The 112,033-nt window shown below is 65.9% G+C and carries 108 protein-coding genes and 1 other RNA gene (2 of these 109 only partly in view); 54 read left to right on the forward strand and 55 right to left on the reverse strand.

Annotated elements, in window-relative coordinates; translation table 11 throughout:
- From AC0QC4_RS06225 to AC0QC4_RS06255, 7 genes are all read left to right on the forward strand, one after another.
- Positions 1–856 carry the end of a TonB-dependent receptor gene (locus AC0QC4_RS06225; RefSeq protein WP_483658866.1) on the forward strand. It extends 1,892 nt beyond the left edge of the window, so the window shows 856 of its 2,748 coding nt (coding positions 1,893–2,748); its start codon lies off the left edge, out of view; it ends in the stop codon at positions 854–856.
- A gap of 94 nt (positions 857–950) precedes the next feature.
- On the forward strand, positions 951–1,868 hold the full coding sequence (locus tag AC0QC4_RS06230) for a glycoside hydrolase family 16 protein (RefSeq protein ID WP_483658867.1): 918 nt from the start codon (positions 951–953) through the stop codon (positions 1,866–1,868).
- A 4-nt stretch (positions 1,869–1,872) separates the two neighbouring features.
- On the forward strand, positions 1,873–4,398 hold the full coding sequence (locus AC0QC4_RS06235) for a glycoside hydrolase family 3 protein (RefSeq protein ID WP_483658868.1): 2,526 nt from the start codon (positions 1,873–1,875) through the stop codon (positions 4,396–4,398).
- Positions 4,399–4,541: 143 nt separating this feature from the next.
- On the forward strand, positions 4,542–6,692 hold the full coding sequence (locus AC0QC4_RS06240; RefSeq protein ID WP_483658869.1) for an FAD-dependent oxidoreductase: 2,151 nt from the start codon (positions 4,542–4,544) through the stop codon (positions 6,690–6,692).
- Positions 6,693–6,916: 224 nt separating this feature from the next.
- On the forward strand, positions 6,917–9,952 hold the full coding sequence (locus tag AC0QC4_RS06245; RefSeq protein ID WP_483658870.1) for a TonB-dependent receptor: 3,036 nt from the start codon (positions 6,917–6,919) through the stop codon (positions 9,950–9,952).
- Between the two features lie 21 nt (positions 9,953–9,973).
- Positions 9,974–11,239, forward strand: a complete 1,266-nt coding sequence (locus AC0QC4_RS06250) for a NupC/NupG family nucleoside CNT transporter (protein ID WP_483658871.1) — start codon at positions 9,974–9,976, stop codon at positions 11,237–11,239.
- Positions 11,239–11,877, forward strand: a complete 639-nt coding sequence (locus AC0QC4_RS06255; RefSeq protein WP_483658872.1) for a CDP-alcohol phosphatidyltransferase family protein — start codon at positions 11,239–11,241, stop codon at positions 11,875–11,877. The genes AC0QC4_RS06250 and AC0QC4_RS06255 overlap by 1 nt, the downstream gene beginning before the upstream one ends.
- A 3-nt stretch (positions 11,878–11,880) precedes the next feature.
- On the opposite strand, the gene AC0QC4_RS06260 is transcribed toward AC0QC4_RS06255, so the two are convergent.
- Complete coding sequence (locus AC0QC4_RS06260) at positions 11,881–13,863, reverse strand: beta-galactosidase (RefSeq protein ID WP_483658873.1); 1,983 nt, start codon at positions 13,861–13,863, stop codon at positions 11,881–11,883.
- A 74-nt stretch (positions 13,864–13,937) separates the two neighbouring features.
- Between AC0QC4_RS06260 and AC0QC4_RS06265 the strand changes: the two genes are divergently transcribed.
- Positions 13,938–15,455 carry a sodium:solute symporter family transporter gene (locus tag AC0QC4_RS06265; RefSeq protein WP_483658874.1) on the forward strand — a complete coding sequence of 506 codons (1,518 nt, stop codon included), beginning with the start codon at positions 13,938–13,940 and terminating at the stop codon, positions 15,453–15,455.
- A 54-nt stretch (positions 15,456–15,509) separates the two neighbouring features.
- Here AC0QC4_RS06265 and acs read toward each other — a convergent pair whose 3' ends face one another.
- Positions 15,510–17,453 carry an acetate--CoA ligase gene (acs, locus tag AC0QC4_RS06270; RefSeq protein WP_483658875.1) on the reverse strand — a complete coding sequence of 648 codons (1,944 nt, stop codon included), beginning with the start codon at positions 17,451–17,453 and terminating at the stop codon, positions 15,510–15,512.
- Between the two features lie 156 nt (positions 17,454–17,609).
- Between acs and AC0QC4_RS06275 the strand changes: the two genes are divergently transcribed.
- Positions 17,610–19,283 (forward strand): MFS transporter, encoded by a 1,674-nt coding sequence (locus tag AC0QC4_RS06275; RefSeq protein WP_483658876.1) that lies wholly within the window; start codon positions 17,610–17,612, stop codon positions 19,281–19,283.
- A 6-nt stretch (positions 19,284–19,289) separates the two neighbouring features.
- Here AC0QC4_RS06275 and AC0QC4_RS06280 read toward each other — a convergent pair whose 3' ends face one another.
- The 10 genes from AC0QC4_RS06280 to hemN form a co-directional block, all read right to left on the reverse strand.
- On the reverse strand, positions 19,290–19,520 hold the full coding sequence (locus AC0QC4_RS06280; protein WP_483658877.1) for a hypothetical protein: 231 nt from the start codon (positions 19,518–19,520) through the stop codon (positions 19,290–19,292).
- Positions 19,517–19,672 (reverse strand): cbb3-type cytochrome oxidase assembly protein CcoS, encoded by a 156-nt coding sequence (ccoS, locus tag AC0QC4_RS06285; RefSeq protein ID WP_483658878.1) that lies wholly within the window; start codon positions 19,670–19,672, stop codon positions 19,517–19,519. The genes AC0QC4_RS06280 and ccoS overlap by 4 nt, the downstream gene beginning before the upstream one ends.
- Entirely contained in the window at positions 19,669–21,795 is a 2,127-nt protein-coding gene (locus tag AC0QC4_RS06290; protein WP_483658879.1) for a heavy metal translocating P-type ATPase, read from the reverse strand. The genes ccoS and AC0QC4_RS06290 overlap by 4 nt, the downstream gene beginning before the upstream one ends.
- Positions 21,792–22,259: a FixH family protein gene (locus tag AC0QC4_RS06295; protein WP_483658880.1), complete on the reverse strand. Its 468-nt coding sequence runs from the start codon at positions 22,257–22,259 to the stop codon at positions 21,792–21,794. Before AC0QC4_RS06295 ends, AC0QC4_RS06290 begins: the two co-directional genes overlap by 4 nt.
- Positions 22,246–23,721, reverse strand: coding sequence for a cytochrome c oxidase accessory protein CcoG (ccoG, locus tag AC0QC4_RS06300; protein ID WP_483658881.1), 1,476 nt, complete (start codon positions 23,719–23,721; stop codon positions 22,246–22,248). Before ccoG ends, AC0QC4_RS06295 begins: the two co-directional genes overlap by 14 nt.
- Positions 23,718–24,647, reverse strand: a complete 930-nt coding sequence (gene ccoP / locus AC0QC4_RS06305) for a cytochrome-c oxidase, cbb3-type subunit III (RefSeq protein WP_483658882.1) — start codon at positions 24,645–24,647, stop codon at positions 23,718–23,720. Before ccoP ends, ccoG begins: the two co-directional genes overlap by 4 nt.
- Entirely contained in the window at positions 24,640–24,807 is a 168-nt protein-coding gene (locus tag AC0QC4_RS06310) for a cbb3-type cytochrome c oxidase subunit 3 (protein ID WP_483658883.1), read from the reverse strand. The genes ccoP and AC0QC4_RS06310 overlap by 8 nt, the downstream gene beginning before the upstream one ends.
- On the reverse strand, positions 24,804–25,538 hold the full coding sequence (gene ccoO / locus AC0QC4_RS06315; RefSeq protein WP_483658884.1) for a cytochrome-c oxidase, cbb3-type subunit II: 735 nt from the start codon (positions 25,536–25,538) through the stop codon (positions 24,804–24,806). The genes AC0QC4_RS06310 and ccoO overlap by 4 nt, the downstream gene beginning before the upstream one ends.
- A gap of 11 nt (positions 25,539–25,549) precedes the next feature.
- Positions 25,550–27,220 carry a cytochrome-c oxidase, cbb3-type subunit I gene (gene ccoN / locus AC0QC4_RS06320; protein WP_483658885.1) on the reverse strand — a complete coding sequence of 557 codons (1,671 nt, stop codon included), beginning with the start codon at positions 27,218–27,220 and terminating at the stop codon, positions 25,550–25,552.
- Positions 27,221–27,323: 103 nt separating this feature from the next.
- On the reverse strand, positions 27,324–28,640 hold the full coding sequence (gene hemN / locus AC0QC4_RS06325) for an oxygen-independent coproporphyrinogen III oxidase (protein WP_483658886.1): 1,317 nt from the start codon (positions 28,638–28,640) through the stop codon (positions 27,324–27,326).
- Between the two features lie 188 nt (positions 28,641–28,828).
- Here hemN and AC0QC4_RS06330 point away from each other — a divergent pair, with 188 nt between their 5' ends.
- A complete protein-coding gene (locus AC0QC4_RS06330) occupies positions 28,829–29,521 on the forward strand; it encodes an OmpW/AlkL family protein (RefSeq protein WP_483658887.1) in 693 nt (230 codons plus the stop codon).
- Between the two features lie 61 nt (positions 29,522–29,582).
- Here the strand turns inward: AC0QC4_RS06330 and AC0QC4_RS06335 are convergent, their stop codons facing one another.
- Positions 29,583–30,278: a Crp/Fnr family transcriptional regulator gene (locus tag AC0QC4_RS06335; protein WP_483658888.1), complete on the reverse strand. Its 696-nt coding sequence runs from the start codon at positions 30,276–30,278 to the stop codon at positions 29,583–29,585.
- A 161-nt stretch (positions 30,279–30,439) separates the two neighbouring features.
- Here AC0QC4_RS06335 and AC0QC4_RS06340 point away from each other — a divergent pair, with 161 nt between their 5' ends.
- Positions 30,440–30,700 (forward strand): PqqD family protein, encoded by a 261-nt coding sequence (locus tag AC0QC4_RS06340; RefSeq protein WP_483658889.1) that lies wholly within the window; start codon positions 30,440–30,442, stop codon positions 30,698–30,700.
- A 4-nt stretch (positions 30,701–30,704) separates the two neighbouring features.
- On the opposite strand, the gene AC0QC4_RS06345 is transcribed toward AC0QC4_RS06340, so the two are convergent.
- Entirely contained in the window at positions 30,705–31,259 is a 555-nt protein-coding gene (locus AC0QC4_RS06345) for a hypothetical protein (protein WP_483658890.1), read from the reverse strand.
- A gap of 57 nt (positions 31,260–31,316) precedes the next feature.
- Here AC0QC4_RS06345 and AC0QC4_RS06350 point away from each other — a divergent pair, with 57 nt between their 5' ends.
- A complete protein-coding gene (locus AC0QC4_RS06350; protein ID WP_483658891.1) occupies positions 31,317–31,619 on the forward strand; it encodes a DUF6916 family protein in 303 nt (100 codons plus the stop codon).
- 63 nt (positions 31,620–31,682) lie between these two features.
- Here AC0QC4_RS06350 and AC0QC4_RS06355 read toward each other — a convergent pair whose 3' ends face one another.
- The 3 genes from AC0QC4_RS06355 to AC0QC4_RS06365 form a co-directional block, all read right to left on the reverse strand.
- On the reverse strand, positions 31,683–32,237 hold the full coding sequence (locus tag AC0QC4_RS06355; protein WP_483658892.1) for a phage tail protein: 555 nt from the start codon (positions 32,235–32,237) through the stop codon (positions 31,683–31,685).
- Between the two features lie 205 nt (positions 32,238–32,442).
- The gene (locus AC0QC4_RS06360) at positions 32,443–33,075 is read right to left on the reverse strand and encodes a 2OG-Fe(II) oxygenase (protein ID WP_483658893.1); all 633 of its coding nucleotides are present in this window, start codon (positions 33,073–33,075) and stop codon (positions 32,443–32,445) included.
- Between the two features lie 10 nt (positions 33,076–33,085).
- Entirely contained in the window at positions 33,086–34,339 is a 1,254-nt protein-coding gene (locus AC0QC4_RS06365) for a putative 2OG-Fe(II) oxygenase (protein ID WP_483658894.1), read from the reverse strand.
- 179 nt (positions 34,340–34,518) lie between these two features.
- Here AC0QC4_RS06365 and AC0QC4_RS06370 point away from each other — a divergent pair, with 179 nt between their 5' ends.
- On the forward strand, positions 34,519–34,647 hold the full coding sequence (locus AC0QC4_RS06370; protein WP_483658895.1) for a hypothetical protein: 129 nt from the start codon (positions 34,519–34,521) through the stop codon (positions 34,645–34,647).
- A 34-nt stretch (positions 34,648–34,681) separates the two neighbouring features.
- Here the strand turns inward: AC0QC4_RS06370 and AC0QC4_RS06375 are convergent, their stop codons facing one another.
- Positions 34,682–35,599, reverse strand: a complete 918-nt coding sequence (locus AC0QC4_RS06375; RefSeq protein ID WP_483658896.1) for a hypothetical protein — start codon at positions 35,597–35,599, stop codon at positions 34,682–34,684.
- A 62-nt stretch (positions 35,600–35,661) separates the two neighbouring features.
- Between AC0QC4_RS06375 and AC0QC4_RS06380 the strand changes: the two genes are divergently transcribed.
- Positions 35,662–37,437, forward strand: a complete 1,776-nt coding sequence (locus AC0QC4_RS06380) for an asparagine synthase-related protein (RefSeq protein WP_483659340.1) — start codon at positions 35,662–35,664, stop codon at positions 37,435–37,437.
- 7 nt (positions 37,438–37,444) lie between these two features.
- On the opposite strand, the gene AC0QC4_RS06385 is transcribed toward AC0QC4_RS06380, so the two are convergent.
- Both AC0QC4_RS06385 and AC0QC4_RS06390 read right to left on the reverse strand, forming a co-directional pair.
- Entirely contained in the window at positions 37,445–38,644 is a 1,200-nt protein-coding gene (locus AC0QC4_RS06385; RefSeq protein WP_483658897.1) for a 2OG-Fe(II) oxygenase family protein, read from the reverse strand.
- Between the two features lie 41 nt (positions 38,645–38,685).
- The gene (locus tag AC0QC4_RS06390; protein ID WP_483658898.1) at positions 38,686–39,303 is read right to left on the reverse strand and encodes an ATP-dependent Clp protease proteolytic subunit; all 618 of its coding nucleotides are present in this window, start codon (positions 39,301–39,303) and stop codon (positions 38,686–38,688) included.
- A gap of 204 nt (positions 39,304–39,507) precedes the next feature.
- On the opposite strand from AC0QC4_RS06390, the gene AC0QC4_RS06395 reads away from it, so the two are divergent.
- The 3 genes from AC0QC4_RS06395 to AC0QC4_RS06405 all read left to right on the forward strand — a co-directional run bounded on the left by AC0QC4_RS06395 (position 39,508) and on the right by AC0QC4_RS06405 (position 45,148).
- Positions 39,508–40,122: an ATP-dependent Clp protease proteolytic subunit gene (locus AC0QC4_RS06395; RefSeq protein WP_483658899.1), complete on the forward strand. Its 615-nt coding sequence runs from the start codon at positions 39,508–39,510 to the stop codon at positions 40,120–40,122.
- Positions 40,123–40,253: 131 nt separating this feature from the next.
- Positions 40,254–41,525 carry an ATP-dependent Clp protease ATP-binding subunit ClpX gene (gene clpX / locus AC0QC4_RS06400; RefSeq protein ID WP_483658900.1) on the forward strand — a complete coding sequence of 424 codons (1,272 nt, stop codon included), beginning with the start codon at positions 40,254–40,256 and terminating at the stop codon, positions 41,523–41,525.
- 335 nt (positions 41,526–41,860) lie between these two features.
- Complete coding sequence (locus AC0QC4_RS06405) at positions 41,861–45,148, forward strand: TonB-dependent receptor (RefSeq protein WP_483658901.1); 3,288 nt, start codon at positions 41,861–41,863, stop codon at positions 45,146–45,148.
- A 260-nt stretch (positions 45,149–45,408) separates the two neighbouring features.
- Here the strand turns inward: AC0QC4_RS06405 and mtgA are convergent, their stop codons facing one another.
- The 4 genes from mtgA to AC0QC4_RS06425 all read right to left on the reverse strand — a co-directional run bounded on the left by mtgA (position 45,409) and on the right by AC0QC4_RS06425 (position 49,083).
- Positions 45,409–46,086 (reverse strand): monofunctional biosynthetic peptidoglycan transglycosylase, encoded by a 678-nt coding sequence (gene mtgA / locus AC0QC4_RS06410; RefSeq protein WP_483658902.1) that lies wholly within the window; start codon positions 46,084–46,086, stop codon positions 45,409–45,411.
- A gap of 68 nt (positions 46,087–46,154) precedes the next feature.
- Positions 46,155–47,024, reverse strand: coding sequence for a hypothetical protein (locus tag AC0QC4_RS06415; protein ID WP_483658903.1), 870 nt, complete (start codon positions 47,022–47,024; stop codon positions 46,155–46,157).
- 142 nt (positions 47,025–47,166) lie between these two features.
- Positions 47,167–48,072: an RNA polymerase sigma factor RpoH gene (gene rpoH, locus AC0QC4_RS06420; RefSeq protein ID WP_483658904.1), complete on the reverse strand. Its 906-nt coding sequence runs from the start codon at positions 48,070–48,072 to the stop codon at positions 47,167–47,169.
- Between the two features lie 54 nt (positions 48,073–48,126).
- Positions 48,127–49,083, reverse strand: a complete 957-nt coding sequence (locus AC0QC4_RS06425) for an RluA family pseudouridine synthase (RefSeq protein WP_483658905.1) — start codon at positions 49,081–49,083, stop codon at positions 48,127–48,129.
- A 10-nt stretch (positions 49,084–49,093) separates the two neighbouring features.
- Between AC0QC4_RS06425 and AC0QC4_RS06430 the strand changes: the two genes are divergently transcribed.
- The 9 genes from AC0QC4_RS06430 to AC0QC4_RS06470 all read left to right on the forward strand — a co-directional run bounded on the left by AC0QC4_RS06430 (position 49,094) and on the right by AC0QC4_RS06470 (position 56,865).
- Positions 49,094–49,549, forward strand: coding sequence for a M67 family metallopeptidase (locus AC0QC4_RS06430; RefSeq protein WP_483658906.1), 456 nt, complete (start codon positions 49,094–49,096; stop codon positions 49,547–49,549).
- 229 nt (positions 49,550–49,778) lie between these two features.
- Entirely contained in the window at positions 49,779–50,411 is a 633-nt protein-coding gene (locus AC0QC4_RS06435; RefSeq protein ID WP_483658907.1) for a histidine phosphotransferase family protein, read from the forward strand.
- 97 nt (positions 50,412–50,508) lie between these two features.
- Complete coding sequence (locus AC0QC4_RS06440) at positions 50,509–52,887, forward strand: chemotaxis protein CheA (RefSeq protein ID WP_483658908.1); 2,379 nt, start codon at positions 50,509–50,511, stop codon at positions 52,885–52,887.
- A complete protein-coding gene (locus AC0QC4_RS06445) occupies positions 52,884–53,312 on the forward strand; it encodes a chemotaxis protein CheW (protein ID WP_483658909.1) in 429 nt (142 codons plus the stop codon). Before AC0QC4_RS06440 ends, AC0QC4_RS06445 begins: the two co-directional genes overlap by 4 nt.
- A 62-nt stretch (positions 53,313–53,374) precedes the next feature.
- On the forward strand, positions 53,375–53,740 hold the full coding sequence (locus AC0QC4_RS06450; RefSeq protein WP_483658910.1) for a response regulator: 366 nt from the start codon (positions 53,375–53,377) through the stop codon (positions 53,738–53,740).
- Between the two features lie 10 nt (positions 53,741–53,750).
- On the forward strand, positions 53,751–54,842 hold the full coding sequence (cheB, locus tag AC0QC4_RS06455) for a chemotaxis-specific protein-glutamate methyltransferase CheB (RefSeq protein ID WP_483658911.1): 1,092 nt from the start codon (positions 53,751–53,753) through the stop codon (positions 54,840–54,842).
- Complete coding sequence (locus AC0QC4_RS06460; RefSeq protein WP_483658912.1) at positions 54,839–55,699, forward strand: CheR family methyltransferase; 861 nt, start codon at positions 54,839–54,841, stop codon at positions 55,697–55,699. The genes cheB and AC0QC4_RS06460 overlap by 4 nt, the downstream gene beginning before the upstream one ends.
- Before the next feature lie 96 nt (positions 55,700–55,795).
- Positions 55,796–56,485: an N-acetylmuramoyl-L-alanine amidase gene (locus tag AC0QC4_RS06465; protein WP_483658913.1), complete on the forward strand. Its 690-nt coding sequence runs from the start codon at positions 55,796–55,798 to the stop codon at positions 56,483–56,485.
- A gap of 2 nt (positions 56,486–56,487) precedes the next feature.
- Complete coding sequence (locus tag AC0QC4_RS06470) at positions 56,488–56,865, forward strand: GFA family protein (RefSeq protein WP_483658914.1); 378 nt, start codon at positions 56,488–56,490, stop codon at positions 56,863–56,865.
- Between the two features lie 71 nt (positions 56,866–56,936).
- Here the strand turns inward: AC0QC4_RS06470 and AC0QC4_RS06475 are convergent, their stop codons facing one another.
- Positions 56,937–57,086, reverse strand: coding sequence for a hypothetical protein (locus AC0QC4_RS06475; protein WP_483658915.1), 150 nt, complete (start codon positions 57,084–57,086; stop codon positions 56,937–56,939).
- A gap of 278 nt (positions 57,087–57,364) precedes the next feature.
- Here AC0QC4_RS06475 and rnpB point away from each other — a divergent pair.
- The 4 genes from rnpB (at position 57,365) to AC0QC4_RS06495 (ending at position 60,530) form a co-directional block, all read left to right on the forward strand.
- Positions 57,365–57,776: RNase P RNA component class A (gene rnpB / locus AC0QC4_RS06480), an RNA gene on the forward strand.
- A gap of 43 nt (positions 57,777–57,819) precedes the next feature.
- Positions 57,820–59,628, forward strand: a complete 1,809-nt coding sequence (locus AC0QC4_RS06485) for a caspase family protein (protein ID WP_483658916.1) — start codon at positions 57,820–57,822, stop codon at positions 59,626–59,628.
- Between the two features lie 48 nt (positions 59,629–59,676).
- The gene (locus AC0QC4_RS06490; RefSeq protein WP_483658917.1) at positions 59,677–60,213 is read left to right on the forward strand and encodes a J domain-containing protein; all 537 of its coding nucleotides are present in this window, start codon (positions 59,677–59,679) and stop codon (positions 60,211–60,213) included.
- Complete coding sequence (locus tag AC0QC4_RS06495) at positions 60,210–60,530, forward strand: thioredoxin domain-containing protein (protein ID WP_483658918.1); 321 nt, start codon at positions 60,210–60,212, stop codon at positions 60,528–60,530. Before AC0QC4_RS06490 ends, AC0QC4_RS06495 begins: the two co-directional genes overlap by 4 nt.
- 27 nt (positions 60,531–60,557) lie before the next feature.
- Here the strand turns inward: AC0QC4_RS06495 and AC0QC4_RS06500 are convergent, their stop codons facing one another.
- From AC0QC4_RS06500 to AC0QC4_RS06540, 9 genes are all read right to left on the reverse strand, one after another.
- Complete coding sequence (locus AC0QC4_RS06500; protein WP_483658919.1) at positions 60,558–60,974, reverse strand: SufE family protein; 417 nt, start codon at positions 60,972–60,974, stop codon at positions 60,558–60,560.
- 131 nt (positions 60,975–61,105) lie between these two features.
- Positions 61,106–61,360 (reverse strand): hypothetical protein, encoded by a 255-nt coding sequence (locus AC0QC4_RS06505; RefSeq protein ID WP_483658920.1) that lies wholly within the window; start codon positions 61,358–61,360, stop codon positions 61,106–61,108.
- 25 nt (positions 61,361–61,385) lie between these two features.
- The gene (locus AC0QC4_RS06510) at positions 61,386–61,646 is read right to left on the reverse strand and encodes a hypothetical protein (protein ID WP_483658921.1); all 261 of its coding nucleotides are present in this window, start codon (positions 61,644–61,646) and stop codon (positions 61,386–61,388) included.
- A gap of 24 nt (positions 61,647–61,670) precedes the next feature.
- Positions 61,671–61,958 (reverse strand): hypothetical protein, encoded by a 288-nt coding sequence (locus AC0QC4_RS06515; RefSeq protein WP_483659342.1) that lies wholly within the window; start codon positions 61,956–61,958, stop codon positions 61,671–61,673.
- Positions 61,959–62,062: 104 nt separating this feature from the next.
- Complete coding sequence (locus tag AC0QC4_RS06520; RefSeq protein WP_483658922.1) at positions 62,063–62,359, reverse strand: hypothetical protein; 297 nt, start codon at positions 62,357–62,359, stop codon at positions 62,063–62,065.
- A 33-nt stretch (positions 62,360–62,392) separates the two neighbouring features.
- On the reverse strand, positions 62,393–62,770 hold the full coding sequence (pspC, locus tag AC0QC4_RS06525) for an envelope stress response membrane protein PspC (RefSeq protein WP_483658923.1): 378 nt from the start codon (positions 62,768–62,770) through the stop codon (positions 62,393–62,395).
- Position 62,771: 1 nt separating this feature from the next.
- Positions 62,772–63,053, reverse strand: coding sequence for an envelope stress response membrane protein PspB (gene pspB / locus AC0QC4_RS06530; RefSeq protein ID WP_483658924.1), 282 nt, complete (start codon positions 63,051–63,053; stop codon positions 62,772–62,774).
- Positions 63,054–63,057: 4 nt separating this feature from the next.
- Positions 63,058–63,729: a phage shock protein PspA gene (gene pspA, locus AC0QC4_RS06535; RefSeq protein ID WP_483659344.1), complete on the reverse strand. Its 672-nt coding sequence runs from the start codon at positions 63,727–63,729 to the stop codon at positions 63,058–63,060.
- Positions 63,730–63,893: 164 nt separating this feature from the next.
- Positions 63,894–64,049: a hypothetical protein gene (locus AC0QC4_RS06540; RefSeq protein ID WP_483658925.1), complete on the reverse strand. Its 156-nt coding sequence runs from the start codon at positions 64,047–64,049 to the stop codon at positions 63,894–63,896.
- Between the two features lie 306 nt (positions 64,050–64,355).
- On the opposite strand from AC0QC4_RS06540, the gene pspF reads away from it, so the two are divergent.
- Positions 64,356–65,402, forward strand: coding sequence for a phage shock protein operon transcriptional activator (pspF, locus tag AC0QC4_RS06545; protein WP_483658926.1), 1,047 nt, complete (start codon positions 64,356–64,358; stop codon positions 65,400–65,402).
- 148 nt (positions 65,403–65,550) lie between these two features.
- Here the strand turns inward: pspF and AC0QC4_RS06550 are convergent, their stop codons facing one another.
- On the reverse strand, positions 65,551–66,114 hold the full coding sequence (locus tag AC0QC4_RS06550) for a urate hydroxylase PuuD (protein ID WP_483658927.1): 564 nt from the start codon (positions 66,112–66,114) through the stop codon (positions 65,551–65,553).
- Between the two features lie 211 nt (positions 66,115–66,325).
- Between AC0QC4_RS06550 and AC0QC4_RS06555 the strand changes: the two genes are divergently transcribed.
- Complete coding sequence (locus AC0QC4_RS06555) at positions 66,326–66,952, forward strand: superoxide dismutase (protein WP_483658928.1); 627 nt, start codon at positions 66,326–66,328, stop codon at positions 66,950–66,952.
- Positions 66,953–67,036: 84 nt separating this feature from the next.
- Here the strand turns inward: AC0QC4_RS06555 and AC0QC4_RS06560 are convergent, their stop codons facing one another.
- The 5 genes from AC0QC4_RS06560 to AC0QC4_RS06580 all read right to left on the reverse strand — a co-directional run bounded on the left by AC0QC4_RS06560 (position 67,037) and on the right by AC0QC4_RS06580 (position 72,410).
- Complete coding sequence (locus AC0QC4_RS06560; RefSeq protein WP_483658929.1) at positions 67,037–67,705, reverse strand: inner membrane-spanning protein YciB; 669 nt, start codon at positions 67,703–67,705, stop codon at positions 67,037–67,039.
- Positions 67,706–67,718: 13 nt separating this feature from the next.
- A complete protein-coding gene (ftsY, locus tag AC0QC4_RS06565; protein ID WP_483658930.1) occupies positions 67,719–68,660 on the reverse strand; it encodes a signal recognition particle-docking protein FtsY in 942 nt (313 codons plus the stop codon).
- Complete coding sequence (gene mtaB, locus AC0QC4_RS06570; RefSeq protein ID WP_483658931.1) at positions 68,657–69,910, reverse strand: tRNA (N(6)-L-threonylcarbamoyladenosine(37)-C(2))-methylthiotransferase MtaB; 1,254 nt, start codon at positions 69,908–69,910, stop codon at positions 68,657–68,659. The genes ftsY and mtaB overlap by 4 nt, the downstream gene beginning before the upstream one ends.
- Positions 69,907–70,713 carry a diaminopimelate epimerase gene (gene dapF, locus AC0QC4_RS06575; protein WP_483658932.1) on the reverse strand — a complete coding sequence of 269 codons (807 nt, stop codon included), beginning with the start codon at positions 70,711–70,713 and terminating at the stop codon, positions 69,907–69,909. Before dapF ends, mtaB begins: the two co-directional genes overlap by 4 nt.
- Before the next feature lie 71 nt (positions 70,714–70,784).
- A complete protein-coding gene (locus AC0QC4_RS06580) occupies positions 70,785–72,410 on the reverse strand; it encodes a putative bifunctional diguanylate cyclase/phosphodiesterase (protein ID WP_483658933.1) in 1,626 nt (541 codons plus the stop codon).
- A gap of 193 nt (positions 72,411–72,603) precedes the next feature.
- Here AC0QC4_RS06580 and ffh point away from each other — a divergent pair, with 193 nt between their 5' ends.
- The 9 genes from ffh (at position 72,604) to AC0QC4_RS06625 (ending at position 80,544) form a co-directional block, all read left to right on the forward strand.
- Complete coding sequence (ffh, locus tag AC0QC4_RS06585; RefSeq protein WP_483658934.1) at positions 72,604–74,061, forward strand: signal recognition particle protein; 1,458 nt, start codon at positions 72,604–72,606, stop codon at positions 74,059–74,061.
- Positions 74,062–74,129: 68 nt separating this feature from the next.
- Entirely contained in the window at positions 74,130–74,576 is a 447-nt protein-coding gene (gene rpsP / locus AC0QC4_RS06590; protein WP_483658935.1) for a 30S ribosomal protein S16, read from the forward strand.
- Positions 74,577–74,584: 8 nt separating this feature from the next.
- The gene (gene rimM, locus AC0QC4_RS06595) at positions 74,585–75,091 is read left to right on the forward strand and encodes a ribosome maturation factor RimM (protein WP_483658936.1); all 507 of its coding nucleotides are present in this window, start codon (positions 74,585–74,587) and stop codon (positions 75,089–75,091) included.
- Positions 75,088–75,822 (forward strand): tRNA (guanosine(37)-N1)-methyltransferase TrmD, encoded by a 735-nt coding sequence (gene trmD / locus AC0QC4_RS06600; protein ID WP_483658937.1) that lies wholly within the window; start codon positions 75,088–75,090, stop codon positions 75,820–75,822. The genes rimM and trmD overlap by 4 nt, the downstream gene beginning before the upstream one ends.
- 12 nt (positions 75,823–75,834) lie before the next feature.
- Positions 75,835–76,206 carry a 50S ribosomal protein L19 gene (gene rplS, locus AC0QC4_RS06605; RefSeq protein WP_483658938.1) on the forward strand — a complete coding sequence of 124 codons (372 nt, stop codon included), beginning with the start codon at positions 75,835–75,837 and terminating at the stop codon, positions 76,204–76,206.
- A 100-nt stretch (positions 76,207–76,306) separates the two neighbouring features.
- Entirely contained in the window at positions 76,307–78,037 is a 1,731-nt protein-coding gene (locus AC0QC4_RS06610; RefSeq protein ID WP_483658939.1) for a putative 2OG-Fe(II) oxygenase, read from the forward strand.
- 363 nt (positions 78,038–78,400) lie between these two features.
- Positions 78,401–79,426, forward strand: coding sequence for an aspartate-semialdehyde dehydrogenase (locus AC0QC4_RS06615; protein ID WP_483658940.1), 1,026 nt, complete (start codon positions 78,401–78,403; stop codon positions 79,424–79,426).
- A gap of 6 nt (positions 79,427–79,432) precedes the next feature.
- Positions 79,433–79,894, forward strand: coding sequence for a GFA family protein (locus tag AC0QC4_RS06620; RefSeq protein ID WP_483658941.1), 462 nt, complete (start codon positions 79,433–79,435; stop codon positions 79,892–79,894).
- Positions 79,895–79,902: 8 nt separating this feature from the next.
- Positions 79,903–80,544, forward strand: a complete 642-nt coding sequence (locus AC0QC4_RS06625) for a DUF2238 domain-containing protein (RefSeq protein ID WP_483658942.1) — start codon at positions 79,903–79,905, stop codon at positions 80,542–80,544.
- 4 nt (positions 80,545–80,548) lie between these two features.
- Here AC0QC4_RS06625 and AC0QC4_RS06630 read toward each other — a convergent pair whose 3' ends face one another.
- From AC0QC4_RS06630 to AC0QC4_RS06650, 5 genes are read right to left on the reverse strand one after another with little or no spacing between them, the layout of a single operon-like run.
- Positions 80,549–82,087, reverse strand: a complete 1,539-nt coding sequence (locus AC0QC4_RS06630) for a DHA2 family efflux MFS transporter permease subunit (protein ID WP_483658943.1) — start codon at positions 82,085–82,087, stop codon at positions 80,549–80,551.
- Positions 82,084–83,115, reverse strand: coding sequence for an HlyD family secretion protein (locus AC0QC4_RS06635; RefSeq protein WP_483658944.1), 1,032 nt, complete (start codon positions 83,113–83,115; stop codon positions 82,084–82,086). Before AC0QC4_RS06635 ends, AC0QC4_RS06630 begins: the two co-directional genes overlap by 4 nt.
- Positions 83,102–83,560, reverse strand: coding sequence for a MarR family transcriptional regulator (locus AC0QC4_RS06640; protein WP_483658945.1), 459 nt, complete (start codon positions 83,558–83,560; stop codon positions 83,102–83,104). Before AC0QC4_RS06640 ends, AC0QC4_RS06635 begins: the two co-directional genes overlap by 14 nt.
- Before the next feature lie 54 nt (positions 83,561–83,614).
- Positions 83,615–84,097 (reverse strand): transcription elongation factor GreB, encoded by a 483-nt coding sequence (greB, locus tag AC0QC4_RS06645; RefSeq protein ID WP_483658946.1) that lies wholly within the window; start codon positions 84,095–84,097, stop codon positions 83,615–83,617.
- A 3-nt stretch (positions 84,098–84,100) separates the two neighbouring features.
- Positions 84,101–86,086, reverse strand: coding sequence for a lytic transglycosylase domain-containing protein (locus AC0QC4_RS06650; RefSeq protein WP_483658947.1), 1,986 nt, complete (start codon positions 86,084–86,086; stop codon positions 84,101–84,103).
- A gap of 112 nt (positions 86,087–86,198) precedes the next feature.
- On the opposite strand from AC0QC4_RS06650, the gene dapA reads away from it, so the two are divergent.
- The 7 genes from dapA to AC0QC4_RS06685 all read left to right on the forward strand — a co-directional run bounded on the left by dapA (position 86,199) and on the right by AC0QC4_RS06685 (position 95,618).
- Positions 86,199–87,074 carry a 4-hydroxy-tetrahydrodipicolinate synthase gene (gene dapA / locus AC0QC4_RS06655; protein ID WP_483658948.1) on the forward strand — a complete coding sequence of 292 codons (876 nt, stop codon included), beginning with the start codon at positions 86,199–86,201 and terminating at the stop codon, positions 87,072–87,074.
- Positions 87,074–87,556, forward strand: a complete 483-nt coding sequence (gene smpB / locus AC0QC4_RS06660) for an SsrA-binding protein SmpB (RefSeq protein ID WP_483658949.1) — start codon at positions 87,074–87,076, stop codon at positions 87,554–87,556. Before dapA ends, smpB begins: the two co-directional genes overlap by 1 nt.
- A gap of 118 nt (positions 87,557–87,674) precedes the next feature.
- Positions 87,675–88,247 (forward strand): DUF2062 domain-containing protein, encoded by a 573-nt coding sequence (locus AC0QC4_RS06665; RefSeq protein ID WP_483658950.1) that lies wholly within the window; start codon positions 87,675–87,677, stop codon positions 88,245–88,247.
- A gap of 127 nt (positions 88,248–88,374) precedes the next feature.
- The gene (locus AC0QC4_RS06670) at positions 88,375–90,459 is read left to right on the forward strand and encodes a M13 family metallopeptidase (RefSeq protein WP_483658951.1); all 2,085 of its coding nucleotides are present in this window, start codon (positions 88,375–88,377) and stop codon (positions 90,457–90,459) included.
- Positions 90,460–90,561: 102 nt separating this feature from the next.
- A complete protein-coding gene (locus AC0QC4_RS06675; protein ID WP_483658952.1) occupies positions 90,562–92,979 on the forward strand; it encodes a hybrid sensor histidine kinase/response regulator in 2,418 nt (805 codons plus the stop codon).
- A gap of 163 nt (positions 92,980–93,142) precedes the next feature.
- Positions 93,143–94,522: an L-serine ammonia-lyase gene (locus tag AC0QC4_RS06680; RefSeq protein WP_483658953.1), complete on the forward strand. Its 1,380-nt coding sequence runs from the start codon at positions 93,143–93,145 to the stop codon at positions 94,520–94,522.
- 121 nt (positions 94,523–94,643) lie between these two features.
- Positions 94,644–95,618: an alpha/beta fold hydrolase gene (locus AC0QC4_RS06685; RefSeq protein WP_483658954.1), complete on the forward strand. Its 975-nt coding sequence runs from the start codon at positions 94,644–94,646 to the stop codon at positions 95,616–95,618.
- A 72-nt stretch (positions 95,619–95,690) separates the two neighbouring features.
- Here AC0QC4_RS06685 and AC0QC4_RS06690 read toward each other — a convergent pair whose 3' ends face one another.
- The 6 genes from AC0QC4_RS06690 to AC0QC4_RS06715 form a co-directional block, all read right to left on the reverse strand.
- Positions 95,691–96,587, reverse strand: coding sequence for an alpha/beta fold hydrolase (locus AC0QC4_RS06690; RefSeq protein WP_483658955.1), 897 nt, complete (start codon positions 96,585–96,587; stop codon positions 95,691–95,693).
- A gap of 116 nt (positions 96,588–96,703) precedes the next feature.
- Positions 96,704–98,389 carry an alpha/beta fold hydrolase gene (locus AC0QC4_RS06695; protein ID WP_483658956.1) on the reverse strand — a complete coding sequence of 562 codons (1,686 nt, stop codon included), beginning with the start codon at positions 98,387–98,389 and terminating at the stop codon, positions 96,704–96,706.
- 45 nt (positions 98,390–98,434) lie between these two features.
- Complete coding sequence (locus AC0QC4_RS06700) at positions 98,435–98,701, reverse strand: hypothetical protein (RefSeq protein WP_483658957.1); 267 nt, start codon at positions 98,699–98,701, stop codon at positions 98,435–98,437.
- A gap of 100 nt (positions 98,702–98,801) precedes the next feature.
- Positions 98,802–100,052, reverse strand: a complete 1,251-nt coding sequence (locus AC0QC4_RS06705; protein WP_483658958.1) for an N-succinylarginine dihydrolase — start codon at positions 100,050–100,052, stop codon at positions 98,802–98,804.
- A 114-nt stretch (positions 100,053–100,166) separates the two neighbouring features.
- Complete coding sequence (locus AC0QC4_RS06710; RefSeq protein ID WP_483658959.1) at positions 100,167–101,177, reverse strand: arginine N-succinyltransferase; 1,011 nt, start codon at positions 101,175–101,177, stop codon at positions 100,167–100,169.
- A 166-nt stretch (positions 101,178–101,343) separates the two neighbouring features.
- A complete protein-coding gene (locus tag AC0QC4_RS06715; RefSeq protein WP_483658960.1) occupies positions 101,344–102,555 on the reverse strand; it encodes a hydrolase in 1,212 nt (403 codons plus the stop codon).
- Positions 102,556–103,027: 472 nt separating this feature from the next.
- Between AC0QC4_RS06715 and AC0QC4_RS06720 the strand changes: the two genes are divergently transcribed.
- The 4 genes from AC0QC4_RS06720 to AC0QC4_RS06735 all read left to right on the forward strand — a co-directional run bounded on the left by AC0QC4_RS06720 (position 103,028) and on the right by AC0QC4_RS06735 (position 107,776).
- Positions 103,028–105,121, forward strand: a complete 2,094-nt coding sequence (locus AC0QC4_RS06720) for a malate synthase G (RefSeq protein WP_483658961.1) — start codon at positions 103,028–103,030, stop codon at positions 105,119–105,121.
- Between the two features lie 152 nt (positions 105,122–105,273).
- Positions 105,274–106,044 (forward strand): SDR family NAD(P)-dependent oxidoreductase, encoded by a 771-nt coding sequence (locus AC0QC4_RS06725; protein ID WP_483658962.1) that lies wholly within the window; start codon positions 105,274–105,276, stop codon positions 106,042–106,044.
- Between the two features lie 149 nt (positions 106,045–106,193).
- The gene (gene trhO / locus AC0QC4_RS06730; RefSeq protein WP_483658963.1) at positions 106,194–107,075 is read left to right on the forward strand and encodes an oxygen-dependent tRNA uridine(34) hydroxylase TrhO; all 882 of its coding nucleotides are present in this window, start codon (positions 106,194–106,196) and stop codon (positions 107,073–107,075) included.
- A complete protein-coding gene (locus tag AC0QC4_RS06735; RefSeq protein WP_483658964.1) occupies positions 107,072–107,776 on the forward strand; it encodes a D-Ala-D-Ala carboxypeptidase family metallohydrolase in 705 nt (234 codons plus the stop codon). The genes trhO and AC0QC4_RS06735 overlap by 4 nt, the downstream gene beginning before the upstream one ends.
- A 5-nt stretch (positions 107,777–107,781) precedes the next feature.
- Here AC0QC4_RS06735 and AC0QC4_RS06740 read toward each other — a convergent pair whose 3' ends face one another.
- Positions 107,782–108,627 carry an AAA family ATPase gene (locus tag AC0QC4_RS06740; RefSeq protein WP_483658965.1) on the reverse strand — a complete coding sequence of 282 codons (846 nt, stop codon included), beginning with the start codon at positions 108,625–108,627 and terminating at the stop codon, positions 107,782–107,784.
- Between the two features lie 75 nt (positions 108,628–108,702).
- Entirely contained in the window at positions 108,703–109,395 is a 693-nt protein-coding gene (locus AC0QC4_RS06745; RefSeq protein WP_483658966.1) for a DUF6975 family protein, read from the reverse strand.
- A 187-nt stretch (positions 109,396–109,582) separates the two neighbouring features.
- Here AC0QC4_RS06745 and AC0QC4_RS06750 point away from each other — a divergent pair, with 187 nt between their 5' ends.
- Together AC0QC4_RS06750 and AC0QC4_RS06755 are read left to right on the forward strand one after the other, a co-directional pair.
- Positions 109,583–110,044 carry a helix-turn-helix domain-containing protein gene (locus AC0QC4_RS06750; protein WP_483658967.1) on the forward strand — a complete coding sequence of 154 codons (462 nt, stop codon included), beginning with the start codon at positions 109,583–109,585 and terminating at the stop codon, positions 110,042–110,044.
- Between the two features lie 97 nt (positions 110,045–110,141).
- A complete protein-coding gene (locus AC0QC4_RS06755) occupies positions 110,142–110,678 on the forward strand; it encodes a DUF4199 domain-containing protein (RefSeq protein ID WP_483658968.1) in 537 nt (178 codons plus the stop codon).
- A gap of 2 nt (positions 110,679–110,680) precedes the next feature.
- Here the strand turns inward: AC0QC4_RS06755 and AC0QC4_RS06760 are convergent, their stop codons facing one another.
- Both AC0QC4_RS06760 and AC0QC4_RS06765 read right to left on the reverse strand, forming a co-directional pair.
- Positions 110,681–111,235 (reverse strand): class I SAM-dependent methyltransferase, encoded by a 555-nt coding sequence (locus AC0QC4_RS06760; protein WP_483658969.1) that lies wholly within the window; start codon positions 111,233–111,235, stop codon positions 110,681–110,683.
- Between the two features lie 92 nt (positions 111,236–111,327).
- Positions 111,328–112,033 carry the 3' portion of an agmatine deiminase family protein gene (locus tag AC0QC4_RS06765; RefSeq protein ID WP_483658970.1) on the reverse strand. The gene runs 275 nt beyond the window's last position, so 706 of the gene's 981 nt are visible here — the last part of the coding sequence; the start codon falls outside the window, past its right edge; it ends in the stop codon at positions 111,328–111,330.

Below are 112,033 nucleotides of genomic sequence, written 5' to 3' on the forward strand. Positions count from 1 at the left end.
CGCGACCGGCCACAAGTCGGGCGGTTTCAACGACAATATCGGCGATGCCGGCGTTACTCCGCTCTACGATACCGAGCAGCTGCGCCTGTATGAAATCGGCAGCAAGAACGAATTCTATCTCGGCAGCGTGCGCACCCGCCTCAACGCGTCGGCCTTCTACAACGACTATACCGACCAGGTGTTCACGTCGTTGCTCTCGGTCTCGCAGATCATCGATTTCAACAATGCCAACGGCAACAACATCCCCGTGCCACCGGGCACCAACACCGCGCTGGTGATCTCCTACAGCTTCAACGCGGCGGATTCGGAAATCTACGGCATCAACCTCGAAGGCGGCTTCGAGCTGCCGCACAATATCAATCTGAACTTCAATGCCCTGTGGCTGGAAGCGCAGATCAACAAGGCGGAGCCGATCCAGGATTTCCGCTTCCAGTCGGACGTCGCGCCGACCGAAGCCGTTTTCCAGTCGATCGAGGGCCGCCGCCTGCCGCGCACGCCGCGCTGGCAGATCAACGGCTCGCTGTCGCAGAGCTTCACCCTGCCGTCGGGCTCGCTCGACTATGTGGTGTCGGTCGGCTACCGGTCCTCGTCCTTCCAGACGATCTTCAACTCGATCGACTTCCAGAACCCGGACAATCCGCGCTTGCGCCTCAACGACCGGGTGGGCGGCTATTTCACCGTCGATCTGGGCGCGGGCTATTCGCACGGGGTCGACGGCAAGCTGCGCTTCGAAGCCTATGTCAACAACCTGACCAATGCGGTGCATGAGGCAGCTATCATCATCACCCAGTTCGACAATACGCGCTTCTTCACGCGGCCGCGCACCTATGGCGCGCGCGTGCGCATCAGGTTCTGATGACACGGCGGGGGTGACCTGTGCGGTCACCCCCGACCTTGACCGCCGACCGCGCGTCGGCTTGCAGACCTTCGATTTGCAGGAGAGTGTGGCGATGATCCGTCTGTCCGCTGTTGCCGCGTTGGCGATCCTCGCGCCGGTCACACTGGCGCTTGCGCAATCGCCCGCGGCACAGGCACCCGCCCCAGCGCCCGCTGCCACCGAACCGCACCACGCGCCCGACGGCTACGCGCTGGTCTGGTCGGACGAATTTTCCACCGATGGCCTGCCCGATGCAAACCGCTGGCGGTACGACACGCATCGCAACCGGCAGGGCTGGTACAATCAGGAGCGCCAATATTATGCCGCCGGACGGCTGGAGAACAGCCGTGTCGAGAATGGCCACCTGATCATCGAAGCGCGCGAAGAGCGGCTCGACCCGGCGCAATTCCCGGACTGGGGCCGCCAGCGCTACACGTCCGCCCGCCTGTACACGCAAGGGGTGCAGGCCTGGACCTACGGCTTCTTCGAAATCCGCGCCAAGCTGCCCTGCGGTGTCGGCACCTGGCCGGCGATCTGGATGCTGCCCGAGGACCCGACGGTCGAATGGCCGAACGGCGGCGAGATCGACATCATGGAGCATGTCGGCCACGTGCCTGGAGAGATCAACCAGTCGGTCCATACCCGCGCGTTCAACTTCACCCGCAACACGCAGAAGACCACCAAGTTCAGGCTCGACGATGCCTGCAACGCCATGCATCGCTACCAGCTGCTGTGGACGCCCGAATTCGTGCTGACCGGTATCGATGACCAGCCCAAATTCCTGTTCCGCAGCGTTCCGGGCGATCAGACCCGCTGGCCGTTCGACCAGCCGATGCATCTGCTGCTCAACATCGCCGTCGGCGGCAACTGGGGCGGGCAGCGCGGGATCGATTCCAGCGCGTTCCCGGCGCGGTTCGAGATCGATTACGTGCGTGTCTACCAGCAACGTCCCGGTACCGCCCCCGCAACCCCCCAGCCGCAGGCGCAATAACCCCATGCCCCGTCCGATCCGCTCATTCGCCGTATCCGGCCTTGCTTCGCTCGCCATAGCTATCGGCGCCTGCGCCGCGACACCGCCACTCAGCGCCGCCGCAGCGCCCGCGCCGGCATCTGCAGCCGCACCGTCGGTCGATCCGGTCGAAGCGCGGGTCGACACACTGCTGGCCGCAATGTCGATCGAACAGAAGATCGGGCAGATCATCATGCCCGACATCTCGACGATCACGCCGGACGACATGCGCCGCTACGGTTTCGGCAGCATCCTCAACGGCGGCAACAGCGGGCCGGGCGGCAATGAGCGGGCGCCGGCGTCGGACTGGCTGGCGCTGGCCGACGCTTATTGGGACGCGTCCACCGCGCCGCGCGCCGATGGCCGTCCCGCCATTCCGGCACTGTGGGCGACCGATGCCGTACATGGCCACAACAATGTCGTTGGCGCCACCATCTTTCCCCACAATGTCGGCCTAGGCGCGACCGGCGATGCCGATCTGGTGCGCCGCATCGGCGAAGCGACCGCCGCGGAAATCGCGGTGACAGGCATCGACTGGAGCTTCGCGCCGACCATCGCGGTGGCGCGCGACGATCGTTGGGGCCGGACCTACGAAAGCTATGGCGAAGACCCGGCGCTGGTCTCGCGGCTCGGTGCGGCGATGGTCGAAGGGTTGCAGGGCCGGCGCGGCAGCAACGCATTCCTGGCCCCGCAGCATGTAATCGCCACCGCCAAGCATTTCTTCGGCGACGGCGGCACCAACGGCCGCGATCAGGGTGACACGGTTGGCGACGAGGCGGCGCTGATCGCGCTGCATGCCGCTCCCTATCCGCCGGCGATCGAGGCCGGCGCGCAGGCGGTGATGGCGTCCTTTTCGAGCATCAACGGCGCCAAGATGCACGGCAGCCATCCCTTCCTTACCGACCTGTTGCGCGGGCAGATGGGGTTCGATGGACTGGTGGTGGGTGACTGGAACGGCCATGGCCAACTGCCCGGCTGCACCAACAGCAATTGCCCGCAGGCGCTGCTGGCAGGTCTCGACATCTACATGGTGCCCGAGGAGTGGCGCGCGCTGCACGCAACGCTGATGGCCCAGGTGGCCGATGGCACCATTCCCATGGCCCGGCTCGACGAGGCGGTGCGCCGCATCCTGCGCGTCAAGCTGCGCATGGGCCTGTTCGATCGCGGACGCCCCTCCACCCGCTTGCTGGCGCGTCAACCGCAGCTGCTGGGCAGCGCCGAGCATCGCGCGCTGGCGCGTGAAGCGGTGCGTGAATCGCTGGTGCTGCTCTCCAACCATGACCGCCTGCTGCCGCTCGACCCGCGCGCGACAATCATGGTCGCCGGTGACGGCGCCGATGACATTGCGATGCAGAGCGGAGGCTGGACAATCAGTTGGCAGGGCGGCGGCGATCTCGCCGATGCTGATTTCCCCGGCGCGCAGTCCATCTACGACGGTATTGCCGATCAGGTGACAGCGGCTGGCGGGCGCGCTTTCCTGTCGCGTGACGGCAGCTTCGAAACCAAGCCCGACATCGCGGTGGTGGTGTTCGGCGAGCGGCCCTATGCCGAATTTTCCGGCGACATTGCCGGGCTGCAATTTGCCGATGAACGTCCATTGGCGCTGATGCGGCGGCTCAAGGGGCAAGGCATCAAAGTGGTGGCGCTGTTCCTCTCCGGCCGGCCGATGTGGGTCAATCGGGAGTTGAACGTCGCCGACGCGTTTGTCGCCGCCTGGTTGCCCGGCAGCGAGGGCGGCGGCGTGGCCGACATGCTGCTGCGCGGCCGCGACGGCGCGGTCCAGCATGACTTCACCGGGCGTCTGTCGCTGTCGTGGCCTGCGCGCTGCGACCAGTTTGACAATAATGCCGGAACCCCCGGTTATGCGCCGCTGTTCCCGCTCGGTTACGGCCTGACGGTGGCAGGGCAGGGCAACGTCGCGGCCGGATCACTCGACGAGCAGTGCGCGCTGCTGGCGCGCACCGCCAGCGTCACCCCATTGCTGCGCGCCGGCACGCCCGCGGCCGGCTTTGCTGTGGCGCTGGAAGCAGGCAATGGGCAGCGCCAGGCGCTGGCCGGCCAGCAGGGGCGGAGCAGCGACGGGCATCTCAGCGTCAGCCCGCGCGATCGCGCTGCGCAGGAGGATGCGCGCGAACTGCGGTGGAGTGGGCCGGCTGCATGGATCGTAGCGCAGGCAGCAACGCCCGCCGCGCTTCCCGTTGCCGGCGAAGGCGAGGAGCTGTTCATCGACATCGACTATCTGGTCGCCGCGCGGCCGAGGGGCGGTGCCTATCTCGATTGCGGGCGCGGCTGCAGCAGCCGTGTCGATCTGTCGCCAACCCTTGCGCTCGCCGAAGGCAAGGGCTGGCGCAGCCTGAGCCTGCCGGTGCGATGCATCGGCTACCGACCGCAGCAGGGTCCGCTAGAGGTCAGGATCGGTGCCGATGCAGCATTGACCATGCAGGTTTCCGCCGTCCGCCTCGCGACGCGACCAGCGACGGCCGGCTGCAGCATTGGCGACAGCAACGGCTGACGGCTCGGCGGCCGGCCGGCCGGGCGGCCGAACACGTCCGTGTACCCGCTTGCAGAACAATCAAAATTTGGCAGCAATAAGTTGTAAAATCTCCTTTGGCGGCGGCCACGGGCAGCCTATCGTTGCGGCCAAAGGGGGACGCCGTGCAACGCATCATCGTCATCATAGTGCTGGCCGCGGTGATCGCCGCCTTTTTCGTCTTCGACCTTGGCCAATATCTTACGCTCGACGCGCTGAAGGCGCAGCAGGCGGACATTGCCGGCATTTACGACGCCCGGCCGGTGCTTGTGATCGGGCTGTTCTTCCTGGTCTATGTCGCCGTCACCGCAGCCTCGCTGCCCGGTGCCGCGATCCTCACGTTGGCCGCAGGCGCGCTGTTCGGGCTGGTGACGGGGACAATCCTCGTGTCCTTCGCCTCGACCATCGGCGCGACCCTTGCCTTTCTTGCCAGCCGCACCGTGCTGGGCAACTGGGTCCAGTCGCGCTTCGGTGACCGGCTCAAGGCCATCAACGAGGGGGTGGAGCGCGACGGGGCCTTCTACCTGTTTTCGCTGCGGCTGGTGCCGGTCTTCCCTTTCTTCCTCGTCAACCTGCTGATGGGCCTGACCCGCATCCGCACGCTCACCTACATGTGGGTCAGCCAGCTCGGCATGTTCCTCGGCACCATTGTTTATGTGAATGCCGGGACGCAGCTTGCCGGGATCGACAGCCTCTCGGGCATCGCCAGCCCGGCTGTGCTCGGCTCGTTCGTCGCGCTGGGCCTGCTGCCGTTCGTCGGCAAGGGCATCATGGGCGCGCTCAAGCGCCGCCGTGTCTACAAGGGCTGGAGCAAGCCCACCAAGTTCGACCGCAACCTGATCGTCATCGGTGCGGGCGCAGCGGGCCTGGTGTCATCGCTGATCGGTGCCACCGTGCGCGCCAAGGTGACGCTGGTCGAAGCATCGAAGATGGGGGGCGACTGCCTCAACTATGGCTGCGTGCCATCGAAGGCGCTGATCAAGTCGGCCAAGGTCGCTCAGCAGATGCGCCATGCGGACAGCTACGGGCTCCATCCGGCGACGCCCGGTTTTTCCTTCCGCGCGGTGATGGCGCGGGTGCATGCCATCATCAAGACCATCGAGCCTGCAGACAGCGTCGAGCGCTACACCGGTCTCGGAGTCGATGTGGTCAAGGGCTATGCCACCATCGTCGATCCGTGGACGGTCGAGATCGCGCTGGAGGACGGCGGAATCCAGCGGTTGACGACCCGCAGCATCATCGTCGCTGCCGGTGCCGCACCCATCGTTCCCGATCTGCCCGGGCTGGAAGAGGCCGGCTATGTCACCAGCGATACGCTTTGGGAGACGTTCGCCGAGATGGACGAGATGCCGCGCCGCATCGTCGTGCTCGGCGGCGGGCCGATCGGCTCGGAACTGGCGCAGGCCTTCGCGCGGCTTGGCGCAGCGGTGACGCAGGTCGATCGCGGCCCGCGCATCCTGCCCCGCGAGGACCCCGAAGTCTCGGCACTGGCGCTCGAAGCACAGCGCGACAGCGGCGTCACCGTGCTGACCGGGGCCACGGCCTTGCGCTGCGAGGTCGATGCCGCAGGCAAGCATATCGTCATCGCCACCGCCGACGGCGAACAGCGGCTGCCCTTCGACGCGCTGATCCTCGCGGTCGGCCGCGCCGCGCGGCTGACCGGTTATGGCCTCGAAAAGCTGGGCATCGAGACCGGGCGGACGCTGGTCACCGACGAATATCTGGCGACGCGCTTCCCCAACATCTTTGCCTGCGGTGATGTGGCCGGTCCCTATCAGTTCACCCATGTCGCCGCGCATCAGGCCTGGTTCGCCAGCGTCAACGCGCTGTTCGGCCAGCTCAAAATGTTCAAGGCCGATTACCGGGTGATACCCTGGACCACCTTCATCGACCCCGAGATCGCCCGCGTCGGCCTGAGCGAGGACGAGGCGAAGGCGCAAGGCGTTGCCTATGAGGTGACCCGCTACGACCTCTCCCACCTCGATCGGGCCATCGCCGAAAGCGCGCGCACCGGCTTCGTCAAAGTGCTGACCGTACCGGGCAAGGACCGCATCCTCGGTGTCACCATAGTCGGCGACCATGCCGGGGAATTGCTTGCGGAATATGTGCTGGCGATGAAGCACGGCCTTGGGCTCAACAAGATCCTGGGCACCATCCATACCTATCCGACCATGTCTGAAGCGAACAAATATGCCGCCGGCGAATGGAAAAAGGCGCGCAAGCCGGAGAAGCTGCTGGGCTGGGTGGAACGCTATCATGCCTGGCGGCGCGGGTAACCGAACCGCGCGCATCGCCGAACACGGATCGAATGGGAGCAGGGCCGGCAGCGCCCGCACCGCAAGAGGGGGCCAATGATGGCAAACATCGTCGCGCAAAGGGTTTTTCCGCCGCAAGGGGGGGCCAGCGCATAATGGCATCCGGGCCTCGCTATCATGCCGCGCGCCAGCGCACCGCTCCCCGCCCAACGGCTTCCACCCTCTCCCCCGAAAGACCGATCGCCATGCGTACCAGCCGCCTTGTCGCCCGCCTGCTTGCCGCCAGCGCGCTCGCCCTCTCCGTCCCCGCGCTTGCCCAGCAGGCCGGACTGCAGGTCAATGTCGTCGACGCCGCGAGCGGCCAGCCACTGGCCGAAACCGATGTCATCATCACCAATGTCGCCACGGGCGCGCAGCGCACACTTCGCACCGACGCACAGGGCCAGATACGCATCGAAGCACTTGGCACCGCTGGCAGCTACAGCATCCGCCTGGCCGACGGCAGGGGCGGCGGCACCGAAGGGGTGACGTTGCGCGCCAACAGCGTCGCCAGCGTGACTCTGCTGGCCGATAGCGCAAGCGGCGGCACCGGCTCAGGCGATATCCTGGTCACCGCGCCGGCGGTCACCACGCTCAACACCGTCAATGCCGAAGTCTCGTCGACCCTCTCCGACCGTGAACTCGCCGCGCTGCCGATCGAGGCGCGCGACACCATCGCCGCGCTGATCCGCCTGCCCAATGTCGTGCCATCGACCGGCTTCTTTCCCGAAGCACCGACCATCTCGATCAATGGCTCGAACGGGCTCGACACCAATTATCTGATCGACGGGCTCGACAACAACGAGAATTTCCTCGGCGGACAGAAATTCCCGGTGCCGCTGGGCTTTGCCCGTGCCGTCACCGTGCTCGCCAACAGCTATTCGGTCGCCTACGGGCGCACGCCCAACGGCCTCGTCAACGTCACGACACCATCGGGCAGCAATGATTTTTCTGGCGAGGCCTATGCATTGGTCCGCCCCGGCCGCCCGCTCGATTCGCGCTCATCCTTCCCGCGCCGCGATCTCAGCGGCAATCCGGTGGGCGAGAGTTTCGAGCGCTATCAGGGCGGCTTCGCGCTCGGCGGGCCGATCGTGCGGGACCGCACTTTCTTCTACGCCAACCTCGAATATAGCCGGGACCGCAACGTCCAGCTGGTCGATGCCCCCGCGCTCGGTGTCACCGATACCGTCACCGCCAACAGCCAGTCGTGGCTCGGTTCGGTCCGGCTCGATCATCGCTTCAGCGACCAGTGGACCGGCAGCCTGCGCGCCAATATCGGCCGCGTCACTATCGAGCGGCCCGGCGGCGGCCTCGGCGGGGGCAATGTCACCTTCCCCTCGGCGGGCTCCGATCAGCAGCGCTATTCGACGCTGGTCGCCGCCTCGCTCGCTTACTCGGGCGATGACTGGGCTTATGACGGCAGCGTGCAATATAGCCGCTTCCGTTGGGATTATGCCGCACCCACTGTCCCGGCCGGCCCACAGGTCGCCATCCGCGACAATAGCGGGCTGACCGTCGGTATCGTCGGCCACCCGGGCTATCTGTTCAACGATCTGGAGGAGACGTGGCAGACCGTCCATCGCCTGTCGCGCGCGCTCGGCGACCATCGGCTCACCGCCGGTGTAGACGTCATCCACAGCGATTTCGCGCTGCTCGGTGGCGGCAATCCTGACGGTAATTTCACCGTCGATCTGACGCCCGCGCAACTCGCCACCTTGCGCGCCGCCAATCGCGGCCTCGCGCTCACCGCGCAGGACGTGCTGGCGCTCAACCCGGCCGTTGCCAGCTACTCGGTCGAACTGCGCCCGCAGAGCTTCGGGCGCGGCCAGACGCAGTTCGCTGCCTATCTTGAGGATGAATGGCAAATCACCCGCCGCCTCACGGCAACGCTCGGCTTCCGCTGGGATTATGACAGCCTGTCCGCCGTCGGCCCTTCGGATGGGGACGGCAACAACATCGCGCCGCGCTTTGCGCTCAATTGGCAACCCGATGCGCGTTCGGCGTTTCGCTTCGGTATCGGCCTGTTCACCGGCAAGATCAGCTATGCGGTGATTTCGGACGCCTTGCAGCGCAACACCACCTCGGCGGGCCTGCGCAGCCAGCTCGCCGCGCTGCAGGCGCGCGGGGCGATCCCTGCCGGTGTCGATGTGGCCGCGCTGACCTTCGACGGCAACCTCACCGTCTCGCCGCCCTGCGCCACCGTCGCTGCCTGCCCGACGCCTCAGCAAATGCAGGCGCTGCGCAATACGGCAACGCTCAACGAAGCGCGTATTCTCTCGCCGACCGGTTACGACAATCCGCAGAGCCTGCAGATCAGTGGCGGCTATCAGTATCAGCCGACAGCCGATCTGACGCTGGGGATCGACCTGATCTACAGCCGCACGCGCAACCTCATCCGCCTGATCGACCTCAATGCGCCCGCGCCGTTCACGCCGAACCTGTCAGCGTTGACCGATGCCAATATCGCCGCATTGCGGGCGCTGCCGAACAATGCCGCGCGCGTCGCGCTCGCCCGTCAGCTCGGGCTGGTGCGGACGCAGGCGGATGCCGATGCCAGCCGCCCGATCGCGCTCGTTCCCGGCGGCGCGCGGCAGATCACCGTGTCTGACAGCGGCGGTCACGCCACCTATCGCGCGCTCAACCTCAGTCTCGCGAAGGCGCGTGGCAATGACATTTACAGCGCGCGCCTGTCCTGGACGTGGTCGCGGCTGACCAACGATACCGACGACATCAATTTCCGCGCCTCCAACGCCAATGACTTCGCGGCCGATCGCGGCCCGTCGGCGAACGATCGCCGCCACGTCATCTCGGCGGTGGGCAGCCTCTATCCGTTGGACGGGCTGACGCTGACCGTGGCCGGGCTGTTCCAGTCGGGCCAGCCGGTCAATCTCGTGCCCGATGCGCGTATCTTCGGAACGCAGGATCTCAACGGCGACGGCGCCTCCTTTGGCGAGAATTATGTCGGCAATTCGGATCGCTACCCCGGCGAATCGCGCAATTCCGGTCGGTTGCCATGGTCGGCGACGGTGGACATCGGTGCCCGCTACGCGCTGCCGGCGTTCGGCGGACGCTTCGAGCTGAGCGCGGACATCTTCAATCTGTTCAACACCGACAACGAAAGTGGCTTTGCCAACGCCGCGACAACGTCCAATCAGATCCAGTTCGGTGGCGGTGCGCCGTTCGTGCAGCGCAATGGCGGGCCGCCGCGCCAGTTCCAGTTTGGCCTCGCCTATAAATTCTGACGATCCTTGGGGGGATGTGACATGGCCATTGTTCAGCAGATGCAGGGGCTGACCGGCATCGCGCTGATGCTGCTGATCGCTTGGGGTCTGTCCGAAAACCGGGCCGCGCGCCCCGGATGGCGCTGGATTGCCGCTGCGCTGGCCAGCCAGATTGCCATCGCGCTGATCGTCACCCGCGTGCCCTTCGTCTGGGCGCTGGTCGACTATATCAACCAGGCGGTGGGCGCTGTGGAGACGGCGACGCTGGTCGGCTCCAGCTATATGTTCGGCTACACCGGCGGCGCGCCCATCCCCTTCGTGCTCAAGGACGGCGCCGAACCTCCGCTGATCATCGCTTTCCAGATATTGCCGCTGATCATCACCTTCTCCGCGCTTTCGGCGCTGTTCTGGCACTGGGGGATATTGAAGGCGATGGTGCGCGGCCTGTCCTGGGCCTTGCGGCGCACGTTGGGCGTCAGCGGGGTGGTCGGGCTGGGCGGCGGCGCGACGATGTTCCTGGGGGTCGTCGAATCGCCGCTGGTGCTGCGCGCCTGGTTCGACAAGATGAGCCGCGCCGACCTGTTCATGGTGATGGCGATGATCATGGCGACCATTTCGGGCGCAATCCTGGTGCTCTACGCCACCACGCTGCGTGAAACCGTGCCCAACGCTGTCGGCCACATGGTCGTGGCATCGTTGATATCGCTGCCCGCCGCGGTGCTCGTCGCCCGGTTGATGGTGCCGGGGGATGACAGCGCCGATACCACCCCGGTCGAGGCAGACCTTGCCTACGAAAGCAGCATGGATGCCATCATCCGCGGCACGATGGAGGGGGTGCAATTGGTGCTGGCGGTGATCGGCGTGATCATCGTCGTTTTCGCGCTGGTCGCGCTGGTCGACCAGATGCTGGCGTTGCTGCCGTTGATCGACGGCGAGCCGCTGACCCTCAAGCGCGGCTTCGGCTGGCTGTTCGCGCCGCTGATGTGGAGCATCGGCGTGCCGTGGGATCAGGCATCGGCGGCTGGCGGGCTGATGGGCACCAAGGCGATCCTCAACGAATATGTCGCCTATCTCGATCTCGCCGCGCTGCCCGCCGGTACGCTCGATCCGCGCAGCACGCTGATCATGACCTACGCGCTGTGCGGCGTCGCCAATCTCGCCAGCGTCGGCCTGATCGTCTCGACCATCGCTACCTTGAGCCCGGGGCGCCGCAGCGAAGTGTCGCAACTGGGCATGAAAAGCTGGGTGGCCGGCAATCTTGCGTCGATGATGACCGGCGCGGTCATCGGCCTCGTCACGCTGGTCTGATGTTCGACGCGCGTCTCCGCCCCTATATCGATCCGCCGCTCAACGCGCTGGGGCGGCGGCTGGCAGGCTGGGGCGTCAGCGCCAATGGCGTGACGCTCGCCGGTCTGGCACTCGGCCTCGCCGCGGCGGCGGCGCTGGCGCAGGGGGCCTGGCTGATCGGTCTCGTGCTGATTCTCGCCAACCGGATGCTCGACGGGCTCGACGGGGCCATCGCCCGCGCCACCCGCCTGACCGACTTCGGCGGCTATCTCGATATCGTCGCCGATTTCGCCTTCTATGTCGCAATTCCCTTGGGATTTGCGTTCGCCGCGCCCGGCAACGCGCTGCCGGCGGCGGTGCTGGTCGCCAGCTTCACACTCACCGGCATCAGCTTCCTCGGGTTTGCCGTCATGGCCGCCAAGCGCGGGATCGAAACCAGCGCGCATGGCCGCAAGAGCTTCTTCTACAACACCGGGCTGGCCGAGGGGACCGAGACGATCATCGTCTTCATCGCCATGTGCCTGTGGCCAGCAGCATTCCCGTTGATCGCCTATGGCTATGCGGCCTTGTGCCTGCTCACCGTCCTGCAGCGCAGCCTGCTCGCCCGTAGCGTGTTTTCCGCGCCGGGTGGGGGAGGGGATGGCAGCGCCAGCCAGTAGTGCCTATTCGAAAGCGTCCGTCACAGTCGCAAGTACTGCCACGCCCGCCGGTGCGAGCAGCGCGTCGCCGCTGATCCGCCGATAGCCTGCCACCTGCGGTGCCGGCCGCGGCTCGGCGGCATAGTTGAATGCAAACATTGTATTGCCGATACGGCGTGTACGCACGCCCGGGGGCAGGTCTAGCGTGGGCAGGCCGGCCTCCTGTGCCACCCGCTCCATCAGTTGCTGCAGCAACGCCGCATCGGGTTGCGCCGCGAGATAGCGGACATGGCCATGCTGTAGCAGCACTGGGCGTCCGTCGCTGGTTGCCAATGCGACCTCTGCCTCGCCTTCGACATCCTCGATCCAGCGCTGGATAGCCCATGGTGCGCCATCCGCGTCGCCGCCCGGCTCTGTAATGCCCGGCCGCAGCGTCGACACGCGGGTCACGGCCAGCGGGATCAGCTGTTGCAGCGCGCCCGGTGGCAGGGCGGCGGGAATGCTGAGGTCCTCCGTCTTGCTGCCACTGCGCGCGCCGATCACCACCGGCCCGACAAAGCCGGCGAGCAGCTCGACCAGCGTTTCCGCGACAATCGGCAGGCAGGGGACGACCGCCATCGCATAGCCATCGAGCGGCGCATCCGGCGGCACGATGTCGACGTCGAGGCCCAGCTTGCGCAGCGCGCTGTACCAGTCGAATGCATGCCACAACGCGCTCTGCCCCGCGCCTTGCGGCTGGATGCCGGTCACCCAGTCGGCCTGATAGTCGAACAGCAGCGCCACCGATCTGGGCGGCGTGCCGAGGGGGCCGAGGCCGTCGAGGTCGCGCGCCGCAGCGCGCACTTCAGCCGCCGCCGGTGCATCGACACTGTCCGGGCGCAGCAGTCCGGCATGCATCTGTTCCTGCGCGAACGGGGCCTGCCGCCAGCGGAAATAGCTGACCAGTTCAGCCCCGTGCGCGGCTGCCTCCAGCGTCCACAGCCGCACCATGCCGGGCAGCGGCGCGGGATTGTAGCGTGCCCAGTTCACCGGTCCCGGCTGCTGCTCCATCACCCCCCAGCGCCCGGCCGAGCAGCCGCGATAGAGATCATGGTGGAACGCCGCGATGTCGGGGTGGCCCTGCCGCGCATAGGCCTGCTTGTCGGCATCCGAGAATCGGAACTGCTCGAGGAAGCCGAGCGGATAGCTGTCCCACGTCGCGAGATCGATTTGCGCGCCGACCTGGTGATGATCGAACTCGGTGAAGAAACCCATGAAATTATGGGTGATGTCCCGCCCGGGCGCGGCGGCGCGGATGATGTCCACCTGCATCGCGTTGAACACCGCAACCTGGTCCGAACAATAGCGGCGGAACGCCAGCCGGTGTGCGGGATTGGCCTCGGTCACGGTCAGGCTCGGCAGGTCGATCTCGTCGAAGCTGCGATATTCCATCGACCAGAAGACATTGCCCCACGCCGCATTGAGCGCGTCGATGCCGGCATAGCGTTCGGCGAGCCAGAGCCGGAATCCGGCCAGTGCCGCCGCGCTGTAGCTCATCACCGTGTCATGGCAGCCATATTCATTGTCGGTCTGCCACATCACCACGCCGGGGTGCGCGCCGTAGCGTTCGGCCATCGCCTGCACGATGCGGGCGGCCTCTGCCCGGTAGCCGGCGTGGCTGAAGCAATAATGCCGCCGCGAGCCGAAGCGGCGCGGCCGGCCTGCCTCGTCGATGGCGATCATGTCGGGCATGGCATCGACCAGCCACTTGGGCGGTGTCGCCGTCGGCGTGCCCATGATGATGCCAAGGCCCGCGCCATGCAAGGTTTCGACCGCCCGGTCGAGCCAGCCCCAGTCGTAGCGTCCGGGCTCGGGCTCGATCCGGCTCCAGGCGAATTCGCCGATCCGCACGCGGCTGAGGCCCATTGCCGTCATCCGCCGGGCGTCGTCCGCCCACCGCTCCTCGGGCCAGTGTTCGGGATAATAGCAGCAGCCCAGCCGCATCGTTGCGTTCGGATCCCTCGTCATGCTTGCGCTTGTGGCGCATCTGGCTGACAAGCCGCAAGCGCCATCGTGCGAGAATGGCGGAGAGGGGAGCGACCATGACCAACCTGCTTGCCGGGGCCCATCTGCAGATCGGCATTGCGGTGCTGCTGACCGGGCTGATGGCGCTGCTGACCGTGTGGAAAGTGCGGCGGATGACCAGCGATGCCGCCGGGCATCACCATGGCGGCGGGCATGACAATAGCAGCAAGGATGTGTTCCTGGCCGGCGGCGGCCTGAGCTGGCTGTATGTCGCCGGGTCGATCACCCTCACCAACCTCTCCACCGAGCAATTGGTCGGCATGAACGGCAACCAGATGCTGCTGCTCGCCTGGTGGGAGATCTGCGGTTTCGTCGGGCTGATGATCCTCGCCTTCGTGTTCGTGCCTGTCTATTACCGTCACAAGGTGACGACGGTGACCGAGCTGCTCGAGCGCCGCTATGGCGGGCGTTCCATCCGCACCACCATCTCCTTCCTGTTCATGTTCGGCGCGATCAGCATCTACCTGCCCGCCGCGCTTTATTCGGGCAGCCTGTTCCTTGCCTCGATGCTGGGGACGGATATGTCGTTGCTGTGGTTTGCCGCGCCGATGGCGATCATCGCGGCGGCCTACACCATCTTCGGCGGGCTACGCGCGGTGGCGGTGATGGATACATTCTCCGGCATCGGTGTGCTCGCCATTGCCGTGCTGGTGGTCGTGCTGGCGCTGGCGGCGATCGATTTCGACCTGACCGGCATTCCCGCAGAGCGGCTGAGCATGGTGGGGGCAATCGATAGCCCCATTCCCATCCACACGCTGTTCACCGGCATGCTGTTCATCCAGATCTTCTACTGGTCGACCAACCAGATCATCACCCAGAAAGCGATGACCGCGCCGACGGTGCGTGAGGCGCAGAAAGGCGTGCTGGCGGCAGCGGTGATCCGCATCCTCATCATCCCCGCCATCGTGGTGATCCCCGGCGTGGTTGCCTACAAGCTGTTCGGCGATGTCAACGACGCCGCCTATGGCATGGTCGTCGCCCGCGTCCTGCCCGACTGGCTGTCGGGTGCCTTTGCGGCGATGATGGCCGCAGCAGTGATCGCGCACACCGCGGCGATCCTCAACGGCACCGTCGCGCTCTACACCGTCGATTTCCACAGCCAGTTTGTCGCGCCGCTGACCGATGCCCGCCGCGTCGCCACCGCGACAACCATCGCGCTGACGATCAGCTCGATCGCGCTGGTGCCGGTGTTCGCCAACGCGACCAGCATCATCAACCTGCTGCAGCAGCTCAACGGTCTTGCCTCGATGCCGATCCTCTCGGCCTTCATCGCCGGCCTGCTGTTCCGCAACGTCGACGCCCGCGCGGCCGTGGCGGGGGTGGTGTGGGGCTTCGGCTTCTACGCCTTTGCCACCGGCGTGCTGATTGCGGACGGGATCACGCCGCCCTGGTTCCACTATATCGACGCGATGCTGGTAACGCTGGTCACCTCGGTGATCGCCGCGCTCTCGGTCAACCGGCTCGCCTTCGGCAACCGCGCGGAATGGATCGGCTTTACCGCATTCAGGTCGACGCCGGAGGCCGGGGCGCACTGAGTTACCCGCTGCCGCCAGCGGCAGAGGGCAGGAAGGGCGGCTGTCGCTGGTCGGTCAGAGTTGTGGCAACACCCGGTTGGCGACCAATTGCTCGACCACCGCAGGGTCGGCCAGCGTCGATGTGTCGCCCAGGCTGCCGATCTCATTCTCGGCAATCTTGCGGAGGATTCGGCGCATGATCTTGCCGCTGCGGGTCTTCGGCAGGCCGAGGGCGAATTGCAGCGCGTCGGGGGTGGCGATGGGGCCAATCTCCTTGCGCACCCACTGCCGCAATTCCTGTCGCAGCGCCTCGCTGTCCGGCTCGCCGGCGTTGAGCGTGACATAGGCGTAAATGCCCTGGCCCTTGATGGCGTGCGGCATGCCGACGACTGCGGCCTCGGCGACCTTGGGGTGGGAAACCAGCGCGCTCTCGACCTCGGCGGTGCCCATGCGGTGGCCTGAGACGTTGATGACGTCGTCGACCCGGCCGGTGATCCAGTAATAGCCGTCCGCGTCGCGGCGGCAGCCGTCGCCGGTGAAATATTTGCCGGGATAGGTGGTGAAATAGGTCTGGAAGAACCGCTCATGGTCTCCCCACACCGTTCGCATCTGGCCCGGCCAACTGCCGGTCAGGCAGAGATTGCCGTCGGTCGCGCCCTCCAGCACCTTGCCTTCGGCATCGACGAGCTGCGGGAAGACGCCCGGCAGCGGCCTGGTCGCCGAGCCGGGCTTGAGGTCGGTGGCGCCGGGCAGGGGAGAGATCAGAGCCCCGCCGGTCTCGGTCTGCCACCAGGTGTCGACGATCGGGCAGCGGCTTTCGCCGACAACGCGGTGATACCATTCCCACGCCTCGGGATTGATCGGCTCACCCACCGTGCCCAGCAGGCGGATCTGGCTGCGGTCATGCCGCGTCACCCAATCGTCGCCTTCGCGCATCAGCGCGCGGATTGCGGTCGGGGCGGTGTAGAAGATGGTGACGCCCAGCCGGTTGGCAGTCTCCCAGAAGCGGCCATGATCGGGGTAGTTGGGGACGCCGTCGAACATCACCGAGGTCGCGCCGTTCGACAGCGGGCCGTAGACGACATAGCTGTGCCCGGTGACCCAGCCGACATCGGCGGTGCACCAGAACAGGTCCCCTTCGCGAAAATCGAAGATCAGGTCGAAGGTCATCGTCACCCACAGCAGGTAACCGCCGGTGGTGTGCAGCACGCCCTTGGGCTTGCCGGTCGATCCGCTGGTGTAGAGGATGAACAGCGGGTCTTCGGCGTTCATCGGTTCGGGCGGGCAATCCGACGATGACGCCGCGCGTGCCTCTTCGTAGCGGATATCGCGCCCGTCGATGATCGGCACATCGGCGCCCGTCCGCTTGACCACGATGACCCGTTGCACGCTGGGACAATGCGTCAGCGCGGCGTCGACATTGGCCTTGAGCGGGATGCGCTTGCCGCCGCGCGCGCCCTCGTCGGCAGTGATCACCAGCGATGAATCGCAATCCTGGATGCGTCCCGCCAGGCTGTCGGGGGAGAAGCCGCCGAACACCACCGAATGGATCGCCCCGATCCGCGCACAGGCCAGCATGGCGAAAGCTGCCTCTGGGATCATCGGCATGTAGATGGTCACCCGGTCGCCCTTGCGCACGCCTTGCGCTTTCAGAACATTGGCGAAGCGGCACACTTCCTCGTGCAGCTGGCGATAGGTGATGCGCCGTCCTTCGCCCGGCTCGTCGCCTTCGAAGACGATCGCGGTCTGATCCGCACGGGTGGCGAGATGCCGGTCGATGCAGTTGACGGTGAGGTTCAGCTCCCCGTCCTCGAACCAGCGGATGCCGAAATCGGCCTCATCGAACGACCAGTTGCCGGCCTGCGTCGGGGCCTTCATCCATTCCAGCCGCTGCGCCTGCTCTGCCCAGAAGGCGTCGGGATTATCGCGCGCTTCGGCGACCAGCCGCTCATAATCTGCGGGCTTGATGCGCGCGGCCGCGCCAAAATCTGCCGGGACGGGATATACTGCTTCGGCCATTCGATTGTCCCTCACTTCCAGTCCGCACGGGTCGGGCGATTATATGGTGCGACCGTCCTAACCAGCGATGGCGACAGGCGGCAAGGCCTTGCGCGGGAAGGGCGAGGCGATAGGGTGCCCGCCAAGGCGCAAGACGCCACCGGGGGGGAACCAGACATGACCGAAACGACCGACGCCACGGCGCTGCCCCCGCTTCATCCGGCGACGCAAAGCGAAAAGAAGGTCATCCTCGCTTCCTCGCTGGGCACCGTTTTCGAATGGTATGATTTCTACCTCTACGGGCTGGTCGCGACCTACATCAGCAAGGTATTCTTCGCCGGGGTGGACGAGACCACCGGCTTCATCTTCGCGCTCGCGACCTTTGCCGCCGGTTTTGCGGTGCGGCCGTTCGGGGCGCTGGTGTTCGGGCGGATCGGCGATCTGGTCGGGCGCAAGAACACCTTCCTCGTCACCATGGGCATCATGGGCCTGTCGACCTTCTGCGTCGGCCTGCTGCCCGGGTACGAGACTATCGGCATTGCGGCACCGATCATCCTCGTCGCATTGCGCCTGCTGCAAGGGCTGGCGCTGGGCGGGGAATATGGCGGTGCGGCCACCTATGTCGCGGAGCATGCGCCGGAGGGCAAGCGCGGGCTCTACACGAGCTGGATACAGACAACCGCGACGCTGGGCCTGTTCGCCGCGCTGCTGGTGGTGATCGGCCTGCGCGTCACCATCGGGGAGGATGCGTTCGGGGCGTGGGGCTGGCGCGTGCCGTTCCTCATCTCCATCCTGCTGCTGGGCATTTCGCTGTGGATCCGCCTGCAGCTCAGCGAGAGCCCGGTGTTCCAGAAGATGAAGGCGGAGGGCACCACCTCCAAAGCGCCGCTGACCGAGGCGTTCGGGCGCTGGAGCAACCTCAAGATCGTGCTGGTCGCGCTGGTCGGCGCGGTCGCGGGGCAGGCGGTGGTTTGGTACACAGGGCAATTCTACGCGCTGTTCTTCCTCGAAAAAACGCTGCGGGTCGACCCGGCGACGGCCAATATATTGGTGGCAATCGCCCTGCTGCTGGGCACGCCCTTTTTCGTGATCTTCGGCTGGCTGTCGGACCGCATCGGGCGCAAGCCGATCATCCTGACCGGCTGCGCGCTGGCAGCGCTGACCTATTTCCCGGCATTCGAGATGCTGACCGAGGCCGCCAATCCGGCGCTGGCGCGCGCGCAGGCCACTGCGCCGGTGGCGGTGGTGACGGATGATGCCGATTGCTCGGTGCAGTTCGATCCGGTCGGCAAGAACAAGTTCGACAGCCGCAGTTGCGACATCGCCAAAAGCTTTCTCGCCAAGAATGGCATCAGCTATCGTAGAGTGGAGGCGGCGCCCGGCACTGTTGCCAGCATCCGCATCGGCGATCGCGCCTTTGTCGCGCCCGATCCGGCTGCAGTAACTGGACCCGAGCGGGCAGCCGCGATCGCCGCCTATCAGGATGCGGTCCGTGCCGCGCTCACCGCCGCCGGCTACCCGACATCGGCAGCCGAGGACGAGATCGACAAGCCGCTGGTCGTGGCCATCCTCTTCTACCTCGTACTGCTGGTGACCGCCGTCTATGGCCCGATCGCGGCGATGCTGGTCGAGCTCTTCCCCAGCCGCATCCGCTACACCTCGATGTCGCTGCCCTATCATATCGGCAACGGCTGGTTCGGCGGCTTCCTGCCGACCACGGCCTTTGCGATGGTCGCCGCGACCGGCGACATCTACTACGGCCTCTGGTATCCGGTGGTGGTCGCGGTCGTCACCTTGCTGCTCGGCCTCTTCCTGCTGCCCGAAACCTATCGTCGCCGGATCGAGGACTGATGGCGCTCAGGGCGCGTCGTCGCGCTCCGTCGTGCGGCGTTTTCGATCCGAAGCGGCATGGCAGGCGAGACCACGGCAGCAGCCATGATCTTCCATCGGCGGCGCGCGATCGACGGGGATCGAGACGCTGAGGCCCGGCAGGCCGCACACCGACAGCATGATCCCGCCCGCAGCCGGCGGCGCGGCCGGCATGGCGAGTGCGATGGCGCCGATCAGCGATGGCCAACTGTAGCTCATGGGGCAGCCGGCCCATCATCGTCGATCAGGATGCGCATTGCCGCGCCGTCGGGGTCGTCGAACTGGCCGTTACGCAGCGCCCACTGGAAAGCGACGAGCCCGAGCAGGCCCATGCCGAGCGCGATGGGGATGAGGACGGCAAGCCCGGTCATCGTATGGCTCCTGCCAGTCGCAGGGAGTTGGCGACGACGATCAGCGAGGAGATGGACATCGCCGCCGCGGCGATCAGCGGAGTGACCAGCCCGGCCATCGCCAGCGGCACGGCGAGCAGATTATAGCCCACCGCCAGCGCGAAATTCTGTCTCACGACCGCCTGCGTCGCGCGTGCGGCGCACACGGCGCGGGGGATGGCGAGCAGGCTGTCACCCATGAAGACGAGATCGGCCGCCTGCTGTCCGACATCGCTGGCGCTGGACGGGGCCATGGAGACGTGCGCGGCGGCCAGGGCAGGGCCATCGTTGAGGCCGTCGCCCACCATCAGCAAGCGTGCCCCGGCGCGTTGCAGGCGCTCGATCAGCGCCAGTTTGTCGTCCGGCCGCGCGTCGGGGACGGCGGTGAGGGCGAGCGTGCGGGCGATGCCGGCCACCGCCGCGGGCTTGTCTCCGGAGACGATCATGCCCTCGATGCCCAGCCCGGCGAGCCCGGCCAGCGCCGCTTGCGCATCGGGGCGCAGCGGGTCGCTGAAACGGATGATGTAGGTGGGCTGGCCGCCCTCGCTGAACGCGACGGTCAGCACGCTCGCATCGGCCGGCCCGAGCGGCCGCGTCAGCGCAACCTCGCGCCCTGCGTCATGGCCGCGCACGCCGTCGCCAGCGATTTCCGAGATATCGGTCAGTCGGGCAGCTTCGATGCCTTCGTCCCGCAGCGCCTGCGCCAGTCCGCGGCTCAGCGGGTGATGGCTGGTCTGCGCCAGCGCCAGCATCAGCCGCTTCTGGCGCCGGTCGAAGTCGCCGAGATTCTGCGGCATCGGCCGCCCCAGCGTCAGCGTGCCGGTCTTATCGATAATGAAGCGGTCAGCCTCCGCCAGCCGTTCGAGCGCGCTGCCATCCTTGACCAGGATGCCCAGCTTCATCAGCGCGCCCGACGCGACGACCTGCGCCACCGGCACGGCAAGGCCGAGCGCGCAGGGGCAGGTGATGATCAGCACGGCGATGGCGACCAGCAGCGACTGGTGCACCCCGGCGCCCGAGATCATCCAGCCGGCAAAAGTCAGCGCGGCAAGCGTGTGGACGGCGGGCGCATAGAGGCGCGAGGCGCGGTCGGCGATCCGCACATAGCGCGAGCGGTGCTGCCCGGCATCGGCCATGGCGCGGGCCAGCGCGGCGATGGCGCGGTCCTCGCCCGCCGCATCGACGCGGACGGTGAAGGGGCCATCCAGCGCCAGCATGCCGGCGAGCAGGCGGCTGCCGGGGATGACAGGCACGGCGGCACTCTCTCCGGTGAGGATGGCGGCGTCGCAGCGGCCCTCGCCGGTCAGCACCACGCCATCGGCGGCCAGCCGCTCGCCGGCGGCAATCAGCATGGTCGCACCCGGCCGAATCGTCTCCGCCGGGTGCCAGCGGGCGGTGCCTTGGGCATCGAGCAGCATTGCCCCCGGCGCGCTCGCCTGCATCAGCGCCGCTGCGCCGGCGCGGGCGCGCTCGCGCATCATCCCGTCGAGCACGCGGCCCGCGAGCAGGAAGAACAGCAGCATGATCGCGCCGTCGAACCAGGCATGCTCGCCATGCGTCGCGGTTTCATACAGCGACATGGCGGTGGCAAGGGTCACGCCGATCGAGATCGGCACATCCATGTTGGTCCGCCCATGCTTCAGAGCGGACCAGGCAGAGGCAAAGAAGGGCCGGCCTGACCAGGCGATGGCGGGCACGGCGATGGCGGCGGAGAGCCAGTGGAACAGGTCGCGGCTTGCCGAAGCGGCCCCCGACCATACGCTGACCGACAGCAGCATCACGTTCATCGCGGCGAAGCCGGCGACTGCCAGCGCGCTCAGCAATCGCCTGTGCTCGCTGTCCGATGCCGGCACCTCGGCCAGCGGATGCCCTTCGAAGCCCAGCCGGTCGAGCGCGGCAACCAGATCTGGCACCGCAAGCTCGGGCAGATGGGCGATGCGCACCTGCTTCATTCCGAAGTCGACGCGCGCGGTAACGATGCCGGGCTCTTGTGCCAGCCCCTGCTCGAGCTTGGCGATGCAGCCGGCGCAGCGCATGCCGGGCACAGCAAGGCGGGTTTCTGCACAAGGCTGCGGTTCGGCGGCAACGCGGGCGACGCGGCTCATGCGAGGTCTGCCGCCACGCGCATCGTCCGGCCGTCGCGCACGATGGTGACAATCAGCAGCCAGCGGCCAATGCCTAGGGTCGACAGGGAGCGGAAGCCGCCTTGCTGCGCGGCAAAGGCCAGGTGCCGGTCGGGGAGGCGACCCAGCGGATGTCGGGCAATGGCAGAGACCGTCGCGCCGTCCAGCGCCCGCCCGTCGCGGTCATGCGCCATGATCAGCACCGTGCCTTGCGCATCGCGCCGCACCGTCACCTGCCAGCCCAATGCCTGCTCATTGCGCGCTTCGGCCAGCCAGCCATTGAAACTCTGGCTGGCGACATAGCTGTTGTCGACCACCGTGCCGCCGAACGTCCCGATGGCGAGCCGGGCCATCAGCAGATTGACGGCGATGACCACCCCAAAGAAGGTGACGAGGATCGCCGCCATATGGCGGCCGGTGAACCGTTGCGGACTAATCGTCGCCATCGTCTTCATCCTCATTGTCCGGTCGTTCGAAAGTGACGCTGTGGCTATCTCGTCCGCCCTCGGCGTCGAGCGCGCGCACGGTGAAGGCAAACTCCTCGTTCTCCGGCCCCCGTCCCGGCGCGACGGCGAAGACGGTGAGCCGGGCGACAGAGTCGGGGGGAACACGCACGGTCAGCGCGCGCCTGGCCGATGCCGGCAGGGCATCGCGCAGCCAGATGCGCCCTTCAGCCAGCCCAGCCAGCCCGACCTCCATCGTGCGTGGCCGTGATTCCATGTTGCGCAGTTTCAGCGTGTAGCTGTTGCGGATGTCTCCGGCGGAAAGCTGGACATAGACCGGGTTGCGCTCATGGCTGGCGCTGATGTCGATGCGGGTGCGGTTGCCCAACGCGAACAAGAGGCCGAGGCCGATCCCGGCCCATACGCCGAAATAAACGAGCGTCCGCACGCGCAGCAGCGTCTTCAGCGTCGGCGTCGGCGGCTCGCCGCGTTTCTCCTTTTCCGCGTCGGCCAGCGTCGCATAGTCGATCAGTCCGCGCGGGCGGCCGACCTGCGCCATCACGCTGTCGCAGGCATCGATGCACAGCGCGCAGGTGATGCATCCGATCTGCGGCCCTTCGCGGATGTCGATGCCGGTCGGGCAGACCGCGACGCACTGGTTGCAGTCTATGCAGTCGCCATAGACACCCGTGTGCGCTTGTGCGGCCTTCAGGCTGCCGCGCTTTTCCCCGCGCCAGTCCTTGTAGGTGACGGTCAGCGAGCGTTCGTCGAGCATCGCCGTCTGGATGCGCGGCCAGGGGCACATGTAGATGCACACCTGCTCGCGCATGAAGCCGCCGAGGATGAAGGTGGTCAGCGTGAGGATTCCGACCGTCGCATAGGCGACCGGCGCGGCGTTGCCGCTCCAGAAATCGCGCACCAAAGTCGGTGCGTCGGCAAAATACATGATCCACGCGCCCCCGGTCCAGAAGGCGATGACCAGCCAGACGGTCCATTTGGACAGGCGCTTGCCGAGCTTGGCCGGACCCCAAGGGGCATTGGCGAGCCGCACTTGAGCATTCCTGTCCCCGTCAATGAAGCGTTCGACATGCTGGTAGAGATCGGTCCACACCGTCTGCGGGCAGGCATAGCCGCACCAGGCGCGCCCGACGGCCGAGGTGACGAGGAACAGGCCGACCCCGGCCATGATCAACAGCCCGGCGACATAATAGAATTCGTGCGGCCAGATCTCGATGCCGAACATGTAGAAGCGGCGGTGCGCGAGATCGACCAGCACCGCCTGATCCGGCGCATAGGGGCCGCGGTCCCACCGAATCCACGGGGTGATGTAATAGATCGCCAGCGTCACCGCCATGATCGCCCATTTCAGGCGGCGGAAGTGGCCGTCTACCGCCTTGGGATAGACGCCCTTGCGCTTCTGATACTGGCCGAGCGGCGAGTTGGTGATGTCTTCGACGGCGCTCATTGCCCGCTCGCTTCGGCTCCGCTCGCTGGCGTGGCCGCAGCCGGTGCCGGTGTCGCTTCTCCGCCGCCCAGCGAATGGACATAGGCGGCAAGCATCTTGATGGTGGTGGCGTCGAGTCGATGGCCCCAGCGTGGCATCACGCCTTGGCGGGCGTTGGTGACGGTCTGGGTCAGCGTCGCGCGATCGCCGCCGTAAAGCCAGATGGCATCGTTGAGCCGCGGTGCGCCGAGCGTGCGGGTGCCCTCGCCCCCGGCTCCGTGGCAGACGGCGCAATTGTCCGCGAACAATTGCGCGCCGCGTGCCGAGGAGGCGCTGGCCTGCTCCGCACCGGACAGCGTCCGGACATGGCTGACCACATCCTGCACCTGCGCGGCTGTCAGGATGCCGTCGCGACCGAAGGCAGGCATCAGCGACATCCGCGTCGCGTCATGGTCAGGGTTGCGGATGCCATGTTCCAGCGTGAACTGGATGGTCTGCAGATCGCCGCCCCACAGCCAGTCGTCATCGTTGAGATTGGGATAGCCCGACGATCCCGCCGCACCTGTACCGTGGCACTGCACGCAATGCACGCGGAAGGCCGCACGCCCGCCCTCGATTGCCGTCTGTAGCAATTCCGGCCGGGCAGGCAGAGCGGTGATGTCGGTGGCCGCGAGCGCGCGCATCAATGGGGCTCGGCGCTGCTGTTCGGCGGCCAGCTCGGTCTCGAGCTGGCCGCGGCTCGACCAGCCGAGCACACCCTGCGTCGCGCCGTTCAGCATCGGCCAGGCCGGATAGGCAATGACATAGCCGATGGCGAAGACGACGGTGAGGTAGAAGGTCCACAGCCACCAGCGCGGCAGCGGCGTGTTGAGCTCCTCGATGCCGTCCCATTCATGGCCGACAGTCTGTGTGCCGGTGGCTTCGTCGATGCGCTGCGTGTCAGCCATGGGTTTCGTCCTCGTCGAAGATCAGGTTGGCGGCGTCGCGGTTGCGAAGTCCGGCGCCGGGCCGGAATGGCCATGCGGCCAGCCCCAGAAAAATGATGGTCATCGCCAGCAGCCCCCAGCTGTCGGCGAAATGGCGCAGCGTGTCGTAGGTCGAGCTCACCGTTCGACCTCCTGTGCGCGGACGCTGTCGAAATCGACCAGCGTGCCCAGCATCTGCAGATAGGCCACCAGCGCATCCATCTCGGTGACCTGCGACGGATTGCCGTCGAAATCGCGGACCTGCACCTTGGCGTAGCGGCTGCGCAGTCCGCTGGCGTCGGCCGCCGGATCGGCCTGCGCGGCAAGATCCTCGTTCGCGGCATCGATCGCGGCCTGGGTATAAGGCACGCCGACGCTGGTGTTGACCGCAAGGTCGCTGCGCATGTCGCCGGCGTCGAGCGCCCGCTCACGCAGGAAGGCATAGGTCGGCATGTTCGATTCCGGCACCACGCTGCGCGGATCGGTCAGGTGCTGGACATGCCATTCGTCCGAATAGCGTCCGCCGACGCGGGCAAGGTCCGGACCGGTGCGCTTGGAGCCCCATTGGAAGGGATGGTCGTACATCGACTCCGCGGCCAGGCTGTAATGGCCATAGCGCTCCACCTCGTCACGGAAGGGGCGGATCATCTGGCTGTGGCAGTTGTAGCAGCCTTCGCGGATGTAGATGTTGCGCCCGGCGAGCTCGAGCGGGGTGTAGGGCCGCATGCCCTCCACCTTCTCGATGGTGTTGTCGATCCAGAAAAGCGGTGCGATTTCGACGATGCCGCCGATGGTGACGACAGCGAAGGCGAGCGCCGCGAGCAGCGTGACGTTACGCTCCAGTTTCTTGTGGCGTTCTGCAAGATTGGCCATGTCACTTTTCCTTATCGGGCGGGCGCGAGCGCGGGAGCGGGCAGGGGGTGGTCGCGCGATGCGTCGTGGCGGGTCTCGCCCATAGGCGCCTCTTCGCGCAGCCGGCCCGCGATGGTCAGCCAGACGTTGACGACCATGACGATCGCACCGGAGAGGTAGAGCAGGCCGCCGAAGGCGCGCATCAGATACATCGGCAGCATCGCGGCGACGGTGTCGGCGAAGGACCAGACGAGATAGCCGTCCGCCCCATATTCCCGCCACATCAGCCCCTGCATGATGCCCGAGACCCACATGGCGGCGGCGTAGAAGACGATGCCGACGGTCGCGAGCCAGAAGTGCCAGTTGATCATGCGCACCGAATAGAGCCGCTCACGGCCCCACAGGCGCGGGACAAGATAATAGACACAGGCAAAGGTGATCATGCCGTTCCAGCCGAGCGCGCCGGAGTGGACGTGGCCGATGGTCCAGTCGGTATAGTGCGACAGGCTGTTGACCGCCTTGATCGAAAGCATCGGCCCTTCGAAGGTGCTCATGCCGTAGAAGGCCAAGGCCATCACCATCATGCGGATGATCGGATCGGTGCGGACCTTGTCCCACGCGCCGTTGAGCGTCATCAGCCCGTTGATCATCCCGCCCCAGCTCGGCATCCACAGCATGATCGAGAACACCATGCCCAGCGTCTGCGCCCAGTCGGGCAGCGCAGTGTAATGGAGGTGGTGCGGCCCGGCCCAGATGTAGAGGAAGATCAGCGACCAGAAGTGGATGATCGACAGGCGGTAGGAATAGACCGGCCGCTGCGCCTGTTTCGGCACGAAATAATACATCATGGCCAGGAAGCCGGCGGTCAGGAAAAATCCGACCGCATTATGGCCATACCACCATTGGGTCAGCGCGCTCTGCACCCCCGCCATCACCGAATAGCTTTTGGAGCCGACCAGGCTGACCGGGATCGAGATGTTGTTGACGACGTGGAGCATCGCCACGGTCAGGATGAAAGCAAGATAGAACCAGTTGGCGACATAGATGTGCGGTTCGCGCCGCTTGACCAGCGTGCCGACGAACACCGCGAGATAGGCGACCCAGACGATGGTCAGCCACAGGTCGACATACCATTCGGGCTCGGCATATTCCTTGGACTGGGTGATGCCGAGCAGATAGCCGGTCGCGGCCAGCACGATGAACAGCTGGTATCCCCAGAAGACGAAGCGGGCGAGGCCGGGGAAGGCGAGGCGCGCGCGGCAGGTGCGCTGCACCACGTAAAAGCTGGTGGCGATCAGCGCGTTACCGCCGAAAGCAAAGATGACAGCCGAGGTGTGCAAGGGCCGCAACCGGCCGAAGCTGGTCCACTCGAGGCCGAGATTGAGAGCAGGGAAGGCGAGCTGCAGCGCGATGAACAGGCCTGCGGCAAATCCCGCCATCCCCCAGAACAGCGTGGCGATGACGCCCCAGCGGATCGGGTCATCGTCATATTTGCCCTCGTCCGGCATTTTCAGCAGCCCGCGCGCGGCCGCGCCATAATCCTGCCCGCCGACGGCGAAGCCCAGGCCGAGCAGCGCCGCGACCGCGACAATGCCCATGTGGATGGCGAAGCCGCTGTCGACAGCGGTCGCCATGGCGGTGAAAGCGAGCAGCAGGATCAGGAGCCAGATCCCGGCGCGCATCACGGTCGATTCTAGTGTCATCGGTTGCGTTCCCCAGTTGCTTCGCCCGCCCTGCCGCATGGGGCGGGCACGAACATTGACCCGCGTCAAATTGTGCAGACGCGAAATGATGTGATGCGCGCGATCATACGGCGCTGCTGAACCGGTCCGGCGCCTGCGCCCGATAGGGGTCGAACAGCGCGGCGATGCTGCGCGCATAGGGCCGGGTGGCGACGGTCGGGATCAGCGACTGGCCGTCCAGCCGGGCCAGGCCATGGGCGGTAAAGGGCGCGAGCATAGCCGCGGCCTCGGCTGCGCCCACCAGCAGCGATAGGTCGGCGGTGCGGTGACACAATATGTCCTCGATCACCATCGCTCGTTCGCGGTCTTCCCGGCTGCGCAGGATGCCGAGCGATCCGGCGAGCTGGGCCTGCGACAGGCGCATGCGATAACGCCCCGCATTCTTTTCATTCTGGACGATGCGATCGGGAAACACACTGATCGCGCTGGCACCCATGCCGATCAGATGTTCGGCCGCATCGTCGGTGAAGCCCTGAAAATTGCGGCGCAGTCCACCATTCCGTGCGGCAATCGCCATCGCATCGGTCGGCACGGCGAAATGATCGAAGCCCACCGGCACATAGCCCGCCCCGACCAGCCGGTCGAAGCCTTGCGCCGCCATGGCAAAACGCATCGCCTGATCGGGCAGCGCGCTGGCGTCGATCCGCCGCTGGCGGGGCAGCAGGTGCGGCACATGCGCATAGCCGAACAGCGCGATGCGCTCCGGCATCAGCGCAATCGTCTCGTCGAGGGTCGCCGCCAATATCTCGGGCGTCTGGCCGGGCAGGCCGTACATCAGGTCGAAATTGATCGACGACACCCCGGCCTCGCGCAGCGCGGAGACGGTGTCCCTGATCAGCCGGGTCGGCTGCACCCGCCCGATGCCCTGCTGGATTGCAGGATCGAAAGTCTGCACCCCCAGGCTGACCCGGCTGACGCCGGCAGCACCCAGCATCGCAGCCCATTCGGGCGTGAAGCCGCGCGGATCGAGCTCGACCGAGACGATCGGCGCGCCCGTGCCGAAGGCCACCGATACGCGATCAAGCAGCCGCACGAATGCCAGCGGGGAGATTGCATTGGGGCTGCCGCCGCCAAAGGCAATGCGCGCGATGCCGACCGACGCGGGCATGCGCGCCGCGACCACATCGATCTCCTGGATCAGTGCGTCGAGATAGGAGGCGAGGCGCTGCGTGCGGTTGGCGGCGCCGGTGTTGCAGCCGCAATACCAGCAGATCTGCTCGCAGAAGGGGATGTGCAGATAGAGCGAAACCGGCTCTTCGACGCCGGCGATTCCCACCGCCTGTTCGTCCGCGCCTACCGCGCCGGTGAACTCGGCAGCGGTCGGAAAGCTGGTGTATCGCGGCACGGCGCGGGCGAGCAGGTCGGGATGATAAGGCCACATGCTGGTGACCCTGCCCGCAGTTCGGCCGGCCGGCATTGAGCCAGATCAACAAACTTCTTGTTCGCAATCAATGCGGGGCAGCGGCCGGCCCGGCAGGGAGGCGCTCGTATCCGCTGCGGCGCAGTCCAGGGAGGGTCGCGACGATGCGCGGAGGATCAACGAACGCCAAACCAAGAGGATTTTTGACGATGACCCACTTCCGCCTGTCCGCCGCCGCCGCCGCGGTGGCAGCCGCTGCCATCGGCCTTGCCGCGCCTGCTGCCGCACAGGACAGCACGCCCGGCTCCATCCAGGTCAAGCTGCTCGGCACTGCGGTGCTGACCGATGGCAAGATCAGCGATGTGCTGGTCGACAGGATCGGCCTGCCGGCCGGAACACAGACCGCGGCGGACGACAATTTCGTGCCGACCATTGCCATCGAATATTTTGTCGCGCCGAACATCAGTCTGGAGACGATCTGCTGCGTCACCCAGCATGATGTCGACGGGCGCGGCGCGCTGGCGGGCGCCGGGCTGGTTTCCAACGCCACCATCATTCCGGCGACGCTGACGGTCAAATATCATTTCGGAGATGCTGGCGGAATCCAGCCCTATGTCGGTGCTGGACCTACCTATTTCCTGTTCATCGACGATGAACCAGGCGCGACCGCGCAGGCGCTGGGGGCAGCCCGGCAGCAGATGAACGACCATTTCGGCGTTGCGCTGCAAGCGGGAGTCGACATCCCGGTCAATGACAGCGGGCTCACCATCAGCGTCGACGCCAAACGCTATTTCCTCAGCACCACCGCCCACTGGTTCAATGCGGCGGGAACCGAAGTGCTGGCGACGCGCCATCGCATCGATCCCTGGCTGTTGAGCGCCGGCATCGCCTACCGCTTCTGAGAGCGGGCGGTCAGGCGACAGGCTGCCGCGTCGTCGGGGGGCGGCGCGGCAGTCGCTCGTTTCAGCCGGCCAGGGTTGTAAGAGCGTCGCGATCGAGGATGACGATGTCGCGGCGAGAGGGCAGGTCGATCAAGCCGTCGGCGCGCAGCCGGGTCAGCTGGCGGCTCACCGTTTCGATGGTCAGCCCCAGGATGTCTGCAATCTGTTGCCGCCCGAACGGCAGGGTGAAGGCGCGCAATGGCGCGCCGTCGATGCTGCATCCCTTGTCGACCAGTCGCTCGGACATTTCGATGAGGAAGGTGGCGACCTTTTCTGATGCCGACTTGCGCCCGAGCAGCAGCATCCAGTGGCGCGCCCGGTCGAGTTCGGTCAGCGTACGCTGCAGCAGCTTGTGCTCGAGTTGCGGATGGCCGCGGGCGAACTGGTCGAAATCGGAGCGGGTGAAGGTGCACACGCGGGCATCGGTCAGCGCCGTCACCGTATGGTGGCTGGTCGTGCCGAACGGCCGCCCGATGAAATCCGCCGGATAGACGATGCCGACAATCTGCTCGCGCCCGTCGCCGGTGCCGGTGGATAGCTTGAGCACGCCTTCGATGACATTGGCGACGAGCAGCGAATCATCGCCTTCCCACATCAGCGCCTGACCTTCGCCGATCGTGCGCATGCGCCCGATACGGTTGAGCGCGCCGACCTCATGTGCATCGAGAACCGAACAGATCGCGCGGTTGCGGACCAGGCATGTGTCGCAGTTCGTCATGCCCTGGCAGGTAGCAGCATGTTGAAAAACAGCCAAGCAATTGAATTGGCATACCCATGGCAAGACAGCTTGTCCACATGCGGGCGAAGGTTGACAGCTACCGAGTTTTGCAGGCAACGGCCGAGCGTTGAACCAGAAACTGCAGCTGGAAGGGCAGCACGATGATTTGGCACCGCAAAGATGATTGGGTCGGCTCGCAAGTCGATGACAGCTTTGTCATGATCCATATCGCCACCGGCCAGTATATTGCCATGAATTCGACGGCGGCCGCTGTCTGGGATGTGCTCGAGCAGCCGAGCGACGAGGACACCATCGTGGCGAAACTGGTCGAACAGTTCGACGTCGAGCCCGATCAGTGCCGCGAGTCGGTGCGACGGTTGATGGCAGACTTCGAGCAGCGCGAGCTGGTCGGGCAGAATTGAAAGCTCAGCGCGCGGGGACGTGCCGCGCGCGCGCCGACGGGGCATCGCGCAGCATGTCGATGATCGGGCCGTCGCTCGTCGCCCGAAAGCCGAGGCACTCGTAAAGCCGCCGCGCGGGGTTGTCCGCCACCACCTCGATCCGCGCAGGCCGACCCAGTGTGTCGGCTACTTCCAGCCACGATCGCATCATGTGCACGCCAGCCGCGCCCATGCGCCGGTCCGGCAGCACGGCGATGTCGATGCCATGGACCGCGCCTGTGCCGGACCAGTCGACCATGATCCTTCCCGTCAGGCCCTGACCATCGCCAATGATGCGACGCATCGCGTCCGGGTGGTTGGTGGTGTGCGCACCGATCTGGAGCCGCGCCTGTTGTTCGAGCAGGAAGGGCGGCAGCTGGCCTGCCATGGGTGAGCAGGCACAGAACAGGTCGATAAGGAAACCGAAGTCGTCCGGAGTCTCCGCGCGGACCGACAGGGCGGGGGCGCGGCGCGCCATGGCCCGATCGAAGGCGGCGGCCGGATCGATAATGGTCCCGGCGGTAGAGGTTGCTGGTTGCATTGGCGATGCCCCTTGTCGCAAGGTGTCCACGAAGCGCAACGACCGGCGAGTGATGCAATGACGATACAGCCTTTGACCATCGACGATTTTCTGCCACATGTCGGCAAGCAGTTCCGGGCGGATTGCACACCGGCCGAGGTCGATATCAAGCTGATCGAGGCAAGCCCGCTGACCGACCGGCAACTGTCCGCGCGCGTTCCGTTCCTGCTGGTCTTCCATACGCCGCCGGAACGGCTGCTGATGTCCGGCATCTACACCATGCAGTGCGCAGGGTTCGGCCCGGTGCAGGTACAGATCGGCGACATGCTGCCGCCCAACGGATCGGCACCGGGCTATTATTATCAGGCCGTGTTCAACTGAACGCGACGGGCGGAGCAGCGTGTGTGCCCGGCCGTCGAGGCCGGGCACACACGCTCCGATATGTCAGTTCCGCGAGGGGAAGATGCCCTGCAGCGCGATCACGTGGGTGACGGCGAGGTAGGGGCTGAGATTGCTGAACGGCTGGCTGTTGCCGGTCATGCCGATCGAGCCGCCGGCCAGCGACGTGTCCACTGCCGTACCGGCCGGGGCATAGATCGCCGGGTTGCCATTGACGTTGGTGTCGAGATCGACCGAGCGGGCGATGACCGCATTCATTGTTGGCTGCTGAAGAGTTGACTTGACCGTCGCCGACACATTCAGTGAGTGCGTGTGGCCCGGCAGGTTGGCCATGGTCAACGTCACGTTCTGCGTGCCGCCATTCTGACCGAGCACGACCGGCGACAGGCCGGCACCATTGCCCCAGTGTGTCATCGAGCGGCCCTGCAGGTCGGGCAGATTGAACGTGGTCTGGCCGTTGCCGCCGAAAGCCGTCCCCAGCAGCGCGAACAGCGCCGAATTCTGGGATATCGCCATCTGCTGACCATTGCACATGGCATAGCCGCGCGGGGCGTAGTTCCATCCGCCTTGAATGATCTGGCCGATAAATGGTTCGCTCATTTTGCATCCTCCTTGTGGGAAAACGACGCCGCCTAATGAGCTTGCACGCCTTTCGTCATGACGAGCACCAGTTGCCAAGCACAGCGATGCGCCATGCTTGGTCGGCCGCTGCTCTCGATCAGACTCCAGTCGCTATTGCCCCGCCGCGTGCGCAGGCTATCGTAAAGGTCTGGTCTGCGCAATGCCTTGAACAGAAAGGCTCGTTTCAGTTATGCGACGCTTGGAACCAGCCGGCGTAGACCCGGCGAGGCCCCCCTGCCGTGACCGGCGTTACCCTGTGTTCCAAGTCTGCATGCACCGAAAAAACCGCCATGGAGCCTAGACGGTCGTGTTGGTGCACGAACATTGGCTCGGTTGCCCCTTTGCGGCGCAGTTCGAACACACCACCTTCATAAGCTGTGGTCCCCAGATTGACGACGACCCCCAAAGCTCGATGCGGCTCATTCATGTCGTCATGCCAGTCGAGATGATCCCCGGAGCCGGCCCGCGTTTGCGCAAAGGCGCCGGTCACTCCGCGCAACGGTGGAAGATCCGCCAGGTGTGCCATCCAGTCGCGGAGCCCGGGTCGGTCAAGCAGCGTGGCCATCACCGCTCCCATTACTGCCGCATCGGCAATCTCGCGGATGCCGACACCATCGATGGGGTAGGGTGAAAAGCGCGTCTGCTCCCCCTGCTTGGCCAGTTTCTCGGCCAATGGCGCGGCGATCACATCGTCGAACACCATTGCGGGTACCTGCCGGAAGGCCGAGCGGTAGGCGTCGGCTGGTACCGTGATGGTGGTCGCAGCCGTATCGATACGGAATGGCGGCGAAGTAATGGCCGAAGGCGCCGTCATCATCGCTGCGCCGTCAGTTGAGCGGCCGCACGTCGAAGGCAAAGCAGATGCGCTGCTCGCCGGTTTCGTGCGGATAAGTCCGATGATAGGCATGAGAGGGAAACGTCAGCAACATGCCTTCGCGCGGCCGCACCAGTCGCTCGCCATAGGCGTTGGCGGCTGCGGCGCCAGCGAGATGGTCCGGTAGCCCGAACGCCAAACATCCATTGGCGCTGCTACCGTTTGTGACCTCACCGGGCACGCGGACGTAGTATACTCCGCTCATCCAGCCGGACTCGTGAGCATGCCAGTCCTCGTAACCCTCTCCATCGGTAATCAGGCATCCCGTGCGCAGAAAGGCCTTGCGGGGCATTGCTGATGCCCACGCGTCGTATGGCGCATTCATGGCGGACATCTGGCTCTGGATGGAGCGGATGATCAGGTTGCTCAGCGCGTTTACCGCCGGTGTATCTATGCAATCCGGCGATTCTATTCTGACGGTCTGGTTGGATGCGCTGCCGTACCGGTGCATCTGCCTACCGGGATGGCTCAGCATTTCTTCGGCAAGCGCAGTGTTGAACGCTGCCATAGTCGACCAGCCCGTGGGTGCGGAGAGGTCAAATTGCCGATGGTGGCAGGGGTCGCCAACAGTGTCGCGGGCCGCTTCCACGTCTCCACACGCAGCCTGTGCCAGCATCTTGGCGGCGAACAGGCTGGCGTGACTTACGCCAGCTGCGGTAAGTCGCCCGATCGTCTCCAGCAGCTGTTCTGGGTGACCTTCCGCCAGATCGAGGGCGGCCATGCGCTTGCAGGCATTGGCGTTGGCTGGGTCTTTGTCCAAAGCGCCGTAGAGCAACTGGCGCGCGCGCGTCCTCTCGCCGACGCGGATCAACGCCTTGCCCGCTAAGGCCAGTGCCTGCGCTGCCTCGGCGTCATTGACCGCCAATTCGATTGCCCGTTCGGCGACCGTTAGTGCCTGCCTGTTGGCTTCAGCAACTTCGAGGGCCAGCAGTGACTCGCAAAGATATATCTCGTCGATAAAGCTGCGGTTGTCCAAATGCTCGAGGAGTTGCACGACATCCAGAAAACGATCATCGAGAACGAGCATTTGGCACAGGCGCACGCGCATGTTCTTGCTGGGTGACTTTTTGAAAGCACGATGGACGAGCTCAAGCTCTTGCAGCCGTGTTAAATGTCTTCGAGGTTCACGCTCGATTATGGGGGCTGGGCTGGCGGCACGCGCGGTTTGCGTGGCTGGCGTTTTGAGGGCGGTTTGACCGTCGGACATCGGCGGAATGTTTAGTCAGCAACCCTAGCGATGCAACCATCTGCAGGCCGCCGCGCAGACTTTCGCATGGTTGGGCCAGATCGTGCTGAAAGAGTTGCGGACTTGGCTGTAAAATAGTTGGAATCCGCATCGTGCTGCGCTAGGTCGGTGCCAGTCAAACTTTATTGAGGATTTAAGTGATGGCAGATGTGCGCGAAAGCTGGGTCGAACCGGAAGTCCGTACGCTCGACGTTCGCGAAACCTACGCTGATATTGGCCGTGGGGCGGACATCGGTGGAAACCCTGCGATTGACAGCCAGAAGTCTTGATGGCTTAGCCGTCGAGCATGACTTGACTGTATCGCTATAAAATAGTCAGATCGTTGGGCGATCCGCTTAGGTCGTAGGCAGAAACCTGCGTGTAATCTTTGCCAAGAATGACGACGCGACCATTAAATGTATCGCGCATTTGGCGGGGACCAAAGGGTGTTAACCCGACGATCAGGTAATCGCCTGCGAACCCGAGCGCGCGAGTCATGGATTCGTCTGACAGGCGCAGGCGCAAGCCGTCAGAGTTTATGATCTCACCCTCGGCCGAGGCACAGTGCCATATGCGCCCCTGATGGTCGCGGACGATATCGTGGCAGCGGTGGCCAGCAACGGGTACGGTTGCTAGCAAGTTCCAGGTCTTGTCGAACCACGCGATCTGACTTGGCCTGACAGGCTTTGCCGCGCCATTGTGGCACATGATGGCAATGCGATCATCAATCTGCGCTATCGAATTGATGTGAAGATAGCGGCCGCTTTTGTCGCTAGGCGGAGCAACGGGAAATGGTGTGCGGACATCAACCAGTTTGCCGTCCGGCAGATAGCGCCGGATAGCCTGATTAGCCGAATCCACCAAACACAGATATCCGTCTATGATCCGGATCTGGTGGCAGTTGTTGTGCAGGCCCTTGACCAACACCGTCGGTTGCCCAAGCCTTCCGTCGACAATCCGGAAGCGTATCACCCTCCCAACATCGGTCGTACGGTCGCGAAGACCGCAATTTTCGAAGAGATAGACATGGTCGTCCACGCGTTCGATGCCGAAATACCAGCCGTGCAAAACCTTGCTGGTTTGCGTCTCCGACACGGCGAACACGCCCCGGTGCGAAGCAACAAGCCAGCGAAATCCGGCGACGTCCGGGTTCGCCATCTGCACCGTGTCGCGGTCATAGGCCTGCCGGGCGAGTGCGCTGCGGACAGCGTAGCGCGTCTCGGCATCGAAAACTTGGTTCATGAGGCGCGCGTTAGCAGTATTGGCGCATTGGTCCAGTCCTGTAGGTCCCGCTTTTGGGCGCCATGCGCGTCTTGAGAGGCATGACGACTATGGCGAGGAAGAGTGGTCTCTATGCTTTACTGAGCCGTGACGGCAGTTCCGTTGCCTCGGCTGACGCAAATGCGCTCGGGCTTCGCCAGACAAACAGTTCCTGTGCATGGCTTGCCGAAGCCCACGATACACACGCCCCGGATTGTGCACACAGCCATTGCGATGAGGCGGGCCTGACACTCATTCTGGGGGAGATAGAGGAGGTTGCGGAACTAGCCACATCACTTGGCTTTGCCGCCGATACACCGGTGGCGCGGCTGGCACGGGCTGCACTTGATATCCACGGCACCGCTTTGCCGGGCAAGCTGATCGGCGAATGGTCGCTGCTCCATATCGATACGTCAGGACGGGTTGTGCTTGTGCAATCGGCCGCCCGGCGCGATCCTATCCTCTATGCGCAGCACGGCGCACGGCTTGCCGTCGCCCCGGAAATCGCACTGCTGGCAAAGCTCGCATGGGTGGGAAATACCCTCGATGTGACGGGTTTTTATGGCAAGCTTGGCGGACCGTTGGTCCGCCATCGCGCCGATGGCCGCACCCTGCTGTCGAATGTGCGGCAGGTCCTGCCTGGCGAAACAGTCACCATTGCTGCCGATGGCACCATTTCACGCTCGCGTCCTGACCTGTTCGAAACGGTGCCTGACTGGCGCGGTAGCTTTGCCGATGCCGCTGCCGAGTCCGAGGCTTTGCTGCTGGCCATCATGCGTGAGAGGGCCGCCCGCAGTCCGCGCATCGCCGGATTGCTCAGTGGCGGACTCGATTCGTCGCTTTTGGCCTGGGCCGTGTCGGCTGCGGCGCCGTCGACCAGTTACCCTTTCTTTGTGACCTCGGTCGCGCCGCCGGGAACCGGCATCGCCGATGAGGCGCATGAGGCAAGGCTGGTTGCCAATCATTTGCAGCGCGAATGGTTGCCGGTGCATCCGCCAGACGATGCATCGCCTTACTGCCCGCCTGAACTGGTCATGCGCGGCGATGTTGGCCCGCCGCTCAGCAACAGGCATGAATTGACCACCGCCTTCCAAGAGGCTGCGAAAGCCGCCGGGGCGACATCTCTGCTCAATGGCACCTATGGCGAATCCAGCTTCACGTTCCGCAGCGGCATCGTGCCACCAACACCGCTCATGCGACTGCGCTGGCTGGTACGGACGATGCTGCGCAGGTCGACTCGCCCGGTTGCGCCCGCGCAGTACAGCCCGTTTCATGTGCGGGTGGCTTCGCATCGGCTGGGCCAGTTGGCAGAGCTGACCGACGACAGCGGGTGGAGTGATCCCTTTGCAACACCCGACAAAGACGGAAGGCTCGGCTTTCGCGGGGGTGTGCTGAAATCGATGTGGCACGCGAACGAATTTTGTCCCGGCGCCCTGCGGATGGACTTTCCCTATCGCGACATGCGGCTATTGCGATTGTTTGCTGGTTTTCCACTGGATGTGCTCGCCGCCACCGGAGGCGACCGGGAGCCGGCGCGGACGATGCTGGCCGGGCGTCTGCCTGATGCCATCCGGCTGCGCCGATCGGGGCGGCCCGCATACCCTGGTCATTTTGCCGCGCTGCAGCGCCACGCGCCCGCCGCGCGCCAGCGCATCGCGCGCTTCCGCGCCGTCGGCGTCGATGATTGGCTCGACCTCGACTGGCTGGACACGGCCCTTGCCCGCATGGCGGCGCAAGGGCCAGCGGGTGTCGATTTTGCCAATGAGGTACAGCTGACGGCAATGACGGCCGAATATCTGGTCTGGTGGTTCGACCGCTAGCAATCGGTTACCCATTCACCAGATCGAACGCCAAACACATCCGCCGCTCTTCGCTGTAATGCGGGTAGGTGCGATGGAACGTGTGGGACGGGAACAGAATTGCCGTGCCGGGTTGCGGGCGCATCAGCCGCTCGCCAAAGCGTCGTGCAGTTTCCTCTCCCGCCAGCGCGGGCGCCAGCCCCAGAGCAATGCACCCCGCCTCGTCCGACCCTGTAACTACCTTTTTCGGCACTTCGATATAATAGCCTCCGCTGATCCAGCCATGTGGGTGCAGATGCCAGCGTTCATAGCCTGTCGCTTCGGCCTGAACCGACCAGCTTTGCAATTCGGCTCTGGCAGGCCGCAATTCCTGCCATGCGCCGTCACAGTCAACGTTTGCAGCATAGCGTTCTGCCGCCACACGCAGCATCTCATGCAGTGTGGCTAGCGCGGGGACCGTGCCACGCTGCGGTGTATCGACCCGCCAGGTCCGGCGTGAAGCCACTCCTTGCCGATTATAGCGCAGCCCCGGATTGGCCAGCAGCTCGGCTGCCACTGCCGCGTTGAAGCTTTCCAAATCCGGCCAGCCCGGCGGCACCTCGAGCGGCATTGCACGGGCTTGGTCGACACCCGATTGTGCCCGCGCCTCGTCGAACCGCCCGAGCCGTGCCAGCGCGACGGAACGGCTGCCCAATAACCGTGCTGCCTTGACCCCGCTATTCCACAGTCGGTCGACGAGCAGCAGGACTTCCTCGGGGCGATCGGCCGCAAAAAGCTGACGGATCAGCCGCTTGTGGGCGACGCGGCAGCCAGGATGCACCGTCAGCGCGTCAGTCAGCAGCGCGAGGCTGGCGGCCTCATCGCCGATCTTATGTGCCGCCTTGGCCTGTTCCGCCAGCGCGACAGCGTGCGTGGCCGCATCGGGCGATCGATCCGCCGCCAGCCTCGCCGCAGTACCGGCACGCGCCACATCGCCTTCGGCCTTGCGTTCGAAACAGGCCCTTGTGAGACAGAGCAGGGCATCGGCATCGAGCGTATCGACATCGAGCGGTTCGAGCAGTGCAACAACCTCGTCGAACAGGTCGAGGTCAAGACATAAGCTGACCAGTCGCATGCGCAGCGGAAATTTTTCCGGTGCGCGGGCGACGGCAATGCGCAGGAGGGCCGCCTCTTCGTGAGCAGTCAACATCTTGGGCGGTTCGACAGTCACGTGCAGCTTGGTGCTCATGGTGCCATCACTCCCGCGATACCGCTGGCCGCCGCGGATGGTCAGAAGGTCACTTCGTCCGCGGACCGGATCACCGTGCCCAGGATGCCATAGTCCTTGGCCTCGTCGGTCGACATCCAGTAATCGCGGTCGATGTCGGCGCGCACCCGTTCGATGTCCTGGCCGGTGGCCTTGCTGATCACCTGCGCCAGGCGCTCGCGCATCTTGATGATTTCCTTGGCCTGGATCTCGATGTCGACCGCCCGCCCGCCGGCGCCGCCCGATGGCTGGTGGATCAGGAAGCGGGTGTTGGGCAGACAGAAGCGCCGTTCCTTGGCCGCGCCGAGGAAGATGTGGGTGCCCGCGCTCGCCACCCAGCCGGTGCCGATCACCGCGACCGGCGATTTGATATAGCTGATCAGGTCGTGGATCGTGTCGCCCGACTCGACATGGCCGCCGGGCGAGTTGATCAGGATCTTGATCGGATCGTGGCTGATGAAATCGAGATAGAGCAGCTGCGTCGCCACCCGCTCAGCCAGCTTCTGGTCGATGCCGCCGAAGATCAGAACGGTGCGCGCCTCGAGGAACTTTGCCATAAGCGCCGGGGTGCCGACAGGGTTGGGGCGATCGACCTCTTCCTCGTCGTCGAGGTGGAAGGGCTGGGTCAGGTTGGTCAGCAAGCGGATTCTCCGGCAGCGTGTGCAGTGGCTTGAAGCGGACAGGTGCGGGGCGAGCGGCGCTGCCCGTCCCATCACTCAGGTCGTGGGCTTAGCGAGTGGATTCAAGGGGCGCAATGACCGGCGGCGTGCCGAGGCGGGTTGGGGCTTGAACCTTGCCGTGCAACACAAGATATAGGCAGCCAGACTTGCCACCAAGGACACACGATGCACCCCTCCAATCTCATCATCCCCAGCGTCACCGAACAGACCGGCCGTGGGGAGCAGCGCTGGGACATCTACTCGCGTCTGCTGCGCGACCGCATCGTGTTCGTCGATGGCGGCATCGAGGACCAGATGGCGTCGATCGTCGTCGCCCAGCTGCTGTTCCTCGAGTCGGAAAATCCGAACAAGGACATCTGGATGTACATCAACTCGCCGGGCGGGGTGGTGACCAGCGGCATGGCGATCCATGACACGATGAACTACATTCGCCCCAAGGTCGGCACGGTGTGCATCGGCCAGGCCGCGTCGATGGGCAGCTTCCTGCTTGCCGCGGGCGAGCCGGGCATGCGCTTTGCGCTGACCAATGCGCGGATCATGGTGCACCAGCCGTCGGGCGGCGCGCGCGGCATGGCGTCCGATATCGAGATCCAGGCGCGTGAGATACTGCGCATCCGCAAGCGGATGAACGAGCTGTACGTCAAATACACCGGCCAGCCGATCGAAGCGGTCGAACGTGCGATGGACCGGGACACGTTCCTCGAAGCGGAGGAAGCCAAGGCCTTCGGTCTGGTCGATCAGGTGTTCGACAAGCGGCCGGCGCCTGCCGACGCGGGCTGAACGGCGGTCCAGGTACGGTAAATGGCCGTCCCGCCAACCGCTCGTTCATGATAATGTCTTATTGTAATCTCCCCTTCGCACCGTAGGATGGGGAGGACGACGGGCTTTGCCCGCCTCTGGACGAAAGAATTATGACCAAACTCTCCGGCTCCGATTCCAAGAGCACCCTCTACTGCAGCTTCTGCGGGAAGTCGCAGCATGAGGTGCGCAAGCTGATCGCCGGGCCGACCGTATTCATCTGCGATGAGTGCGTCGAACTGTGCAACGACATCATCCGCGAGGAGGCCAAGGGCGCCGCAGTTGCCAAGAAGGGCGGCGGCGTTCCGTCGCCGCGCGAGATCTGCGACGTGCTCGACGATTATGTCATCGGGCAGTTCGCGGCCAAGCGCGTGCTCTCGGTCGCGGTGCACAACCACTACAAGCGGCTGAATCACTCGGGCAAGGGCGACGATGTCGAGCTGGCCAAGTCCAACATCCTGCTCGTCGGCCCGACCGGCTGCGGCAAGACGCTGCTGGCACAGACGCTGGCGCGCACCTTCGACGTTCCCTTCACCATGGCCGATGCGACGACGCTGACCGAAGCCGGCTATGTCGGCGAGGACGTCGAGAACATCATCCTCAAGCTCCTGCAGGCCGCCGATTACAATGTCGAAAAGGCGCAGCGCGGCATCGTCTACATCGACGAGATCGACAAGATCAGCCGCAAGGCCGAGAATCCGTCGATTACCCGCGATGTCTCGGGCGAGGGCGTGCAGCAGGCGCTGCTCAAGATGATGGAAGGTACCATCGCCAGCGTTCCGCCGCAGGGCGGGCGCAAGCATCCGCAGCAGGAGTTCCTGCAGGTCGACACAACCAACATCCTGTTCATCTGCGGCGGCGCGTTCGCCGGGCTGGAACGGATCATCGGCGACCGTCTGGAAGGCAAGTCGATCGGCTTCGGCGCGCATGTCGCCGCGCCGGACGAGCGCCGTACCGGCGAGCTGCTGCGCAAGACCGAGCCTGAGGATCTGTTGAAGTTCGGGCTGATTCCCGAATTCGTCGGCCGCTTGCCGGTTATCGCGACGCTGGAGGATCTGGACGAGCCTGCGCTGGTCAAGATCCTGTCCGAGCCGAAGAATGCGCTGGTGAAGCAGTATCGCAAGCTGTTCGAGCTGGAAGATGTCGGCCTGAGCTTCACCGACGATGCCCTGTCCGCGGTCGCCAAGAAGGCGATCCAGCGCAAGACCGGCGCGCGCGGCCTGCGCTCTATCGTTGAGGCGATCCTGCTCGATACGATGTTCGATCTGCCCCAGCTCGACGGGGTCAGCGAGATCGTGATCGACAAGGATGTGGTCGGCGGCACCAAGGAGCCGATTCGTGTCTTTTCGCAGACGGACCGGGTGGGGGCCGGCGACGCCGCCTGACGATTTTCGATTTCTTGTGCGGTGTGACTTTTTTGCACCGCAGCGAAATTAGGCAGAATCCGCAGAAATCGGACGGTTGCGGCCTTCTCGGCGCGCCAGCAACCGCTCGTGACGGCATTGTGCCCGCAGAAACGCAGGCGTGTGCTGCGACTGTAAAAATTCGGACACATTCTGTAGCCAGAGGCGCCATCAAGCCGGACATCCGCACCAGCGGGAGGGTGCTTTTGCATTCAAGCGGAGCCGGGACCGATCCGAAGTTGAGCAGCCGGCGGTACGCCGTGCTGCCCATCTCGTATGTAGCCACGATTTGACCAGTCAGTGTCAGGGGAACCAGCATGAACATGCGCATTTATCTCGCGGCCAGCGTAGCCGGCCTCACGCTCGCCACCGCGATCGCAACGCCCGCCGCCGCACAGGAAACCACCTCGTCGGTGCGCGGCACCGTCGAAGGCGACGGCTCGCCCGTCGTCGGCGCCCAGGTGACCATCGTTCACGAACCCTCGGGCACGACCTTCTCGACCACCACCGATGCAGAAGGCAGCTTCTCGGCCAATGGCCTTCGCCTCGGCGGCCCGTTCACCGTGTCGGTCGAAGCCGCCGGTTTCGAAGGCGGTCAGGTCACCGATCTTTATCTGCAGGCTGGCCAGCCCTTCCGTCTGCCGATCACGCTGCAATCGAACGCTGACATCGTCGTCACCGCCGGCTCGCTGCCTTCGTCCATCGGACTGGAAACCGGGGCTGCTTCGGTGCTGACCGCCCGCGATATCGCCGGCATTTCGAACGTGAGCCGCGACATCCGCAACCTTGCTGCGCGCGATCCGCTGGTCAACCTCGACCCGACCAACGGCGGCGCTATCTCGATCGCCGGGCAGAACAACCGCTTCAATCGCATCACCGTCGATGGCGTTGCCTTCGGCGACCCCTTCGGTCTCGAGTCGGGCGGTTTGGTCTCGTCGCGCGGCCCTGTGCCGCTGGATGCCATCGGTGAATTTTCGGTCGAAGTCGCGCCGGTCGACATCCAGCAGGGCTTCTTCCAGGGTGGCGCGATCAACACCCAGCTCAAGTCGGGTGGCAACCGCTTCACCGCGCTCGGCAGCTATTATTACACCGATGACAGCCTGCGCGGCGACACCGCCCGTGGCGTGACCCGCACCGGCGCTTTCGAATCGCAGATTTTCGCGGTGCAGGCCACCGGTCCGATCATCCGGGATACGCTGTTCTTCGCTGTCACTTGGGAGCGCCTGCGGGACACCGTGCCGGCCGCCGTTTCTCCGGCAAACCTGGGCATCACCGACGCGCAGGTCGACCAGATCAGCCAGATCGCGCAAACGGCTTACAACTTTGACACGCTCGGCATCGCCACATCGGTGCCTGAGAACGATGACAAGGTCGTCGCCAAGCTCGACCTTAACATTGCCGATGGCCACCGTGCGGCTTTCACCTACATCTACAATGAGGGCAATGTGCTTGCCGGCCAGACCGGCATCGCTGCGCTGACCGCGACAAACCCGAACTTCTCTTACCTGTCGAACAACTTCAATCAGGGTGCGATCAACCACTTCGGCATCTTCCAGCTCAACGATCAGTGGTCGGATGAATTTTCGACCCAGTTGCGCGTGTCCTATGCCGATTACGTCCGCCTGCAGCAGCCGTTCGGCGCCGCCAGCTTCGGTGAATTCCGCACTTGTCTCGCTCCCACCTCGACGCTGGGCGCAACAACCTGCCCGACAGGCACCCGCCAGCTGACCTTCGGTCCGGATATCAGCCGTCAGGCCAATGAGCTGGATTCGCAGTCGCTCAACATCGAATTCCAGGCCACGCTCGAACTCAACAACCACACGGTCAAGCTGATCGCTGAGCGCCGTACCCAGGACGTCCGCAACCTGTTCGCACAGCGCGTGTCGGGGGCCTGGTACTTTGACTCGGTCGCCGACCTGCAGGGTCGCCGTGCCAACGAGCTCGATATTGCCGTGCCGCTGCGTGGCGGTATCGACACCGTGACCGCAGAGTTCGAGAACAACAGCTGGACCTTCGGTATCCAGGACACCATCGATGTCACCGACACGCTGGTTGTCACCGCCGGTTTCCGCTGGGATCTGTTCGACACGCCCGACCGGCCGTTCCTGAACAACGACTTCCGCACCCGTTACGGTTTCACCAATATTGCGAACCTCAATGGGCGTGACCTGTTCCAGCCGCGCTTCGGCTTCAACTGGAACCCGACCGACCGTCTGACCGTGCGCGGTTCGGCCGGCATCTACGGTGGCGGCAGCCCGCTGGTCTGGATTTCGAACAATTATTCGAACCCCGGACCGACGCTGGGCCGCGTGCAGGTGCGCCGCGTGCCGGGCGCGACCCCGGCGCAGGACACCTTCACCATCTCGGGCATTCCGGGTCTGTCGACGGCGCTGCAGAACAGCATTGGCGCGGCAACGCTCAACAACGTCTCGGGCGGCACCGGCATTCCGCAGTCGCTGATCGATGCCATCCGCACCACCGGCACAGCCACTGCGCCGACCAATGCGCTGGATCCGAACTTCCGTCTGCCGTCGCAGTGGCGCGTGTCGGGCTCGGCCGACTATGCCGCCAACCTGGGCTTCCTGGGTGACGACTGGAACTTCGGCGTCGACGTCATCTGGTCGCGCGTCCGCAATGGCTTGACCTGGCGCGATCTGCGCTCGGTCCCGGTCGGAACCTTGCCCGATGGCCGCATCCGCTACGGCCTGCTGCCGGGTCAGGCTGGCACCACCAACACCGACATCCTGCTGACCAATACGGATCAGGGCTACAGCTGGAACATCGTTGGCCGCTTCGACAAGCGCTGGGAAAATGGTCTGCGTCTCGGCGCGTCCTATACCTTCCAGCGTGCGCGTGACACCAATGCCGGCACCTCGTCGGTCGCCTTCTCCAACTACACCAACGCCGCGGCCGGCATCGATCCGAACGATGCAGCCTATGGCATCTCCAACTATCAGCGTGACAATGCCATTCGCATCACGCTGGGTTACGATGCCGAGCTGTTCGGCGACAACAACACCCGCATCGAGCTGTTCTTCAATTCGCAGTCGGGTCAGCGCTACAGCTACACCTTTGCCGACCAGGCATCGGGCACCGGCCGTTCGGCGGTGTTTGGCGTGACCGGCACCAACAACCGTTACCTGCTGTACGTACCGAACGTCAGCTCGATGACTGCCGATCCGCTGGTCACCTATGCTCCCGGCTTCGACTTCACCGGGTTCCAGAGCTTCATCCAGAATTCGGAACTCAACGGTTATCAGGGCCGAATTGCACCGAAGAACATCGGTCAGTCACCGCGTTACAACAAGCTCGACCTGTCGTTGCGTCAGGAAGTGCCGTTCGTGTTCGGTGGCAAGATCGAGCTGTTGGCGGACATCGAGAACGTCCTGAACCTCATCGACAGCGACTGGGGCACCATCCGTCAGGTCGGCTTCCCCTACTATGGCACGCTGGTGAACGTCAGCTGCGTGGCACAGGGCACCAACGGCTGCGCCCAGTATCAGTATTCAAACCGCAGCGGCACCACCTTTGCCGCACCGGCAGAAGCTGTGCAGCTGAATGGCTCGCTGTGGGCAGTCCGCTTCGGCGTCCGCGTCAGCTTCTGATAGCAAGCCGCGGTTAGGCCTGAAGATCGAGGGCGCGGAAGCTTCGGCTTCCGCGCCCTTTCTCTTTGTGCAGCATTGTCGCGAGCCAATGCCCAATACAGCTATCCCACAGGGGCGGGCATCAGAGCCTGTCCTGGCCAAAAATGAACCGCAATCCTGAGCTTGTCGAAGCACGCCTGTCCGACAGACGCCCTTCGACGAGTGCAGGGCTGCGGCTTCTATCCAAGCCGATCAGAACCGTTCCGCGCCTGCTCGCTGGATCAATAAACGCAGGCGTCGGTGCCCTGGCGCTGCACTGTGCCAATGCGCCTCTCGATCATGTTGCCATAGCGCCGCGTCCAGCCGCGCGGGGCGATGGCGCCGCGTTTCTTGGGGAGGGGGAAGACGGCGATGATGCGCGCCGCCTCGGTGCGGCTGAGGCGGCTGGCGTCATGGTTGAAATAGCGCATCGCGCCCGCATTGACGCCATAGGTGCCGATGCCCGTCTCGGCGATGTTGAGATAGACCTCCATGATCCGCCGCTTGCTCCATAGCGTCTCGATCAGAAAGGTGAACCATGCCTCGGGCAGCTTGCGCACCGTGCGGCTGATGGTGCCGCTGCCCTGCCACAGAAAGGCGTTCTTGGCGGTCTGCTGGCTGATAGTGGAGCCGCCTCGCAACCGCCGGCCCGACTGGTTGGCCTCTATCGCCTGCTGGATGGCGGCAATGTCGAAGCCATTGTGCGTGCAGAAATTGCCGTCCTCGCCGGCGATGGCCGCGCGCACGATGTCGCGGTCCATCGCGTCGATGCCCATCCACTCGCGGGTCGCGCCACTGCTGTCGAACAGCATCGTCGGGGTGATCGGCGGGGGAACCACCGCGTAGAGCAGCACCCAGGCGACCGAGAGTGCGACAAACCAGAGGATGGCCTTGAACAGCCAGAGCAGAGCACGGGTCATGCGCCGATGATGGCCCCGCCATGGGGCGTCGCGCAAGGGGGGCGCTGCCGCATCGTCACTGGCATCGGTCAAATGCGGTGCAGCCCCTGCACCGGCGCACCCAGATCGCGCTGCCTATTGCGCATGGAGAGCATGGTCATCGGCCGGTCGAGCGCGAGGAACGTGCGGGGCGACATGCCGAGGAACTCGCGCGCGTCACGGACGAAATGGGGATAATCGAAATAGCCCGGGTCGATGACGTTGCTCCACTGGCCCGGTGGCGCCGCGAGCAGCGGCATCAGTGACTTGAGGAAGCGTGATCGGCGCAGCAGTAGCTTGGTCGGAAAGCCGAAATGGTCGCGCGCCACGCGGCGCAACTGCGTGTGGCTGGCGCCGCTGGCAGCGCACGCATCGCCGATGCCGATGTCATGCGCGGTCAGCAGATAGTCGAACAGCCGCGAGGCGAGGGGATGCGTCGGCCGGGGCGGGCGCAGGCGCTCGACAAGCCAGCGGTCGAACCCGGCGGCGATGGCATCCGGCGTGGCGGCAGTCCGGCACGCTGACAGCATCGCCTGCGCTTCCTCCCCCGCCAGCGCCTCCAGCGGGACGATACGATCGGCCACATCGACGGCTGCCACGTCGAACAGGCGCAGCCACCCCAGCGGGGTTATGCCGATGCCCACCATCGTCCCGCCCGATGCCCGGCTGGCGATGGCGCGGCTGGCGGGGCCGAATAGCGAGGCGGCGGGGACTGGCGACAGGCGCTGCCCGACCGGCCCTGCCGACCAGCCGCCATCCTCGATGACGAAGCGGATGTTCGCCCAGCCGGGGAAGAAAATCTCCTCCCACACCGGCCCGCCAGCAGGCCCTGCGCGGTAGACATGATAGCCGGAGATCAGACCCGCCAGGGCCGGGGCCGGGCGAAGGAACTCGGCGGAGAGGCCGGATGGGGAGATCATGCGCTTGCCTGGCACCCGTTCGCCACCGTGGGGGCAGCAAACCGTCAGCTGATGATCGGCCCGTTGTGCCACCCCTGCCCATTGCGAGACTGGGCAGCCGGCCCCGGACCTTGCCGGAGCACGCCACGCCCCTATCCCGGCATCATCCCGCTGGCAGCAGCCGCCGCTCGCCGGCAATCGCCAGCATCGCTTTCTGCAGCTTTTCGAACGCGCGGACCTCGATCTGGCGAACGCGCTCGCGGCTGACATTATAGACCTGGCTCAGCTCTTCCAGCGTCTGCGGTTCGTCGATCAGGCGGCGCTGCGTCAAAATGTCGCGCTCGCGCTCGTTGAGCCGTTCCATCGCCTCGGCGAGCAAGGCATGGCGCTGATCGCGTTCCTGCGCGTCGGCAACGCGCTCGTCCTGTAGGGACCCTTCGTCCTGCAGGATATCCTGCCACTGTCCGTCGCCATCCTCGCGCATCGGCACGTTGAGCGAGGTGTCGCCGCCCATCGCCATGCGGCGGTTCATGCTGATCACCTCGTCCTCGGTCACGCCGAGGTCGGTGGCAATCTTGGCGACATGCTCCGGGGTCAGGTCGCCATCCTCGAAGGCGGCGAGATTGTTCTTCATCCGCCGCAGGTTGAAGAACAGCTTCTTCTGCGCCGCAGTGGTGCCCAGCTTGACCAGACTCCAGCTGCGCAGGATGAATTCCTGGATGGAAGCGCGGATCCACCACATCGCATAGGTGGCGAGGCGGAAGCCGCGATCGGGATCGAACTTCTTCACGCCCTGCATCAGGCCGATGTTGCCTTCGGAGATCAGCTCGCTGACCGGCAGGCCATAGCCGCGATAGCCCATCGCGATCTTGGCGACGAGGCGCAGGTGGCTGGTCACCAGCTGCGCCGCGGCAGCCGGATCCTCATGCTCCTGATAGCGCTTGGCGAGCATATATTCCTGCTCGGGGGTGAGCAGCGGGAACTTCCGAATCTCGGAGAGATATCGGTTCAGGCCGGCTTCTCCGCCGAGTGCCGGCATGGTCGCCGGGACGTTGCTGCCTTCTGTCATTGCTGCTGGTCTTTCCCTGGGGCGTTGCACGTAGATCTGGTTTCCTAACGGAACCTATACGTGCAGGCGATTGAACAGTTCCTGCATGTCTTTCGGCAGCGGGCTGTCGAAAGTAACCGATTTCCCCTCGACCGGATGGATAAACCCCAGCCGGGTGGCATGCAATGCCTGACGGGCAAAACCGATGCTTTTGAGGGTCGAAGCGTGGGTTGACCGCGTCCGTCCATAGACGGGGTCTCCCAGAAGGGGGTGACCTATGTGCGTCATGTGCACGCGTACCTGATGGGTCCGGCCGGTTTCCAGGCGGCATTCGATAAATGCAGCTTTTTCAAGACGTTGTAGCGTCTTGTAATGCGTCACTGCGCGCTTGCCGCGGCCGTCGGCGGTGACCGCGATCTTTTTGCGGTCATGCGGGGAGCGGGCGAGCGGCGCGTCGATGGTGCCTGCGGGCGGCATCGGAGCGCCACTGGTGATGGCATGATAGACGCGGTCGATGCTGTGATCGGAAAATTGCCGCGCGAGTCCCTCGTGCGCGACGTCGCTTTTGGCGACCACCAGCAGGCCCGACGTGTCCTTGTCGATGCGGTGGACGATGCCCGGGCGCGCGACCCCGCCGATGCCGGACAATTGGCCGGCACAATGGTGCAGCAGCGCGTTGACCAGCGTCCCGTCGGGATTGCCGTTGGCGGGGTGGACGACCATGCCGGCCGGCTTGTCGATGACGATGAGGTGGGCGTCTTCGTGGACGACGACCAGCGGCATGTCCTGCGCGATGGCTTCGGCCGCCACAGCAGCGGGCAGGGCGATGGTCAGCGTCATCGGTGCGGCGACCCGCGCCGAGGCGCGCGGGGTTGCGCCAGCGCCCTCCACCGCGATGCGGCCTTCGCTCAGCAGCGCCTGGATGCGTTCGCGCGACAGGCTGGGCACAACATCGGCGATGGCGCGGTCGAACCGCTGGCCGACTTGCGCGCTGCCGAGCACGGCTTGCAAAATGTCGACCCCCCGATCCATTGTAGGAAATGTGGGATGTCCGGTCGCCATATCAAGGTCGCTGCTCGACGCAGTGCTGGCGGATGCGCGCAGCGATCCGGCGCGCGAGCGTTGCGGACTGTTGCTGGGGCGCGGCGATACGGTTCTCGATGTTCGGCCTGCGGCGAATGTGCATGCGCAGCCCGAGCGGCATTTCGAACTCGATCCGGCGGTGCTGATCGCGGCGTATCGCGCTGAGCGCGCGGGCGGGCTGGCGGTGCTGGGGCATTATCATTCGCATCCATCGGGGGCAGCGGTGCCTTCGGCTGCCGATGCGGCGGCGGCTGACGCGGACGGGCGATTGTGGCTGATCGTGGGGCGCGGAGACTTCGCGCTGTGGCGCAGCGTGGCTGGAGGCGCGGTTCTGGGGCGGTTCGAGGCAGTGCGTATCGAGGCTGGTCCCCCGGAACCGAAGTCCCCATCTTTACCACCGTCGCCCCGCACGTGATGCGGGGCCGGGCGTCTTTGGCAGCCGCGCCAGACAAAGCCTTGCCCCGTGTCAGGCACGGGGCGACGAGGGGGTGGCGGGGTAAGGGTGGTCAAGGCCAGGGAACATTTACGTGCCCCTCCGTCGCCCTTTGACTGCCAGCTATCCCGGATGGGAGGATATGGTTGCGCTTGCCTCATCGACTCAGCGACTCTAACGGCTGGGCGCGCATAGAGGAAAGGTGCCCCGCATGGCCGACGACGCTATCGATTTCGCCAGCCTGATGTGCTCGCGGCTCTGCCATGACCTGCTGAGCCCGGTCGGCTCCTTCGGCAACGGGCTGGAACTGCTCGCCGACGAAAGCGACCCGGCGATGCGCCAGAATATCGCCGGATTGCTCGAATCCTCGTCGCGCAGCGCGGCCAACAAGCTCAAATATTTCCGTTTGGCCTTCGGGTCTTCGGGTGGATATGGTGAGACGATCGCCGTCGACGAGGTGGTCGCGGCGGTGCGCGGCCTCGTCAACGAAGGGCGCGATACCGACGTCAATTGGCTGGGGGGGATGGACAGCCTGCCCAAGCCGGCAGCCCGCGTGCTGCTGCTGCTTGCCCAGCTTGCGGTCGAATCGCTGGTGCGTGGCGGTCGTATCGACATGGCGGTCGAACAGCGCGACGGCGGGCTGGAAATTGCCCTGCGCGCGGCCGGAGACCGGCTGGTGGTGGACGCAGCCAGCGCCGCCATGCTCGAAGCACCGGCAGAGCCCGCCGCCAAAACCATCGGCATCGCGCTGGCGAGGGCCATCGCCACGGCGCGCGGCGGGCAGATCATGGCCTCGCGCCCCAGCGCGACCGAGCTTGTGATGGGCGCCTATCTTCCAGCGTAAGCCGCCGCGGGGGGCGTGATGCGCCCCGCTGCCCCCTTACCCCAAATTAACCATGGACGGTGCAGTGCGGTGTCCCAACCGGAACTGCAGGCGGGCCATGGACGATCTGTTACGCGAATTCGTGGGCGAAACGCTCGAGATGATGGAGGCCGTGGCCGGCGATCTCGTGGCGTGGGAGGCCGATCCTTCGGATCGGACGGGCATCGACCGCATCTTTCGCACCATCCACACGGTCAAGGGCAGCAGCGGCTTTTTCGATCTGCCGCGGATCGGCGCGGTCAGCCATGCCGCCGAGGAATTGCTCGATGCGCTGCGCGAGCGGCGTCGCGTGCCCGATCGCGAATCGGTCGCGACCGTGCTTGCCGCGTTCGAGCGCATCCGCACGCTCACGCACGCCACCGCAGAGGCGGGCCAGGAACCGGCGGGGGATGACAGCGCGCTGATCGCCGCCCTGCTCGCCGATGTGCGTGGCCGCGCGCGCCAGACCGGGGACGAGGCAGCGGCGGCGCCCGAGCCCGCGGCCGCGCCGCTGGGCGCCGAACCGTTCGATGTGCATGGCGACGTGCCCAAGGCCTGGCGCTCGGTGCGCCTGCCGGTCGGCCTGCTCGACGAGCTGATGAACGGCGTGTCCGATCTGGTGCTGGCCCGCAACGAAGTCGCTGCGCAATTGCGCACGCAAGGCGTGGATCCTGCCGCCATCCCCGCTTTCGAGCGCCTGTCCACACTGCTGGCATCGGTGCGCAGCTCGGTCGGCCAGATGCGGATGGTGCCCCTGCGGACGCTGTTCGCTCCCTTGCCCCGGCTGGTCCGCCAGCTCGCCGATGAGCTGGGCAAGGATGTCCGGCTGGAAAGCGATGGCGGCGAGGTCGAGATCGACCGCGAGGTCGGCGAGGCGCTGCGCGATCCGATGGTGCATGTGCTGCGCAACGCCATCGATCATGGCATCGAACCGGCCGACGCGCGGACCAAGGCCGGCAAGTCCGGCACCGGGCGGCTGCAAGTCTCGGCGCGCCAGGCCGACAATCGCATCATCATCGCCATCGAGGATGACGGGGCAGGCATTGCGGTCGACCATATCACCGAGCGGGCGATCGCCGCCGGTGTCATCACCCGCGAGCAGGCGGCAACTCTGACCCCGGCCCGCAAGGCCGAACTGATCTTTGCGCCGGGCCTCTCCACTGCTGCGGCGGTGACCGGCATCTCCGGGCGCGGTGTCGGCATGGACGTCGTCAAGGCCAATGTCGAACGGCTCGGCGGCTTCGTCCATCTTCAGAATCGCCCGGGCAAGGGCCTGGTCATCGAATTCGACGTGCCGATGACGCTGACGATTATCTCCGCGCTCGCCATCGATGCCGCCGGGCAGAGCTTCGCCATGCCGCGCAGCGTGGTGGCAGAGGTGCTGCTGGCATCGAGCGACAGCGTCCAGCGGCAATCCGCCGGCGGGGCCGGGCTGGTGCGGGTGCGCGGGCGCATGTTGCCGATGCTGGTGCTCGAAGACGTGCTCGGTTTGCCAGCTCCGTCGCTCGACACCGACGAGGATCGCGCCATCATGCTGTGCCGCCTTTCGGCCAACCGCATGATCGCGCTCGATGTGCCCGATGTGCGCGATCATGAGGAACTGGTGATCAAGCCGCTGCCGCCGGTGCTGCTGCAACTCGGCATCTATTCGGGCATGAGCCTGCCCGACAGCGGCCAGCCGATGCTGCTGCTCGATGCGGAAGGGATCGCCCAGCGCTGCAACATCGCCGATTGCGAACAGGTCGAGCAGCAGGCCGAGGCCAGTGGCGATGCGCGCGATACCGCCGACAGTTGGCTGCTGTTCCGCCCCTATGGCGCCGAACGCATGGCTGCCGTGGCGATGCCGCTGGTCGAGCGCCTGCTCGATGTGCCGGCGGGTGCGATCGTGCGCAGCGGTGGCCGCATGGTCGCCCGCGTCGGCGACGGGCTGCTGCCCTTCGTTTCGCTCGCCGGGGACATGGATTTCGACGATAAGCTGCGCCTGATCCGACTGGTCGACGGTGGCCGCAGCATCGTGCTGCCGGCCAGCGAAATTTCGCAGATGGTCTCGCTGACCCCCGATCTGCCGGGCGAACCCGAGCGGATGGTGCTCGGCCTCGCACGCTTCGGGGACGAGGTGGTGGAGATGGTCGACGGCGCCGGGCTGATCGCCGCGCATGCCGCGCCGCTCGCCCGGACGGATGGCCGCCCGGTATGGCTGGTGGACAGCAGCGGCAGCCGCTGGACCCGTTCGGTGCTGCTGCCGATCCTGACCGCCGCCGGCTACGCGCCGCGGCTTGTAACATCGCGTCAGGCGATCGGCGATGACGCACCGGTGCTGGAGGTCGGCACCGCCGCCGCCGGCAATCCGTGCCTGCTGCTCGATGGCGGCCCCATCGATCCGCACGACCGCCAGGCACTCGACAGCGCGCTGGGCGGCAAGGCGAGCGCGCACGTCGACAAGGGAGCACGGGCATGAGCATCCATCTCGTGGGGACCGTAGGCAGGCAGGCCATCGCGCTGCCGGCGGAATCGGTGGAGGCGGTCGTCTCCATCGGCCAAGTGGTGCCGGTGCCCGGAGCGCCGCCGGGCATCCACGGCCTCGCCGCGATCCGCAGCCGCATGCTCACCGTCATCGACACCGCCTGGGTGGTGGGAGAAGCCGCTGGCAAGGGCAGCTTCATGGCCATCGTCTCGCTCAATGGCCACGGCTATGGCCTGATGCTCGAAGCGGTGGAGGATGTCGTCGAACTGGGCGAGACCCGGCCGGTCCCCTCCACCCTCTCGCCAGGCTGGATGCGGCTCAACCCGCAGATGTGCGACCATCAGGGCCGCGTGCTGCTGGTGGTCGATGCGGAAATGCTGGTCGCCGCCGCTTCTGTTGCGCAGGCGCGCGCAGCTTAACCACTAAGCTACGGTTTATCGCATAAGACGTCGCCCTCGGGACAAACAAAGGAAAAGAAGGCATGGCAACCTGCCTGATAGTCGATGACAGCAAGGTGATCCGCAAGGTTGCACGCCACATCATCGAAGGGCTCGGCCTTTCGGTGGAAGAAGCGGAAGACGGCAGCATGGCGCTCGACGCCTGCCGCGACCGCAACTTCGACGTGGTGCTGCTCGACTGGAACATGCCGGTGATGAGCGGCATGGAATTTCTGTCCGCGCTCAACGAATCCGCAGTCGAGCCGCGCCCCAAGGTGGTGTTCTGCACCACCGAGAACGGCACCGCGCACATTCGCGCCGCGATCGAGAATGGCGCTGACGAATATGTCATGAAGCCGTTCGACCGCGAAACGCTGGAACGCAAGCTGCAGCTTATCGGCCTGACCTGAGGTCCGGGCCATGGCATCCTCCCTCCAGCCGCGCAGCAAACCGCAACCGGATAGCGCAGCGGTGCGGGTGATGCTGATCGACGATTCCATCGTCGTCCGCTCGATTACCGAACGCATCATCGAATCGGCCGGCGGCTTCGAGATCGTCGCATCGCTGGCGGGCGCGGTGGAAGCGCTCGCCTGGCTGGATCGTGGCGCGGTCGATGTCATCGTGCTCGATCTCGAGATGCCGGGCATGAACGGGCTCGACGCGCTGCCGCAGCTGCTCGCCAAGGCGGGCGATGCGCGGGTCATCATCCTGTCGGCCAATTGCGACGAGGGCGGGCCGGCCGCGATCCGGGCGCTCGCACTCGGCGCGGCGGATACGCTGCTCAAGCCGGGCCGTGGCAGTTTTGCCGGCACCTTCGGCGAGACGCTGGTCGCGCGCATCCGGGCGATCGCGGACGGCAACCTCCAGCCCCGTGCCGCGCTGCCCGACGATGCGAAGGGCCTCGTTGAATCCGCACCGCTGCTGCCACGGCGGGCGCTATCGGCCATCGCGGTCGGCGCATCGACCGGCGGCATCGTTGCCATCATCGCGCTGCTGACGGCGCTGCCGCGCCGCCTGTCCTGCCCCGTCTTCATCACCCAGCATCTGCCGGGCGGCTTCATCAACTTCTTTGCCGACCAGCTCGGGCGGGAGACGGGCCGCAAGGTGCATGTCGGGGAAGACGGCATGCCCGTTGCCGCTGGCGCGGTCTATCTGGCGCCGGGGGAGGCGCATATGCGGCTCAGCCTGCTGTCGGGCCACCCGCACATCATGCTCGATCACACGCCGAGCCCGGTCGGCGCGTGTCCGGCGGTCGATCCGATGATGGCGTCGGTCGCGGCGATCTACGGTGCCAATGCCTGCGCGGTGATGCTGTCCGGCATGGGCCGCGACGGTCTGGAAGGGGTGCGCGATGTCCGGCGCTTCGGCGGCATGGTGCTGGCGCAGGACGCGGCCAGCAGCGTCGTCTGGGGCATGCCCGGCGCGGTCGCGCGCGAGGGGCTGGCCGATGCCGTGCTCGAACCGGCCGCGCTCGGCCAGTTGATTGCCCGCACGATGGAAGCGCGGCCGTGATCGAGCCCGTGCCCGGCGCGCCCGAGCGCATCCTCGCCGCGCTGCTGGAGGCGCGCGCGGGCCATGCGCTGACGCCCGATCGGATGTGGCGGATCGAAACGGTGCTGCAGCCGATCCTGCGCGAGAAGGGCTATCCTTCCCTGGAAGCGCTCGTCGTCGCGCTGGCCAGCGAGGCCGACCGGCGGCTGGTCGACGAGGTAGTCGACGCGCTGATCAACCACGAAACCTATTTCTTCCGCGACTACAAGCTGTTCGAGGACCTCGACCGGGTCGCGCTGGAGCAGCTGCGCGAGCGGCGCAGGGATCGCAAGCATCTGTCGATCTGGTGCGTCGGCTGCAGCACCGGGCAGGAACCCTATTCGCTGGCGATGCTGTTCGCGCAGTCGCCGGAGCGCTGGGCCGGGTGGGACATCCGGCTGCTCGCCACCGACATCAGCCCCTCGGTCATCGCCCGCGCCCGCGCCGGCCGCTACTCGCATTTCGAGATCCAGCGCGGCCTGCCGACCCGCGCCATGCTCGACTGGTTCGAGGCCGACGGCAGCGACTGGCTGCTGCGCGGCACGATCCGCGACCGGGTGCGCTTTGCGGAGCATAATGTGCTGGGCGATGCGCTGCCGCCCGGCCCGTTCGACCTCATACTCTGTCGCAACATGCTCTTCTATCTCACGCCGGACCATCGCAAACGTGCGCTCGGCCGGCTCGCCGACGCGCTCGCGCATGACGGGCTGTTCATGCTCGGCGCATTCGAAACGATGATCGGCCAGGAGAGCGGCCTGGTGCCCGATCCCGACGCGCGCGGTTTCTACCGCACCGGCAAGGGCGTGCAGCGGCCGATGGGGCATCTTGCGAGCCGGTGAGCATCCTCCTCTGAAGGGGAGGAAGCGATGCTTGCACCCGCCCCCGCACAATGGCATCGCTGGTCCCGGTCGCAACGAGGAAAGCCGGACGAGCCGATGACACGGATGATCGAGCGCTGGTCCCCCAATTTCGACGAGCGCGTGCTGCCCGTGTCGATGATCGTGCTGCACTATACCGGCATGCAGGATGGCGCGTCGGCCATCGACTGGCTGGCCAATCCCGAAAGCCGCGTTTCCGCCCATTATGTCGTCAGCGAAGACGGCATGGTGACCCACATGGTACCCGAGGAAAAGCGCGCCTGGCACGCCGGGCGCAGCTATTGGCGCGGGGTGGTCGACATCAATTCGGCCAGCGTCGGCATCGAGATCGTCAATCCCGGCCATGAATTCGGCTACCGCCCTTTTCCCGACGAGCAGATCGATGCCGTCATCCGCCTCGTCCACGGCATCAAGGACCGCTACCAGATCACCCGCGGCAATATCGTCGGCCATTCGGACATCGCGCCTGCACGCAAGCAGGACCCCGGCGAACTCTTCCCCTGGGGTCAGCTCGCCCGCCTGCGGCTCGCGCTGCCGCGTCCGACCCGCAACCTCACCGATCCCTTATGGTCCGACGCCGGCTTCCTGCTCGCGCTCGAACGCTTCGGCTATGACGTGACCGATCCGCTCGCCGCCACCGTCGCTTTCCAGCGCCGTTTCCGCCCGGAGCTGATCGACGGCACCATCGACGGCGAATGCCGCGCGATATTGCTGGGGCTGCTGTTGCCGCAACCGCAGGGGGATTGACGATGGACCACACGGGAAGCTGCCTGTGCGGCGCTGTCGCTTTCACGGTGGCGGGGGAGCTCAATCCGCCCGATGCCTGCCATTGCGCGCAGTGCCGCAAGCAGTCCGGCCATGTCTGGGCCTCGACCGACATTCCGCGTGAGCGGGTGACCATCACCGGGGAAGACCGGCTGACCTGGTATCAGTCATCGCCCAAGGTACGGCGCGGTTTCTGCTCGGTGTGTGGATCCTTCCTGTTCTGGGATCCGCCGGCGCGGGGCAGCATCGCCATCGCCATGGGCGCGTTCGACGCGCCGACGGGCACGCACCTGCATCTGCACATCTTCACCGCCGACAAGGGCGATTATTACGACATCGATGACGGGGTGCCGCAGGAATAGCGGGCCTAAACGAACAAGGGTGCCCGGCCATCGACCGGACACCCTGTTTCGGCATCGCCGCCGCGCTGTCCTCAGGGGCAGCAGCTCAGCCCGACATTGCAGCAGGCCAGCACCAGGTCGCAGCACGACATGGCAAAGCTCGCCACGCTGTCCGGCGCGGCCGCATAGGCCGCCGAGCTCGAACCGAGCAGGGCGGCACCCAAAATCGCAAACTTCTTCATGATCATTCTCCGCAAAGGGCACGTGCCGAAGGCAAGGACCGGTCACGGCCTCTCGCCACCGGGATACGGTGTGGGGCGCGCACAGGTTACAGCATCAGATTTCCGGAGTGGCACGGCCTAGTGCTGAAAAGGGTCATTTGTCATTCCCGCTTTCGCGCAAATGACAAGATGTTGCGATCTCGAATTATCATGCTCTGCGGGCGGTCGCGCGGCCCGGACAGCCGGTGAGGGGAGGGCGATTGTGTTTGTTGCGGCGCTCCCCTACACGCGATGCCGTGCCAGGGGGCCGGGCGGCCGCGGGTCGAGCTTGCTCGACGCGAGGAAAGTCCGGGCTCCACATAACCACGGTGCCGGGTAACACCCGGCGGCCTTGTGCAAACAGGGCAAGGGACAGTGCCACAGAGAGCAGACCGCCTATGGCCGTTGTCCGTTTCACGGATACGCGGTCAGGCAAGGGTGAAAGGGTGCGGCAAGAGCGCACCGCGCGATGGGTAACCAGAGCGGCATGGCAAACCCCACCGGGAGCAAGACCGAATAGGGATGGCGCGGGCCTTCGGGCCCAGGGCGTGGTTGTCGCCCAGTCGTCCGGGTTGGTTGCTTGAGCCTGTCGGCAACGGCAGGCCTAGAGGAATGGTCGCCCATCCGCAGCAATGCGGTGGACAGAACCCGGCTTACAGGCCCTCTGGCATTTTTCCTGCCCCGCGCTAGCATGAGCGCGGCTGGGGGGATCGGCATGCGCCACATTTTTAGCACTGTGTTCAGTCCACTGGCGGCAATCGCCTGCTGGCTGGCAGCCGCCCCGGCGCAGGCGCAGGATGCGCCGCCATGCGGGGTCGCCGCGCCGTCCGGCGCCCGCGTCGCGCTGGTCATCGGCAACGACAGCTATCGCAATCCGCGCTGGCCGCAGTTGCGCAATGCCGGTCGGGATGCCGAACAGATCTGCCGCTCTCTGACCGCCATCGGCATTTCCACCCGTGTCATCCGCAACGCCGACGCCGCCACCCTGCAGCAGAGCATGGACGATTTCGCCCGCAGCGCGGCGGGAGCGCGCATGGTCATCGTCTATTTCGCCGGGCACGGCTTCGAATTTGCCGGGCGCAACTACATGGTGCCGGTGGATGCGCCGGCCTCGACCCGGATCGAGACTATCGAACGCAGCTTCGTCAGCCTGGAAGCGCTGGCGATTACCGCCGTACCCGCCGATGCGGTCGGCATCTTCTTCGTCGACGCGTGCCGGACGGCGGAGCCGGTGGTACGACTCGACGAAAGCGCGCGCAGCGAATTGCCGACGCTGCCGGTCAGTGCGCTCAGCCTCGATCAGGGCGCGGTCTTCTATTCCACCGCGCGAGGTCGCCCGGCGCTCGACCAGGCGCCGCCAGGGTCGGAGGTCAGCCCGTTCGCGGCGGCGCTGGTCAGGCATATTGCGGTGCCCGGCATCGAACTCGCGCAGCTGTTCCGCAACGTCACCCGCGATGTGGTGACGAACACCCGCGGGCTGGAGAACGGCCCGCAATGGCCGCAGCAGCAGGTCAATCTGCTCGACAGCGTCTTCCTGGTGCCGCCGGTCGATTCGCCAATGCGGACGCGGGCCGGCGCGGTGCGCAGCATCGACAATCGCGACGCCGCGACCGTCGCGCTCGACCGGCTGCGGATCGCCTCCGGCCAGCGCCAGCGCGGCGAAGAGGGCGGTGCAGGGCAGACACGCGGGCTCTCACGCCAGTTGGTGCTGCCGCCGATGGCGCGGCTGGCGGTGGAGGACGAACCGCAGCTCATTTCCGAACTGCTTGCCGATCATGACGCGCTGGAGCTGGTGCAGCGGGCGGAAAGCGGAGACCCGGCGGCGCAGCATCTGGTCGGTTACATGTATGCCTTCGGCGTCGGCGTCACCCGCGACGGGCGCGTTGCGCTGCAATGGCTGGAGCGGTCAGCCGCGGCCGGATATGCGCCGGGGCAGCTCGAGCTCGGCTATTTCCTGCTCGAATATCGCCCGACACGCGGCGAAGTGGCGATGTCGAATGGCAGCTTGGCGGAGACCCCCACGCCCGCGATGCGCGCCCGTGCCGAGCAGCTCTATCGCGCCGCCGCCGCCGCCGGCTATGCCAAGGCCAAGACCCATCTCGCCCAGCGCATCGCCAGCGGCCAGTTCGGCCCGCCCGATCATGCCGAGGCGCGGCGCCTTTATGAGGAGGCCGCTGCTGCTGGCCACGGCGCGGCGATGTTCGCGCTGACGCTCTACTCCGATCTGCGCGAGACGATGCTGGCACGGCTGCGGGCGATGGCCGCCGCGGGCAATGTCGAGGGCAACAACTGGCTGTGCGAGGCGGCAGCGACCGAGCGCCATGTCGACTCCGCCCTCGCCGATTGCGAGGCTGCGGCGCTCGCCGGCTATGCGGGTGCGCGGGCCATCTATGCCCGGGCGCTGGCCGATGGCACCGGCATCGCGGTCGACCGTCCCGCCGCCACCTATTGGGCGCGGCTCGCTCGCGCCCAGCCGGAATTGGGCGACCGGGCCACGCTGATTGCGGATATTCTTGCGCCCTGAGGGCTGATGCGGGTGGCAAGCGCCGCCATGCATCGCTACATGCGGACGATGGCCCGTAGCACCCGATCCGACAACTGGGGATTCCCCCGCTGGGGCAGCTATGGCGCCAGCCGGGAAGCGGTGCAGGTCAAGCTGTGCGACCGGCATGGCTGCACCAATCCCGGTACCTGCCCGGCGCCCAAGTCTCCCAACAGCCCGGAACGCTGGATGTTCTGTCAGGACCATGCCGCCGAATATAATCGCGGCTGGGATTATTTCGAAGGGCTGTCGGCCGAGGATGCGGCCGAGCGCGAGCGCGCCGAGCGGGCGCAGGCGGCGGGCTATACCACCAGCCGGCACCAGGCTTGGGCCGATCGCGGCGACGAAGGCCGCTCGGCGGACGAAATGCGCGCGCTCGACGTGTTCGATCTGCCGCCCGACTGCGCGTTCGACGATGTCCGCAAGGCGTGGCGCGCGCTCGCCAAGGAAACCCACCCCGACGTCAAGCCGGGCGATGCAGACGCCGCCAAGCGCTTCCACGCCGGCCAGACCGCATTCGAGGTGCTGCGCGCAGCCGAGGAACGGCGCAGCTGGAAGCCGCGTTGACCGTCCGCACCGAACCGCGCTTCCGCACCATCCCCAGCAACTGGCAAGGCGCCGCGATCGTCTGCCGCAAATGCTCGAAAAAGCTAGGCGGCGGCTTCGGGCCGAAGGGCAGGCAGTCGCTCGCCAAGGCGCTGCGCAAGGCGAGCAAAGGCAAGAAGGGGCGCAAGGCCAGCTTCGGCGTGGTCGAGGTCGGCTGCCTCGGCGTCTGCCCGCGCGGCGCGGTCACGCTGATCGACGGATCGCAGCCGGACCGCTGGCTGCTGGTGCCGGAAGGGGCGGCTGTCGACCCCATCCTTGCCGATCTGCGCATCTCCTGACTCCGGGGTCCGGAAAAGAGCGAAAACTCAAGCGTAGCGCGCCGCGCTTTCGCGGATCAGCGCGATCATGTTGGGGATGCCCTGCGTGCGGTTGGAGGAAAGCTGGCGCGACAGGTCGAACGGCGCGAGCGCGGCGGGAATGTCGGTCGCCAGCACCTCGGCCGCCGGCCGGTCCTGCACCGCCGCCAGCACCAGCGCGACGATCCCCTTTGTGATCGCGGCATTGCTGTCCGCCAGGAAATGCAGGGTGCCATCGTCGCGGCGCGTCGGGTAGAGCCAGACCGAGGCGGAACAGCCCCGCACCAGCGTCGCGTCGGTCTTCAGCGCATCGGGCATCGGCTCCAGCGCCTTGCCGAGATCGATCAGCAGCCGGTAGCGGTCATCGGCTTCCAGGAAGCCATAGTCTTCGGCGATGTCGGAAAGGGTGGGGGAGGGCGTTGTCATGCGGCGGGGCTATAGCCGCGCCGCCTCGCAAAATCCACGTCGCCCCGGGGCTCGATCCGGGGCCGCTGGCAGCATGGCACAAGATCTATAGCGACCCCGGCTCAAGGCCGGGGTGACTGTCACTCTCGATCCTACAGATCCACACCCGCCGCGATGGCTTCCAGCTTGCGGATGCGTTCGCGCAGGTCGGCGATGTCGATGCGGCTGGCAGCCATGCCCATCGCACCGTCCGCGGACGGGCTGCTGACCGGGGCGTAGCGCTGGTCGAGCTCGTGGCGGCGCAGCGCGATCCACTGGCTCCAGCCACGCAGGGCCGCCAGCGCGACGATGGTGAGAGCGCCCATCATCAGCGCGGCGGACATCAGGGAAATGGACAGTTCGGTCATGGCATTTCTCCCTTCGGGGGACGGTTTAGTTGTCGCGCGGCAGGCGCAGCGACTCGATTTCCTCGGTCAGCGCCAGCCCGCGATCGGTGACGATGCGTTCGAGCACGCGCACCCGCTGCTCGAGCCGTTCGGTATGGGCGGCATATTGCGCGGTCTTCTCGGCGGTCAGGTTGCCGGTTACCTCGAGCTGGCGCTCCTTGAGCTTGATCCAGCTCTTGAAGGCGACCAGGCAAAAGGCGGCGATCGGGATCATCATGCCGAAGATCGGGATCAACAGTGGGCTCATCGCTTCTACTCCGTCTCGTGCCGCTCAGTTGGGGATGCGGCGCAGATTTTCGATTTCGTCGGCAAGCCGGTGCCCGCCATCGGTGACGATACGCTCGACATTGGCCAGCCGGTCCTTGACCGAGCCCAGCTCGGCCCGCAGCTGCGCATTTTCCTGGCTCAGCAGCTTGACCCGTTCGGTGGTCTCGTCGTTCGACTGCGGGTAGAGCGACTGGCCCCAGGTGCCCGACAGCGGATAGCCGTTCTTGATGCGCATCCAGGTGGTGATCACCCATCCGCCGATACCGAGTGCGGTGATCAGCGTGATCGGCATGGCGAGCCGCATCAGGCCTTCGACCACTTCGGAAAATCCCCCCTCCATCCTTGTTCTCCACTGTTCGGGCAGCGCCTTGGCAGCCGCATGTCCCCCGACTGCGCTCAGCGCAGGCTTTCGATTTCCGCTGCCAGGCGGGTGCTGCTGTCGGTGGCGATCCGCTCGAGCACGGCGACCCGCTCCTCGATCCGCAGCAGCTTGCCCTTGAGATCGGCATTCTCGTTGGTGAGCAGCGCGATCTGGCGGGCGGCCTCGGGGTCTTCGAGGTCGGCGAGGCGACCGGTCATGCCGCCCCATTCATTCTCTACCGGATAGCCATGCTTGGCGCGGATCCAGGTGGTGACCCACCAGCCGGCCATGCTCATGGCGATGATGGCGAGAATGAAAACCTTGCTGTCCATGGTGCGTGTCTCCCCTGTTTGCCCCGCAGCGCGTCAGCGCAGCGCGTCGATCTCGTCGGCGAGGCGGGTGTTGCGGCTGGTGTAGTAGAGCTCGATGTCGGCGAGGCGGCGGTCGAGCTCACGGAAGGAGGCGCGGACATCGCGGCTGCCCCGGGCGGGGTTGGCGCGGACGCCCTGCCAGAATTTCTGCTCTTCCGGTGTGCGATAGAGGTTGATGGGCTTGACCGGCGCCAGCATCGCGATGGCGATGTAGGCAAGCAGCGGCCAGCCGAAAGCGATGGTGAGGACGATGAAACCGATGCGGATCCACAGCGCCTCGACCCCGGTATAGTCGGCCAGACCCGAGCAGACGCCTGCCCATTTGCCGTCCTGCTTGTCGCGGTAGAATTTGGTGCGGCTGGGGGTGGTCATATCAGTTGCTCCTCTCCGGACGGTAGCTCAGACGACGCTCGTCTTCGCGTTCGTCGCGGACGGCGGGGCGGAAATCGGGATTGTCGGCAGCGACGATGCGCTCGACGGTGTGGACGCGGTCTTCAAGGCGGCGCGCGAGGTCGTACAGCTCATCGAGCAGCCGTTCGTCCTCCACCGGCAGGCTGGTGCCGGCCTTCCACTTGGTGACATAGTGTAGGATCAGCCAGGGCAGGCCGATGAACAGCATGCCGACGACCATGATCGGGATGATTACCTCGTCCATCGTCTCAGCCCTCCCGTCCGGTCAGCCGCGCCTTCATCGCGGCAAGCTCTGCGTCGACCGAGTCCGAAGCGCGCAGGTCGGCGAATTCATCCTCCAGCGTGCGCTGGTTGGTGCCGATGGCCACCGCGTCGGCGCGGCCTTCGGCAAAGTCGACGCGGCGTTCCAGCTCCTCGAAGCGGCTGAAGGCGTCGGCGGTGCGTTCGCCATGGGTCAGTTCGCGCAGGCGGAACTTGTTCTCGGCGCTTTCCAGGCGGGTGTTGATGTTCGACTGCCGGCTGCGCGCTTCGCGCAGCTTGGTCTGCAGCTTGACGATATCGCCTTCATAGCCGGTCAGCGCGTCGTTCAGCACCTCGATCTCGGCCTTCAGGCGCTCAGCCATGTCGCCGGCCTTCTGCTTCTCGACCAGCGCGGCCTTGGCCAGGTCCTCGCGGTCCTTGGACAGCGCCAGCTCGGCCTTTTCCATCCAGCTTGCCTGCAGGCCTTCCAGCTTGGCGATGTGACGGCGCATTTCCTTCTGATCGGCGATGGTGCGGGCGGCGGAGGCGCGAACCTCGACCAGCGTCTCTTCCATCTCGAAGATGATCATGCGGATCATCTTTGCCGGGTCTTCCGACTTGTCGAGCAAGTCGGTCATGTTGGCGGCAATGATGTCGCGGGTTCGTGAAAAAATGCCCATCAGTGAAAACTCCTTGGTGCGCGCGCTGGAGGTAAAGCCGTACGAAGTGGCCCCGTCGAGCCGGTACGGAATGAGGTCGGCCGCGATCGGCCGGGGGAAAGAAAGGCGGTGCCGGGGCAGGGCAAGGGGGGGAAGCGCCCCGGCACCGCAGTCGGACTGGCGGGTCATGCCAGTCCGGCGGAGACCCCGGCGCTGACTGTCGTCAAAACCGGGGCAGGAAGGTCCGACCGGAACGAGGGTGCGTTCGCGATGATCAGCGGCACCAGCATCAGACTGGCGAACAGCAGGTTCGTCGCTGCAGAGCGGGTGGAGCGGGTCATTGCGGTCCTCGTTCGAGATGGTGAAAGCGTCCATGCCCGATACTATGCAGAGGGCGTGCCAGTTTTGAAAAATGGCCGATTTGCAAGACCTCGCCGGGCGGTCCCGCCTGAGGGTGGTGAAAATCCCCTTGCCAGTTGGTGGGATTTCCCACCATAAGTTGGGCGATTGAACCAAACGCGCTTTGGTCCCGATTTGCCAATCTTGTCATTCCCGCGAAAGCGGGAATCCAGGGGCGGCATAGGGCAGCGCTATCCCGCCCCTGGATTCCCGCTTTCGCGGGAATGACATGTTGAGAGTCTAGCGCAATGGAACGCGAAACCCGCTTCGTCGGCCAGTCCAGCGCCTTTCTCGACAGCGTCGAGCGCGCGCTCGAAGCCGCAACGCTCAATCGCCCGGTGCTGGTCATCGGGGAACGCGGCACCGGCAAGGAACTGATCGCCGAACGTCTCCACCGCCACAGCAACCGCTGGTCCGGCCCGCTGGTGACGATGAACTGTGCCGCGCTGCCGGAAACGCTGATCGAGGCCGAGCTGTTCGGGCATGAGGCCGGCGCCTTCACCGGCGCGACCAAGGCGCGGCCCGGCCGGTTCGAGGAAGCCGACGGCGGCACGCTGTTCCTCGACGAACTGGCGACCCTGTCCATGGCGGCGCAGGAGCGGCTGCTGCGCGCTGTCGAATATGGCGAGGTCACCCGCATCGGCGCGTCCAAGCCGGTGCGCGTCGATTGCCGCATCGTCGCGGCGACCAACGAACATCTGCCCGCCATGGTGACAAGCGGGCGGTTCCGCGCCGACCTGCTCGACCGGCTGTCGTTCGAGGTGATCACGCTGCCGCCGCTGCGCGTGCGCGAAGGCGACATCATGGTGCTGGCCGAGCATTTCGGTCAGCGCATGGCCGCCGAGCTTGGCTGGCGGAGCTGGCCGGGCTGGGGCAACCGTGCCCGCGCGCTGCTCGAGGCGCACCGCTGGCCTGGCAATGTGCGCGAATTGCGCAACGTCGTCGAACGCGCCGTCTATCGCTGGCCGCACAATGACAAGCCGGTGGACACCATCCATTTCGACCCGTTCGACAGCCCGTGGATGCCCGAGCCAGGGCAGGGCTGGGTGCGGCAGGATGGCGATCGCAGCGACCGTCCGGTCGCCGGCGCGCCGCCCGCGCCGCGTCCGGCTGCGGAGGACGAACCCTGCGACCTGGTCACCGATCTCAAGGCGGCGGTCGACGCCTATGAAAAGCGGCTGGTGGAAGCCGCCTTCACCCGCGCCAAATTCAACCAGCGCGCGACCGCCGCGGCGCTGGGGCTGACCTATGACCAGCTCAGACATTGCATGAAGAAGCACGGGATCAGTGCTTGAATCCCCTCTCCCGCCTGCGGGAGAGGGAGAGCCGCCGAAGGCGGCGAGGGTGAGGGCGTGTACTGCAGCCGATGCTTGCGTTGACACGCCCTCTCCCTGGTCGCTGCGCGACCGGTCCCTCTCCCGCAGGCGGGAGAGGGGAATGGCCTCACCCGCCGTTGAAGGCGATCATTGCATAGAGCATTGGGATCGACAGCAGCGTGTTGGTGCGGCTGAAGATCATCGCCCGCGTCGCCGCCGCGGCCTTGGTCGCGTCATCGGCCTGGACCATGCCCAGCGCTTTCTGCTGCGCGGGCCAGATCACGAACCAGACGTTGAAGGCCATGATCAGCGCCAGCCACATGCCGATGCCGATCAGGCGATAGCTTTCGGTCAGCGTCAGCGCTTCGACCAGATAACCGGCGCGGAAAGCGATGATCAGGCCGAACAGCACGGTCAGCGCGGCGCCCCAGCGGAAGAAGAAGAGAGCCTTGGGCGCGATATATTTGGAAACGCCCGGCTTCAGCTCGGCCGGGACGCTCGGCATGGTCGGGATTTGCACGAAGTTGAAATAATAGAGCAGGCCGATCCACAGGATGCCGAAGAAGGTGTGGAGCCAGCGAATAAGCTGCTGTTCGGCATCGCCATTGCCGCCGACGCCGAAGATCAGCGCGATGGCCAATACCAGCCCGACGGCCAGCACGGCATGCAGGTTTCCGAAAAATTTTGTCATTGCGATACCCCCTGAGTGTTTGACAGCCGCCCACGGTTGGGTCGGCCCGATTGCTTCGCATCCGTTATGGCATCGGCGCGGGATGGCAGCAAGTTTCTGCAAAGCGCGGTCGGAGTCCGATGGAAAAATCGTTCAATGGAACCATATGTCCGCTGCCGGCTTGAGCCGGCGGGCAGCGCCGCTGCCGTGCCCATGACAGGAGCTCCCCCCGATGGCCTTCACCCTTCCCGATCTGCCCTATGCCAAGACCGCGTTCGGCGACCTGCTTTCCGCCGAAACCTTCGATTTCCATCATGGCAAGCACCACAAGGCCTATGTCGACAAGACCAACGAACTGGTCGGCACCACCGTCGATCTCGAAGGCGCGTCGCTGACCCGCGTGATCGCCGCCGCCAAGGAGCGCGGCAATCCCGGCCTGTTCAACAACAGCGCGCAGATCTGGAACCACAGCTTTTACTGGCAGTGCCTCTCCCCCGACGCACAGGCGCCCAGCGGCAAACTGCTCGCGCTGATCGAGGAGAGCTTCGGCTCGACCGAAACGCTGGTGGCGGCACTCAAGAAGGAAGCCGTCGGCCATTTCGCCAGCGGCTGGGCATGGCTGATCCTCAACGGCGGCAAGCTCGAAATCACCTCGCTGCACGACGCCGACACGCCGGTGGTGCATGACGGGATGCAGCCGCTCCTGACCGTCGATGTGTGGGAACATGCCTATTACATCGACTATCGCAACGCCCGCCCCGCCTATCTCGACGCGCTGCTCGCCAAGGGCATCAACTGGGAATTCGTGGCAAAGAACCTCGACGGCGAAGGCGTCAGCCGCGCCGACCAGCAGGGGTAAAATTTCGTCATTGCGAGCGCAGCGAAGCAATCCGGAGTTGGGCACAGCCGCACTGGATTGCTTCGCTGCGCTCGCAATGACGGGTTATTTGGCGTCATCCCCCAGCGTCAGCCCGTGCCGCATCATCAGCGGTACTTGCGTCATTGCAAAAATGATCGAGAGCGGGATAAATGCCCAAGACTTTATGGAAAGCCACGTCCCAAACGTCAAAGAGCCCGCTTTGAACAATTCATACATGATGTGATTTGCCAAGGCCATCGCCAAGAAGAAAAATCCCCAGTTCCGCGAAATTTTTAGCCATCCGTCCTCACTTAGCCCGTCATAAGCTGCCTCAAGTACATATTTGAGGAGCGGCTTGTTCATCAACCAAGCAACAACTAAAATCGCCCCCAATCCTCCATAAGTGACTGTTGGTTTCATAACGATATAGCGTTCATCACCAAAAATTATTGTGATGGCCCCAAAGCCAATGATAAGGATAGTCGATATCCACAGTATTGGTGAAACTCTTTTGAGTTTCCACTGTGAAACTGCAATCGCGATAAGGCTTGCAATCATGAAGGCGGCCGTGCCCTTTATTGCGCCAGCGGTGTCGCCAAATGCCGCGTCGCTCCTTGTCAGATAGAATGTGGCAAAAAACACCAGCAGCGGGCCGAAATCAATCGCGAAGGGCAGCCATGCCGGGTGTTTCGGCGCGCTCTTTTCCTTGACGCCGGCCAGTTCGGACGCGTCCTGTGGCAGTTCCTCGCTCATGCCGATATGGTCCTCAAGACAGCCTTCCCGCAATCGCATTGGCGATCTGCCGCGCATCGAACGGGCGCAGATCGTCCATCTTTTCCCCGACGCCGATGGCATGCACCGGCAGGCCGAAGCGGTCCGCGGCGGCGACCAGCACGCCCCCGCGCGCGGTGCCGTCGAGCTTGGTCATGACGAGCCCGGTGATGCCGGAAAGCTCGCCGAAGGTCTCGATCTGAGACAGCGCATTCTGCCCCGTCGTCGCATCGAGCACCAGCACCACGTCATGCGGCGCGGCGGGGTTGAGTCGCCCCAGCACCCGGCGGATCTTGGCCAGCTCGTCCATCAGCTCGCGCTTGTTGTGCAGCCGCCCGGCGGTGTCGACGATCAGCACGTCGATGCCCTCGGCGGTTGCCCGCTTGACCGCATCATAGACCAGACCGGCGGCATCCCCGCCTTCCGGCCCGGTGACGATCGGCACGCCGATGCGGTCCGCCCAGATCTTGAGCTGGCCGATGGCCGCCGCGCGGAAGGTATCGCCCGCCGCCAGCATCACGCCATAATCCTGTTCGGTGAAATAATGTGCCAGCTTGGCGATGGTGGTGGTCTTGCCCGATCCGTTGACTCCAACCACCAGGATCACCTGCGGTCGCGGGAAGGCGACGATCTCCAGCGGCTTCGCCACCGGCCGCAGCACCGCCTCGATCTCGTCGGCAATGGCGGCGCGCACGCTGTCCTCGCTCGCCGGTCCGTCGATGCGCCCCTCGGCCAGCCGCGCGCGGATGCGTGCCGCCATCTTCGGCCCCAGGTCGGAGACGATCAGCGCCTCCTCGATGCGGTCGAGCGTGTCGTCGTCCAGCCGGCCGCCGGAAAACAGCCCGCCCAGATTCTGGCCCAGCCGTTCGGAGGTGCGGCGGAACCCGCCGAACACGCGGTCGGCCCAGCTGCGGTCGTCTTGTTCGCTGTCGCTCATGCCGCCCCTTCGCCGATCAGCGCGTCGCCGTCCACCCTGACGATGCGCACGGCCAAGACCTTGCCCGCAGGCAGTGGCGCGGTCAGCCGCACCCGCGCGAAGCTGTCGGCATGCCCGGAGACGCCGTCGCGCTCGACCAGCATCGGCTGCACCATGCCGACCTGCGCCGCCAGCCAGCGCGCGCGATGCGCTGCTCCCGCCGCGCGCAGCGCCGCCGCCCGCGCCTTGACCAGATCGCGCGCCAGCTGCGGCATCCGCGCCGCCGGCGTGCCTTCGCGCGGGCTGTAGGGAAAAACATGGGCAAAGACGATGTCGCACTCGCCGATCAGCCTGGCGTTGGCCGCCGCCGCTGCATCGTCCTCAGTCGGGAAGCCGGCGATCAGATCGGCGCCGATGGCGATGTCCCGCGCCGCCTTCAGCCGTCCGACCATCGCCACCGCCTGTGCCCGACTGTGCCGCCGCTTCATCCGCTTGAGCATCAGATCGTCGCCATGCTGCAGGCTGAGGTGCACATGCGGCATCATCCGCGCCTCGCCGGTCAGCAGCTCGAACAGCGCCCCGTCGATCTCGGCGACGTCGAGGCTGCCCAGTCGCACCCGCTCCAGCCCGGCGACGCGCGTCAGCAGCGCCGCCAGCAGGTCCGCCAGCACCGGCGCGCCGGGCAGGTCATGGCCATAGCTGGTCAAATCGACCCCGGTCAGCACCAGCTCGCGATGGCCGCCAGCCACCAGCCGCTGCGCCGCCTCGACCGCCGCTGCGACCGGCACCGAGCGTGACGGCCCCCGCCCATAGGGGATGACGCAGAAGGTGCAGCGATGGTCGCAGCCATTCTGCACCTCCAGAAACCCGCGTGCGTGGGCACCGAAAGCCGGCACCATCTGCGGCGCCGTCCGCGTCAGCGCCATGATGTCACCCACCACCACCCGCTCGTTGCGCGCATAGGAGGCGGCCGCCAGCTTCTCGGCATTGCCCAGCACCAGGTCGACCTCGGGCATCGCCGCAAACCCGTCCGGATCGACCTGCGCCGCGCAGCCGGTGGCGACGATGCGCGCGTGCGGATGCGCCCGCCGCGCCCGCCGCACCGCGCCGCGCGCCTCGCGCATCGCATTGCCGGTCACCGCGCAGCCGTTGATCACCACCAGCCGCCGCGGATCGTCGCTCTGCGCCAGCGCGGCGCGGATCGCCTCGCTCTCGGCGATATTGAGGCGGCATCCAAAGCTCTCGACGATGGCAGCAGGCGCGCCGCTCACCCGAACCGGCTCCAGTCGGCGGTCCCGCGATATACTTCCGTGGCGGGGCCATGCATGGTCACCAGCCCGCCGTCCTGCCAATCGACCAGCAGGTCGCCGCCGGGCAGCGATACCGTCACCGGTCCTTCGATCAGGCGGGCGCGCAGTGCCGCCACCGCGCTCGCCATGGCGCCGGTGCCGCAGGCGCGGGTCAGGCCGACGCCCCGCTCCCACACTCTGAGGCGCAGCGTGGTATCGCCGGTGATGGTCGCGACATTGACGTTGACCCGCTCGGGAAACAGCGGGTCATGCTCGATGAGCGGGCCCAGCCGCTCCAGCTCGACCGCATCGCAATCAGGCGTGAAGAAGATGACATGCGGATTGCCGACGTTGACTGCCATCGGCGCCACCAGCTCTTCCCACGCCACCGGCATGTCGGCGGTGTCCATCGGATAGGCCAGCGGGATCGCGTCCCAGTCGAAACGGGGTGCGGGAAAATCGACCGAAACCAGACCGCCGCTCGTCGCCGTGCTCAGCAGCCCGCCGACCGTCTCGATGCTGGCCTGCCCGCCCAGCAGCGTGCCGACACATCGCGTGGCATTGCCGCACGATTCCACCTCGCCGCCATCGGCATTCCAGATCCGCATCTGCACGTCGGCGACGGTTGAGGGCGCGATGACGATGAGCTGGTCGCAGCCGATCCCTTCGCGCCGGTCGGCAATCGCCCGCGCCCGCGCCGTCGTCATGGCGACAGGCACCAGGCGTGCGTCGATGACGACGAAATCATTGCCCAGCCCATGCATCTTGATGAAGGAACCGCTCATGCCCGCGCATTTAGGGCGGGGCAGGGGGCGTGTCCATGTCACCGGTTCCTCCCCGCAAGGGGAGGAGGCACTTACCCCGCCCGCCTCTTCGTCTTGCCACCACGATGGATGGCGAGCACATCCTTGCTCGACAGCGAATGGCCGAACACATGGCCCTGGCCGACGGCACAGTCGAGATCGCCCAGCCGCTCGGCGGCGGCGAAGGATTCGATGCCCTCGGCGACCACCGGCAGCCCCAGCGACCGGCCGAGTTGCAGCACTGCTTCGGCGACCGACTGGCCATTTTCGCCCTCGGCCATGCGCGCCACGAATTCGCGGTCGATCTTGACGCTGTCGAACGGCAGCGCGCGCAACGAGGCGATGGACGAATAGCCGGTGCCGAAATCGTCGAGCGCCACGCGGATGCCCTGGTTGCGCAGCGATTCGAACACCGCCTTGGCCAGCGGCACATTGTCGATGATCGCGGTCTCGGTGACCTCGATCACCAGTCGACGTCCGGGGAAGCCGGTCTCCGCCAGCAGCTTCAGCAGCTTTTGCGCAAACCACGGGTCGCGCAACTGCAACGGCGACACGTTGAGCGAGAGGCTGAGATGTGCGGGCCATTCGCGGGCTTCGCTCAGCGCACGGCGGAACAGCATTTCGGACAATGGGCCGATCAGCCCGCAATCCTCGGCCACCGGGATGAACTCGGCCGGCCCGACCACGCCGAGGTCGGCCGAGGTCCAGCGCGCCAGCATCTCGTATCCGATCGGCTCGCCGCTCGCGAGATCGATCAGCGGTTCATAGACCGGATAGGGTTCGCCCGCGGCGATTGCTGCGCGCAGCGCCTGCTCCACGCAATCGGTGCGATCCAGCGTCGCGCCCATCGCATCGTCGAACCGGCAATAGCGGCATCGCCCGAGCTGCTTGGCGCGGTACATGGCGACATCTGCCTGCCGCAGCAGCGTTTCGAGCGCGATGCTCTCCCCGCCCGCCACCGCACAGCCGATCGAGGCACTGGTCGCGGCATTCGTGCCGTTGATCTCGAGCGGGTGGGACAGATGGCCAGTCAGCCGCTCGGCATAGGCATCGAGCCAGCCGTCCTTGTCGTCATGCACCGGCAGCAGCAGCGCGAATTCGTCTCCGCCCAGCCGCGCGATCAGCGCACCAGCGGGCACGTCCCGGCTCAGCCGTTCGGCGGTTTCGGTCAGCAGCCGGTCCCCGCCGCTGTGGCCGTGCAGATCGTTGGTGGTCTTGAAGGCGTCGATGTCGATCACCAGCGCCGCGACATGGCGGCCTTGCGCCTGCCATTCGGCAATGCGTTCCTCGGCCATCCTGGTCAGCCCGCGCCGGTTGAGCAGGCCGGTCAGCGCATCATAATGCGCCAGTTGCAGCGCATGCGCCTCTGCCAGCGCGCGCCGCTCGACCTCGGCACGCAGGTCGCGGAACCGACGCCAGCCGAACAGGATCAGCGCGATGTTGAGCAGCAGGGTGGAGGTGATCGCCCATTGCGATTCTGCCACCACCGCGGTGATGCCGATGATCGAACGCAGCCAGCTCGTCCCGGTGCCGACCAGCAGCAGGATCGCGGCCAGCGTGATGCCGCCGATCAGGAAATCCTGTCCGGCACGCACCGTGGCCTCGCGCTTGGCCGCTTCTATCCGGGGTAATTCCGCTGCCACAGCCGCGCCCAGCACCTTGCAATCATTGATCGTCACGGTTGCGTAGCATCCGAGCTATGTAATCGGGGTTAACGCGGCCCGGCTTGCGTGCGCCGCCGCGTCCCGCTATGGGCCACGCCATCAGGCCGGCGCATCAACCCGGCTCATCCACGCTGGTCGGCGAGTTTTCGCCCACCGGCGTTTTTCGCGTTATCCTGCCGCAAGGCGCAATTTGGTGAGGGAAAAGGGCATGTTCGACAGTCTCAGCGACCGTCTCGGCGACGTTTTCTCTCGCCTGCGCGGGCGCGGCGCGCTCACCGAATCGGATGTGCGCGAAGCGATGCGCGAGGTGCGCGTGGCCTTGCTCGAGGCCGACGTCGCGCTGCCGGTGGTGCGCAGCTTCATCGATCAGGTGACCGAACTCGCCATCGGCCAGAATGTGCTGAAGTCGATCACCCCCGGCCAGCAGGTCGTCAAGATCGTCTCCGACGCGCTGACCGAAATGCTGGGCTCGACCACCAGCGACCTGCTGCTCGACGTGGTGCCGCCGGCCGTGATCATGATGGTCGGCCTGCAGGGTTCGGGTAAGACGACGACGACCGCCAAGCTCGCCAAGCGGCTGAAGGACAAGGACCGCAAGAAGGTCCTGATGGCCTCGCTCGACGTCAACCGTCCGGCCGCGCAGGAACAGCTGGCGACGCTCGGTACCCAGATCGACGTGGCGACCCTGCCCATCGTCGCCGGCCAGCAGCCGGTCGAGATTGCCCGTCGCGCCATCCAGGCCGCGAAGCTGCAGGGCTTCGACGTGCTGATGCTCGATACCGCCGGTCGCCTGCATGTCGACCAGCAGCTGATGGACGAGATGCGCGCCGTCGAGGCGGAAGCGCGGCCGGCCGAAACCCTGCTCGTCGTCGATGCGCTGACCGGTCAGGACGCAGTGCAGGTCGCGCAGCGCTTCTCCGACGATATTGCACTGTCCGGCGTCGTTCTCACCCGCATGGACGGCGATGCGCGCGGCGGTGCGGCGCTGTCGATGCGCGCGGTCACCGGCAAGCCGATCAAGTTCGCCGGTACCGGCGAAAAGATGGACGCCATCGAGCCCTTCCATCCGAGCCGTGTCGCCCAGCGCATCCTCGGCATGGGCGATGTCGTCAGCCTCGTCGAGCGTGCGGCGGAGACCATCCAGCAGGATGAGGCCGAACGCATGGCGGCGCGCGTCGCCAAGGGCCAGTTCGATCTCGACGATCTGCGCGCCCAGCTTGGCCAGATGCGCCGCATGGGCGGCCTCGGCGCCATCGCCGGCATGATCCCGGGCCTCAAGAAGGCGCAGGCGGCGATGAACCAGAGCGGCATGGACGATCGTGTGCTGATCCGCATGGACGCCATCATCTCGTCGATGACCGCGCAGGAGCGCGCGCGCCCGGCGATCATCAACGCCAAGCGCAAGATCCGCATTGCCAAGGGCTCGGGCATGCAGGTGCAGGATGTCAATCGCCTGCTCAAGATGCACCAGGAAATGGAAGGCGCGATGAAGCGCCTGAAGAAGATGGGCGGCATGAAAGGGCTCGGCGCGATGTTCGGTCGCGGCGGTGGCCTGGGCGGGCTGATGGGTGGCGGCGCGGCCGGTCTCCCCGGCCTCGGCGGTGGCGGCCCCGGCGGAATGCAGGGCCTGCCGCCCGATCTGCAGAATCTGCTCAAGAAGAAATAAACCAAATCAACAACTTAACCACATCGCACCACGTATATGCGTGATGATTGATTAGAAGGAAGACCAACATGGCAGTCAGCATTCGCCTTTCGCGCGGCGGTTCCAAGCAGCGCCCTTACTACAAGATCGTTGTCGCCGACGCGCGCAGCCCGCGCGACGGCCGCTTCATCGAACGTATCGGCAGCTACAACCCGCTGCTCGCCAAGGATAATCCCGAGCGTGTGAAGCTCGACGTCGAGCGCGCCAAGCATTGGGTGTCGGTCGGCGCGCAGCCGACCGATCGCGTCGCCCGCTTCCTCGACGCCGCCGGCGTCAAGGAGCGCGCACCGCGCAACAACCCGCAGAAGGCCGAACCGGGCAAGGCCGCCAAGGAGCGCGCCGAAGAGCGTGCCGCCAAGGCTGCTGCTGCCGCCGAAGCCGCGGCTGAAGCCGCTGCTGCCCCTGCGCCGGCAGAAGATGCTGCTCCGGCTGAAGAAGCGGCACCTGCCGAAGCCGAAGCCGCGACCGAAGCCTGAGCCCGGTCATGCGCAACCCCGACCGCCCGGTCGTGCTCGCCGCCATCACCGGCGCGCATGGCCTGGGCGGCGAGGTGCGGCTGAAACTGTTCGGCGACGGGCCGGATGCGCTGAAACGCTACAAGGCGTTCAACGGCGGCGCGCTGACCTTGAAGGCGATCAAGCCGGTAAAGGGCGGCGCCATCGCCCGCTTTGCCGAAATCCCCGATCGCACCGCCGCGGAACGCGCGCGCGGCACCGAACTCACCGTCCCCCGCAGCGCCCTGCCGCCGCTGGGCGAGGGCGAATATTATCATCACGACCTGATCGGCCTGCCTGCTGTCTCGACCGAAGGAGAGCCGCTGGGCACGGTGGTGCTCGTCGAGAATTTCGGCGCCGGCGACATCCTCGAAATCGAGCGGCCGGCCGGCAGCGACGGCAAGCCCGGCAAGCGCTTCATGGTCCCGATGAATGCCGACGCCGTGCCGGCGTGGAGCGACGCGGGCGTTCGCATTGACCCCGCTTGGCTCTCATGACCTTCGCCGCCCACCTCCTCACCCTCTATCCGGACATGTTCCCTGGTCCGCTGGGGCACAGCATCGCCGGGCGGGCGCTGGCCGATGGTCTGTGGTCCTGCACCGCGACCAGCATCCGCGATTTCGCAACCGACAAGCATCGTACGGTCGACGATACCCCGGCGGGTGGCGGAGCGGGGATGGTGTTGCGGGCGGATATCGTTGCCCGCGCCGTCGACCATGCTGCTGCCGCGCACCCCGGTCAGCCGATTATCGCCATGACCCCGCGCGGCGCTCCCATCACCCAGGCCCACATCCGCGAACTCGCGTCAGGCTCGGGCGTGACCATCCTTTGCGGCCGCTTCGAGGGGTTCGATGAGCGGTTGTTCGAGGCGCGGCCCGAGATCGAGCAGGTCAGCATGGGCGACATCATCCTGTCCGGTGGAGAGATGGGCGCGCTGATGCTGCTCGACGCTTGCATTCGGCTGATTCCCGGCGTAATGGGCGCGACCTTGAGCGGGGAAGAGGAGTCGTTCGAAAACGGCCTCCTCGAATATCCGCACTATACCCGACCAGTGACATGGGAAGGGCGCACGATCCCCGAAGTGCTGCGATCGGGGGATCATGCGAAGATTGCCGCTTGGCGCAAAGCCCAGGCGGAAATCGATACACGGTTACGCAGGCCGGACCTTTGGGAGCGTCATGTCGATGCTCGGGCCCGACCTGCCTCTGGCGCGCGGCATGAGAAGTAAGGACACAGGCAAATGAACCTGTTGCAGCAGATCGAGGCCGAAGAAGTCGCTCGCGCGATGGAAGGCAAGACCATTCCCGATTTCCGCCCTGGCGACACGCTGCGCGTCGGCGTGAAGGTCATCGAAGGCGATCGGACCCGCGTGCAGGCCTATGAAGGCGTCTGCATCGCCCGTTCGAACAAGAGCATCGCCTCCAACTTCACCGTGCGCAAGATTTCGTTCGGCGAGGGTGTCGAGCGCGTGTTCCCGCTGTACAGCCCGAATATCGACAGCATCACCGTCGTCCGCAAGGGCGCCGTGCGCCGCGCCAAGCTCTATTATCTGCGCGGCCGTCGCGGCAAGTCCGCCCGTATCGCCGAACGTCGCGAGAACCGCGGCGAGTAAGCGTTCGCAAATGGCGATAGAAGGGCCGGAGGAAACTCCGGCCCTTTTTGCATTCAGCAAGCCGTTGCGCCTCGCGTAACGACCGGCCATGAAATGACGGATGACCAGTCCCCGTCCTCCGCTCACACCATCGCAGGTCAAGGATCTGCAAGCCGCTCAACGGCTGTTGCAGGCCGGCAATGCCGAAGGTGCGATCGGCCGCATCCGGCCACTGTTGGCCGGCGGGCTGGTGCATGCAGACGTTTACGCGCTGTTCGCCGCTGCGTGCCGTAGCGGGGGCCTGCTGGCGGAAGCGCGTACATCGCTCAATGCTGCAGTGAACCTCGATGGCGCCAATCCGCGCTATTGGGCTGCGCTCGCCGATCTGCTGGTGGCGACTGGGGACCTCTCCGCGGCGCGGGTGGCGTGGGACCGGGTGACAGTACTGTCACCTGAAGACGATGCCGCCGCTCTGGCCTTAGCGGATGTGCATCTCCAGCTTGCTGACGGCGACGCTGCCGAAATCCCGTTGCGCACCGTCCTTGCCCGAAACCCCGCCTCGCTGCGCGCCCGTCATGCGCTCGCGCTCGCGCTGCGGATGCAAGATCGGGCGACAGAGGCTCTGGAGCATAGCGCCGCAATTCTTGCGACCAACGTCCCGCCGGCGCAGAGTGAGGCGCTGCATGGCCACCTGCTGGGCGACCTCGGGCGCTGGGAGGAATCCGAGCAGGCCTATCGCCGCGTCCTCGCCCGTGAACCGCAGCAGCTCGATGCCCTCGATACGTTGACGCGGCTGCTGCCGCAGCTTGGCCGCGAAGCCGAGGCGCTGGAGCCTTATCGTGCGGCGCTGGCTGCACAGCCGGCCGGGGAGGCGTTGTATGGCGCGGCACTGGCTGCCGCACGCAGTCTGGGCCGGGCGCGGGATCTGCTGGAGTGGAGCGAGGCAGCGCTGGACCGCTTTCCGGTGAACCTTGGTTTCGCTGTCCACCGTGCCGATGCGTTCGGCCTGACGGGCGATGTCCAGTCCGCGCTCGCCCTGCTTGCGCCGCTGGCTGGGCGAGACGCCGGTGCTGCAGCCCAAGCGGCGCACTGGAGCTTGGTGGCCCGGGAGCCCGAAGCGGCAGCCCGCCATGCCGAGCGGGCCACTGAGCTGGCTCCCGACACCCAAACCGGCTGGGCCTATCTCGCAACCGCCTGGCGCCTGCTCGCCGATCCGCGAGCCAACTGGCTCAACGATTATGATCGCTTGACCGTCGCCATGGCGCTCGAGCCTCCTGAAGGCTTTTCCTCGACGACCGATTTTCTTGCCGAGCTCAGATCAGCGCTCGACGGCATGCACCTCACCCTGGCGCACCCGGCCGATCAGTCGCTACGGCATGGGACGCAAACGCGCGGCCATCTGTTTTTGCGCCGCCACCGGCTGGTTACTGCGTTGGCGCTGCAGTTGCACCGCCAGATCGAGAGCTGGCTGACCATGCTGCCCAAGGACGCCAGTCATCCGTTCCTGCGCCGCAACAGCGGGCAGATGCTGTTCAAGCACAGCTGGTCCGTGCGCCTGTCGGACAGCGGCTTTCACGTCAGCCATATCCATCAGGATGGCTGGCTGAGCAGCGCCTTCTATGTCGCTCTGCCGCCAGCGGTGGGCGTCGCCGGGGAGGGTGGTCTGCCGCAGGGGGCGCTGACCTTCGGATCGCCCGATGCCACGCTGGGCCTCGATCTGCCCCCGGAGCGGGTGCTAATACCGGAAGAGGGCGTGTTGGCGCTGTTTCCCAGCTATGTCTGGCATGGCACCGTGCCGTTCAGCAGCGACCAGCCCCGCCTGACCGTGGCGTTCGACGCGCTGCCGCGTTGAAGCGCGCCTAGGTCGTAAACTCATTAAATGCGCGTTCGAGGTTCGAGGCCATTTTGTTCAGGGCAAGGCGGCAAGGCGCAGGGATAGTGGTTCTATCTCCAGCCTTGCCAACGCGGCCCTGGACAAAATGGGTCGAACCCCTGCGGGGCGGTGAAATGGCTTCGATCTCGGCTCCAGACGGCCTTGCAGGTGGAACCACCACCCGCGGCGGCCGCCTGACCCCGATATCTTCGCCATTTCATCGCCTCGAACGCGCATTTAATGAGTTTACGACCTAGATAAAGTTTCGCACAGGGACGGCTGTGCGACTTTTCCTGTCACGCATTTGTCCCTATGGCGCACCGCAGCAAACAGGAGTGTGTCATGGGTTATCGGGTCGTGGTCGCCGGGGCGACGGGCAATGTCGGGCGGGAGATGGTCAACATCCTTGCCGATCGCCAGTTTCCCTTCGATGAAATCGCGCTGCTCGCCTCGTCGCGGTCGGCCGGGGAAATCATCGATCTGGGCGAAACCGGCAAGACCGCCAAGGTCCAGAATATCGAGCATTTCGACCCGACCGGGTGGGATATTGCGCTGTTCGCGATCGGGTCGGACGCGACCAAGCTGCACGCGCCGCGCTTTGCCGCCGCCGGCTGCGTCGTCATCGACAACAGCTCGCTCTACCGCATGGACCCGGACGTGCCGCTGGTCGTGCCCGAGGTGAACCCGGATGCCATCGACGGTTACAAGGCCAAGAACATCATCGCCAACCCCAATTGCTCGACCGCGCAGATGGTTGTGGCGCTGAAGCCGCTGCACGATGCAGCGACAATCAAGCGCGTGGTGGTCTCCACCTATCAGTCGGTGTCCGGCGCCGGCAAGGCGGGGATGGACGAGCTGTTCGAACAGACCCGCGCTGTGTTCGTCGGAGACGAAAAGACGGTGTCGAAATTCACCAAGCAGATCGCCTTCAACGTCATCCCGCACATCGACAGCTTCCTGGACGACGGATCGACCAAGGAAGAGTGGAAGATGGTGGTCGAGACCAAGAAGATCCTCGATCCCAAGATCAAGGTCCACGCCACCTGCGTGCGCGTGCCGGTGTTCGTCGGCCATTCGGAAAGCGTAAACATCGAGATGGAGCGCGAATTGTCCGCAGAGGACGCGCAGTCCATCCTGCGCGAGGCGCCGGGCATCATGCTCGTCGACAAGCGCGAGAATGGCGGATACGCGACCCCCATCGAAGCGGCGGGGGACGATGCCACCTACATCAGCCGCGTCCGTGAAGACCCGACGGTCGAAAACGGACTCGCCTTCTGGTGCGTCTCCGACAATCTGCGCAAGGGCGCGGCGCTCAACGCGGTGCAGATTGCCGAACTGCTCGGGCGGCGGCACCTCAAGAAGGGGTGAGCGCAAATGGCTGAACCGTTCGAAGGTGGTTGCCTGTGTGGCGCGGTGCGCTACCGGGTGACTCCTACCGTGCGGTTCCAGCCCTATGCCTGCCATTGCACCGACTGTCAGACCCGCACGGGCAGCGCCTTCGGCATCCAGCTCAGCGTCATGGCCGATGATCTCGGCCTGACGGGCCCAATTCTGCGCGGCGAGCATGTGCAGCCGAGTGGCGCGGTTGCCGGCATTTTTGCGTGCGAGCGCTGCCTGACACGCATCTACACCGACAATGACCGTCGACCCGGTATCGTTAACCTGCGCGCCGGAACGCTGGATGACAGCCGCTCGCTAGTGCCGTTCGCACACCTGTGGGTATCCAGTAAACTGCCCTGGGTGACGATTCCGTCAGAAGCGATAGCACTGCAGGAACAGCCGCAGGATCAGGCTGGGTGGATTGCCGTCTTGCAGCCCAGGCCGGTCGAGAGATAGGTCGTTGCATGCCCTCCAGCGCCGGCATTGCGCGGCCATGGCTTGCGCTGCCGCGCACTCAGCGCATCGCCCTGGGTGCGTTGCTGGCGCTGGTCGTCCTCGCCAACATCGATCAGCCCTATCCCGCGCTGGCGCCGCTGCACCATATCCCGACGCTCGCGCTGATCGGCCTCGCGCCTTGGTGGCTGCGGCGCTGGCCGTTGAGCGACGGAGCGCTGCTTTCCCTGCTCGGCTTCTTCTCGCTGCACAGCGTCGCCGCACGCTGGACCTACAGCTATGTGCCTTACGACGCTTGGGCGCAGGCGCTGATCGGGACGACTGTCAACGAGCTGTTCGGCTGGAGCCGCAACCATTTCGACCGGCTTGTGCATTTCGCCTTCGGCGCGCTGCTGATGGCACCGCTGGCCGAATGGCTGAGGCCGGTCCTGCCCACCGTGCGCCTGCGCCTCTTCGCCGCCGTGATCCTGCTGCTCGCCGCCAGCGCCGCCTATGAGTTGTTCGAATGGCTGCTGACGCTGTTCATGGCCCCCGATGCTGCGGAAGCCTATAACGGGCAGCAGGGCGACATGTGGGATGCGCACAAGGATATGGCGCTGGCCCTCGGTGGCTCGCTGGTCGCTTGGCTGTGGATCGGCCGGCGCGCCGCTTGACCGATCACTCCATCGGTGGCGGCGGCGGTGCGCCGGGGCGCGGGGCCTTCATCAGCAGCACCAGCGGCACGAAGCAGGCGACGAGCAGCGAGAGAATCCAGAAATTGTCGATATAGGCGATCATCGCCGCCTGCCGGTTGATCATCGCATCGATCAGTTGCAGCCCGCCTGCGCCCACTTCTCCCAGCAGGTCGGCGCTCGACGGGTCGACCGGGGGCAGGCTGCCCGGCGTGACATGGGCCGAAAGATCGGCGTGGCTGGTCTGGATGTTGCGCGCCAGCAGCGTCGTGATCAGCGAAATCCCCGCGCTGCCGCCGATCGAGCGTGACAGGTTGAGCAGGCCCGCGCCATCGGTGCGATGCTCGGGCGCGATGGTGGAAAAGGCGATGACGTTGAGCGGCATGAAGCACAGCCCCATGCCCATGCCTTGCAGGAAGCCGACGACGATGAACTCGTTGCTGCCCATCTCCAGCGACCAGCCGGTGCTGCGCCACAGCGTCGCCGCGGCGATGGCGAAACCGGTGCCGATCAGCACCCGCGGGCCGACCATGCCGATCAGGCGGGTTGCGATCATCATCGACAACAGCACGCCGACGCCGCGCGGCGCCAGCAGCATGCCGGTATCGAACACCGAATAGCCGAACAGGCTCTGCAGCATCGGCGGCATCAGCGCGGAGATGGAGATCAGCACCACCCCCATCAGTGCGGAAAAGCCCATCGCGGTCACAAAGCTGCGGCTGGTCAGCAACGCGCGCGGGAAGATCGGGTCCCTGGCCGTCGCGACATGCACCGCGAACATCCACAGCGCAGCAACGGCGATGCCCAGCTCGACGATGATCTCCGGCGATTGCAGCCAGTCCTCGCCTTGCCCGCGATCGAGCATCAGTTGCAGCGTGCCCAGCCCGATGGCGAACAGGAAATAGCCCAGATAATCGAGCCGCCGGCGGACGATGGCGCGGCTCGGCAGCAGCCACCACAACACCGCCAGCGTGGCGATGCCGATGGGCACGTTGATGTAGAATACCCAGCGCCAGCTATAGCTTTCGGTCAGCCAGCCGCCGATCATCGGGCCGGAAATGGGCGCGACCATCACCCCCATGCCCCACACCGCCATCGCCCGTGCGTGGCGGCTGGGCGGGTTGATGTCGAGCATGATGGTCTGGCTCAGCGGCCCGATGAAGGCCGCGAAAATTCCCTGTCCGATGCGGAAGGCCACCATTTCGATAAGGTTGGTGGCGATGCCGCACAGCATCGATGTGGCGATGAAGCCGGCCACTGCGATCAGGAACAGGTTGCGCGATCCCACCCGGTCGGCGAGCCAGCCCGTGATCGGCGTCGCTACCGCAGAGGCGATGATGAAGCTGGTCAGCACCCATGTCACCGTCTCCGGCGTCGCGCCCAGCGCGGTCTGCATGTGCGGGATGGCGACATTGGCGATGGTCGAATCGAGAAACTGGATGATGGACGCGCCCATCACCGCGACCATCAGCAGCCCGCGATGCTTGACGGGCAGGGTAGCGACGTCGGCAGCCGGCGCCGTCACTGCCGCTCGTCGAAATGCACTGTCACCTCAGCGGACAGACCGGCGAGCAGCGGGCGCGGCGGGGTGCCATCGATGGCGATGCGCACCGGCACCCGCTGGGTCACCTTGACCCAATTGCCCGTGGCATTCTGCGCCGGCAGTACCGAGAATTCGCTGCCCGTGCCCGCACCGATGCTGACCACCCGGCCGGTCAGTTCCAGATCGGGATAGGCGTCGAGATGAATGGTGGCGCGCTGGCCGACGCGCATATGGTCAAGGTCCGTTTCCTTGAAATTGGCCTCGATCCACGTGTTCTGGCTGGCGACGATGGTGAGCGCGGGCAGGCCGGCGACCATCGTCTGACCCACCTGCAACCGGTCCGCCTGGCTGATCATGCCACCGATCGGTGCGCGAACCTCGGTGCGGGCGAGATTGTATTGCGCTTCCTCGCGACGCGCGCGTCCGGCGAGGATGCCCGGGTTGACGCCTGGCGCGATCCGACCGGTCGCCAGTTGCGCGCGGGCCCGCACCGCTGCGGCGCGCGCGTCGGCCAGCCGGCCTTGCGCTTCCGACAGGGCGCTCTCTGCCGCGTCGACGCGCGCCCGGGTGTTGAAGCCGCGCGCCATCAGCGCCCGCTCGCGCTCGGCCGCGGCACGGGCGAAGCTGACCGCGCGTTCGGCGGTCGCGATATCCACCTGCATCGTGTCGGCGGTGGTCGTCATCGTCGTCACATTGGCTTCGGCTTGCGCGATCTGCGCCTCGGCCTGGTGGATCGCGATGCGGAACGGTTCGGGATCGATGCGGAAGAGCAAGTCGCCGACGGCCACCCGCTGGTTTTCGCGCACGCCGACCGCCACGATGCGGCCGCCGATTTCCGAGGATATCGACACCTTGTCCTGCTGCACATAGGCGTTGTCCGTCGAAACCGAGGTGCCGCTGGTCAGCCACCACCACAGGCCCAGGCCGATCAGCAGCACGGGCAGCGACAGCATCAGCGGCAGGCGCCAGCGCGGCGGTGCAGGGGGGCTGGCAGGCTCAGGCGTGGCCATGGGCGTTCTCCGGCTCTGGCGTGTCGATGCTGCGCAGCAGGCTGGCGCGGAACTGGGCGATGCGGGCCGTGAAGGCCTCGCGCTCGTCGGCCGAGAAGCCGGCAAAGGATTGATCGAGCAGCGCTTCGGCAATGCCGCGCATCTGTTCGATCAGTGGTTGCGCCTTGTCGGTCAGGTGCAGGCACCATGCGCGCCGGTCGCCAGGGTCGGCGCGGCGTTCGATCAGATCGGCTTCCTGCAGCCGGTCGACCATCCGGGAGAGGGTGATCGGTTCCACCTCGAGCTGGTCGGCGGCGCTGCCCTGGTTGATGCCCGGGTTCCGCGAGACCACCACCAGCACCCGCCACTGCTGCCCCGTCACGCCAAGCGCGCGGGCGCGCGCGTCGAAGGCACGGCGGAACAGGCGCGCGGTATCGGCCATAAGGAAAGCGGCATTATCACTCATGTGTGCCGATATAATAACGATGCTTATTATAGGCAAGGGTATGACTGCAGGCGGCTATCCGGTGGGGTAGGCAATCGCCACAATCTCCCATTCCTTCGCGCCCGATGGCAGCATCACCCGCCGCACATCGCCCACCGCCGCGCCGCGCAGCGCGCGCGCCAGCGGCGAATCCCAGCCGATGCGGCCATCGCCCGCCTCCGCCTCGTCGTTGCCCACCAGCGTGACGACGCGTTCGGCCTCCTCTTCGTCGATCAGAGTGACCGTCGCGCCGAAGAAGATACGCGTCTTGTCCGGCTGTTGCGCGGGGTCGACGATCTTGGCTGCCTTCATCCGCTTGGCCAGCCAGCCCAGCCGCCGGTCGATCTCGCGCATGCGCTTGCGGCCGTAAAGATAATCACCGTTCTCGCTACGGTCGCCATTCCCCGCTGCCCAGCTCACCACCTCGACGATGGCGGGCCGCTCGGTGCCGAGCAGTTGCTCATATTCGGCCCGCAGCGCGGCAAAGCCTGCGGGGGTGATGTAGTTGGGCCGGTCCAAGGATCAGCCGGCCGTCGGCTTGCCCAGATAATAGCTCAGCCGGTTGCGTTGCTCGGCCGGCGCGCCGGGGCGCAGCGTGTCATAGACCACGGCATTCTCCAGTACGCGCTGCACATAGCCGCGGGTCTCGCTGAACGGGATTGCCTCGATCCAGTCGAGGATGTCGACAGCCCCGGTGCGTGGATCGCCATTGGCGCGCAGCCAGCGGTTCACATTGCCCGGACCCGCATTGTAGGCAGCGACCGCCAGCGGATAGCTGCCGCCATAATAGTCGAGCATGCTGCGGAAAAAGGTCGAGCCGAGCATGATATTGTAGCTGGGGTCGTTGGTCAGCTCGCCCAGATTATAGGGCAGGCCGGCCTGGCGCGCGGTCTGCTGCGCCGTCGCGGGCATCAGCTGCATCATCCCGCGCGCGCCGACCGGGCTTTGCGCGGCGCGGTCGAACTGGCTTTCCTGGCGGGTGATGGCGTGGATGAAGGTCCAGTTGTCGGCATGGCCCGGCGGCACGTCGAGCGTCGGAAAAGCGGCTGGGACATAATCGGTGAGGCCGTTGGTCCGTGCGCTGCGGCCAACCATCACGCTGAGGTCGGCGCGGCCGATCTGCTCCGCCAGCTCGATGGCCAGCGCATGGTCGGCGTCGCTGGTCGCCGCGTTGGCGATGGCGCGCAGGAACAGCGATTGCGTCCGCCAGTCGCCCTGCTGCCCCAGCAGCCGCGCGGCGGCAACCACCGTGCGCTGCTCGAAGGCGCTGCGCTCGTCGGCCCCGACGCTGCGCTCGGCACCGGCGGGGCGCGGCTGCGGCTGGCCGAGCCGTTCGAGCGCAAGCTGGCCGTGGAACTGGTCATAGTTGCGCGAGGCGCGGGTGAAATAGTCCTGCGCCAGCTCCGGATCGCGTGCCTCGGTGGCGGCACGCCCGGCCCAGTAGAGCCCGCGCGCCCACACCTGCGGCGATCGGCCGCCGGTCGAATAGAGCGCGAACAATCCCGCTGCCTCGCGCGGCCGGCCGAGATCCTTGAGCGCGGTATTGGCTGCGAGCCAGACGAGGTTGGTATATTCGTCGCGCACGCCCAGCGGCTGGTCGACCACGCGCGCACCGGCGGGCAGCAGGCCGTCGACCTGGCGGGCCATGTCATAGGCGAGCTGCGGCTGGCCGGCGGAGCGTGCGGCGCGGGCCTGCGCCACCAGCAGCTCCAGCCATTTCTCGGGGTCGGCCGGCGGCGCGGCGAGCACGCGCGGCGCGGCCAGCAGCGCACGCGCCTCGCCGGTGCGTCCGCTCGCGATCAGCCAGCCGGCCTTGTCGGCAATATAGCCGGCATTGGTGGTGGTCAGCGTCGGGTCGATGCCCTCTGCTTCGCTGGCGCGCAGCGCCGCCGCAGTGGCGCGGGTGCGCATCGCCAGCCGCGCCGAGAATTCCGGGCTGCGCGCGGAGGAGACGAACGCGATCTGGCGCGCTGCCGCCGTCGTCGCATTGCTCCACAGCAGCCTGTCCATCCGTGCATCATGATCGGCCTGGGTCAGCACCGAAGAGAAGCGCGCGAGCAGCGCCGCCTCGTCATCGGCGGAGAGCGTCCCGCCGGTCCACGCCCGCCGCGCTGCGGCTTCGGCGTCCCGCTCGCGCCCGGCAGCGGACAGCGCCAGCGCATAGCGCAACTGGCCAGCGGCGTTGGTCGGCGCAAAGCGCGCAAAATAGTCGGCGGCATGCGCCGGCACGATACCGGCGGGCGACAGCGCCTCTTCGGCCTTGCGCTTCAGCTCATTCTCGTTGGGCCAGCCCGGATTGGCGAGCAGAAAGCCTGCCACCCGGTCGAACGACGGGCGCGGTTCGGCCCGCAATGCCTGCCATTCGGCCAGCGCCTGCGCCGCATCCATGGCGACCACGGCCCGCTGTTGCTGGCCGTTCCACATCTGCGCGACGCACATCGTCGGTGCCAGCAGCAAGCCGAACACGATTGCGCGCGATGCGCTCGATTGAAACAGAGGCGATACCATGCTTGCCATGATGGGGGAGCAATCCTAACTGGCGCTGAACGGAGCGGGGAGCCGCACCGCATTTCCGCGCGAGTCTATGCTGCGGGAATCCGCCCTGTAAAGGAGCAAGACGATGTTTTCGGGCTCGATACCGGCCCTGGTGACGCCCTTTCGCGGCGGAACGATCGATGAGGACGCCCTGCGCGCGTTCGTCGATTGGCAGATCGCGTCCGGCTCGTCCGCGCTCGTGCCCTGCGGTACCACCGGGGAAAGCGCGACATTGGGGTTCGACGAGCATTACCGCGTGTTCGACATCGTCATCGAAGCCGCCGCCGGCCGGGTGCCGGTGATTGCCGGCTGCGGTTCGAACGATACCGCCACCGCCGTGCGCCACATGGCAGAGGCGAAGGCGCGCGGCGCGGATGCCGCACTGATCGTCGCGCCCTATTACAACCGGCCGACGCAGGACGGAATGGTCGCCCATTTCGAGCATCTGGCCGCGCACTCCGATCTGCCCATCGTTGCGTACAATGTGCCGGGCCGCACCGTGACCGACATCCTGCCCGATACGCTGGCGCGCATCGCCGCCTTGCCAACGGTGGTCGCGGTCAAGGACGCGAGCGGCGATCTTGCCCGCGTTACCGAACAGCGGCGCGCCCTTGGTGCGGATTTCTGCCAATTGTCCGGCAATGACGATCTGTGGCTGAGCCATACCGTGCTTGGCGGCGCGGGCTGCATTTCGGTCACCGCCAATGTCGCCCCTGGCCTGTGCGCTGAATTCGCCGCAGCCTGCGCCGCCGCCGACTGGTCTGCGGCGCTGGTGCTGCACGAGCGGCTGTTCGCGCTGCACAAGGCGATGTTCTTTGATGCAAGCCCTGGTCCCGCCAAATATGCGCTGTCGCGGCTGCACGACTGGTTCGATCCGCAAGTGCGCCTGCCGATCCTGCCGGCCAACGCCGCGGCGCGCGCTGCGGTCGATGCCGCGCTCGCCGAAGCCGGTCTCCTCTGATGGCGCGGCCGCATCACGCCGAGTTCGACAAGAAAAAGGTCGTGGCCGACAACCGTCGCGCCCGCTTCGATTATGCTGTCGATCAGGTGTTCGAAGCCGGCATCGCGCTCAAGGGCACCGAGGTCAAATCGCTGCGCTTCGGTGACGGCAGCATCGGGGACAGCTATGCCGAGGTGAAGGACGGCGAGGTGTGGCTGGTCAACAGCCACATCCCCGAATTCAGCCATGGCAACCGCTTCAATCACGAGCCGCGCCGCCCGCGCAAATTGCTGCTGTCCGGTCGCGAGATCCGCAAGCTGCATGGCGCCGTCGCCCGTGAAGGGATGACGCTGGTCCCGCTCACCGTCTATTTCAACAGCCGCGGCCGCGCCAAGGTGGAGCTGGCGCTGGCCAAGGGACGCAAGGCGCACGACAAGCGGGAGCATATCAAGGAACGCGACTGGAAGCGCGATGCCCAGCGAATCCTCAGGGAGCGCGGCTGATGACCCGCAACCGGAACCTCGTCATTGCGAGCGCAGCGAAGCAATCCAGTGTCGTGGTGCGCCGCACTGGATCGCTTCGCTGCGCTTGCAATGACACCATGATTGGATCGGGGCATCCATGACCGGCTTCATGGGGTGGATCAGGCGCAACAGCCCGACGCGCGAACAGTTGCTCGAAAGCCGCTGGCTGAAGCCTTTCGCCCACCGCATCGCGCACAGCGAGCTGTGGCGCTTCACCCGCCGCTCCGTCCCGCGCGGAGTGGCGCTGGGCCTGTTCGTCGGCATCTTCCTGCTGATCCCGGGCGTCCAGATCATCGGCGTGGCCATGCTGTCGCTGCCGTGCCGCGCCAACATTCCCATCGGCGCGGCCATGACCTTCCTGTCCAATCCCGCCACCACCCCGCTCATCATCGCTGCGTCGGTGTGGACCGGCAACACCGTGTTCGGTCTGCGCGCTGATCCGTCGATGCTCTTCCAGCTATGGGATGAGGGGGCGAGTGCGAACCAGTGGCTGACCTGGTTCTTTTCCGATGCCGCGCCGGCATTGCTTGCTGGCCTGTTCATCATCTCGGTGGTGTCTGCGGCGGTCGGCTTCGTGCTCGGCTCGGTGATCTGGAACGCCTGGCTGCGGTGGCGCTGGCGGCTGCGCCTGAAGGCCCGCATCGCGGCGCGGCTCAACGCCTCCTCCTGATCGCGGGGGCGCAGGCGCGGCGGCAGAAACTACACCCGTAGTCATTGCACCGGCCCGCTGCACTGTTATAAGCCACCATTACTGACCGACGCGGAGCAACCGCGCGGCACTTCCGGAAGGATTGAGCATGTTTCGCACCCGTTTTGCTGCCGTAGCCCTCGTTTCCGCTTCGGCGCTGGCGTTGTCCGCCTGCGCGAGCACCGGGGGCGCGCCCGCCCCGATCGCTGTCGCCCAGCCGGCACCCGCGCCGGCGCCCGCCCCCGCCCCGGCGCGTCCGCGGCCCTCGATCGGCGATTTCGGGTTCGATAGTGCCGGTATGGATCGCAGCGTTGCCGCCGGCGATGATTTCTACGCCTTCGCCAACGGCGCCTGGGCGCGCGCCACCAGCATCCCGGCCGACAAGTCCAACTATGGCATGTTCACTGCGCTCGGCGATCTCAGCCTCAGTCGCACCCGCGCCATCCTCGATGAAACCCGCGGCCGCGCTGACAGCAAGATCGGGCGCGCCTATGCGAGCTTCCTCGACGAAGCCGGCGTCGAAGCGCGCGGCCTCGCCCCGATCCAGCCGTGGCTGACCGAAATCAAGGGCCTGCGCAACCGCGCCGGCTATGTCGCGCTGGCCGCACGGGCCGACCGGGCCGGTATTCCCACCCTGTTCGGCAGCTATGTCGGCCAGGATGACCGCAGCCCGGACCATTATCTGTTCACCATGGGTCAGGCCGGCATCGGCATGCCTGATCGCGACTATTATCTGGAAGCCGCGCCCCGTTTCGCCACCGTCCGTGCAGCCTACCTCACCCACCTCGAGACCATGCTGACGCTGGCGGGGGAGAGCAACGCCCGCGCCCGCGCACAGGCGGTGATGGATTTCGAGACGCGCATCGCCCGCGCCCACTGGAACCGCATCGATTCGTCCGATGCGACCAAGACCTACAACAAGATGACGCTGGCCGAGCTGCAGCGCATCGCGCCCGGCTTCGACTTTGCCGGCTTCCTGCGCGGGGTCGGGGTCAACCAGACCGATCTTCTTATCAACCAGCCGAGCGCTTTCACCGCAATGGCCCGCGAATTCAGCCGCGCCCCTGTGGCGGTGCTGCGTGACCAGCTGATCATCCGCAGCATGGCCAGCTATGCCGACGAGCTGCCGCGTGCGGTGGGTGACGCCAATTTCGCTTTCTACGGCACCGCTCTCTCGGGCACGCCGCAGCGTGAAGATCGCTGGAAGCGCGCGGTGCGCTTCACCGAAGGCGTGCTCGCCGACGATCTCAGCCGCGAATATGTCGCCCGCCATTTCCCTGCGGAAACCAAGGCGGCGATGGATACTTTGGTCTCAAACGTGCTCGCGGCGCTCGGCGACCGCATCGACAATCTGTCGTGGATGCAGCCGCAGACCAAGGTCCGTGCCCGCGCCAAGCTCGCCAACTTCACCGTCAAGATCGGCTACCCCAGCCAGTGGCGCGACTATAGCGCGCTCGATATCCGCGCCGATGACCTGTTCGGCAACGCCTGGCGCTCGGCCAATTTCGAGCATGAGTATCAGATCGCCAAGCTCGGGGGCCCGGTGCAGCGCTGGGAATGGGGGATGACCCCGATGGAGGTCAACGCCTACGCCAACTTCTCGATGAACGAGATCGTCTTCCCGGCCGCGATCCTGCAGCCGCCCTTCTTCGATCCCAATGCCGATCCGGCGATCAACTATGGCGGCATCGGCGCGGTGATCGGCCACGAGATCAGCCACCATTTCGACGATCAGGGCGCGAAATACGACGAGAACGGCCGTCTTGCCGACTGGTGGACGCCGCAGGACGTCGCCGCGTTCGAGGCTGCGGGTCGTCGCCTGATCGAACAGTACAACGCCTATGAGGTGCTCGGCGAGCATATCAACGGCGAGTTCACGCTGGGCGAGAATATCGGCGATCTTGCCGGCCTCGCCATTGCCTATGATGCGTACAAGAAATCGCTGAACGGCCAGGAAGCACCTGTTATCAACGGGATGACCGGCGACCAGCGCTTCTATCTCGGCTGGGCGCAGGTGTGGCGGCGCAACTATCGCGATGCCAATCTGTTGCAGCGCCTCACCACCGACCCGCACTCGCCGTCGATCCAGCGCGCCTGGGTCGTGCGCAATCTCGATAACTGGTATGAGGCCTATAATGTCACCGCTGGCCAGCGCCTCTACCTCGCCCCGCAGGATCGCGTGCGCATCTGGTAAGGGCCGGGCCGCGCAAGCCCCGCATCGCCCGCTCCTGGCGAGCGCGGTCGAGACACCGTCAAATTGGCGGTGGTGGCTCGACTGCGCTCGACACGGGCAGGGATGATAGGGCAAGGCGCACATGTGACGGAACGTAGCGCCATCCTCTATGCATTGACCGGTCAGGACGGCGCCAGCGCGCGCCTGCCGTGGCTGATCGTCGGCCTCGCGGCGCTCGCCTCGGCCATCCTGCTATGGCTGCCGACCCGGTCCCCGGTCCTCGTCGCCGGCTTTGCTGCTGCCGCACTGGTCGCAGGAGCGATCGCCGTGCTGATGCGCGGCTCGGCCCGCGCAGCGCCCGCGCCGGTCGAGCAGGGTACCGACTGGTCGCTGGTCCGCGCCATCGCCGATGGCGATGCGCAAGGGCTGGCGGTCACCGATCGCACCGGGCGGCTGGTGTGCGCCAACGATCTCTATTGCGACTGGTTCGGCGGCGCGGTGACCCCGCCGGGCCTGCCGGTCGATGCCCGGACCAACGCGCTCCTGACCGAGGCCGGGCGGACGGCCTGGCGTGACGGCGAAGCGGCCGTGGCGGATTTCCCCTGCAACGGCCGCACGATGAGCGGCATGGTCCAGCGCATCGGCCATGCCGAAGACCATCTGGTCTGGCGCTGGCGTGTGCATGCCGTCGCCGATCCGGTCGGCGATGCGTTGGCACAGCTGGTCGGTCCATTGGGAAGGACGCTTGGCGAAGCCGGGGTGATGGTCGCCATCGTGTCCGCAGCCGGCACCGTCCGTGCGGCCAATGCGGCCTTTCGGCTGCGCGCATCGGGCAGCATCGACGCGGCGATCGAGGGAGAGGATTTTGCCGGGCTGCTGCGCGTCGATCGTGCCGGTCAGTTCCGCATCGCGCGCGAGCGGGACAGCGCGCTGCCGCTGCGGCTGGTGGAAGTGCCACTGTCCGGCGATGCTGCTGCGCCGCTGCTGCTGTTGATGCTCGATGAGGACCGCCTGCCGGCCGACCCGGGGCTCGCCCCAGATCTCATCGACCGGCTGGTGCAGGCCTTGCCCAGCGGCATCGCCATGGTCGATCGCGACGGGCGCTTCCTGTCGATCAACCCGGCGTTTGCGCGGGCCGTCGGCTCGGCGCCCGATGCCTTGCCCTCCTATCCCGGCGACCTGCTGGTCGCGGAGGACAAGGGCGCCATCGGCGATGCCATCCGCCGCCATGCCAGCGGGCGCGGCACCAGCGGCGAAATCTCGGTACGGCTGCGCGATGCGCCGGAAGCACCGGTCAGCATCGGCCTGATCGGCCTGCGCGGTCTCGGGCAGGCGGCAGTGCTGCTGACCCTCGCCGAAGCCGGCTCGGCCCCGGTCCCGCACGAGCGGATGGAACAGGCCAGCAAGATGCAGGCGATCGGCCAGCTCGCCGGTGGAATCGCCCATGATTTCAACAATATATTGACCGCAATTCTCGGTGCTTGTGACCTTATGCTGCTGCGGCATCAGCCGGGGGACAGCGACTATGACGATATCCAGCAGGTGCGCAGCAACGCCAACCGTGCCGCCAATCTGACGCGCCAGCTGCTCGCTTTCTCCCGCCAGCAGACGCTGCGGCCGCAGATCCTCAACCTGTCCGATATCGTCGCCGACGTCTCGCACCTGCTTGAGCGGCTGATCGGGGAGACGGTCAAGCTCGACGTCAACCACGGACGCGGTATCGGCCCGGTGCGGGCCGATCCGGTCCAGCTCGAACAGGTCATCGTCAATCTCGCGGTCAATGCCCGCGACGCCATGCCGCGCGGCGGCACGCTGACCATCGCCACGGCCGCGGTCGGCCCCAAGGATCTGCCGAAGGGGCAGGGCGATATCCTGCCGCCGGGCGACTACAGCCTGCTGTCGGTCACCGATACCGGCACCGGCATATCAGCCGATGTGCTCCCCAAGATTTTCGATCCCTTCTTCACCACCAAGGATGTAGGCAAGGGCACCGGGCTCGGTCTTGCCACCGTCTATGGCATCGTCAAACAGTCGGAAGGCTATATCTTCGCGGACTCGCGCCCGGGGCAGGGCACCCGCTTTTCCATCTACCTGCCGGTCTACAAGGGCAGCCAGCCTGCCGAGGCGCAGCGGCCCGCGCCCGCAGCGGGCGCCCGCAGCCTGCATTGGGGCAGCGGCACCATCCTGCTGGTCGAGGATGAGGATATGGTCCGCGCGGTGGCAGAGCGGGCGCTGCTGCGCGCCGGCTACACTGTCGTCACCGCCACCCAGGGCGAGGACGGGCTGGAACGCTTTGCCGAGATGGAGGAAGTCGATCTCGTCGTCAGCGATGTGATGATGCCGCAGATGGACGGCCCTGCGATGGTCGCCGCGATACGCGCCAAGCGCGCCGATGTGCCGGTGCTGTTCATGTCCGGCTATGCCGAGGAGCAGTTGCGGCAAACCATCGCGCTGCCCAATGTCGCCTTCCTCGGCAAACCCTTCTCGGTCGCCCAGCTGGTCGATGCGGTGGCCGCGATCAGGGATGCGTCGCGGGGGTAATCCTGTGCGGGTAAAGAAGGGCCAAGGCGTCATTCCACAGCCCTGAGCGTGTCGAAGGGCGTGTCGCGGTCATGCGCAGCGCCCTTCGACAGGCTCAAGGCTTCGGGTCAGGCGAAAGGCCTGCCATCTGGCGCTCCCCCTGCGCGGACGCTACGGCACCCGCATGGCAATTTCCGTGTTCCAGCTGTTCAAGATCGGCGTCGGCCCATCCTCCTCGCACACCACTGGCCCGATGCTCGCTGCGCGGCGTTTCGTTGCCGGGCTCGCGGAGCAAGGCGTGCTGCCGCGGGTGGCTGCGCTCAAGGTCGATCTGTTCGGTTCGTTGGCGCTGACCGGGCGGGGCCATGCCAGCGATACGGCGATTGTCGCCGGCCTCGCCGGCGAATGGCCGCACGCAACCGGCGCCGCTGCCATCGCCGCCATCTGGCAGCGTGCGCAGCAGGAGCGCCGCTTGCAGCTTCCGGACGGCCCGGACATCGCGTTCGATCCCGGCACCGACCTCACATTCCGCACCCGCGAACGCCGCCCCTTCCACAGCAATGCGATGGCATTCACAGCGTTCGACGCCGCCGCACAGCCGCTCGCCACGCGCACATTTTATTCGATCGGCGGCGGCTTCGTCGTCGACGAGGAGGAGGCCGGTCGCAATTCGGGCGGCGCGGATGACGAGATCGCCTTGCCGTTCGGCTTTACCAGTGGCGCGGAAATGCTGGCGATGGGCGCCGACTCCGGCCTCACCATCGCCGAAATGATGCTCGCCAACGAGCGCGCGCGCACCGATGAGGCCGCCATCGTCACCGGGCTGGACAGCATCGCCGCCGCGATGTCCGCCTGTATCGATGCCGGCTGCTGTGCCGAAGGCGTGCTGCCCGGCGGCCTCAACGTCAAGCGCCGCGCGCCCGGCATCGCCGCCGACATTCGCGCCCGCCATGACCAGTTCACCCCCGATCCGCTGGTCGTCCTCGACTGGATTAACCTCTGGGCGATGGCGGTCAACGAGGAGAATGCCGCCGGGGGCAGGGTGGTGACCGCGCCCACCAATGGGGCCGCTGGTATCATCCCCGCGGTCATCCGCTATTATGAGCGCTGCTATCGCGGATCGGCAGAGGGCGTGCGGACCTTCCTGCTCACCGCCGCCGCCATCGGCGCTCTTTACAAGCGCAATGCCTCGATCTCGGGGGCCGAGGTCGGCTGCCAGGGCGAGGTCGGCGTTGCCTGCTCGATGGCCGCCGCCGGTCTCACCGCCGCGCTCGGCGGCACAAATGCCCAGATCGAGAATGCCGCCGAGATCGGCATGGAGCATAATCTCGGCCTGACCTGCGATCCCATCGGCGGACTGGTGCAAATCCCCTGCATCGAGCGCAATGCAATGGGCGCGATCAAGGCCATAGACGCCAGCCGCATCGCGATGATGGGCGACGGCACGCATGTCGTCAGCCTCGACAAGGTGATCGCCACCATGTGGCAGACCGGCCTCGACATGCGCGACAAATATAAGGAAACCTCGAAGGGGGGCCTTGCGGTGAATGTGGTGGAATGTTGATCGGTAGCGGCCGAAAAGTCCGCAGTGCCAAGCTTGTCGAAGCACGCCTCACCGCATAGCGTTGGGCCGTCACGAGAAACGCCCTTTGACAGGCTCAGGGCTAGGGATTGGGGACGCTGCAATGACCAAATGGCTCAAACGCATAGGCTGGACCGTCGCAGCGCTGATTGCGCTGCTGGCCATCGCCTTTCTCGCCCTGCGCACCCCCGATACCGATCGTGCGGCGATGATTGCCAAATATGGCGGCACGCAGAGCCGCTTCGTGACGTTGCCCGACGGTGCACGTGTGCATGTGCGCGACAGTGGCGGGACCGGCGCACCGATGATCCTGCTGCACGGCTCGAACAGCAGCCTGCATACGTGGGAGCCGCTCAAACGCGAGTTGGGCAGTGCCTATCGTATCGTAACGCTCGACCTGCCGGGGCACGGCCTTACCGGCTCTACCCCCACCAACCGCTATGATATCGCAGAGATGGTCGCCACGGTCGATGGTGTCGCGACCGCGCTCGGGCTGCAGCGCTTCATCCTCGGCGGCAATTCGATGGGTGGCGGGGTCAGCTGGAACTATGCACTGGCGCATCCCGGCAAAGTGCAGGCGCTGCTCCTGCTCGATGCCGGCGGGATGCCGCCGCGCGCCGGAGATGCGCCGCCCAAGAGCAACATCGGCTTTCGCATCATGCGTTCTTCCTTCGGACGCTGGATCGGCGGGCAGATCACGCCGCGTTTCCTGATCCGCCAGAGCCTCGAACAGTCGGTTGCCGATCCAGCGCGCATCACCGATGCCGATGTCGACCGCTATTGGGAATTGCTGCGCTTCCCCGGCAATCGGGCCGCGACGATGCTGCGCTTCTCCCGCCCGTTCGTGAACGACCGCGCGGCGGAACGTGCCCGCAGCATCACCGCACCGACGCTGGTCATCTTTGGCCGAGAAGACCGCATCATCAACCCCAGCGCCGCCGAGTCCTTCCGCGAACGGATATCCGGCAGCGAAGTGGTCCTGCTGGATGGAGTCGGGCATTTGCCGATGGAAGAGGCGCCGGAGCAAGCGGCACAGGTCATTCAGGAGTTTCTCGCACGACGGTTGCCGCAGAACTAGGGGCCAAGCACCCTCGTCATTCCGTCATTGCGATCTCCGCTCGCAAAGACGGAAGAATGGAGTGCTACCCATTCACGCCGCCGCCCGGCCCCGATCGAGAAACGCATTGATCGAGCGCAGCGTCGCTTCGGCGTGGCTGACGAGGAACAGGTGCCCGCCGTTGGGGATCACCTCCAGCTCGGCGTTGGGGATCAAGGATTTCAGGATGCGGCCGTTGGTCAGCGGCACGATATTGTCGTCCTCGCCCATCATGATCAGCGTTTCCGCCTTGAGCAGGAAGGGCAGGAAGGGCGCGCTGGTCCAGCCCAGAAACGCCAGAAGCTGATAGAAATAGCCGGTACCGGTCGGCGGCTTGACCCGGCTGACATGGCCCGCGGCCCCGCTCAGATCGCCGCCATAGAGTGTCGCGAAATTCTTCGCCATGAAATCGGGGTCGATGTAGCGGCGCGGGTTGGCCATTTTCGACAGCGCGGAAATCTTGCCCGGCACCATGAACCAGCCTGCCGACGTCGCGGCGAGGATCACCCGCCCGACGCGGCCGGGATGCTGCATGGCGAAATGCTGCGCCATCGCGCCGCCCCAGCTCACCCCCATCACGTCCATCCGCTCATAGCCCAGCTTGCTCATCAGCTCTGCGGCAAGCATGGCCATGGTCACGGCGGTGTAGGGGATGACCGGCTCGGGCGATCCGCCGATGCCCGGCATGTCGAACATCACGAAATCGCGGGTGGTGAAATGGCGGGCGAAAGGCGCGACCAGCTCGATGTTCGCGCCGATGCCGTTGAAGAACAGCAGCGGCAGATTGCCGGCATCGCTCTGGGCGCGCCACCGCGCGACGCGGACGGTGCGGCCGCCCGCTTCCATCATCGCCACCTCGGCGCCGTGGAGCGGGTCATGCTCGTGCGGGATCGCCGCTTCGTCGGCGGCGAACTCGCCCGCCTCGATGGTTTCGTCGCTGGCGATGGTCATGTCCGCACCTGCTTTCCGTCGTTCGTGGCCCGCGGCCCGCCGCATCGCACCCTGCATCACTGCACAGCGCCCATCGGCGGGCCGGGTTCCACGGTCAAGCCCCAGCGGGCCTGGCCTCATCCATGGGCATAGCTGCCGGGAGCGGGTTCGATGGGCGGATGCTCGGCGTTACCGAGCGCCTTGGGCGCGTCGACCAGCTTGCCCGAGCGCGTCTTCACCCATTCCGCCCAGTACGGCCACCAGCTCCCCGACACTTCCTCGGCCTGCTCCAGCCACTTGTCGACATCGGCCGGGGGCTTCTTCGAGGATTTGTAATATTTCGCCTTGGGGTTGCCCGGCGGGTTGAGGATCGCCTGGATATGGCCCGACTGCGACAGGATGAACTCGATATTCTTCGACCCGAACAGCTGCGTGGTCCGGTAACAGGCCTTCCACGGCGTGATATGGTCGGTCACCCCGGCGAGGATGAACAGGTCGTTCTTGACCTTGGAAAGGTCGACCTTGTGCCCGGCGAGCTCGACCTGGCCCGGATTGGCAAAGGGCTGGGTCTCGTAGAAGTCCAGATAGTCGCTGTGCAGCCTGGCCGGCAGGTTGGTCGCGTCGTTGTTCCAGTAGAGGATGTCGAACGCGGGCGGGTCCTCGCCATGCAGATAATTGTTGACCACATAGTTCCAGACCAGATCGTTGGGGCGCAGCCAGGCGAAGGAACGGCTCAGCGACGATCCTTCCAATATCCCCTTCTTGGCGCTGCGCTGCCGGGCGAGCTCGATGCCGTGCTTGGACACCAGCGCGCCGACCTCGCTGTCGGTGGCCTCGGGCTGCAGCACGCAGACCATCATGGTGATGGCATTGGCACGGTCGTCGCCCATCGCCTGCATCTTGGAGACGATGGTGGCGAGGGTAATCCCGCCGGAACAGGCGCCCGACAGGTTGACCTTGTCCGATCCGGTGATCGACTGCACGACGCCGATCGCCTCGATAACCGCGTCGACATAGTCGGCAAGGCCCCAATGGCCGCAGTTGGTGCAGGGGTTCTTCCAGCTGATCACGAACGGCTGGATGCCGGCCTGCAACTGCAGCTGCACCACCGATTTCTGCGGGGTCAGGTCGTTGATATAGGCCTTGTTGATCTGCGGCGGGACCGTGAGCTGCGGGATGGCATGGACCTTTTCGGTCACCGGCACATATTGGATCAGCTCCATCATCTCGGTGCGCCACACCACCTGGCCGGGGGTGGTCGCCAGATTCTCGCCCACCTTGAACGGCCGCTTGTCGACCTGGCTGACGATGCCGTCATTGTGGACGATATCGTCATAGGCGTTCTTCAGCCCCTTCATCAGCGAAAGCCCGCCCGAATCGATGGCGCGCTTGATGGCGGAAGGGTTGCCCGCCAGCGTGTTGGTGGGGGACAGGGCGTCGAGGATCATGCCGGAGATGAAGCTTGCGCGGTTGCGCTCCATCTCGTCGAATTCCAGATCGTCGATCCACGCCTGCGTCGTCTTCTGCATGGCGAGATAATATTGCACGCCGGCGCGGTAGAAGGGGTTGAAGCTCCACGCCGGGTCCATGAAGCGCTTGTCCTTGGGGGCGGGTGCCAGATCGGACTTGCCGGTCATGATCTTCATGACATCGTCGCCGAAGCCCTGCATCGCCTTCATCGTCTTGTCGGGCTTCATCGCGGTTTCGCGCAGCAGCGCGCCGACCGCGCCGATCATGTCTTCCCGTGCCAGTCCGACCAGCGGGCTCAGTGCCGAACCGCCTTCAGGCTCCCCGCTCAGTTCGATCTTGGACTTTTTTGCCATCGATGCGCTCCCTCAACCATCGCGGGGGCGTTGCCGCACACCCCGTCAAGCAGTGGTTGTGGCGGGCTCGACGGGGTTGTCAATCGCTGCCGCGCGCGCTGCGGCCTCATACCGCAGGCAATCGAAGATTTTCGCGCCGGCCAGAAATACCGATCCGGTGCATGCCGCCATCAGCAGATAGCCGCCAACCCCCGGATATTGCACGGTGTACACACTGCCCCGCTCGATGGCGCCGAGCGCCAGCGCGTAGATGATCAGGCTCGCCTCGAACCGGGTCTTGATAATGAACAGGCGCTTGATCTTCCGCAGCATGGCATCCTCGCAGCAAACCCCGTGCCAACGGCGTACAACTGCCGTTGTTGCACGGGGGAGGATGGTAAACTGTCAGTTAACCCGACAGTTGGGAAGCGCGTTAACCAAGGCTGTCGAGGCCCAGCGCCGAAAGGAGCGCGCCGCGCGCCGAACGGACGGTGGCAGCCAGCGATGGCAGGGCGAGATCGGACGGCGCAATTTCCTCGGGCCAGTGGCGGGCAATCGCCGCGCTCGCCCGGTCGATGGCGTCGGGGGTGCACAGGAAGCGCGGGTCGATGGTTGCCGGGTCCGCGGCAACGCGCAGCCTCAGGCACGCCGGCCCGCCGCCATTGGCCATGGATTGCCGCACATCGACCGGCAAGATCCGGCGGATCGGGCCGTTGCCCGCGACATGCGCGTCGAGCCATGCCTTGACACTCGGCGTCGCCACCGCCTCGGTCGGCACCACCAGTGCCTGTTCGCCGGCCGGCAGCGTCACCAGCTGGGCGTTGAACAGATAGCTGGCCACGACGTCGGGCAGCGAGACGTCGCCTTCCGCCACCTCGACGATCTCGCACCATGGTGCCGCAGCGCGGATCGCTGCATAGGCGGCCTCGGGCTCGGCAAAGGCGCTTTCATGCACGAACAGCAGCCGCTCGTTGGCCACCGCCACCACGTCATTGTGGAACGCGCCACCGCCGATCGCGCGCGGGTTCTGCTCGATGAACAGCGTGCGCGCCGGGTCCAGCCCGTGCAATCGCGCCACCGCCTTCGACGCTTCGAGATACTGGCGGGCGGGGAAGCCGCCGCCGCTCTTGCCATAGACAAAAATCTCCACCCCCGCCTCGCCATGCGCCGGTGCCAGCCGCATGTGGTTGGCCGCGCCCTCGTCGCCGAAGGGGGCGGGCACCGGCGGATGCACGGCAAAGACCGAGCTGTCGGCAAAGGCCAGCCGCAGCTGCGCCAGCGTGCCGGTCCATTCATGGCTGCGGTGCGGCATCGTCACCAGATTGGCGACGGTCAGATGGCAGCGCCCGTCGCGCGTGTCCGGGGCAGGGGAGACGGTTGCGGCATTGGCCGCCCACATCGCGGATGCGGAAAAGGCGGCAGCGCGCATGTGCGGCTCGGCTGCGGCGAGGCTGGTGCCCAGACCTGCCAGCCAGCGCTCGTTGGGCCGGTCGAGCGGCATGAACCAGCCCTGCGCCAGCCCGGCCTCGAGATTGTGCCGCATCTTGGCCAGCCCCTGCAGCGCCGCCTCGCGCGGGCGGGACACGGCTCCCGCATTGCTGGTCGCTGCCAGATTGCCGTGGCTGAGCCCGGCATAATTGTGGCTCGGTCCGATGATGCCGTCGAAGTTGATTTCTGTGATCATGTGCACTGTCACCGCCCAAAAATCCGTAGCCCTGAGCTTGTCGAAGGGCGTCTCTCGATGTTGCAAAGCGCCCTTCGACAAGCTCAGGGCTACGGGTCGATCCGCTGCAAAACGTCAGCTCGCAATCCAGTCGATCCGGTCTCCCGCCCCCACGTCCAGCGCCTCGGCGGCCGCGTCGTTCAGCACCACGCCGTCCTGCTCCGCCGCCACTTCGCCGAAGGCGCAGCGGAAGTCCCGCCACGTCCCGGTCGAGACCAGCGCGCGGCTGCCGCCGTCGCCGATCGCGGATATGGTGTCGCTGCGCGCATCGCGGATCGTCTTCACCTGATCGGTGCGTGCCGTCATCGTCGGCCCGCCGTCGAAGATGTCGATGTAATTTTCGAAGGCAAAGCCCTCATTTTCCAGCATCCGCATCGCTGCGCGGCCGCTGGGGTGGGGCAGGCCGATCACGGTCTTGGCCGCGTCGGACAGCATGGCGATATACACCGGATGCTTGGGCATCAGATCGGCGATGAACTGGTTGCCGTGCAGCGCATTGAACTGGTCGGCTTCCTGGAAGCTCATGCCGAAGAATTTGCCGGCAACCCCGTCCCAGAAAGGCGATCCGCCCGCGTCATCGATCACCCCGCGCAATTCGGCGAGGATGCGGTCGGCGAAATGGGCACGATGCGCACGGATGAAGAGATAGCGGGAGCGCGCCAGCAACAGGCCCAGCCCTCCGGCCCGTTCATGCGGATGCAGGAACAACCCGCCGACCTCGGACGCACCTTCCAGATCGGAGACGAGGTTCAGGATTTCGGCGCGGAACGTGCGGTTGAGCTCCTCGCTCCGCTTGGAGATCGTGCCGATGCGATAGGAATAGAAGGGCCAACGCATGCCGACCTTGGTCATGATCTGGCAGGTGCCGCGAATCTCGCCGGTCGTGCGATTCTCGAGCATCAGCACGAACAGCCGGTCCTCCTCGCTGCTGTCCGGATCGGCAAAGGCGGCGGTGGCGCGCTCCAGCTTGGCGGTCAGCGCGGCGCGATCGGGCGGCAGGTTGGTGAACCCGCCGCCGGTCAGTTTCGCCATTTCGTACATCGGCTGCACGTCGGCCATGGTGGCCGGCCGGATAATGAACGTCATTCTTCCCCTCAGTTGCTCCGACGGAGCAAGTTCCAACCCGCTTGTGATCCTTACCCGACCGTCCTGAGCTTGTCGAAGGACTGCTCCTCTTCCGCGCGATGGCAAGGCGAAGGACAGTCCTTCGACAAGCTCAGGATAGCCGGTCTTTGGTGGTTGGCGTGGTTTTCTACACCCCGCCCCGCTCGACGATCCGCAGGATCGACAGCGCAGACAGCCGCGCCCGTTCGGCAAGGCTGTCCGCATACATATATTCGGCGTCCGAATGGATCGCGCCGCCGCGCACCCCCATGGTGTCGACCACCGGCACGCCGCAGGCATGGATATTGTTGCCATCGCACACCCCGCCCGAATCCTTGCGGGCAATGGTGAGGCCAAGGTCGCTACCGGCCTGCTCGACGATGCCGAACAGGCGCGCCGCCGGCCCGTCTACCGGCTTGGGCGGGCGGGCAAAGCTGCCGTGCATGTCCACCGTCACGTCATGCTCCAGGCTGATGGCATAGCACAGGTCGGACAATAGCTGCTTTGCCTCGGTCTCCAGGTCGGGCGTGCGCGGCCGCAGGTTGACGCGCAGGATGGCGAGGTCCGGCACCACATTATTGCCGCTGCCGCCATCGATCCTGGCCGGATTGATGCTGAGCCCGGGGCGCACCGCTGCCTTCAGCCGCACCGCCAGATCGGCGGCGGCGACCAGCGCGTTGCGGCCATCTTCGGGATTGCGTCCGGCATGGGCAGATCGGCCGCGCACGGTGATGCTGAAATTGCCGCTGCCCGGCCGCGCGCCCGCCAGCGTGCCGTCGGGCAGGGCGGAAGGTTCATAGGTGAAGGCCGCGGCCTTGCCGCGCGCGAGGCTTGCGATCAGCGCGGACGAGGACAGCGAGCCGACCTCCTCGTCGCTGTTGATGATGACATCATAGCCGAAATCCGCCGCCCCGCCGCTCGCTTCGACCGCTTTCAATGCTGCCAGCATCACCGCGATGCCGCCCTTCATGTCGGCGGTGCCGGGCCCGTTGAGGGTGTTGGTATCGAGCCAGCGCAGCGTTTGGAAAGCGTGGTCGGGCGGGAACACCGTGTCCATATGGCCGGTAAACAGCATCCGCAGCGGCGCCTCTGGCCGCACCCGCACCACCAGATGCTGGCCGTGCGCGATGCCCTCAACACTCCCATCGGCCCGCACTGCGTCGACCGGCGCGGCATCGACCAGCGCCACCTCGCCCGGCAGTGCCGCAAAAGCATCGCTCAACAGCGCCGCCATTGTCGCCAGCCCGGTCAGATTGCGAGATCCGGAGTTGACCGCCGCCCACGCCTCCACCTGCGCCAGCATGCCCGATTGATCGGGATGCGCGATGGCGCGTTGTTCGAAGGCGGTCAGGTTGGTCATACCCGCCTCTCTAGCCGCTGTGGTGCGCCACCTCCACCCCTCTGGCTGTGTCGTCGGGCGAAGAGAAATTTCACGCAGATGCGCAGAGGCGCGGAGGAAGGGGCGAGATAAGTGAAAATTAGTTCACGCGAAGAACGCAAAGAACGCGAAGAGGGCAATGCTAACCGCGAAGCGGCTTATCGCTCCAAGGCCGCGTGATGCGCAGCGGGGCTTAATGAATTGGCCTGCCGGCCAAGCACAGTCTCTTTGCACTCTTTGCGTTATTCACGTGAACCCTCGTTTCTTCTCCTCTGCGCCTCCGCGCCTCTGCGTGAATCAGAAAACCCGACCCCGCAGCCAATCCATCTGCCCATCGGACCCCTCTTGCCACCCGCCGTAACCCGCGCCATAGCCCCTCCCGCTTCCTCCCCAGTTGCACTATCGGCCAGAATTGCGTCGGCACCGGCGCGGGTGAGACAAGGAAGCGAATGCCATGACGACCTATGAAAATCGCGCGGGCCTCTCCGTCGATGCGACGATGACGGCATTCGTCGAAGCCGAGGTGCTGCCCGGCACCGGCATCGACGCGGCCCATTTCTGGTCAGGTCTCGCCGCCACTCTCTCCCGCTTCGAGCCGGAAAATGCCGCGCTGGTCGCAGAACGCGAGCGTCTGCAGGCCGCGATCGACGACTGGCACCAGACCCGCGTCGGCCAGCCGCTCGACATGGATGCCTATCAGGCCTTCCTGCACGACATCGGCTATCTGGTGCCCGAACCCGCGCCCTTCACCATCGGCACCGCCAATGTCGATCCGGAGATCGCCACCACCGCCGGACCGCAGCTCGTCGTTCCGTCGCTCAACGCCCGCTTTGCGCTCAACGCCGCCAATGCCCGCTGGGGCAGCCTCTATGATGCGCTCTACGGCACCGATGCACTGCCGGGTAAGGCGAAGCCCGGCGGCTATGACAGCGAGCGCGGGGCGCAAGTGGTCGACGCCGCCAAGAGCTTTCTCGACGAGGTCACCCCGCTCGCATCGGGCAAATGGGCAGACTGGACCGGCGGCGCGTTGACGCTCGCCGATCCGGCGCAGCTCGTCGCGCGCAGCGAGCATAGTATCTTGTTGCAGAACAATGGCTTGCATATCGACATTGTCATCGATGCTGCAAACAGTGTCGGCGCGACCGATCCCGCGCATATCGCCGATGTCATTCTCGAATCCGCGCTGACCACCATCATCGATCTCGAGGATTCTGTTGCTGCGGTCGATGCCGAGGACAAGGTGGCAGCGTGGCGCAATTTGCTCGGCCTGATGAAGGGCGACCTGTCCGAAAGCTTCGACAAGGGCGGAAAGACCATCACCCGCGCGCTCAATGCCGATCGCAGCTACGCAAAGCCGGATGGCACGGTGCTGACGCTGCCCGGCCGCAGCCTGCTGTTCGTGCGCAACGTCGGCCATCTGATGACCAACCCTGCCGTGCGGCTCCCGGATGGCAGCGAGGCGCATGAAGGTCTGCTCGACGCCGTCATGACGTCAACCATCGCCCTCCACGATCTCAAGGGCAACGGCCGCTTTCGCAACAGCCGCACCGGCAGCATCTATATCGTCAAGCCGAAGATGCATGGCCCCGCCGAGGCGACGCTCACCAACGCGCTGTTCGACGCTGTCGAGGACATGCTCGGTCTCGCACGTCACACCATCAAGGTCGGCGTCATGGACGAGGAGCGCCGCACATCCGCCAACCTTGCCGCCTGCATCCATGCGGTGAAGGACCGCATCGCCTTCATCAACACCGGCTTCCTCGATCGCACCGGTGATGAAATCCACACCTCGATGCAGGCCGGGCCGATGATCCCCAAGGGGGAGATGAAGGCGAGCGACTGGATTGCAGCCTATGAGGATCGCAACGTCCGCATCGGTCTCGCCTGCGGACTCTCCGGCCGGGCGCAGATCGGCAAGGGCATGTGGGCGATGCCCGACCTCATGGCGGCAATGATGGCGCAGAAGATCGCCCATCCGCTGAGCGGCGCCAACACTGCCTGGGTGCCAAGCCCCACCGCCGCGACGCTGCACGCAATGCATTACCACCATGTCGACGTCTTCGCCCGCCAGCGCGAGATTGCGCCTGAACCGGTGCCCGCGCTCGACCGTCTGCTTTCGATCCCCGTCGCCACCGGGCGCAACTGGAGTGCGGAGGAAGTGGCGCGCGAGCTGGACAACAACTGCCAAGGCATCCTCGGCTATGTCGTGCGCTGGATCGACCAAGGCATCGGCTGTTCCAAGGTGCCGGACATCAACGACGTGGGCCTGATGGAGGACCGCGCCACGCTGCGCATCAGTTCGCAGGCGCTCGCCAACTGGCTGGTGCACGGCGTCTGCACCGAAGCGCAAGTCGATGCCGCGCTCGCCCGCATGGCGGCCAAGGTCGACGCGCAGAATGCGGGCGACCCGCTCTACGAACCGCTGACCCGCGATGGCGTCGCCTGGCGCGCCGCGCGTGCGCTGATCTTCGAAGGCGTCACCCAGCCGTCGGGCTATACCGAACCGCTGCTGCACAAGTTCCGGCAGGAAAAGAAAGCAGCTGCTTGAGTTTGATCGTCATTGCGAGCGCAGCGAAGCAATCCAGGGCGGTTGACGCCGGCACTGGATTGCTTCGCTGCGCTCGCAATAACGATGAACCCTGTGTCGATATCGCGATTTGCTGCTAGCCTCTCCCGATCACACAAGCGGGAGAGAGAAACATGGCAGACCTCGACGGCAGAATCGCCCTCGTCACCGGTGCGTCCAAGGGGCTGGGCGCGGCCACGGCGCGGGCGCTGGCAGCAGCAGGTGCCACCGTCATCGCCACCGACCTCGAAGCACCGGAAGCGCTTGCCGCCGAGATTGGCGGCCATGCTCTGCGGCAGGACGTCACTCGCGAGGAGGACTGGATCGCCGCGATGGCCTTCGCCCGCTCGGTGGGCGGGCTCGACATATTGGTCAACAACGCCGGCCTGTTCCTGATGAAGCCGGTGACGGAGACGACGCTGGAGGACTGGCGCCGCCTCAACAGCGTCAATGTCGAAGGCGTGTTCCTGGGCTGCAAGCACGCCATCCCGCTGCTCGCCGAACGGGCCGGCCAGTGGACGGGCGGTGCGGCCATCGTCAACCTGTCCTCGGTCGCCGGCCTGCGCGGCGCGGCGGGCGTCACCTGCTACAATGCCTCCAAGGGCGCGGTGCGCCTGTTCACCAAAGGGGTCGCGCTGGAAGTCGCCCCGCTCAAGATCCGCGTCAATTCGGTCCACCCCGGCATCATCGAGACCGACATGGGCAACGATCTTGTCCAGCGCTTCTCCGCCGCCAGCGGTACCGGCGACAATGAGATGCGCGAGCAGCTCTCGATGCGCCACCCGCTCGGCCACTTCGGCGTGCCGACCAACGTCGCCGACGCCGTCACCTTCCTCGCCTCGGACAAGGCCGCCTTCATCACCGGTGCCGAGCTGGCGGTCGATGGCGGGCTATCGGCGCAATAGGGCAGGGTGACTTCGCGTCGGGTCTACCGTAACAGTGGGCCAGTCACACAACCCGTAGCCCTGAGCCTTTCGAAGGGCGTTTTCCGGTACCGCGAAACGCCCTTCGACAAGCTCAGGGCTACGGATTATCAGCAGCCAGCCGACCTCCCATGCCCTACACCGTCGCCGCCCTCTACAAATTCGCCGCCTTCGATGACCCCGCGAGCTTGCGCGAACCACTGCTTGCCGCCTGCCGCGCGCACGGCATCTGCGGCACGCTCCTGCTCGCTCGTGAGGGCATCAACGGCACCATCGCCGGCAGCGCGGACGGCATCGCCGCCATCCTCGCCCATATCCGCAGCCTGCCAGACTGCGCCGATCTCGACGTCAAATATTCCGCCGCCAGCGTCGCGCCGTTTCGCCGCATGAAGGTGCGTCTCAAGAAGGAGATCGTCACCCTCGGCGTCCCTGGCGTCGATCCCGCGCGCGATGTCGGTACCTATGTCGCGCCCACGGACTGGAACGCGCTGATCGCCGATCCCGACACCGTCGTCATCGACACGCGCAACGATTATGAGGTCGCGATCGGCAGCTTCGACGGCGCGCTCGACCCCGCAACCCGCAGCTTCAGCCAGTTCCCCGACTGGTGGCGCGCCAACCGCGACGCACTGGCGGGCAAGCGCATCGCCATGTTCTGCACCGGTGGCATCCGCTGCGAGAAAAGCACTGCCTTCCTGCGCGCCGAAGGGGTGGAGGATGTCTATCACCTGAAAGGCGGCATCCTCGCCTATCTGGAACAGGTGCCCGCCGCCGACAGCCGCTGGCACGGCGACTGTTTCGTCTTCGATGAGCGGGTCAGCGTCGGCCACGGACTGGTCGAAGGTGAACACAGCCTGTGCCGCGCCTGTCGCATGCCGCTCAGCGCCGCCGACCGTGCGCACGGCGACTATGTCGACGGCCAGCAATGCCACTATTGTGCGCAGGAGCGCAGCGACGAGGACCGCAAACGCTATGCCGAGCGGCACCGCCAGTTCAGCAAGGGGGATATGTGAGCAGGGGCAGCGTCGGGGCGCTCGCTATCCTGTTCATTGTCGCTGCCCTGACGGCAGCAAGCCTTTGGTTCTGGCCGAATCCAGCCAGTCGGCGTCCGGACGCAACGCCCCCGGCAAGACTGACCTCCCCGCAGGCAAGCCGCGCGCAGTTCGATGCCTGGTTGGCTGCCGATCCGGCACGCGCCGAACAGTTCGCCGCTTTCGAGGCCTTTCTGGCGCGCGAGTCGTTGTCCGGCATCGTCCCGAGTTGGACCTTGCTGCGCGCCGATGCCCGGCGCACCGCCTCATGCCGAGCCGATCTTTTCGTGCTGCCACCGCGCCGCCTGTGGCCCAACATCCTGCCCGCGCTTCGCCTGCTGCGTGACAAGGTTATTCCGGTCGTTGGCCGGGTAAAGGTCGCATCGGCCTATCGAGACCCGACCCTCAACGCCTGTTCGCAGGGCGCGCGTGGCAGCAGGCACCTCGACTTTTCGGCACTGGATCTCGTCCCGCTCGATCAACCCGACGCCGTCACCAGCTTCCGCAGGCTGTGCGCCGCATGGCGCAATGCCGGCCCGTCGTCGCGCTGGGGGCTGGGCGGTTATCTCGATCTTGAGACGCCACAGCACAACCGCGTCGGTCGCTTCCATGTCGATGGGACCGGCTGGCGCACCTGGGGCTTTAGCTATTCCCGCGCTAGCAGCATCTGCAATCGGCTGTAGGGGCCTTACGCCCCCTGCCGCCGCGCCATGAATGCGAGCCGCTCGAACAACATGATGTCCTGCTCATTCTTCAGCAGCGCGCCGTGCAGCGGCGGGATGGCGGTGCGGTTGTCCTTGGACTGCAGCACTTCCAGCGGCATGTCCTCGTTGAGCAGCAGCTTCAGCCAGTCGATCAGCTCGCTGGTCGACGGCTTCTTCTTGAGGCCGGGCACTTCGCGCACCTCGTAGAAGATATCCATCGCGCGGCTGACCAGTATCTTCTGGATGCCGGGGAAGTGCACGTCGACGATCGCCTGCATCGTGTCGCGATCGGGGAACTTGATATAGTGGAAGAAGCAGCGGCGCAGGAAGGCGTCGGGCAGCTCCTTCTCGTTGTTCGAGGTGATGACGACGATCGGCCGCTCGGCCGCGGCAATATGCTCGCCGGTCTCATAGACGTCGAACGCCATCCGATCGAGTTCCTGCAACAGGTCGTTGGGGAATTCGATGTCGGCCTTGTCGATCTCGTCGATCAGCAGCACCGGCAGGGTGGGGGCGGTGAACGCCTCCCACAGCTTGCCCTTCTTGATATAGTTGCGGATGTCATGGACGCGCTCGTCGCCGAGCTGGCCGTCGCGCAGGCGGGCAACCGCATCATATTCGTAGAGGCCCTGCTGCGCCTTGGTGCTCGACTTGATGTTCCAGGTGATCAGCGGCGCGCCTGCGGCCTTGGCGATTTCCTCGGCCAGCACGGTCTTGCCGGTGCCCGGTTCGCCCTTGACCAGCAGCGGGCGACGCAATGTGACGGCGGCATTGACCGCCACCTTCAGATCATCGGTCGCGACATAGTTGCTGGTGCCTTCGAATCGCATCGCTCGCCCTTTACGTTTACGTCAACGCTAGGGGCATAGCAGCGGCGCTGCCGCGTGCAAGTGTCGGCGCGCTGCTCAGGCCTTGCTGCGAACGTCCTCGCGGGTGGCGAGCAGATCCCACAGGCCGCGATGCTGCGCCAGCAACTGCTGCGCGCCGAACAGCATTGCCCGCTCGATCGCGCCCGATCCGTTGCGTTCGGCCATCAGCGCGATGGTGTCGTGCAGATCGGGCAGCGCTGCCGGGCGCGCGCTGACGTCGAGCCGGTCGGCTGCGGCGTCGAGCACCGAGCGCACAGCGCGCCAGTCCAGCGCCAGCGCGATCGCCGCGCCCAGCGCCGTGCCAACCCGCTCGGACTGACCGAGCATGTCGATGGCATGGCCTTGCGCCAGCACCGTCTGTTCGCATTGCTGCTGTCCGGCGGTGCTGGGGATCGGGCCGGCTGCTGCCGACAGGGCGGAAAGATAGGCCCGCTCGCGCGAGAAGGCGACGGTGGCGCTGGCAAACCAGCGCCGCTCGTCGGCATCGCGCGCGCGCAATGCCGCATGGTCGACCAGACCGGGGTGGCGACCGTGCAGCAGTCCGAAGAAATGCACCGCGTCCGCCAGATTGCGAGTCGCATCGCGGCCTTCGACCAGTTTGCGCGATTGCACATAGGGATGGGCGCCGGCCCCTTCGGCGGTCACCAGCGCGTCCAGCGCACGGGTAAGGTCGCTTGAGGCATCGACGCGCAGCGGCTGCACCATGGCTAAATCCTGTTCACTCGGCATGTCGGTTCCCTCCCTCTGGTCGCAAGGGGGGCCGCTCCTTGCCCCTGTGTAGCGGCGGCAGCGTAAATTCGGGGTTTATGCACCCCGCACCGATTTGGGACGGAAAGCGTATCCATGCCGTTTACCATGGCGGCCGGATTGTCTTTTCGTTGCTTGACGCCTGTCGCGGAATCGACAGACTGGACGGGTGGCGAAGGGGCGAAATCTGCACGGGCCGCGGGCCCTGAATGCACGCTGGTGGGGTACGGCGCTGGCTTATGGCGCGGCGCTGGCGCTGTTCGCCTTCCTGCTCGAATGGCTGGATTACAAGCATCGCGCCATGCAATGGTCGCTGCAGGCCTATCTGCTGATCGTCGGCATCGGCTTTGCCTGCCTGGGCGGATGGGTGGGGCATCGCCTCGCAATACGCCGCCGTGTCGACCCTGCGCCGGTCAACCAGGCGGCAATCGACGCATTGGGGCTGAGCGAGCGCGAGATGGAGGTGCTGCAACTGCTCGCCGACGGTCACGCCAACAAGCTGGTCGCGCGACAGCTCGGCATCTCTCCCAACACGGTCAAGACGCATGTCGCGCGCCTGTTCGAAAAGCTTGAGGTGTCCAGCCGCACGCAGGCCATCGCCCAGGCCCGCGCGCTCGGCATCATCGCATAAATCCGGGCGATTGGCGCCAAATCACCCGTTCGGGCGATAGCGATGCCAGCGCCGCCCGCGCATGATCGCCGCATCCACAAACGCAAGGAACAAGCGCATGACCCGAATCATCTTCACCTATGGCGTTATCGGCGGCCTGATCGTCACCGTCGGCATGCTGCTCGGCATGTTTGCTGTGCCCGATGGCGGCGGCATGGTCGGCATGGCGGTCGGCTATCTCAGCATGCTGGTCGCGCTCAGCACCGTGTTCATGGGCGTGCGCAGCTATCGCGACACGGTCGGCGGCGGCGTCATCCGCTTCTGGCCGGCGTTCGGGCTCGGCCTCGCCATCGCGCTGATCGCCTCGCTGTTCTACGTCGCGACGTGGGAGGTCTATATGTGGCAGACCGACTATCGCTTCATGGACGTCTATGTCGCCGGCACCATCGCCGACATGCAGGCGCAGGGCCGTCCCGCAGCAGAGATTGCTGCCTTCTCGACCGAGATGGAAGCGTTCAAGCTGCAATATGCGCAGCCATTGTTCCGCATGATGGTCACCCTGTCGGAAATCGCGCCGGTCGGCGTCATCGTCGCGCTGGTGTCCGCCGCGGTGCTGCGCAACAGCCGCATGTTCCCCTCGCGCCGCGCCGCCTGACCTCAACCGATGCGCGCCACGCCCCACTCGATCCAGCCGACGGGGCGTGGCGTCTTCGGCATGTAGCGGCTGCCCATGCGGGTGGTGGAAAAGCCCGCCGCCTCATAGGCATCGGCAATCGGGCGGGTCAGGTGGCAATTGCCCGCCATCCGCTTCCACAGCGGCTCGATCCGCCGTTGCCAGCGCTGTACTTCGGCATCGGGCGCGCGGCCATGCTCGAGGAAAATGGCAAGACCGCCGGGCTTGAGCACGCGTTTCAGTTCGCTGAGCACCCGCATCTGCTCGGCGACCGAGCAGAGCGTGAAGGTCGTCACCACCGTGTCGAAAGTGCCGCTGGCAAAGGGAATATCCTCGCCCACGCCCTCGCGGATGTCCGCGCTGATGCCGCGCTCCGCCACCAGCCGCCGGCTGTCTTCCAGCAATGCCGGGGTCGGGTCGATGCCCGACAGGTGGGTCACCTTGGCGCTATCGTAGAATTGCAGGTTGATGCCGCCACCGCAGCCGAGTTCGAACACCCGTCCTTCGGCGAGCGGCACGACATGGCTGCGGGCTTTCATGATCTGCGGCTGCGCACAACAGCATCGGATCAGCCGCGGCGTAATGTGCCGCTCCCACCAGTTGCCCATCTGCTCTCCCCTTCAGGCGCAGACTATGCCGGCACCTGCTGGCTGGTGCAATGGAAGCTGCCACCGCCGCCGAGGATGGCATCGGAGGGCAGGGGGGCGATCCGCCTGCCGGGGAACAGATCGGCCAGAACCTGCGCTGCCGCATCGTCCCATCGCGTGCCATAGGCGGGCATGGCGATGGTGCTGTTGCCGATCAGGAAGTTCATGTAGCTCGCCGGCACCGGCTCTCCATCCACTTCGACCCGCCCGGGCGAGGGGATGGTCACCACATCGACGCCAAACCCCTCGGCGCGCTTCAGTGCATCGGCATAGACCGCCGCATTCGGGTCATCCGCGCCGCTCGCCTCTGGCAGCAGCAGCAGCCCTTCCGCCACCCACCGCGCCAGATTGTCGACATGGCCGTCGGTATGGTCGCCATACAGGCCATCGCCCAGCCACAGGATGCGTGTGAAGCCCAGCGCCTCATGCAGCACGCTTTCGATGGCGCCGCGCCCCATCTCCGGATTGCGGTTGGGGTTGAGCAGGCATTGCTCGGTGGTCACGCAGAGCCCGGCACCATCCCAGTCGATGCCGCCACCTTCCAGGATCATCGCATGAGCATCACGCGCGAAGCCATGGCGCGCCGCCAGCCGCGCGCCGATATCGGCATCCCCCGGCATCAGATATTTGCCGCCCCAGCCATTGAAGCCGAAATCCGCCGCCCGCCGCCCGGCGCCTGTGCCGGTGATG

Source organism: Sphingomonas sp. jy18, from assembly GCF_056931895.1.

Bases quoted from the DNA above. Each gene is read 5' to 3' on its own strand.
- AC0QC4_RS06360 (WP_483658893.1), bottom strand. From the start codon at position 33,075: ATGATGACGGCGCCTTCGGCCATTACTTCGCCGCCATTCCGTATCGAT.
- AC0QC4_RS06540 (WP_483658925.1), bottom strand. From the start codon at position 64,049: ATGACCCGCTCCACCCGCTCTGCAGCGACGAACCTGCTGTTCGCCAGT.
- AC0QC4_RS06370 (WP_483658895.1), top strand. From the start codon at position 34,519: ATGGCAGATGTGCGCGAAAGCTGGGTCGAACCGGAAGTCCGTACGCTC.
- AC0QC4_RS06640 (WP_483658945.1), bottom strand. From the start codon at position 83,560: ATGAGTGATAATGCCGCTTTCCTTATGGCCGATACCGCGCGCCTGTTC.
- AC0QC4_RS06405 (WP_483658901.1), top strand. From the start codon at position 41,861: ATGAACATGCGCATTTATCTCGCGGCCAGCGTAGCCGGCCTCACGCTC.
- ftsY (WP_483658930.1), bottom strand. From the start codon at position 68,660: ATGAGCGACAGCGAACAAGACGACCGCAGCTGGGCCGACCGCGTGTTC.
- AC0QC4_RS06230 (WP_483658867.1), top strand. From the start codon at position 951: ATGATCCGTCTGTCCGCTGTTGCCGCGTTGGCGATCCTCGCGCCGGTC.
- dapA (WP_483658948.1), top strand. From the start codon at position 86,199: ATGTTTTCGGGCTCGATACCGGCCCTGGTGACGCCCTTTCGCGGCGGA.
- rpsP (WP_483658935.1), top strand. From the start codon at position 74,130: ATGGCAGTCAGCATTCGCCTTTCGCGCGGCGGTTCCAAGCAGCGCCCT.
- AC0QC4_RS06350 (WP_483658891.1), top strand. From the start codon at position 31,317: ATGACGATACAGCCTTTGACCATCGACGATTTTCTGCCACATGTCGGC.
- rplS (WP_483658938.1), top strand. From the start codon at position 75,835: ATGAACCTGTTGCAGCAGATCGAGGCCGAAGAAGTCGCTCGCGCGATG.
- acs (WP_483658875.1), bottom strand. From the start codon at position 17,453: ATGGCCGAAGCAGTATATCCCGTCCCGGCAGATTTTGGCGCGGCCGCG.
- cheB (WP_483658911.1), top strand. From the start codon at position 53,751: ATGGCATCCTCCCTCCAGCCGCGCAGCAAACCGCAACCGGATAGCGCA.
- AC0QC4_RS06275 (WP_483658876.1), top strand. From the start codon at position 17,610: ATGACCGAAACGACCGACGCCACGGCGCTGCCCCCGCTTCATCCGGCG.
- AC0QC4_RS06680 (WP_483658953.1), top strand. From the start codon at position 93,143: ATGGCAATTTCCGTGTTCCAGCTGTTCAAGATCGGCGTCGGCCCATCC.
- ccoS (WP_483658878.1), bottom strand. From the start codon at position 19,672: ATGACCGGGCTTGCCGTCCTCATCCCCATCGCGCTCGGCATGGGCCTG.
- AC0QC4_RS06335 (WP_483658888.1), bottom strand. From the start codon at position 30,278: ATGACGAACTGCGACACATGCCTGGTCCGCAACCGCGCGATCTGTTCG.
- AC0QC4_RS06695 (WP_483658956.1), bottom strand. From the start codon at position 98,389: ATGGCAAAAAAGTCCAAGATCGAACTGAGCGGGGAGCCTGAAGGCGGT.
- AC0QC4_RS06500 (WP_483658919.1), bottom strand. From the start codon at position 60,974: ATGACAACGCCCTCCCCCACCCTTTCCGACATCGCCGAAGACTATGGC.
- AC0QC4_RS06665 (WP_483658950.1), top strand. From the start codon at position 87,675: ATGACCGGCTTCATGGGGTGGATCAGGCGCAACAGCCCGACGCGCGAA.
- trmD (WP_483658937.1), top strand. From the start codon at position 75,088: ATGACCTTCGCCGCCCACCTCCTCACCCTCTATCCGGACATGTTCCCT.
- AC0QC4_RS06380 (WP_483659340.1), top strand. From the start codon at position 35,662: ATGCGCGTCTTGAGAGGCATGACGACTATGGCGAGGAAGAGTGGTCTC.
- ccoG (WP_483658881.1), bottom strand. From the start codon at position 23,721: ATGAGCGCCGTCGAAGACATCACCAACTCGCCGCTCGGCCAGTATCAG.
- AC0QC4_RS06560 (WP_483658929.1), bottom strand. From the start codon at position 67,705: ATGAGCGAGGAACTGCCACAGGACGCGTCCGAACTGGCCGGCGTCAAG.
- AC0QC4_RS06395 (WP_483658899.1), top strand. From the start codon at position 39,508: ATGCACCCCTCCAATCTCATCATCCCCAGCGTCACCGAACAGACCGGC.
- AC0QC4_RS06720 (WP_483658961.1), top strand. From the start codon at position 103,028: ATGACGACCTATGAAAATCGCGCGGGCCTCTCCGTCGATGCGACGATG.
- AC0QC4_RS06340 (WP_483658889.1), top strand. From the start codon at position 30,440: ATGATTTGGCACCGCAAAGATGATTGGGTCGGCTCGCAAGTCGATGAC.
- AC0QC4_RS06470 (WP_483658914.1), top strand. From the start codon at position 56,488: ATGGACCACACGGGAAGCTGCCTGTGCGGCGCTGTCGCTTTCACGGTG.
- ccoN (WP_483658885.1), bottom strand. From the start codon at position 27,220: ATGACACTAGAATCGACCGTGATGCGCGCCGGGATCTGGCTCCTGATC.
- AC0QC4_RS06330 (WP_483658887.1), top strand. From the start codon at position 28,829: ATGACCCACTTCCGCCTGTCCGCCGCCGCCGCCGCGGTGGCAGCCGCT.
- AC0QC4_RS06745 (WP_483658966.1), bottom strand. From the start codon at position 109,395: ATGCCGAGTGAACAGGATTTAGCCATGGTGCAGCCGCTGCGCGTCGAT.
- dapF (WP_483658932.1), bottom strand. From the start codon at position 70,713: ATGAGCGGTTCCTTCATCAAGATGCATGGGCTGGGCAATGATTTCGTC.
- pspC (WP_483658923.1), bottom strand. From the start codon at position 62,770: ATGACCACCCCCAGCCGCACCAAATTCTACCGCGACAAGCAGGACGGC.
- AC0QC4_RS06450 (WP_483658910.1), top strand. From the start codon at position 53,375: ATGGCAACCTGCCTGATAGTCGATGACAGCAAGGTGATCCGCAAGGTT.
- AC0QC4_RS06505 (WP_483658920.1), bottom strand. From the start codon at position 61,360: ATGACCGAACTGTCCATTTCCCTGATGTCCGCCGCGCTGATGATGGGC.
- AC0QC4_RS06715 (WP_483658960.1), bottom strand. From the start codon at position 102,555: ATGACCAACCTGACCGCCTTCGAACAACGCGCCATCGCGCATCCCGAT.
- AC0QC4_RS06445 (WP_483658909.1), top strand. From the start codon at position 52,884: ATGAGCATCCATCTCGTGGGGACCGTAGGCAGGCAGGCCATCGCGCTG.
- rimM (WP_483658936.1), top strand. From the start codon at position 74,585: ATGCGCAACCCCGACCGCCCGGTCGTGCTCGCCGCCATCACCGGCGCG.
- ccoP (WP_483658882.1), bottom strand. From the start codon at position 24,647: ATGGCTGACACGCAGCGCATCGACGAAGCCACCGGCACACAGACTGTC.
- AC0QC4_RS06280 (WP_483658877.1), bottom strand. From the start codon at position 19,520: ATGAGCTACAGTTGGCCATCGCTGATCGGCGCCATCGCACTCGCCATG.
- AC0QC4_RS06515 (WP_483659342.1), bottom strand. From the start codon at position 61,958: ATGCCGATCACGCTGATCACCGCACTCGGTATCGGCGGATGGGTGATC.
- AC0QC4_RS06425 (WP_483658905.1), bottom strand. From the start codon at position 49,083: ATGGATCGGGGGGTCGACATTTTGCAAGCCGTGCTCGGCAGCGCGCAA.
- AC0QC4_RS06490 (WP_483658917.1), top strand. From the start codon at position 59,677: ATGGCCCGTAGCACCCGATCCGACAACTGGGGATTCCCCCGCTGGGGC.
- AC0QC4_RS06710 (WP_483658959.1), bottom strand. From the start codon at position 101,177: ATGACGTTCATTATCCGGCCGGCCACCATGGCCGACGTGCAGCCGATG.
- AC0QC4_RS06685 (WP_483658954.1), top strand. From the start codon at position 94,644: ATGACCAAATGGCTCAAACGCATAGGCTGGACCGTCGCAGCGCTGATT.
- ffh (WP_483658934.1), top strand. From the start codon at position 72,604: ATGTTCGACAGTCTCAGCGACCGTCTCGGCGACGTTTTCTCTCGCCTG.
- AC0QC4_RS06295 (WP_483658880.1), bottom strand. From the start codon at position 22,259: ATGGCGACGATTAGTCCGCAACGGTTCACCGGCCGCCATATGGCGGCG.
- AC0QC4_RS06440 (WP_483658908.1), top strand. From the start codon at position 50,509: ATGGACGATCTGTTACGCGAATTCGTGGGCGAAACGCTCGAGATGATG.
- AC0QC4_RS06675 (WP_483658952.1), top strand. From the start codon at position 90,562: ATGATAGGGCAAGGCGCACATGTGACGGAACGTAGCGCCATCCTCTAT.
- AC0QC4_RS06235 (WP_483658868.1), top strand. From the start codon at position 1,873: ATGCCCCGTCCGATCCGCTCATTCGCCGTATCCGGCCTTGCTTCGCTC.
- AC0QC4_RS06755 (WP_483658968.1), top strand. From the start codon at position 110,142: ATGACCCGAATCATCTTCACCTATGGCGTTATCGGCGGCCTGATCGTC.
- AC0QC4_RS06435 (WP_483658907.1), top strand. From the start codon at position 49,779: ATGGCCGACGACGCTATCGATTTCGCCAGCCTGATGTGCTCGCGGCTC.
- AC0QC4_RS06485 (WP_483658916.1), top strand. From the start codon at position 57,820: ATGCGCCACATTTTTAGCACTGTGTTCAGTCCACTGGCGGCAATCGCC.
- clpX (WP_483658900.1), top strand. From the start codon at position 40,254: ATGACCAAACTCTCCGGCTCCGATTCCAAGAGCACCCTCTACTGCAGC.
- AC0QC4_RS06725 (WP_483658962.1), top strand. From the start codon at position 105,274: ATGGCAGACCTCGACGGCAGAATCGCCCTCGTCACCGGTGCGTCCAAG.
- pspA (WP_483659344.1), bottom strand. From the start codon at position 63,729: ATGGGCATTTTTTCACGAACCCGCGACATCATTGCCGCCAACATGACC.
- AC0QC4_RS06415 (WP_483658903.1), bottom strand. From the start codon at position 47,024: ATGATCTCCCCATCCGGCCTCTCCGCCGAGTTCCTTCGCCCGGCCCCG.
- AC0QC4_RS06650 (WP_483658947.1), bottom strand. From the start codon at position 86,086: ATGGTATCGCCTCTGTTTCAATCGAGCGCATCGCGCGCAATCGTGTTC.
- AC0QC4_RS06355 (WP_483658892.1), bottom strand. From the start codon at position 32,237: ATGAGCGAACCATTTATCGGCCAGATCATTCAAGGCGGATGGAACTAC.
- AC0QC4_RS06345 (WP_483658890.1), bottom strand. From the start codon at position 31,259: ATGCAACCAGCAACCTCTACCGCCGGGACCATTATCGATCCGGCCGCC.
- AC0QC4_RS06700 (WP_483658957.1), bottom strand. From the start codon at position 98,701: ATGCTGCGGAAGATCAAGCGCCTGTTCATTATCAAGACCCGGTTCGAG.
- mtgA (WP_483658902.1), bottom strand. From the start codon at position 46,086: ATGACCCGTGCTCTGCTCTGGCTGTTCAAGGCCATCCTCTGGTTTGTC.
- rpoH (WP_483658904.1), bottom strand. From the start codon at position 48,072: ATGACAGAAGGCAGCAACGTCCCGGCGACCATGCCGGCACTCGGCGGA.
- AC0QC4_RS06635 (WP_483658944.1), bottom strand. From the start codon at position 83,115: ATGGCCACGCCTGAGCCTGCCAGCCCCCCTGCACCGCCGCGCTGGCGC.
- AC0QC4_RS06670 (WP_483658951.1), top strand. From the start codon at position 88,375: ATGTTTCGCACCCGTTTTGCTGCCGTAGCCCTCGTTTCCGCTTCGGCG.
- hemN (WP_483658886.1), bottom strand. From the start codon at position 28,640: ATGTGGCCTTATCATCCCGACCTGCTCGCCCGCGCCGTGCCGCGATAC.
- AC0QC4_RS06555 (WP_483658928.1), top strand. From the start codon at position 66,326: ATGGCCTTCACCCTTCCCGATCTGCCCTATGCCAAGACCGCGTTCGGC.
- AC0QC4_RS06290 (WP_483658879.1), bottom strand. From the start codon at position 21,795: ATGAGCCGCGTCGCCCGCGTTGCCGCCGAACCGCAGCCTTGTGCAGAA.
- AC0QC4_RS06375 (WP_483658896.1), bottom strand. From the start codon at position 35,599: ATGAACCAAGTTTTCGATGCCGAGACGCGCTACGCTGTCCGCAGCGCA.
- AC0QC4_RS06520 (WP_483658922.1), bottom strand. From the start codon at position 62,359: ATGGACAGCAAGGTTTTCATTCTCGCCATCATCGCCATGAGCATGGCC.
- AC0QC4_RS06475 (WP_483658915.1), bottom strand. From the start codon at position 57,086: ATGAAGAAGTTTGCGATTTTGGGTGCCGCCCTGCTCGGTTCGAGCTCG.
- AC0QC4_RS06620 (WP_483658941.1), top strand. From the start codon at position 79,433: ATGGCTGAACCGTTCGAAGGTGGTTGCCTGTGTGGCGCGGTGCGCTAC.
- pspB (WP_483658924.1), bottom strand. From the start codon at position 63,053: ATGGACGAGGTAATCATCCCGATCATGGTCGTCGGCATGCTGTTCATC.
- AC0QC4_RS06465 (WP_483658913.1), top strand. From the start codon at position 55,796: ATGACACGGATGATCGAGCGCTGGTCCCCCAATTTCGACGAGCGCGTG.
- AC0QC4_RS06550 (WP_483658927.1), bottom strand. From the start codon at position 66,114: ATGACAAAATTTTTCGGAAACCTGCATGCCGTGCTGGCCGTCGGGCTG.
- AC0QC4_RS06705 (WP_483658958.1), bottom strand. From the start codon at position 100,052: ATGATCACAGAAATCAACTTCGACGGCATCATCGGACCGAGCCACAAT.
- AC0QC4_RS06760 (WP_483658969.1), bottom strand. From the start codon at position 111,235: ATGAAAGCCCGCAGCCATGTCGTGCCGCTCGCCGAAGGACGGGTGTTC.
- AC0QC4_RS06510 (WP_483658921.1), bottom strand. From the start codon at position 61,646: ATGAGCCCACTGTTGATCCCGATCTTCGGCATGATGATCCCGATCGCC.
- AC0QC4_RS06365 (WP_483658894.1), bottom strand. From the start codon at position 34,339: ATGTCCGACGGTCAAACCGCCCTCAAAACGCCAGCCACGCAAACCGCG.
- AC0QC4_RS06740 (WP_483658965.1), bottom strand. From the start codon at position 108,627: ATGCGATTCGAAGGCACCAGCAACTATGTCGCGACCGATGATCTGAAG.
- AC0QC4_RS06385 (WP_483658897.1), bottom strand. From the start codon at position 38,644: ATGAGCACCAAGCTGCACGTGACTGTCGAACCGCCCAAGATGTTGACT.
- AC0QC4_RS06265 (WP_483658874.1), top strand. From the start codon at position 13,938: ATGACCAACCTGCTTGCCGGGGCCCATCTGCAGATCGGCATTGCGGTG.
- AC0QC4_RS06610 (WP_483658939.1), top strand. From the start codon at position 76,307: ATGACCAGTCCCCGTCCTCCGCTCACACCATCGCAGGTCAAGGATCTG.
- ccoO (WP_483658884.1), bottom strand. From the start codon at position 25,538: ATGGCCAATCTTGCAGAACGCCACAAGAAACTGGAGCGTAACGTCACG.
- AC0QC4_RS06250 (WP_483658871.1), top strand. From the start codon at position 9,974: ATGGCCATTGTTCAGCAGATGCAGGGGCTGACCGGCATCGCGCTGATG.
- AC0QC4_RS06615 (WP_483658940.1), top strand. From the start codon at position 78,401: ATGGGTTATCGGGTCGTGGTCGCCGGGGCGACGGGCAATGTCGGGCGG.
- pspF (WP_483658926.1), top strand. From the start codon at position 64,356: ATGGAACGCGAAACCCGCTTCGTCGGCCAGTCCAGCGCCTTTCTCGAC.
- AC0QC4_RS06260 (WP_483658873.1), bottom strand. From the start codon at position 13,863: ATGACGAGGGATCCGAACGCAACGATGCGGCTGGGCTGCTGCTATTAT.
- AC0QC4_RS06255 (WP_483658872.1), top strand. From the start codon at position 11,239: ATGTTCGACGCGCGTCTCCGCCCCTATATCGATCCGCCGCTCAACGCG.
- AC0QC4_RS06625 (WP_483658942.1), top strand. From the start codon at position 79,903: ATGCCCTCCAGCGCCGGCATTGCGCGGCCATGGCTTGCGCTGCCGCGC.
- AC0QC4_RS06245 (WP_483658870.1), top strand. From the start codon at position 6,917: ATGCGTACCAGCCGCCTTGTCGCCCGCCTGCTTGCCGCCAGCGCGCTC.
- trhO (WP_483658963.1), top strand. From the start codon at position 106,194: ATGCCCTACACCGTCGCCGCCCTCTACAAATTCGCCGCCTTCGATGAC.
- AC0QC4_RS06690 (WP_483658955.1), bottom strand. From the start codon at position 96,587: ATGACCATCGCCAGCGACGAAACCATCGAGGCGGGCGAGTTCGCCGCC.
- smpB (WP_483658949.1), top strand. From the start codon at position 87,074: ATGGCGCGGCCGCATCACGCCGAGTTCGACAAGAAAAAGGTCGTGGCC.